Origin of the sequence: Spiroplasma endosymbiont of Villa modesta, from assembly GCF_964030925.1 — a bacterium.
In the GTDB taxonomy this organism is placed as follows: Bacteria; Bacillota_I; Bacilli_A; order Mycoplasmatales; family VBWQ01; genus Spiroplasma_E.
The window spans coordinates 576,717-692,059 of record NZ_OZ034992.1; the positions used below are offsets into that span (position 1 = coordinate 576,717).

A 115,343-nucleotide genomic window follows, 5' to 3' on the forward strand; every position below is an offset into this window, starting at 1 on the left:
TTAAGTTACAAAAAAATGCTAGCAACAGTTGGTGTATTAACTGTTGTATTACCAATGTCTTTAAGTATTGCATCATGTGCAATAAAAGAAAAACAAAAAAATAATGATCAAAAAATAGTAAATGCAATTAATCAAACTAATTATTCACTTGATAATATTATAATTAATAGTACTATAGATGAATTAAAAACAAACATTAGTTCAGAATTTATTAAAAATTCATTAGATGAAATTAATCAAAAAAATTTTAATAATGATTTATTTTCATCAAGTATATAGGGACTACGTCCCTCGCCACTATGTGGCTCACCCAAGTTATAGTCGCAGTAGGTTCACTGCGACTATAACTATTTTTATTTATCTTTATTTTTAGGTTTATCTTTTTTCTTTAAAATATTATCTAATTTATCCAAACCAGCAGATTTAATATCAGTATAAGTCATATCAATACTACTTGCTTCTTTAAGGTATTTCTTAGGTGACAATTCACTTTTAAGTTCATGCACATAATGTAAAGCACGTGAATTATACCTTTTTAACCAGTGTCTAGGAAAAAATAAAGTCATAGACATTGCTTCACCACTATAACTCGGAGGCATAATACCTCTTTTAATCATTTTCTTTGTTCTACGACGTGAAAACACTACTTTATTATAATCCTCAATATTAGTATATAAATTAAGATTAAATATAACAATAAAAACCAAAAAACGCATACGTTTAACTTGCACAACATATTCTACTTTTTCTCTTGCTTGTACTGGTATTCTATTAGGGTGTTGTTCAATCAAATACATAGTACCATTAAACATATGACCTATTAACTTACAAAATTGTCCTAAACTTTCTTGTTGATTTTTAAACTGTACTCCTAAATCATTAGAATTTATTTTTAATGCTAATTCATCTAAAATTATTAAATCTTGTTCCTCAAAAGCATAATTACTTGCTAACTGATTAAAAGTAAAAACATCGTTATAATTAACCAAATAAGAATAACCAGTCTTTAACTTAATGGGGAAAGGACTAACTACTCTTTTCTTATGAGTTTGTGCTAAACAACAAGCAAGAGCAGACTTACCAGTTCTTGGAGGTGCTGAAATAATATAACTACCAACTTGTTTTAAAATTTTAACATTACGAATAGTTATAAGAATTGGATAAATAATTATAATCAAACCTATAACTAATAACACATAACCATATCAAGGCATTATTTAACCACCTTATTTTTATTTTTAAACTTATTTTTAATTCAAAAACAAAATTTTATAAAATATGAACTTAAAATAAAAGGAAAAATAAAATCAAAAAAGAAAATTAAAAATTTTGAACCAAAACTAGCATTTTCAAAAAATAACTTTAATTTATCTACATCAAAATCAAAAAATAAAGCAGTAAACAATGATATTAAAAAACAAAAAACAACTCCACTACAAATTTCAAATAAATCTTTCTTTTTCATGATAAACTCCTAACCTATAATTAAACTAATTGCTCTAACAAATAATCATAAAGGTATAATATTTTCTATTCCACTAACAATATCAACATTTAAAGCAGTACTAATCGTATCTGAAAAAATATGTCGTAACAAACTATCTGTTGTAAAAAGAAATTGTCTTAATGGTTCAACTGGTAAAACTTTACCAACAACGCCATAAAGTAATCATCTAAAAGCATTACGCAAATGACCAAAAACATCATATCAACTAACACGTTCATACTCAGGGTTAAAAGGACTATTTGGTGGCACTGGAACAATATCTTTGGAAGAAAAAATATTCATCTGACCAAATTTAACATGCAAACCGTCACGATTAGTTAATGAAGATAAATCAAAATTAATCGTTAAATGTTTTAAATTAGGAACACGAACCGGCATAGTAACAAAATTATATTTTCCTAAATTATAAACACTATCTTTATCATTTAATACACCTTTAAAATTATAACGAATATTACCCTCATAATCTAAAAACGAAAATGTATAAATAGAAGAAAAATAGCGAAAATATTCAGCAGAAATATAAAACATAAAACCTTGTATATAAAAACTCAAAGGTTTTGTAATTTCAAAAGTCAACTTAAAACTTAAATTATTAGAAACATTATAATTCCAAAAAACTAACTCATTAAACTTACCAGTTTGTATATAATTATGATTAAATAAAATATAGAGATAATTGGTCTAAGTCTTGTTCTGTAAATCTATAATCTGTGGACAAATCACTAACTCGCCTATCAAAATTACCTACAACATCAGAATGAAATTGAATTGAATAAGGAGTAACAGTAGTTTTATGAACAACAGCAGAAACTAATTTTAAATCTGGTTGACCAACATCAAAATAAGCAGAATTTCAAGGAATAGTTGCTCAATCATTAAAATCATTATATTTAACGGGTTTAACCATATCGCTAGTTATAGTGTAATTACTTTCACTAGGTGCATTAGAAACAATTAAACTAGTCGGTGCTTGAACAGAAGTATTTACAACAAAAAATAATTTAGCAAACTTAAATCACATAATTATTTACCAAATAAACATTTTAAAATTTACCATGAACCATAAAATATAATAAATCCAATAAAAAATTGTGTTCCATAAACTACTAAATTTCATAAAATAGTAGTAAATTGGTCAACTGGACTTCCTATAAACATAGTTCAATAATCAACTATACATTGATGTATTTTATTGTAAATATCTCAAACACTCATATTTAACACCTACCCAAACAATGACCTAAAAATAAATTTAATACTACGATAAATAAAATTAAAAAATACACCTAATACCAATCAAAAAGTCAAATTAAACAAAGGACATATTCCGTAATTAAATTTAATTAATTGTCAATAAAATTGTTTTAAAACTATTTAGTGTTATTGAATATAGAAATAAATATTTTTTGAAAAAATAGTTTAAAAAATGAGTTTACATTTTAAACAAAAAATTGTTAATAATATTTTTATATTAACTCGATAAAAATTTAAATTTTAAAAAAATATTTTTAATATTTTTTTTATTTTAATGGTTTTATTTTATTAAAAATTTCACAAAGTAAGTTAAATCTTAAGTACATAAGTCTAAATTTAGATTTTCTACATTTATTTACTAAAATTTTGAATCTTTTCAATCAAGCAAAGACATGTTCAACTTTAATTCTAATTTTAGATACAATCTTATTGTATTTTCTTTCTTGTTTAGTTAATTTTTTATTTTTAGTTCTTTTAATTGGTATTATTGTATTTTTATAAATATTTTGTATACCTTGATATCCTAAATCACCAATAATTATTGTTTTTTCTGAAAATTCAAGATTTGAATTTTTTAATATTTGAAAATCATGCACTTTACCATTATCAGCAAAAATATCAACAATTTTTTTATTAAAAAAATCATATACAATTTGAAATTTTATAGAATACATTCAACTTTTACCAGAAAAATATTCTAACTGTAGTTTTTTTAGTTGGTCTTTCAATTTCAATCTCAGTTGAATCAATTAAATAAAATTGAAATTCATTTGAATTTTCTTGTTTTTTATCAATTTTTAATTTATATCTTTCTTTTAAAAATTGGTAATCTTTGTGGTTACTAAGTTTATTTTCTACTCAAGTAATATTTCGAAAACAACTTGATGGGCTCATTTTAGATTTAATACTCATTTGAAAAAAAGTATAATATTCTTTTCAGTATAATAAAGTCATCATTAATCTTTCTTCTACTGAAAGTTTATTTTTTCGACCTTTATTTTTTTCTAATTTTTCTATTTCAATTAATTTTTCTAACATTTCATTAAAATGAAAACGTTTTATACCAAAATATCTGTAAAATTCTTCATTTTTTAATTTTTTTAAATTTTCAAAAATCATTTTTATCAACACTTTTCTAAATTTATTGTTAATAACAAAATTATAAAATAAATTTTAAAATTATTAATTGACTTTTAAAAAATTTAATTACGGAATATGTCTAAAATATAAACTTCATCAGTAATATTAGTTTGATTTAAAAATATACCAATATCATTACTAGAAAATATAAAAATTAAATGCAATATACTATTAACAAAATCACTCATAACTAATTACCTACAAACTTCCCTTTTTTATTTTCAACACCCTTAGCCTTATTTCTTAAACGTTTTCTTTCATGTTGCTTAGCAATTTGCTTTCCAACAAATTTTGAACTACCTTTAATATTTTTGTAACTTTTCTTTACAGTACCCGATGTAGAAACTGGCTGAATATCAATATTTAAAAAAACTGACATAGCAAACTTTATTAAAAGAATAAAAACAACAAAAGTACCCAAATTAAAACCTAAATCTGCCATTGGCAAATTTCAAAATTTCATAAAAATTTGTCCAAATAGTTCTAAAACTTTTGAAATAAAAGCAACACCCATAATAAACTACTCCTATATTATTTTTAATAATTTTAAAATTAATGAAAAAGTAAAAAGTACTAAAATAATTGCTAACAATGGTGCTGGCATTGAAACTATTTTTTGTGAACTATCACCAAAAATAAAACTTTTAATAACCAAAGACAAATTATGTAAACCAGAAAAATCAGTAATATAACTTTGTAAAATATTTTGCACAATATTATTTAAAGAAGGTAAAAGTTTACCTAATAAAGGAAAAACAAAAATTATTGCAAAAAATAATTTAATCATAACTATTACCTCCTAAAAACAACTTTAATTTTTTCTATCTAAATCCACGAATAATATGTCCAATAAATTCTTTAATAAATACTAAGACCATCATAAATATTGGAATTAATACCGGTCAATTTGTCATTATAGAATCACCCGCAAATACTCAAGACATATTCCGTAATTAAATTTAATTAATTGTCAATAAAATTGTTTTAAAACTATTTAGTGTTATTGAATATAGAAATAAATATTTTTTGAAAAAATAGTTTAAAAAATGAGTTTACATTTTAAACAAAAAATTGTTAATAATATTTTTATATTAACTCGATAAAAATTTAAATTTTAAAAAAATATTTTTAATATTTTTTTTATTTTAATGGTTTTATTTTATTAAAAATTTCACAAAGTAAGTTAAATCTTAAGTACATAAGTCTAAATTTAGATTTTCTACATTTATTTACTAAAATTTTGAATCTTTTCAATTAAGCAAAGACATGTTCAACTTTAATTCTAATTTTAGATACAATCTTATTGTATTTTTATAAATATTTTGTATACCTTGATATCCTAAATCACCAATAATTATTGTTTTTTCTGAAAATTCAAGATTTGAATTTTTTAATATTTGAAAATCATGCACTTTACCATTATCAGCAAAAATATCAACAATTTTTTTATTAAAAAAATCATATACAATTTGAAATTTTATAGAATACATTCAACTTTTACCAAAAAAATATTCTAACTGTAGTTTTTTTTAGTTGGTCTTTCAATTTCAATCTCAGTTGAATCAATTAAATAAAATTGAAATTCATTTGAATTTTCTTGTTTTTTATCAATTTTTAATTTATATCTTTCTTTTAAAAATTGGTAATCTTTGTGGTTACTAAGTTTATTTTCTACTCAAGTAATATTTCGAAAACAACTTGATGGGCTCATTTTAGATTTAATACTCATTTGAAAAAAAGTATAATATTCTTTTCAGTATAATAAAGTCATCATTAATCTTTTTTCTACTGAAAGTTTATTTTTTCGACCTTTAGTTTTTTCTAATTTTTCTATTTCAATTAATTTTTCTAACATTTCATTAAAATGAAAACGTTTTATACCAAAATATCTGTAAAATTCTTCATTTTTTAATTTTTTTAAATTTTCAAAAATCATTTTTATCAACACTTTTCTAAATTTATTGTTAATAACAAAATTATAAAATAAATTTTAAAATTATTAATTGACTTTTAAAAAATTTAATTACGGAATATGTCTTTATAATGAAGAAGATTTAAAACAAGAAGATTTAGATAAATGAGGTACAATTAATGCTAAAATCATTTTTAATTATGGAGAAATTAAAAATAAAGAAACTTTATTAATAATTAATATTAATGCTTCTTCTGAAAAAATTGTTGATGCTATTAATGAAACAAAATATACAAAAAAAGTTAATTTTCAAAGTTCAGTAATGGAATTAAATGATTCAATTAATGCTGAATTTATTAAAAATTCATTAATTTCTGAAATTAAAAATTCTTTTAAAAATAATTTATTTTCATTAAACAAAATTACTAATAATAAAGAAATTGATTTAAAAGATGAAGACTTCACAGTTAGTGGTTCTATTGATGCAAAAATTAATTATAATTATGATTCATTTAAAAATTTAACTACTAATCTAACAATTATCATAGGCGAAGGTCAAATTTCTAATAAATATGAATTAAATGATGGAAAAATAAATAAATTTCTTCAAATCTCAGATAGTATAATATTTGCTGCAACAGAGAACGGAAATATTTGAGAGATTGATTTTACTAATAATACAAAAATCAATAAATATCAATTAAATGAAGAACGTATAAATAGTTTAATTAAAGCATCAAATGGTAAAGTATATGCTGGTACAATAACAAATACAGTTTGAGAAATTGATTTAGAAACTAAAACCCATAAATTAAAATATGATTTTAAAAATAAAAGTAATATTATTTTTGATATTAAAGCACTATCTGATACTGAATTAATATTAGCAACAGAAGACAAAATTTATCAGTATGATTTAATCAAAAATGAAATAACAGAAAAAATTAATTTGAAAGATGGTAAATTTTTTTCTTTATCAATAGAAGATTTAAATAACAAAATATATGCTACCACTGATAATAATAATGTTTATGAACTTGATTCAAGCTTTAGTCAAGTAAAAAACAAATATGAATTAAATGCTTCAGTGTATTCATCATTAATAGTTGATAAAAAACTATTTGCTGGAACAATTACAAATGTATGAGAATTAGATATTGAATAATTTTTATACAGTAAATAAAAAACATATATTTAAAAAGGTGCGTAACATATATTACGCGCCTTTTTTTCATTTTATTTTTTTAGATTTATATCACTTATTATAACTTAATATATGATTTTTTTTGTTTTTTTTCTTAATACTAATAATAAAATAATACTCGTTAAAAAAATACCAATAACAGCACCAGCGATTGAAATAATAAAACGTATTAAAATTTGTTGAGGAGTTAAAAAGTATCCTGACAAATAAAATAATGATAAAACAAAAGCAAATGGAATACTATATGTAAATTGATCTAATTGATGTAATTTTAACTTATATGTAATAAAGGTTATAATAAAAGTAAATATGATTAAACTTAAACTAGAAAGTACCATTATTCAAAAAGGTAATTTAAAAGTAAAAGTAAAATCAGTACTAGTAGTAAAAAAAAGAATAATTCCTGGAATTAATACTTGTATTATTAAATAGCCAACACTTATCAAAAACTTAGTTCTTGGAAATGTATTTTCACTATTATTTTCAAAATTAACTTCTTGGTTTTTATTTTCCATACTTATCCTCTTCTATAATATAATTCTTTACAATTTTAACATGCTTTTATCAATAATTAAATAAGATTTATATTTATTAAATAACACTTATTTTAATACAAAAATTTAAAATAAAAATAAAAATAGTTTTCCACAATTTAATGAAATTAAAAATTACCTATCCTATAAATTAATTGATTTTTTTGATTTAGTTTTTGGTTTATTTTGTAAATCTGTATTAAGACATATTCCGTAATTAAATTTTTTAAAAGTCAATTAATAATTTTAAAATTTATTTTATAATTTTGTTATTAACAATAAATTTAGAAAAGTGTTGATAAAAATGATTTTTGAAAATTTAAAAAAATTAAAAAATGAAGAATTTTACAGATATTTTGGTATAAAACGTTTTCATTTTAATGAAATGTTAGAAAAATTAATTGAAATAGAAAAATTAGAAAAAAATAAAGGTCGAAAAAATAAACTTTCAGTAGAAGAAAGATTAATGATGACTTTATTATACTGAAAAGAATATTATACTTTTTTTCAAATGAGTATTAAATCTAAAATGAGCCCATCAAGTTGTTTTCGAAATATTACTTGAGTAGAAAATAAACTTAGTAACCACAAAGATTACCAATTTTTAAAAGAAAGATATAAATTAAAAATTGATAAAAAACAAGAAAATTCAAATGAATTTCAATTTTATTTAATTGATTCAACTGAGATTGAAATTGAAAGACCAACTAAAAAAACTACAGTTAGAATATTTTTCTGGTAAAAGTTGAATGTATTCTATAAAATTTCAAATTGTATATGATTTTTTTAATAAAAAAATTGTTGATATTTTTGCTGATAATGGTAAAGTGTATGATTTTCAAATATTAAAAAATTCAAATCTTGAATTTTCAGAAAAAACAATAATTATTGGTGATTTAGGATATCAAGGTATACAAAATATTTATAAAAATACAATAATACCAATTAAAAGAACTAAAAATAAAAAATTAACTAAACAAGAAAGAAAATACAATAAGATTGTATCTAAAATTAGAATTAAAGTTGAACATGTCTTTGCTTGATTGAAAAGATTCAAAATTTTAGTAAATAAATGTAGAAAATCTAAATTTAGACTTATGTACTTAAGATTTAACTTACTTTGTGAAATTTTTAATAAAATAAAACCATTAAAATAAAAAAAATATTAAAAATATTTTTTTAAAATTTAAATTTTTATCGAGTTAATATAAAAATATTATTAACAATTTTTTGTTTAAAATGTAAACTCATTTTTTAAACTATTTTTTCAAAAAATATTTATTTCTATATTCAATAACACTAAATAGTTTTAAAACAATTTTATTGACAATTAATTAAATTTAATTACGGAATATGTCCATATTATTTACACGAGAAATATATATTTAAGATCTAAAATACCTACAAGATCTATCACAAATATTAATATCATATTAAGTTTCTTTAATTGAAAATACTTATCCCTAATTCAATTAAATATAAAATTAGCAGTTACTACTTGAAACTGCTAATTTTATTTGTTAGTATATTAATATGATTAGCAATCAAGTAATTATAGTGCTAAAAAGAGGAGTGACATTATGCAATTAAATGAAATCCCTAACTATAGTAATGATCCTAAAATTCTTGATAAATTTGCTCGTAATTTAATTGTACAAGCTAAAACAGGAAAAATGGATCCTATTATTGGACGTGATGAAGATATTCGTAAAGTAGAAGAAATACTCTCACGAAAAACTAAAAACAACCCCGTCTTAATCGGTTTACCTGGTATTGGTAAAACTGCTATTATTGAAGGTTTAGCCCAACGTATTGTTCGTGGTGATGTTCCTAGTAACTTAAAAGATAAAATTATTTATGAACTAGATATGGGAGCACTAATTGCTGGCGCTAAATTCCAAGGTGAGTTTGAAGAACGATTAAAAGCGGTTATTAACCAAATTAAAAATTCTAATGGAAAAATTATTTTATTTATTGATGAACTACATTTAATTGTTGGTGCTGGTAGAACACAAGGTTCAATGGATGCTTCTAATTTACTAAAACCAATGTTAGCACGTGGTGAACTACGTTGTATTGGTGCCACAACACTTGACGAATATCGTCAATACATTGAAAAAGATGCAGCCCTTGAACGAAGATTTCGTAAGATGATTATTAAAGAACCATCAACAGAAGATACAACTGCTATCTTACGTGGTTTAAAAGAACGTTTTGAAGCTTATCATGGTGTAAAAATTCATGATAGTGCATTACGAGAAGCTGTTTATCTATCTAATAAATATATTAATGATCGTTACTTACCTGATAAAGCAATTGACTTAATTGATGAAGCTTGTGCTAGTATTAAAACTGAAATTGCTTCGGTTCCTAGTGATTTAGATGATATAAGAAGAAAAGTCTTACAATTAAAAATTGAACAAGCAGCCTTAAGCAAAGAAAAAGATGAAAACTCGCAAACAAGACTAATTGAAGTTGATAAACAATTAAAAACTAAAAAAAATACTTTACAACAATTAGAAGATAAATGAATCAAAGAAAAGTCAGCATTAGACCATATTACTAGTTTAAAAAATAAATTAGAAAATGCTAAATCAGAATTAGAATTGTATCAATTATCAGGTAATTTTACAAAAGCTGGTGAACTACAATATAGTATTATTCCCAACTTAGAAAAAGAACTTAAAGATAGTGAAAATATAAAAAAAGATAATCCTTTACTACGCGAAGATGTTACTAGTGAAGATATTGCAAAAGTTGTTGCAAAATGAACTGGCATTCCTGTTACTCGTTTATTAGCAACCGAAAAAGAAAAATTATTAAAATTACCCTTAACTTTAAATACGAAAATTAAAGGTCAAAGTAATGCCCTACAGTTGGTAAGTGATGCTTTAATTAGAGCTCGTGCTGGCATTAAAGATCCCAATCGCCCAATTGGTTCATTTATTTTCTTGGGTCCAACCGGTGTTGGAAAAACTGAAGTTGCTAGAACCTTAGCTGATATTTTATTTGATAGTGAAAAAAATATGGTTCGTATTGATATGTCAGAATTTATGGAAAAACACGCAGTTAGCAAATTACTAGGTTCACCTCCTGGCTATGTTGGTTATGAAAACGGTGGACAATTAACCGAAAAAGTAAGAAGAAATCCTTATAGTATCATTCTTTTTGATGAAATCGAAAAAGCCCATCCTGAAATATTAAATATTTTATTACAAATTCTTGATGAAGGTAGAATTACAGACAGTCATGGTCTCTTAATTGACTTTAAAAACACAATAATTATTATGACTTCAAATCTTGGTTCACAAGAACTATTAAGTGGTAAAGATAACAGCAAAGAGCAAGCATTAAATATCTTAAAAAAATCATTTCGACCAGAATTTATTAATCGAATTGATGAAATTGTTATCTTCAATCCATTAAGTAAAAAAGTAATAACAGAAATTATTATTAAAGAATTAGATACTTTATTATTGCGATTAAGACAAGAAAAAAATTTACAATTATCTTATGAATCAGAAGTAGTTAATAAAATACTAAAAGATGCTTATGATGAAGAATATGGCGCACGACCGATTAAACGCTATATTCAACACTATATTGAAACTATTATCGCACAATCTATTATTAAAGAAGAACTAATACCCCACAAACGAATGGTAATTACTATCAATAAAGACAATATGTTTATTCTCAGTAAAAAAATAAAATTCAATTAAGTCTTGATATTATTACACTCTCAGTTATAATTATATAAGTATTGGCATTCAATGTTAATGAATGCTAAAAAAGGTGGTGAACAATGTTAAGTAACAGACAATCACAAATTTTAAAAATCATTGTTGAAAAATATATTAAAACAGGATTACCAATTGGTAGCAAAACTATTTTAGAAAATAATAACAATATTAATTTTTCTAGTGCTACTATTCGTAATGAATGTGTTGAATTAGAAACATTAGGATTATTAGAAAAAGCACATAGCTCTAGTGGTCGTATTCCTTCAACAAAAGGTTATCGCTATTATGTTGATAATTTAATGAATATGGGTGAACATCAAGAACTAGAAATCTTGAAGAAAAAAATAGCAGAAGTATTTAATAACCGTAACTTAGTAATTACCGAAGTATTAAATAAAACTAGTAGTATTTTAAGTGAAATGACTAATTTGATTAGTATTGTTACTGGTCCTAATATTAATGAAGATACTTTAAAAAAAATTGAATTAATACCGATTAGTAATGATAATGCTTTAACAATTTGTATTACTAGTAATGGTCATGTTCAAAACAAAATGTTTAATATTCAAGAAACATCATTAACCGATTTATCAATTGCCATTGATATTTTTAACACCAGATTAATTGGTACTAAAATTAGTGAAATTAGTGAGAAAGTAAATTTATTAAAACCAATCCTTGAACAACAAGTACAAAAATCAGAATATATTATTCAAGGATTTGTTAACACTTTAATTAATTTCTCACGACCACTATCAACAACACACGGTGTTCAATATATGTTAGAAAATCCTGAATTTAATGATATTAATAAGGTTAAAACAATTATTAAATTCATTGAATCACAATCACCATGAATGTATTTTGATGAATTAAATAATAATCAACTACAAATTAAAATTGGTGAAGAACTGGGTAATGAAAATAACGATATGGCAATGATTACTACTACTTTTAAAGTTCATGATGGTGAACAAGGACAAATTGCAATTGTTGGACCTAAACGTTTAGAATATGAAAAACTAACTGAAATTCTAAATTGGATTAATCAAACATTGATTAAAAACTTTAAATAGAAATGAGATGATAAAATGACAAAAGCTAAAAAAGATAACATTGATAACGTATCAGCAACAGAAACTAAAGATACAACTATTTCAACTCCTGTTACTGAAACACCAGTAAGTGTCGAAGAAGAAAAAATATCATTAAATAAAGAAATCGAATTAGAAACAAAAATTAAAGAATTAACAACAGAACTTAATAAAATTAATTCACAACAAAAGCAATTAATGCTAGCTACTAGATTAAATACCATTAAAGAATTAGAAATTCAAAATAAAGAACACATTAAATATGCTAACCAAAAAATTATTAAAGATTTAGTTCATACTTTATTAAATTTCCAACGAGCACTAAACTTTAAAACTGATAATGCAGCTGTTCAAAATTTCCTAGTTGGTTTTAAATTTATCTATGAAGAATTAATTAAAGCACTTGGTAAAGAAGGTTTAAAAGAAATTACTGCTAAAGTTGGAGATCAATTTAATTCTCACCAACATGAGGCAGTAGAAATTATTAATGATAATACAAACAATGCTTATCAAAATGTAAAAAATAATACTATTGTTGAAATTATAGCTAATGGTTATGAATTGCATAATCGTGTCATTAGCACTACTAAAGTTAAAGTTTTTCAAATTAAAGAAGAAAAAACAGAAACAAAGAAAAATTAAGGAGTGAAAATATTATGTCTACAAATAAAACAACAAATAAAGAAATCATTTTAGGAATCGATCTAGGAACAACTAATTCATGTGTTGCCGTAATGGAAGGTGATAAGCCAAAAGTTATTGAAAATGCCGAAGGTGGAAGAACAACACCATCAGTTGTTGCTTACAAAGATGGTCAAATTATGGTTGGTGAAGTTGCTAAACGTCAAGCTATTACTGATCCAGATAATACTGTTAGTTCAATTAAAAGAATTATGGGAACTAAAGAAACAGTTAAAGCCGCTGCTAAAACACGTAAACCAGAAGAAGTATCTGCAGAAATTTTACGCACTATTAAAACTTTTGCTGAATCAAAATTAGGTAAAAAAATATCAAAAGCAGTTATTACTGTTCCTGCTTATTTTAACAATGAACAACGTGAAGCTACTAAAAATGCAGGAATTATTGCAGGATTAAAAGTAGAAAGAATTATTAACGAACCAACTGCTGCTGCCATCGCTTATGGTTTAGACAAACAAGATAAAGATCACAAAATTTTAGTATTTGACTTAGGTGGTGGAACATTTGACGTTTCAGTTCTAGAATTAGCGGGTGGAACATTTGAAGTATTATCAACTAGTGGTGATAACAAACTTGGTGGTGACGACTTTGATGCCTTAATTGTTCAACATTTAGTTAGTGAATTCAAAAAAAGTAATGGTGTTGACTTATCAAAAGATAAAATGGCAATGCAACGTTTAAAAGATGCTGCTGAAAAAGCAAAAAAAGACTTATCAGGAGTAGTACAAGCTGATATTTCATTACCATTTATTTCAATGAATGCCTCAGGTCCATTACATTTAAATGAAAAATTAACACGTGCCAAATTTAATGAACTAACAAAATCACTAGTTGAAAGAACTATTGCTCCTGTTCGTGATGCCTTAAAAGAAGCTAAATTAAGCAAAAATGAAATTGATGAAGTTATTTTAGTTGGTGGTTCAACAAGAATCCCAGCTGTGCAAGAAGTTATTAAAAACGAAATTGGTAAAGAACCACATCGTGGTGTTAACCCTGATGAAGTAGTAGCTTTGGGTGCTGCTATTCAAGGAGGAGTATTATCGGGTGATGTTACTGACGTTTTACTATTAGATGTAACTCCTTTATCATTAGGTATTGAAACTTTAGGAGGAGTAATGACGCCATTAATCTCTCGTAATACTACTGTTCCTACTAAAAAGTCACAAGTTTTTTCAACTGCTGAAGATAATCAACCCGCTGTTGATATTAATGTTTTACAAGGAGAACGTCCACTAGCTAAAGATAATCATTCACTAGGTCGTTTCCAATTAAGTGGTATCGAACCAGCACCAAGAGGTGTTCCACAAATTGAAGTTACTTTTGATATCGATGTTAATGGTATTGTATCTGTTAGTGCTAAAGATCTAAAAACTAATAAAGAACAAAAAATTACTATTAGCAATAGTGGTACTTTAAGTAAAGACGAAATTGAAAAAATGGTACAAGATGCTGAAAAGAATCGTGAAAACGATGAAAAACATAAAGAAGAAATTGAATTATCTAATCAAGCACAAGCCTATATTTATGATATTGATAAAATGACTGCTGAAGTTACTAAATCAGCAAAAGAAGGCGAAGCAGAAAATCCACAAATTGCTGAAATGAAAAAACTACGTGATGACTTACAAAAATCACTAGATGAAAAAAAATATGATGATTTAAAAGAAAAACTAGAACAATTAAAACAAGCATTTGCTGCTGCACAACAATTTATGAACCAACAAAAACAAGAACCAACAGATCATATTAAAAAAGATGATAATAAAAGTGATGATGTTATTGATGTTGACGCAACAACTAAATAAAATAATTAGAGGTGGACAAAATGGCAAGTAAAAAACGTGATTATTATGAAATTCTAGGAGTTTCACGTAATGCTACTCCAGATGAAATTAAGAAAGCGTTTCGTACGCTTGCAAAAAAATATCATCCCGATTCACCAAGTGGTGGTGATGAAGTTCGATTTAAAGAAATAAGTGAAGCTTATCAAGTTTTATCTGATACTAATGAAAGAGCAAAATATGATCAATTTGGTCATGATATGCCCGGAGTTGGTAGTTCTTCTGGTTTCGGTGGCTTTGGTGGTTTCGGTGACTTTAGTTCGGCATTTGGTGACTTATTTGGTGACTTATTTGGTGGTAATAGAAGACAACAACAACGCTATAATGGTAAAACACCAGGTGATAATATCCTAACAAAAGTTGAAATTAGTTATCGTGATGTATTCTTTGGCAAAAAAATGACCATTAGTATTAACATTGATGTTGCTTGTAAGGATTGTAAAGAAACTGGTGCTAGAACTCCTAATGATATTAGTACATGTGATAAATGTAAAGGTAAAGGAGTTCTTGAATATGTTCAACAATCACCATTAGGTATGTTTAGACATCAAGGTGTTTGCAACCAATGTCAAGGACTTGGTAAAATTATTCGTCAAAAATGTTTAAAATGCAAAGGACATCGCTATTATATTGAAAATCAAAAATTAGAATTTGATATTCCTCGCAGTATTTTTGATGGTCAACAAATTAGAATTAAAGGTAAAGGTAAAATTGGTCATAATGGTGGCACTCAAGGCGATTTATTTGTTGGTATTAATATTAAGCGACACGCTTTCTTAGATCGTCAAGGTAGTGATATGTATATTAAATTACCAGTATCTTACTTAGATATTATTTTGGGAAATATTATTATGATTCCTACCTTTGAAGGAATAATTAAACATAAATTACCATTAGGACTACAATACGGTGACAAAATTACTTTAAAAAATCAGGGATTCTATTACCCTAATAGTAGTAAACGTGGTGACTTACATGTTATTCTTGATATACATATGCCTAATAAAGTCACTAAAACAGAGCAAGAAAAATTATGAAATATTAATAACGAAACTAAATTTGATCCAAATGAAGATTTTGTTAATAGTGCAATAAAAAGAATTTAATAAATTAATATATAAAAAATAAGAACATATGTTCTTATTTTTTATATATGCCACTTAGCCCTTTTTACTAGACCATTAATTTAAAAAACCTGAATGTATTCTAAAAACAATTGTGTTATATAATTAACACTAATTTTAACCTGAAAGGATTTTTATTAATGGATAAAATTAAACAAATAGCATTAGTAATTAACAAATTAAATATCAAAGAAAAAATTAAAATTATTGATGATTGTAAAAATCAATATTCAATTAGAAACCTATGTCAATATCTTCAATTAAACAGATCAACATATTACTTTTTAAAAAATAAACAAAAACCTATTAAAAAAGAAGAAAATCATATTATTAAATGCAATCATAAATATCAAAAAATATGCCAACTTTTAATCGAATTTCATTCTACAAGAAAAGGCAGAATTTATGGATATTTAAGAATTTTTTCAGCTTTTAAAGAGTGATTAAAACAAGAAAAAAATATCATTTTAAATATAGAATTATCAATAAAACAAATGCGAAAAATTATGAAAGAACACAATATTCAAGGATTAAAACAAACTAAAAATAACTATCCTAAAAACAAAAAAAATCCAAATAAGTGAATACCTACAATGGATAAAGTAAACAAAGATTATAAAAGTACAACCTCTTCAAATCAAATTTGATCAATGGACACTAAACAAATAAATACTAAAGAAGGATGATTATATCTTTTTGTAATTATTGATTTTTATTCAAATAATGTTGTTAGTTATAATATTGCTCCTAATAAATCATATCAGGATTTAATTCTTCCTGCTCTTGAAAAAATCAACAAACAATTTTCTTGAAATCAAGTAAAAAATGTTATTTTACATTCAGATAACGCCAACGAATTTTATTGTCAGGATATCACAAAATGAGCAGAGGATAAACAAATAATTTTAAGCAAAAAACAACCTTATGATATTGGTGGTAATGTATTATCTGAAAACTGATTTTCTCATTTATCTCAAGAATGACTACCTAAAGGATCAAATCAATATTTATCCATCAATGAAGCTATAAATGATGTAAATCAATATGTTATGTTTTATAATTATGAAAGAATACATTCTAAATTTCTAAAACCACCAATTTTACAAATTAAAATTTAGAATTTTATATCAAAAATGGTCCAGTAATTAAGGGCCAACCACCTATTAATTTTTTCACTTTATTAATTGGACCTTTTTTACCAATATAACACATTACACAACTAGTTTCATTTAAATATTTGTAATAATCTTCATTAGAGTGAAACCTTTGTCATTGTTTTACTTCTCATATTGGTATATTAAAATACAACGGACTTAATAATCATAATAAATGAAATAAATAATTTATATCACTATTAATATTTTTAAATAATAAATCACAAATAAACAATGCTGTCATCATATATCAAAACCCAATTTCTGCTAAATAATTAGGGTGACGACAATCTTTTCATAAACCATAATTAATAAAAAATAAATCATGTTTTTTCTTTAAGGAAAATCTAAACTTTTGTCAATCTGCAATTGTCTCAATAACTAAAAATAAAATAGCAAGCATAATAAAAATAAGTAAGTAATTATTAAATGTACTATTAAAATAAACAATATTAAGACTTAATGCAAAAACCGTAGGAATACTAATCATAAAAACTGAAATTCCTTGTAAAATTGAAAAAAAACTAAATTTTCAAAAATTAATAATAATTTTATCAAAACGATATTCAACCTTATGTTTAATAATTTTTAATAATAAAAAACTACCTAATCTTAGAGCTCAAATATTATAAAGAACAAACAACGAAATTTGGACAGGACTAAAATTTTGCTTTCACGCAACGATGATCACACTTAAACAAATAAAACTTAAACAATAAATAATATCAGTTAAAATAGCAGTTTTAAAAATAAAAGCTATCATAAAGAAAATAAAATTAATAGTTAATGATATTAAAAATATTCAAAGTATAATATAAAAATCTATAATAAATACCCCTCTAAATTATATTAAATATATTTCAATTATAACAACTAATGAAATAAGTTTAATAACTTAGATTTAAATTTTAATTTTGTACAAAAATATATTTAAAATATATATTAGACATATTCCGTAATTAAATTTTTTAAAAGTCAATTAATAATTTTAAAATTTATTTTATAATTTTGTTATTAACAATAAATTTAGAAAAGTGTTGATAAAAATGATTTTTGAAAATTTAAAAAAATTAAAAAATGAAGAATTTTACAGATATTTTGGTATAAAACGTTTTCATTTTAATGAAATGTTAGAAAAATTAATTGAAATAGAAAAATTAGAAAAAAATAAAGGTCGAAAAAATAAACTTTCAGTAGAAGAAAGATTAATGATGACTTTATTATACTGAAAAGAATATTATACTTTTTTTCAAATGAGTATTAAATCTAAAATGAGCCCATCAAGTTGTTTTCGAAATATTACTTGAGTAGAAAATAAACTTAGTAATCACAAAGATTACCAATTTTTAAAAGAAAGATATAAATTAAAAATTGATAAAAAACAAGAAAATTCAAATGAATTTCAATTTTATTTAATTGATTCAACTGAGATTGAAATTGAAAGACCAACTAAAAAAAACTACAGTTAGAATATTTTTCTGGTAAAAGTTGAATGTATTCTATAAAATTTCAAATTGTATATGATTTTTTAATAAAAAAATTGTTGATATTTTTGCTGATAATGGTAAAGTGCATGATTTTCAAATATTAAAAAATTCAAATCTTGAATTTTCAGAAAAAACAATAATTATTGGTGATTTAGGATATCAAGGTATACAAAATATTTATAAAAATACAATAATACCAATTAAAAGAACTAAAAATAAAAAATTAACTAAACAAGAAAAAAAATACAATAAGATTGTATCTAAAATTAGAATTAAAGTTGAACATGTCTTTGCTTGATTGAAAAGATTCAAAATTTTAGTAAATAAATGTAGAAAATCTAAATTTAGACTTATGTACTTAAGATTTAACTTACTTTGTGAAATTTTTAATAAAATAAAACCATTAAAATAAAAAAAATATTAAAAATATTTTTTTAAAATTTAAATTTTTATCGAGTTAATATAAAAATATTATTAACAATTTTTTGTTTAAAATGTAAACTCATTTTTTAAACTATTTTTTCAAAAATATTTATTTCTATATTCAATAACACTAAATAGTTTTAAAACAATTTTATTGACAATTAATTAAATTTAATTACGGAATATGTCCATTTTAAATATATAATTCAATTATAAACTTACATAATATAAGTTTATAATTAACTTTAGTTTTAAAGTAATTGAATTTTTAATTTTAAAATAAAGGGGAATTAAAATTATGCCATCAATAACTGAAATAGTTAATATATATTACACACAAGATTTATTAAAAGAAAGAGAAAAAAATAAAAATATTAAAAAAGAAAAAGTAAATGACAAATTAGATGTTAATAAAATAAATGCTAATGATACACAAAATAAACAAAGTTCAACAAACAAAGATAATAGTTATTGTAGTATTTCATAATTTGTTATTAATACAAATATACAAAAATAGTTAATTGCATTTATTTTTAAAAACACTAAAATGTAGTTAACTTCTTAAATTTAAGAAGTTATTGGAAAAAATAAAAAGGGGGTTTTCATAATGAAAACATTATTAACAGCAGTAAGTCTTTTAACACTTGCAACAACCACAGGAAATTTAACAAGTTTCTTAAACTCAACTATACAAAAAAATAATATTACAACTAACTATATTCAAAATAAAACTCAACAAGACACAATTTATATTGACAAAGATGACAAACAAATAACAACTAGTGAAAAAGACTTATCAAAGATAAATAGTAAAGAAATTATTCAAATTGGATTTTATAAAAATATATTAGGAGAAATTCAAGTTGTTAGAATGCCAAGAACAATTGAAAAAGTACCTGACAAATTACCACCAGAAATCACATCTTTAAAAAATATGTTTACAGGTGCAACCTCATTCAATCAAGACCTTTCAACATGAGATACTTCCAATATAACAAATATGAATTTTACATTTAATGGAGCCACTTCATTTAATAGTAATATTACTAATTGAAATGTTTCTAATGTAAAAAGTACTTTTGTTATGTTTGCAAATGCAACTTCATTCAATCAAAACCTTTCAACATGAAATGTATCTAATATAAACCGTTTTAGTCTTATGTTTTATGGTGCAACCTCATTCAATCAAAACATTTCAAATTGAATTACTTCTAATGCAGTATATATGAATTTTATGTTTTATGGTGCTAAAAAATTTAACCAAGACCTTTCAAAATGAAATGTAAATAAAGTAAGAGAACATAGTAACTTTGCAAATTATTCAGGAATTACTAATCCTAATAAATTACCAAAATTTAAAAATAATATTATAACAATATATTAATTAATATATTACTAATTTTTCTTGCCTTGTATATTAATACTTAAAGTGTTAAAATTAAGATTGATAGAAAATATTTCCAAGTTTTGGATTAATATTATCATTCCTAAAATTTATAGAAACTATTATTAATCCAAAATATCCTTTTAATTTATCACATATATATAAAGAAGGTGTTTAAAATGAAAAATTTAATTACTGCCCTAAGTGTTTTAACACTTGGTACAACTGTAGGAAATTTAAGTAGTAACTTAAAGACTAATCAAAAAACAGAAGCTGTTAATACTATTTTAAACCAAGATATAAAAAAAGTAAGTAATGTTGATTTATCTAATATTACTGCTGAAAATAACGTTTGAAAATATTTAACAAAAAATAACGTAGCAACATATGCAGGCGGCGAAAACTATTATCAATATTATTTTGCTTACCATGTTATTGGATTAAATCATGATACATTACATAAATTAAATAATGCGATTGGTTCGGGAATAGGAGCAGTCTCTGCTGTCCTAGGTGTTGCCTTACCAGCATTAGCTCCAATAATTGGTGCAGTTGCAGCAATATTAATTGCACAATGATACATATGACAAATTTCTGACTATGATAATGGTAATGGAGTTGTTATTGATATGGTTGGTTTAACACCAACATGAATCGTTAATGTTTCATCACAATAAAAAATAATAAATTTATTTTTAATATAACATAAAATTTAAACGACATAATTAACATTTTTCGCTGATTTATCGCTTTCAATAATTTTTTTAGCATCTGCTAATTTAATGGCTACCATTTTCGTAATTCCTTGATTTTGCATAGTTGTACCATATAATACATCACAATTTTCCATTGTGCCTGGACGATGAGTAACAATAATAAATTGTGTATATTGTGAAAAACTACGAACATATCTAGCAAAACGCTCTAAATTTGCTGGATCCAATGGTGCTTCAACCTCATCTAATATTGTCAATGGCAACGGCTTGACTTTTAAAATAGCAAATAATACTGCTAATGCAACTAATGATTTTTCACCACCTGATAATAAGTTTAAATTACTAATTCTTTTACCAGGAGGATTAGCAAGCACTTCCACACCTGTATTTAAAATATCATCAGGTGATGTATATCGTAAACTACAAGTTCCTCCACCAAATAAAGTTTGAAATGTTTCGGGCAATACCATATTAATAGCTTTGATTGTTTCATCAAATTGCGTTACCATAACATTATCCATTTCATCAATGGCTGTTAACAACGATTGTGATGCTAATTGTAATTCATCATGTTTAGTTTTTAAACGTAAATAACGTTCATTTTCATTTTCAAATTCTTCAATAGCATTAATATTTACAAATCCTAAATCTTCAATTTCACTACGTAATTGTTGTACCAAATTACGTGCTTGTTGTTCATCTGCTAATGGTTCACTATAATGTTCTCTAGCATATTCATAAGTTAAATTATAAGTTTCAACTAAACGTCTTAAATGTTGTTCTACTTTTGACTCCATTTTTACTTGTTCAAGCTTTTGATTATTTAATTTATCACTAGTCATAAAATGTTCTTGATTTAAACTATATAATTCATTTTCTAAATTTTGCATTTGTTCTAATAATTGATGTTTCTGTTTACGAATTAATTGTAGTTGACTTTTTATTGTTGCTTGATCATATTTAGAATTTTCATATTGAATAAAAATATCATTTAATTGGTTTGTAGTATCAATATCTAATTTTTTACCAGTTAATGTTTGATATTGAGTAGTTAATAATTGTGATTGATTAGTGATATCACTAATTTCACTAATCAGTTTATTTATTGTTAAAGTAATTGTCAACTTTTGACCTTGATAATTATTTAATTCGCTTTCAATACTTGTTCTTTGGACATTTATATTAACTAATTGTTGTTCTAATGATTTAATTTCTTCTTTTAATTCAGAAACTATTAACTTTTCTTTAAAAACATTAATACTATTTTGATGTTGATAACCTCCAACAATAGCACCACCAGCTTTAATTAATTGACCATCTAAAGTTACACATTGGTATTTAGCAGCAATTAATTGTGAAATAACTCTTGCGCTTTCTAAGTCTTCACAAATAATAGTACGACCTAAAAGAAAATTAATAATCGGCTGAATTCTATTATCAACTGCTGTAACTAAATGATGAGCAAAACTTAAATAACCTGATTTACTATTAACAATAATTTCATCTTCTTTAGTCGCTGTTCGAACTTGAATTGAATTTAAAGGTAAAAAAGTGGCAATTCCCGCTTTATTTTGTTTTAAAAATTCAACAGCCTTGGTTGCATCTTTGTTAGTCGCAGTAACAATGTTTTTTAAAGTATTGCCCAATACTTTAACAATCGCTTCACTATAAAGATCGGGCACCGAAATTAAATCACTCACTACTCCAATGATGCCATATAGTTTATCTTTATTATTTAAAATTGTTTGAACACCCAAATATTTTTGATTTTGTCGTTGTTGATAATTAATTACCGATTCTAATTGTGCTTTTTTTTCACCTAAACCACGATGAATATTATTTTGTCCTAAAATTAAATCTTGATGTTGAACATTTAGTTCTTCAAATAAATTATTAATTTTATCAAAATTTTCTTGTTCTTTTTTTTGTAAAAAAGTTTTTTGTTCAATAATAGTAAGCAAAGTTTCAATTTCATTTTTTAATTTTTCAATTTCTGTTTGATCTTTTATTTCACTTTGTTTTGTTTTCATTAACGATTTTTGTTGTTCTAAAACTTGCAATAAACTATTAACATTAGATAAATTCATTTCTAAACTATTAATGTTTTTATCTAAATCATAACTTTTATTTTTTAAAAATTTTAATTGTTGTTCATTCTTACTAATATTTAAATTAAGTTGTTGTTGTAAAATTTCATTATCATTTATACTGACTGTTGTAAGTTTTAATTGATTATGATATGTCTCCAAATCTTTAACAATAATAGTAATTTCATATTTTTTTAAATTATCACGTAATTCAACATAAGTTTTAGCTTTCTGTGCTTGTTTTGCTAATGGTTCAATTTTTCTACTTATTTCACTAATAATATCATTAACTCGAACTAAATTTTCATTAGTACGCTCTAATTTACGTAATGACTCTTCTTTCCTCTTTTTGTATTTTGAAACACCCGCAGCCTCTTCAAATAAAGTTCTTCTTTCTTCTGGCTTAGAATCAGCAAATCGTGAAACATTACCTTGACTAATAATTGCAAGTGAACCTTTAGCTAAACCTGTACCCATAATAATTTCTTGTACATCTTTTAAACGAACACGAGCTTTATTAATGTAATATTCATTTTCTGAACTATTACGAAAAGTTTTTCTAGTAATTTGTACTTCATTAAAATCAACTTTAAATATTTTATTAGTATTATCAAAAACTAAAGTAACTTGAGCACTATTTAATGGTTGTTTTCCTTTAGCACCATTAAAAATTATATCTTCACTATTTTCACCACGTAATGATTTAACTGATTGTTCACCTAAAACTCAACGAATAGCATCATTAATATTAGACTTCCCAGAACCATTAGGGCCAACAATACCTACAATATTAGTATCAAATTCTATTGTTAAAGGCTCTGCAAATGACTTAAAACCATATGCTTCGATTCTTTTTAAGAATGCCATCTTACCTCACCTATTTTAAAATATATATTTATATTTTACCATGAATCAGCTTAATATTTATTGTTAAGATTTAGCAGAAATATTACTTTATTTGCATTATTATTTGTTCTTTAATTGTTTTATAATAAAATTTATTAATTCACAAATAAAATAATGTAGTACTAATAATAGTACTAATAATTAACATTATAACTAAGATACTATTAATTCATAATGGAATTCCAATAATTGAATAATTAAAGTTGAGAATATTATAAGGATAAATAAAATTTTTAACATCATTTGCTTGTAAAATACCGGTTCTAATATAAATAAAGTTAGATAAATAATTGGATAAATAACTACTAATATAAATTGTTTTTTAATATTGATATTAAATTTATTTTTTCTAAACGTTAAAATTAAAAAAAATCATCAATATTGGTGATACTAAATGATCTAAAAAGGAACAAAATAAAGATAAATTATTCAATTTTCAAAATCAATTAAGTTCTAAATCTAACTTTGAAACACTATCAATAAATATCCCCGCTCAAAAAATAAGGGCAGTAATAGTTATGTATATTGTTAAATTAATTTGACTATAAATATTAGTGAATCTATTTGTCTGCTCTTTTTGATGATAAATTAAAGAAAATAAAAATCAAATATTAACAATAAATATTGTTTGAGAAGACCAAAATGATAACATTACATCAAAGTTTTGCAATACTATAGAATTATAAAAATTATCTTTATTACTACTATTAACATATCAAAATTCAGTAAATACAGAAAAGATGATAGTTAATATTGATAAAATAAAAATTAATATACAACTTAATAATTTATATAAAAATCTTCAATCTTTAAATTTTTGCTTATATAATAAAAACACAAATTATTCCTCTTCGAAAAACAAAATCATATTTAATAAATATAATAATAACAATAGACATATTCCGTAATTAAATTTTTTAAAAGTCAATTAATAATTTTAAAATTTATTTTATAATTTTGTTATTAACAATAAATTTAGAAAAGTGTTGATAAAAATGATTTTTGAAAATTTAAAAAAATTAAAAAATGAAGAATTTTACAGATATTTTGGTATAAAACGTTTTCATTTTAATGAAATGTTAGAAAAATTAATTGAAATAGAAAAATTAGAAAAAAATAAAGGTCGAAAAAATAAACTTTCAGTAGAAGAAAGATTAATGATGACTTTATTATACTGAAAAGAATATTATACTTTTTTTCAAATGAGTATTAAATCTAAAATGAGCCCATCAAGTTGTTTTCGAAATATTACTTGAGTAGAAAATAAACTTAGTAACCACAAAGATTACCAATTTTTAAAAGAAAGATATAAATTAAAAATTGATAAAAAACAAGAAAATTCAAATGAATTTCAATTTTATTTAATTGTTTCAACTGAGATTGAAATTGAAAGACCAACTAAAAAAAACGGTGGTTGGCCCTTAATTACTGGACCATTTTTGATATAAAATTCTAAATTTTAATTTGTAAAATTGGTGGTTTTAGAAATTTAGAATGTATTCTTTCATAATTATAAAACATAACATATTGATTTACATCATTTATAGCTTCATTGATGGATAAATATTGATTTGATCCTTTAGGTAGTCATTCTTGAGATAAATGAGAAAATCAGTTTTCAGATAATACATTACCACCAATATCATAAGGTTGTTTTTTGCTTAAAATTATTTGTTTATCCTCTGCTCATTTTGTGATATCCTGACAATAAAATTCGTTGGCGTTATCTGAATGTAAAATAACATTTTTTACTTGATTTCAAGAAAATTGTTTGTTGATTTTTTCAAGAGCAGGAAGAATTAAATCCTGATATGATTTATTAGGAGCAATATTATAACTAACAACATTATTTGAATAAAAAGGTGGTTGGCGCCACTTAGCCCTTTTTACTAGACCATTAATTTAAAAAACCTGAATGTATTCTAAAAACAATTGTGTTATATAATTAACACTAATTTTAACCTGAAAGGATTTTTATTAATGGATAAAATTAAACAAATAGCATTAGTAATTAACAAATTAAATATCAAAGAAAAAATTAAAATTATTGATGATTGTAAAAATCAATATTCAATTAGAAACCTATGTCAATATCTTCAATTAAACAGATCAACATATTACTTTTTAAAAAATAAACAAAAACCTATTAAAAAAGAAGAAAATCATATTATTAAATGCAATCATAAATATCAAAAAATATGCCAACTTTTAATCGAATTTCATTCTACAAGAAAAGGCAGAATTTATGGATATTTAAGAATTTTTTCAGCTTTTAAAGAGTGATTAAAACAAGAAAAAAATATCATTTTAAATATAGAATTATCAATAAAACAAATGCGAAAAATTATGAAAGAACACAATATTCAAGGATTAAAACAAACTAAAAATAACTATCCTAAAAACAAAAAAAATCCAAATAAGTGAATACCTACAATGGATAAAGTAAACAAAGATTATAAAAGTACAACCTCTTCAAATCAAATTTGATCAATGGACACTAAACAAATAAATACTAAAGAAGGATGATTATATCTTTTTGTAATTATTGATTTTTATTCAAATAATGTTGTTAGTTATAATATTGCTCCTAATAAATCATATCAGGATTTAATTCTTCCTGCTCTTGAAAAAATCAACAAACAATTTTCTTGAAATCAAGTAAAAAATGTTATTTTACATTCAGATAACGCCAACGAATTTTATTGTCAGGATATCACAAAATGAGCAGAGGATAAACAAATAATTTTAAGCAAAAAACAACCTTATGATATTGGTGGTAATGTATTATCTGAAAACTGATTTTCTCATTTATCTCAAGAATGACTACCTAAAGGATCAAATCAATATTTATCCATCAATGAAGCTATAAATGATGTAAATCAATATGTTATGTTTTATAATTATGAAAGAATACATTCTAAATTTCTAAAACCACCAATTTTACAAATTAAAATTTAGAATTTTATATCAAAAATGGTCCAGTAATTAAGGGCCAACCACCATAATCTTCACCAATAATTTTAAATTTTTTAATATTTTTTTCAAAATTAATAAAAACATTACACAACTCAGCAATTTTTTCTTTTCACTCTACCGATAAAAACTGATCTAAATTTTCTTCTTGTATAATTTGTTTTCAAAAATTAATCGCATTATTGGGAAGTTTTAATTCAGGAAAAAAGTAATCAAAATTAATTCGTGCTTGTTCTTGTTTAAATTTTATAATTTCAAAATATTGTTCTGGAAATGATTCTTTAACTATATTTTTTAATTCAATAATTAAGTTATGTTCTTCATTAAAAATTTGCTTTTCTTTTTCAATTCATTGTCATGAATTTTTTAAACTTTCTAATAAAAATTCATCAAATACTAAAAACTTTTTATTATTATAAAGAAAAACTAACTCTTGATAAAGATGATGAACAATATTTAAAAAGCAAAATAATGAATCTGCTTTAATTAAACTATTAAAAAATATAGTAAGGTCATCACTATTAATTGTTTTTATTAATTGTTTGCAATATTTTTTTTCTATTTTTGCACTTGTAATCTTAGAAGTTATTTCTTTTCTAAAATCCTTAATATTTTTTTGCTTTTTATTATCAGAACCTATTTCTTGACTTTCTGTAGGCACTTTTTTACATCCTTTCAAATAAAAAACCCATTTATTTTATTAAAAATAAAACAATGGGCTTGAAAAACATATTTTTTTAAATTTTTTATTTTAAATTTTCATTAAAATAAGCAAAGGAACAATTCTAAAATAAATTAGTTATAATTTATTTGAAAAAGTTAATTAACAATTTCTAAAATCTCTTGTTAATTACCTATAATAATGCATATAGTTTATCTCAAATATTAGAGATAACTATTGCTAAATAATAGCATGTATAAAATGTATTGCAAATAATATACAAAAATCATACTTTATATTACATTAATTTTACTAATTAAAATGATAAATAAAAATCAGATTCAATTAACTTTAACACTTTTATTATGAAATAAATTTTATTTTGTAAATAAAATATTTTATAATAAAAATACTATTTATATATAGAATAGGGGTTACATAAATCCACTATTATAAATAGTACTACTTAAAGGGGGAGGAAATTATGAACAAATTATTAACATCAACACCAAAAAAAGATGGTTTTTTTGCCCCAATTGAATCAATAGAACATAAAGGCACATGAATGATTTGACCGCTTATGAAAGATAATTGACAAAAAGAATGTCAACCAGCACGAACTGTTTTTGCAAAAATAGCCAACTCGCCACTTAGCCCTTTTTACTAGACCATTAATTTAAAAAACCTGAATGTATTCTAAAAACAATTGTGTTATATAATTAACACTAATTTTAACCTGAAAGGATTTTTATTAATGGATAAAATTAAACAAATAGCATTAGTAATTAACAAATTAAATATCAAAGAAAAAATTAAAATTATTGATGATTGTAAAAATCAATATTCAATTAGAAACCTATGTCAATATCTTCAATTAAACAGATCAACATATTACTTTTTAAAAAATAAACAAAAACCTATTAAAAAAGAAGAAAATCATATTATTAAATGCAATCATAAATATCAAAAAATATGCCAACTTTTAATCGAATTTCATTCTACAAGAAAAGGCAGAATTTATGGATATTTAAGAATTTTTTCAGCTTTTAAAGAGTGATTAAAACAAGAAAAAAATATCATTTTAAATATAGAATTATCAATAAAACAAATGCGAAAAATTATGAAAGAACACAATATTCAAGGATTAAAACAAACTAAAAATAACTATCCTAAAAACAAAAAAAATCCAAATAAGTGAATACCTACAATGGATAAAGTAAACAAAGATTATAAAAGTACAACCTCTTCAAATCAAATTTGATCAATGGACACTAAACAAATAAATACTAAAGAAGGATGATTATATCTTTTTGTAATTATTGATTTTTATTCAAATAATGTTGTTAGTTATAATATTGCTCCTAATAAATCATATCAGGATTTAATTCTTCCTGCTCTTGAAAAAATCAACAAACAATTTTCTTGAAATCAAGTAAAAAATGTTATTTTACATTCAGATAACGCCAACGAATTTTATTGTCAGGATATCACAAAATGAGCAGAGGATAAACAAATAATTTTAAGCAAAAAACAACCTTATGATATTGGTGGTAATGTATTATCTGAAAACTGATTTTCTCATTTATCTCAAGAATGACTACCTAAAGGATCAAATCAATATTTATCCATCAATGAAGCTATAAATGATGTAAATCAATATGTTATGTTTTATAATTATGAAAGAATACATTCTAAATTTCTAAAACCACCAATTTTACAAATTAAAATTTAGAATTTTATATCAAAAATGGTCCAGTAATTAAGGGCCAACCACCCTCAATCAATAAACATGAACCAGTAAAAATTATTATTAATAAAAGTAATTGAAATGAAGCTCGCAAACTATTAGATCCAACTATCAAATTAATCGATATTAAATATCAAGATAGTTGAGCGCGTGATATGGGACCAATTTATTTAATAAATAAAAAAGGACAACGAAGAGCTGTTCATTTTCACTTCACTGCATGAGGCATGAAAAATGAACCAAATATTAATCCACCCAGTTGAAATTGAAATTATGAAATTGATAATAAAGTTGGAATTGAAATGACTAAAAATAGTAACATTGATTATTATCAAGCACCAATTGTATTAGAAGGCGGAAGCATTCATCAAGATGGTGAAGGAACAATTTATACTACAGAAGAATGTTTATTAAACCCTAATCGAAATCCTGATTTAACAAAAGAAGAGATTGAAGAACATTTAAAACAATAGACATATTCCGTAATTAAATTTTTTAAAAGTCAATTAATAATTTTAAAATTTATTTTATAATTTTGTTATTAACAATAAATTTAGAAAAGTGTTGATAAAAATGATTTTTGAAAATTTAAAAAAATTAAAAAATGAAGAATTTTACAGATATTTTGGTATAAAACGTTTTCATTTTAATGAAATGTTAGAAAAATTAATTGAAATAGAAAAATTAGAAAAAAATAAAGGTCGAAAAAATAAACTTTCAGTAGAAGAAAGATTAATGATGACTTTATTATACTGAAAAGAATATTATACTTTTTTTCAAATGAGTATTAAATCTAAAATGAGCCCATCAAGTTGTTTTCGAAATATTACTTGAGTAGAAAATAAACTTAGTAACCACAAAGATTACCAATTTTTAAAAGAAAGATATAAATTAAAAATTGATAAAAAACAAGAAAATTCAAATGAATTTCAATTTTATTTAATTGATTCAACTGAGATTGAAATTGAAAGACCAACTAAAAAAAACTACAGTTAGAATATTTTTTTGGTAAAAGTTGAATGTATTCTATAAAATTTCAAATTGTATATGATTTTTTTAATAAAAAAATTGTTGATATTTTTGCTGATAATGGTAAAGTGCATGATTTTCAAATATTAAAAAATTCAAATCTTGAATTTTCAGAAAAAACAATAATTATTGGTGATTTAGGATATCAAGGTATACAAAATATTTATAAAAATACAATAATACCAATTAAAAGAACTAAAAATAAAAAATTAACTAAACAAGAAAGAAAATACAATAAGATTGTATCTAAAATTAGAATTAAAGTTGAACATGTCTTTGCTTGATTGAAAAGATTCAAAATTTTAGTAAATAAATGTAGAAAATCTAAATTTAGACTTATGTACTTAAGATTTAACTTACTTTGTGAAATTTTTAATAAAATAAAACCATTAAAATAAAAAAAATATTAAAAATATTTTTTTAAAATTTAAATTTTTATCGAGTTAATATAAAAATATTATTAACAATTTTTTGTTTAAAATGTAAACTCATTTTTTAAACTATTTTTTCAAAAAATATTTATTTCTATATTCAATAACACTAAATAGTTTTAAAACAATTTCATTGACAATTAATTAAATTTAATTACGGAATATGTCCAATATTTAAATGCACAAAAAATAATATGAATTCCTCGTGGTGTTTATAATGATGAAACAAGTGGTCATGTTGATAATCTACTACATATCATTACACCTGGTCATGTTGTTTTAACATGAACTGATGATAAAAATGATCCTCAATATGAACGTAGTTTAGAAGCTTTAATGTTTCCTAAAAATAGTACAGATGCTAAAGGACGAAAAATAAAAGTAACTAAATTACATCAACCAGCACCATTATTTATAACTAAGTCAGAGGCAGAAAATCATGAAAAAAGTCCTCATTACAAATAAAACAATCATTATTCCCATTTTTAATGATCCAATATGGGATAAAAACGCAATTAATGTTTTGCAAAATTGTTTTCCTAATCATAAAATTAATTCATTTTATACACGTGAAGTACTATTAGGTGGTGACAATATTCACTGTATAACACAACAAGAATTATAAAAATAATAAATAAGCAAATTAAAACAATAAATCCCTTCTAAATTAGAAGGGATTTATATTCTAAAATTAATGTAAGAACAATTTAAAAAATAAATAATTTTATTTCTTTATTATTAGAAAGAAATAAAAACCTATTTGTTCAAGATTAACTTAATTCATTTTTAAATTCATAAATATGAATATCAGTTTTATCAACAACAAAACCAATAACATACGAAATACCACAAAGAAAATCAATAATTCTTCTTCGATCATTTTCAACAGTTGTTGTTAAATTAACTTTAATTGGTTTTTGTAAAATCATAGCATTAGCAACTGATTCAATTTCTTGATAATTTTTAGGAGCAAATTCTTGTATTTGTTCTTGAAAACTGGTTTTATAATTACTATTTTCATCATTGTCTTTATATTTTTTACTTCTTCATCCCATAATTAATTAAACTCCCTTTCGTCTTCGTAAAAATGATGGTAAATCATCATCTGCCTCCATTGCTGCTTCTTGGACTAAATTTTGTTGTTCTTCTTCTTTTTTCTTTGTTTGTTCTTTAATTTCTTCACTTAAATATTGAGTCTTATTGGTAATAAATTCATGATTATCAACTTTTGAACTATAAACAAAATTATTAGCATTGGCACCTTCTTCATCAAAACCAGTGGCAATAACTGTTACAATCATTTCATCATTTAAATTTTCATTAACAGCAACACCAAAAATGATATTAACATCATTACCCGCAGCATCACGAACTAAATCAACAGCAATATTAGCATCAGTTAATGTCATTGTTGTTCCACCAGTAACATTAACAATAGCATTTTTAGCACCCTTAATTGTCACATCATCAAGTAAAGGAGAAGAAATAGCTTTTGTTGCGGCTTGTTTAGCTTTATGTTCACCCTTTGACATTCCAATACCAAATAAAGCATTACCTTTATTTTCAATAATAGTACGAACATCAGCAAAATCTAAATTTATTAAAGCAGGAACAGCAATTAAGTCAGTAATAGTCTGTACACCTTGACGTAAAATATTATCTGCTTCTTTAAACGAATCTTTAAGAGGGATATTACCAATTACTTGTAATAATTTATCATTAGAAATAATAATAATTGCATCAACTTGTTTCTTTAAATTCTCAATTCCAACTATAGCATGAGCATTACGATTACGTCCTTCAAATTTAAATGGTTTAGTAACAATAGCAATTGTTAAAGCACCACATTCTTTAGCAATTCTTGCAACAATTGATGCAGCACCAGTACCAGTACCACCACCCATACCAGCAGCAATAAAAACCATATCTGCACCATCTAAAGCACGTTTAATTTCTGCTTCACTTTCAATTGCGGCTTGTTTACCAATTTCAGGATTAGCTCCTGCTCCAAGTCCCTTTGATAATTCTTTGCCCAAAATAATTTTATTTTCAGCTGGTGATGCATTAACTACTTGTGCATCAGTATTAGCAACATAAAAATCAACACCTTGTACCTCTGCTTCAATCATTCTATTAACAGCATTATTACCAGCACCACCAATACCAATTACCCGAATTGATGCTATTGGTTTAAATTGTGAATTATTATGTTCCATTTTGTTTTCCTCCTGAGTAATCAAATTGTCTTCTTCTATTTACTACCATCATTATACTGATAATTTGGTTGAAAGGGGGAATTATAATGCTTATTATCATGATTATTAGAATGCGTATAATGATTTAATTTTGATACAATTTCTGGTTTATGTATTGATGAAATATAATTATTACTAAAAACATTTACTAAATGTTGGTAGTGAGTATTACCGATTAAAGTAGTTCACTGATAACTATATGCACCAGGAGTTTGGCTGAGCATATATTTTACTTCTTTTAGTTTGCTATTATTTTTAAAATAGTTGGCAAAACCACATAAACCAATAGTAATTCCCGTAAAAATAATTTCCATATCTGAACTATTATTATCACTAACTTCATCAAGAAAATATTCAATACAAGAAATAATTTCATTAATTTGTTTTTTAACTGTTGCTTGTAAATCAGTTTTTGTTAAACGAACAATAGATTTTGTTTGATCATCAACATACTTATCAACAACAACATCGCATAAATAATTACTACTTATATTAATAATTTTTTGTAAATATCTTTCAGCTTTATCATAACCACAATGCATTTGCTTCATTAATGATTGAATTATTTGATTTCAACCAATTTTAATATTAGTTGTTGCAAATAATACTGAATTACTAAAAACACTAATCTTAGTACTATTAATATTTCAATCAACTAAAACTGTATTACGATTAAAATCAGTATTTTTAATATTACATACTAATGCAAATTGATCTAAAGTAACAGTTAACAATTCTGTTTCGGCATTAGTTAATACTTCGAGGTGAGAATTATATAAACTTTTAGGTAATGAATAAACTAAAGCATCAACATGCATAACTTGTCCTTTTTTAGCAATTGGTAATTGTTCATTACCAATTGCATGATCAACTTTAAAATTGTATGGTTTAGTTAAACAAATAATTTCACTATTATCAATAGTAATGTTTTTGGCCATTTCAATCACTTTACTACAATCTTCATCAGTGATAATGTGATTAGCAACTTTAAAATCAAGTGATGCTTGTGATTGATAAATTTTTAAATTATTTGAAGGTAAAGTTAAGGCAATACGTTGTACCTTTATATTTAAAGTATTATTAATTTTATTAATAATTTGCCTTAATAACTTACCTGTAGCAATTGAATTAATAATTACACCATTTTCAGAAAACTGTTCAGTATCAACAGTTTCTTTATATAAAACCTGAATTTGATTATTAACATAATTATTAACCATAACTTTTAAACTAAAATCTTCAATTTGACATACAACATATAGTTCTTGAAAATTCATATTGCTCACCTCCAAACATTTTTATGAATCAATATAAGTAATAACTCTTAGTTTTGCACTTCGTGCTCTTGGATTTTTATTTATTTCATCAGGCTTTGGTGTAATTGGTTTTTTAATTATTAACTGATATTTTGTTTTTCAATTATTATGAACTGGTAATTTAGCATATAATTGTGCTTGTGGATCAATTAAAACTTCATTAAAAGTTTGTTTAACAATACGATCTTCTAAAGAATGAAAACTAATAACAACAATTCTACCATTAGATTTTAATAATTTCAAAGATTGTTTTAAAGAAGATTTTAATGTTTCTAACTCGTTATTAACAGCAATTCTTAATGCTTGAAAAGTCTTTTTGGCAGGATGATGATGCTTATTTAATACTCTTACTGGTAATGATTTTTTAATAATCGTAACCAATTGTAAAGTGGTATCAATTGGTTGAAAAGTTCTTGTTTTAATAATATTTTTAGCAATACTACTAGCAAATACTTCTTCACCATAATTTTTAATAATTGTTTTTAATTGCTCATAATTATAATTATTAACAATATCTCACGCATTTAATTTTTGACTTTGATCCATACGCATATCTAACTTAGCATCTTTCATATAACTAAATCCTCTAATATCTTCATCAACTTGTGGTGATGATATACCTAAATCATATAATATACCATCAACTTTAGTAATATTTCTTTTTAAAAGCTCAGATTGAATATTTGCAAAATTACTTTTAATTATTTCATATTTATCTTTAAAATCTTTTAAAATAATTTTACTATTATCAATGGCCATTTGATCTTGATCAAAAGCATATAGTTTGCCAGAGGTAAGTTTTGATAGTATAACTTTACTATGACCTGCTCGTCCTAATGTACAATCGACATAAATACCATCAGGTTTAATATTTAAGAAATCAATTGCTTCTGTTAACATTACAGAAATGTGTCTTGCATTGATATTATTCATAATTTTTATATCTCATCTAGAGCTGCTGCCGCTGACTCAAATTTATCCTTGGTATCTTGATTAAAACTATTTCAATTAGTTTCTGATCAAATCTCAATTTTATTGGATAGTCCAATCATAATTACTTTTTGTTTAATATCAGCTAGTGTCAATAATGAATGTGGAATATTAATGCGACCTTTACTATCAATAGTTAATTCTTCTGAATTAGCAAATACTTGTCTTGCTAAAATTCTGGCTTCTTTCTGACCTTCGGATTGTGATAAGATTTTATCTTGTCATTTAATAAATTCAATTTCGTTACGAATAACTAAACAGCCTTCAAAACCTTTAGAAACAATAACAATCTCATTGTTATGAAAATAACTTCTAAACTTAGAAGGAATTATCATTCGTTTCTTTTCATCTAATGTTGATAATGATTGTCCTAGTAGCATAATATCACCCACACTTTCCCACTATTACCCATATTATATAACCTTTGGCATATAATTGCAATTGATTACTTTAAATGTATGACTAGTCAGTAAAATAAAAGAGCATACAATAATAAAAATAAAAACTCATTTACTTTAAAAAAATAAAAAAATGAGTTAAAACTTTTTAAACTTACCGTTTGTCAATATTATATGATTTTATAAAAAACAAATATAATATTTTATTATACTATTCTAAGTTTTATTATAGTTAATTACTTAGAAATTAAATACTTTTGATTAAATTAAATAGTGTCATTAATAAAAAAGTTTTTAAATTTAGGTAATTTATTAGAATTAGAAATTGCTGAACCAACAGCAAAATGAGTGTGATCTAGTACATTGGATACATCTCACTTTGAAAGATCTTGATCAAATAATACTGAGCCAGCAAACATACCACTCATACTTCTTACATTAGATACATCTCAATTTGAAATATTACCATTAAATGAAATAGCTCCAGCAAATACACTCAACATACTTGTTACTCTAGATACATCTCAAGTTGATAAATCTTGATTAAATTGTGAAGCACCCAAAAACATAAAATTTAAAGAAGTTATTTCTGGTGGTAATTTGTCAGGTACTTCTTTAATTGTTTCTGGCATTCTAACAACTTGAATTTCACCTTGTTGATTTTTATAAAAACCAATTTGAGTAATTTTAGTAGTTTTTATATTTGATAAATCTCTTTTATTAGTTGTTTGTTCTTTTCCATCTTTATCAATGTAAATTGTATCTTGTTGTATTTTATTATCTAAAAGTTCAATTTTTTGTGGAGTTTTATTTAAAACAGTATTTAAAGTTCCAATAGATGTCCCAAATGTTAAAACACTTAGTGCAGTAATCAATGTTTTCATATTGAAAACCTCCCTTTTTATTTTATTCAATAACTTTTTATTAAATCTATAAGTTATTTATATCTTAGAATGCTTTTTAAGATAATGCAATAACAAATATTTATACTCCCACAAAACACTACTTTTAGCATAACGTTAACAAATCAAACAATAAAAAACACTAGCAACAATAAAGATGCTAGTGTTTTTTATTATTAAATTTTAAAAATTTATTTAAATAAATTTAACAAAAAACTATTACTAATTAGCAACAAAAACTGAATTAACAGAGTTTAATGAAAATGAATCATTATCAATATTTGTTTCATTACATCTTGTCTTAAATTCTTCATCATTAATTAATAAAGTACCATTTTCTTCATTATCCAATATGCTCTGATTTTCATTATTAGTTTCAAAATCAATAGCATTTCAAAATTTATTTATTAATCAATTAGTAGTTCCAGAAACTCCATCAAGTGTAGCAAAAATTGGAGCAATAATTTTTGAATCAAGACCAGGTGTTCAAAATAATGATCCTCCTCCAAAAATTGCAGCAAAAGGACAAAATAAATTAAAACCATCTTCAATTGACTTTAATATTTTATTAGTTGCTGAATCTTTATTAGTAAAATAAATACGTGTAAGTGTTGTTGTTCCAGCCAAAACACCAGAAATAGCAGATATTTCAAAACTAATAAATGGTAGTAAATTAGGAATTGTTAAATCTCAATTACTTGCTTTAGTAAATATTGTTTTAATAAAATTAACATCTAATGTTGTAACTATATATGAGGTATTTGTTAATATTTTTCAAACTTCTATTAATGTTGCTACTTTTTTACTATCTGGTAAAAATGTAAATGCTGTCCCAAAAACACCCCTATTTAAAGCATTTGCTAAATTTAATCATTGTGAAACTTGACGAGCATTATGTAATAATTTAGTAGTTGCACCAGCACTACCAGCACCAATAGCATTTAAAGCAATAGTAATAATTTTTTTATACTGTTCTTGATTATTTATCATTTGATTACTCTTCTTTCTAAGTAAAAATTTCTCTAATTAAACAGCAAAAAAACCTGTTTAGGTAATAATACTAAACAGGCTTAATGATTTAAGCATATATTTCTTGTCTGTTCATATACATTATAAAATCAAAACATTTAAAAAACAATATTCAAAATAAAGAAAATAAAAATTATCTTAAGTAATGTAAATAATAATCTTTACTTAGATTATTAATAAAAAATTAAAAAAATGATTTTAAACAAATATTATTTAAAATCATTTTTTATTTATATTTTTTATTGTTTCTTCTTGAAACATTTATTTTATTTATTAAATTTTGGTCATTTACTAAGATCTGATGCAATGCCTGACTCAATAGCAAAATTATCATGGTTTTTTAATTTTTCAACTTTTCATTTTGAAATATTTTGATTAAAAGAAGTTGCATATGCAAACATACCACTCATATCTGTGACATTTGAAGTAATTCAAGTTGAAATATTACCATTAAATTTTCAAGTTCTACTAAACATACCACTCATATCTGTGACATTAGATACATCTCATTTTGATAAATCCTGATTAAATGATGATGAACCTTCAAATGATCCAGCAGCACTAAACATATTATTCATAGTTGTCACCTTCGACACAATTCAATCTGAAATCTTTTGATTAAATTTTACTGCCCCAGTAAACATATATTTCATAGTTGTCACCTTCGACACATTTCAATTAGTAATATTACCGTTAAATTCTCACGTTTTACCAAACATAGCAGACATATCTGTTACATTAGATACATCTCATTTTGACAAATCCTGATTAAATGTGGCTGCATAATAAAACATTTGTTTCATAGTTGTCACTTTCGACACATTTCAATTAGTAATATTACCATTAAATACTGATGTGGCACTAAACAGACTGCTCATATTTGTTACATTAGATACATCTCAAGTTGACAAATCCTGATTAAATGATTTCGCACGAGTAAACATATAACTCAAAGATGTTATTTCTGATGGTAGTTTGTCAGGTACTTTTTCAATTGTTTCTGACATTCTAGCAACTTGAATTTCTTCTTTCTCATTTTTATAAAATCCAATTTGAACAACCTCTTTACTTTCTATCTCTGACAAATCTTCTATATTAGTTTTTATTTCTTCTCCATTTTTATTTTTGTAAATTGTATCTTGTTGTGTTTTACTTTGAATGTAATTAGTTGTAATATTAGTTTTTTCTTCAATTGTATTTAAAATATTGATTAAATTTCCTGTGGTTGTTGCAAGTGTTAAAACACTTAATGTTGTTAATAATGATTTCATAATTAGTCCCCTTTATTTTCCCCAATAACTTTTTCTTAAATCTATAAGTTATCTATATTTTAAATTGTTTAAAGAGAAATGCAATAACTGACTTGTATATTAATATACTTTTTAAATTAAAATATCTAATTATTGAAGAAAATTATTAAAAATTATTGACTAATATGAAATAATTTTATTTTAAAGATTTTACTTGTAAGAAAATTAGCATTTTTAAATGTAATATCATAACTTTTATTATCTAAATTATTTTTAATTTTATAACTTAAAACTGCACTAACACTACCATCATCATGTTTAAATGTATTCATTGCAATATCACTTAAAGTAAAATAACTATTATTGTTAATATCAAAATATTTACTATACATATCTTTATATAAATTTTCTTGGTCCTTTAACATATTATCAAGAATACCATTATGATGTGTTTTATCAACTATTATATTTAGTAAGGAATTTAAACTACTAGTAGGAGTATTTAATCAATTAGAAAAGTTTGCAAGAACACTATCTTGTTTAAAATTAGTTTCATCACCAAATTGAACACCTAATAATTGTAATATTTCTTTAGTTTTACTAATATTATCTGTTGTTGGGTGATTAATAATATATTTAAGATTATTTAAAGCATTAATAAAATCTTTACTACCGAAAGTTAAATCTAAATATTTTACTAAATCTTTTAAATCAATTAATGGATTTGTTGTTAAATATTTATTAGTAAACTCAAATATTTTATTAATTGTGTCATTAATTGGAACATTTTTAATTGCTGATTCTAAACTATTAACAACTTGTTGAGGAATATCACTAATAGCTGAAATAAAAGAAAATTTCTTTTGAATCTCAGGTAATGTTCAATATGAATCAGTTCATGCAAAGGTAGCTTTCGCAATAATATCTTCACCAAAAGGTCCGGTCATTAAATTGGTAACTAATTTAAGCATATTATCTTTTGAAGATATTAATTCTTGAAAAATAGTTAATACTTTTTTTAGTTGAACTGTATTATTTTTAAGTGGTGTTTTATCATCTCAAGTAATACTATCAATACCAAGAGTTGGATTAGTTAATTTTAATACTTCACTTTTAACCATTGGTATTATTGTTTTTATTAAATAAGGTCATGCCACTGGATTTGTTAAAATCTTATTAAGAGTTTCACTAAATGTAACATTAAAATTATCAGAATTAAAACCGATAGGTCCAGCACCTCATAAAGCATATTTAATATTATCGCTAATCATTTCCCCAATATGTTTTCCTGATATTGACTTAAACATATAATTAAAATTAACACCAGCTATATATTCATAAAATTGATTTCAATTTCAATTTTTTGCTTCATCTTTAACATAGTATCACTTTTCATGACTTGGAATATTTCAAGCTTGAGCAAATGTCGCTTTCTTTGACATATAATTTTGCATTTTTTCAAAAGTAGTATTACCACTAAAATTATCTTCTTGATCTCAATCTGCTAATAATTCATCAATAGTATTAGTTATAATTGGAATATAATTAGTATAAGATAAGTAATCATTAATATTTGGTATTAAATTTTTAATATTTTTTAACATTCCATCAATCATATTAATAGTATCATCATTAGATAAAATAGAATTATTTAAATAATTTTTAAGCATTGGCAATATGTCACGATAACTATTATAGCTATTAATATTATTAGTGATAGAATCAACTTTAGATTGATTAATACCATTATGTTGAAATAAAGCCTGAATAGTATTAATACTATTACCATCTAAGTTACTAGTTCAATCATTAATAAAATCATTTCCAGTATTCTTACCTGTAAGATTATCAATTTGAATAGAAGGGGTTTGATTATACATATCATTTAATAAATTATTAGTATTAAAACCTTTATTTTTAGCAATTAATAACGATTTACCAACAATAGAGGTTTCATTAGCATACTTAGTTGCTGTTTTAGTATCAACATTGTTGTTGGCAAAATTATTAATACTAATATTGTTTGTATCAATTGTGAATGCTAAAAGCGACATGCTAGAACTTAATAAAAGGCTGGTAGTAAAAAATAAATTTAATTTTCGTCTCATATTTTACACTCCATTTATAATGATTTTCTTATTATTATAAACTATTACAAAATAATGTACAGTAAATTTATTTTTAAAAAAATATCTACTAATAAGTTAAATTAGTAGATATTTAATACATTTTAATTATGAATTTAATTAGATATTCCGTTTTTGTTAAGTTAGGACTAATAACTAGTAAAGGAATATTTATAAATTTATGAGAAAGTATGTTTATTATTTTTTTTGTTGTAGAAACATTAGTTTTTGGTGTAGAAGCATTAGTTTGTGTTTTATTAAAAACATGTGTTGGTTTAACTGAATGATTATTCTCTTGAGTAAAATGAGAATTTTTTTTGTGTTGATGTAATTTATTATTACATTTGATTAAACAAATGTTTAATCAAATGTAAGGGATTTACCATACAGTGATGATGGTGACATAAAATATCAACAATATTAGTTAATAAATAATTAACATTTTTATTAGCTTCCAAATTATGTTGGATAGGTTTTTCCAAAATGCTATAAAAAGTAGGAATAATATTATTATAATTAGCGATATCTCTTTCTTGTAAATATGTTAACATTTCCAATACTTTTTTATTATTTACTAAATCATTATTACTTTTAAACTTTCTATTCTTGATAATGCTACTATGATAAGAATTTGGATCACATAAACGATATTTTATTTTCCTTGATGATTTTATTTTCTTTTTTCTTAATTTCAGAAAAAATATTATTATAAAACCAATTAAAAAAATAATACTCATGATAATAATTAAAATAACTATTAACTTCATATGTTACTTCCACATTTTATTTTTAATTAATAAGTATTAATTTAACATTTTATTTTATAAAATAAAATACTTTTTATTAAAAATAATAACGTTTAGCAGAACCTATCTTTCTTTCAACTAAGCTAAATAAGATAAAGATAAAAATAAATCTTAAAATTTCAATACCAAGTAAAATAAATAATATAATTACTGAATGATTATTAAAATTAAGAATATTATTATCATATTCATCAGGTCTTGGTAGGTTAGGACTAAAATAAAGTACTACTAAAGTTAAAGCAAAAGATAAAGTAGCAATAATCGCATTTAAGGGTACTATTACTAGACCAGCACTTACTTTTTTGCTAGTATCTACTTTTAAATTTTTACTTTTATTACACAATTTAAAAAGATAGTAGTAAATAAAATAAAAAGAAACAATAAATAAAATATTAGCAATATTATCAAAGAAAATTTGAATTGGCGGATGATCACTATCTGCTAATAAATGTAATCAAGGTTCAATAATACCAATTGCTAATGTATAATATAAACCAATAATTGGTAAAGCAAAAGCAATAATTAATGAATCAAAAATTCTTAATGGTAAAATTACTCCCATAAACTGAATAGGTATTTCAATTAATGAAGAAGCAACAGCTAATCCCAATAAAATTCCTGTCAAAGTAATATTAAAAATTTGTTGTTTTGAATTAATCTTTATTTTTTTCTTTGTTTTTATATCTACTTTTTCTTTTTCTTGGTCAACACTTTTAACTATCATTATAACTTCTCCTTTTTAAAATAGGTATTTAATTAATTAAATACTTATTTATAAAAATTATAAATTACTTTTAATTAAAAAACAAGACATTTATTAATTTTTTATAAAAACTATTAATACTACTCTAATTTAGAAAATTAATTAACAATAAAAATATCATAATAATAATTTGATAGATAATTTTTATTAAAATAAAAATAACAAAAACTAAAAAAATAAATTATAATATTAATCATTAATTTAAATAATGTTAAATCCTTATATAGATATTTTTCTGTATTAGGATTTTTATTAAATAAAATTGCTAAAAGAAAAGGAAGATTAAAAGATGGCAAAAAAATATACACCAGAAATAAAAGAAAAATTATTACAATATTTACAAGATGGTAAAAGTTATGGTGAAATCAAAAAAGAAACTGGCATTTCAAAAACAACAATTTGAATTTGAAAGAAAAAAGCAAGAAAGAATGAACTTAAAGCAAAACATTCAGTCAACTCAGCTCCAAGAGATATATTAGAAGCAGCCATCAATATTGCAGAAATAAATTGTGATAATAATGAAAATCAAAATTATAAAGAAGAATTTTTAAATCAACAGCAAACAATAAATTTATTATCAGTAAATATTAACAAACAAATAGAAAACAACTATTTTGATAATTCAGAAGAAGATAGTGATTCAGAACGATTAGTAATTGATGAAGATTATAAAGAAGAAGTAAATATTTGAAGACCTTGAGAAGAGTCAGAAATAAAACAAAATAGTGAAGAATCTTTAGTAATAGAATTAAAAAAAGATCAATTAAAATATATTATTTAAATATTAAAATGTTGTACTAAAATTTGTACTGGCCTAACTAATAATAAATATAAAAGCAAAACTGAAGTAAATTTAATTAAATTAAATGGTGCAAATACAATTCAAATCTTATCTTTAAGATCACCAACACCATACATGTCTAAAATAAAAGCTCAATTATAAAAAGCACTAATTAATGATACTAAAATACAAGTAATAACAACTGTTGGTATTTCAATAATCATTAATCGTTTTCAAGAATTATTAGATTGCGTTTTTCAAAATGGTAATTGCTTAAATAATAATTTAAAACTACTATATAATAACAATAAAGTAATGGTACTTAACATATAAGCAAATTCACCAATTGGTTCAGCATTACCAGAAGGAAAATGAGGTAAGATTAAACTTAGTCAAGGAACAATAATGGCAATTAACAAACTATAAGGAAGTTTAATAATTAACAATGCAATTAAATTAATAGTATTACCAAAATCAATTTTTAAAAAAGGTAAAAAAATAGGTGGTGTTTCTAATAAGGTCATTAATGTTGTAACTGCCAATAAACTACTAATTAATGCTATCCTATGAGTAGTTAATTTTAAAGAATTATTAATATTACTTTTAAATTGTTGTCACTTTTTCTCATATTTTAAACTCATCTTTTACTCCTTAAAATACATTTATTATTTTAATTATATATAAAAAAACGTTTATTTATTATATAATAAAATTAATTTTTAAAAGGAGATGAAGTATTAATGAATAAAAGTGAAAATAACATTATGCAAATGGTAGTTGAAATTCCCAAAGGATCAAGTAATAAATATGAATATGATTGAAAATCTAAAACTATGATATTAGATCGTGTTCTTTATGGTGCTAATTTTTATCCCGGTGAATATGGATATATTCCTGAAACTTTAGATTATGATGGTGATCCTTTAGATATTATTAGTTTAATTACTTATCCAACTTTCCCTGGTTGCTTAGTAGAAGTTAGAGTTTTAGGAATGATTAAAATGATTGACGGTGGTGAAATTGATACTAAATTATTTGGTGTTGCTAATTCTGATCCACGCTTTAATGAGTATCAAGATCTAAAAGATGTACCACAACATTTACGTGATGAAATTGTTAATTTCTTTTTACAATATAAAGAATTACAAAAAAAGAAAGTCATAATTGAAGGTTGAGGTAACTTAAAAGAAGCATTAACTGAACTTACAACATGTAAAAATATGTTTAAACAATATCAAAATGAAATGAATAATTTACCAAAAGCACAATTAGTGTCATTATTAAACAAAAAATAAACAAAAAGTGTAATATATTTTTAATATATTAAATCATTTATCCTTAAATACAACTGAATAAAATTAAATAGATGAACAACTGTTCATAAAAGGGAATTAAGTAATCTTAAGCTACCCCAGCAACTGTGATACTGATAAAAGTTACATAATCCATTGAAATCAAAGATTTTGAGAAGGGTAACAAGTAAAATGAAGTTAAGCCAGTAGACCTATCTATTTAACACTATTAAACTAATCTCTGGGTGCAGATAACAGTTATATAATTTTAATTGATGTTTTATCTCCGATTAGTATAACTAAACCACCTTTATGAGGTGGTTTTAAATTTAAAAAATAAAGAAAGCCGAGAACAAATATGAGTAACCATGTCCAAAAATTAATTCGTATCTTGATTATTCCTTCATATGCAGCACTAGTTTTTGCTTTAAAAGAAGTACTAGCAATATTACCAAATATTGAAGTTGTAACTTTTCTATTAGCATTTTCAACATTAGTTTTTCCACTATATATGTCAATTACTATTCCTTTAATTTTTGCTTCATTAGAAATTCTACTTTACAGTGGTAATAGTTGAATATTTTTGTATTTTAGTATATGACCAATATTGGTCATAATAATTTGAATATTTCGTCATTTAATTAAAAAGCATTGATGAATTTTTGTAATTATTACAAGTTTATGAGGTTTTACTTTTGGTACATTTGATGCTCTAATTCATTTAATATTATTCGGTAAATCCAGTTTTTATCTTTACTGATTATCTGGATTAAGTTTTGATGCTATTCATGGCATTGGTAACTTCATGTTTAGTAGTTTTCTGTATAAACCAATTATCAGTATTTGAAATAAATATTTACAATATAATATTATTATTGATAATAATATTATTGAATAAAGCAATGATGAACAAACATCAAATAATGAATTATTAGTTGAACCATAAATATAAATTTATATTTAAATAATTAACTATTCATATAATATTATTTATATCATTAAACTGATGATGAAAAGTATTTATTTCAATCTCTTATTGAATCTTTTTCTTCTAAATTAAATGAATTTATATATTTTTTCAAATCATTTTCTTTTGCAAATAATTCTTTAAGATCTTCTTATAATAAGTTTTGCTCATTAATTAATATTTGCATATTAGTTTTTACTATATCATATTTTTCTTTTAAATTTTCTTTTTCCCTATTGGTTTTTATAAATTCATTTTTATTTTCACATAGTTCTTTTTCTGTTATTTTATTTCAATCATAAAAACCTAAAGTAATACATTTAATATAAAAATTAATTCTTGGATTTATTTTCTTTGTATTTAAATTAATAATAGATTTTCTTAATTTAGAACTTTTTGACTGTAAAGTTAAAAGTTCTTTTTCTAATTTCTTTAATTCTATTTTAAAATCAAGTATTTTAGGTAATAACTCAATATAATTTTTTTAAATTTTCTTTCCATATTTTATTAGTTTTTTCTTCATATTCTTTTTGTTTAACTAAAATATTACGCGCTTCACTTAATTTTTGAAAATTAATAGTTGCTTCTGGATTATTAGTATTTTTATCTGGATGTAATTTTAAAGATAAACGTCTAAAAGATGCATTAATTTCAGGAATTGTTGCACCAATAGATAAACCTAATAATTCATAATATTGTTCCATTTTTAGTTTTTTTCCTTTTTAATAAGCACTACTATATTCATAAATAATGGTTATATTTATGGTAAGTTTTGTACACGATCATTTACTGGTGTTTGACTAGTTAATTCTAAAGCATTAATTTCTTCAACAAATTTAGAACAAGAAAATTCTTTAGCTGGTGAAGTGTTTTTTATACTATTTTTTTTATCATTAATATTTTTTCATAATTCAGTTAATTTAATTAAATTATTTAACTCATCATTTATTTTTTTTCTTTCTAAACTAATATTTTCAAATATTATTTTTAAATCTGTTCGTTCATTAGTTTTTTCTTGTATTTCCTTTTTATTTTTATTTAGTTTTTTTTCTATTCTTTTATTTTTATTAATACAACCAAAACTAAACATTGTAATAATAAAATTTTTAAAATTGCCGATTTTTTGTTTTTCCAAAAAAACATTTTCTTCTAATAAACTAGTTATTTTAGAAGTAGCATCAGTAATTACATCAATATAATCTGATAATATTATGGTTCTTTTTTCAACTTCTTTATCTAATACTTCAATTTTTTCATTAAATACTTGAATTTGTTCAATTGATAATGATTTAATATCATCTTCGGTAAGTAATTGAATTTGCTCATCTGTAAATATTTTAATTTGTAAATCTTGTTTATCCTTATCCTTATCTAATGGCATATTTTACTCCTTATTTAATAAGCATTTTTGTTAAGTTGTTTTTTAACTTCATTAATCATTTTTTCTAATTGATTAATTGCTTCTATTTGTTCTGCAATTCCTTTTTTAGTTTCCTTAGAAACAGAAACTGTTTCTGATTCACTTTGTAATTTTATTAATTTATCTTTTTCTTTTTGTAATTTTTCTTGTCCAATTTCTATTTTTGATTTTAACTCATTGCTAGATGTTTGTGTTTTACTTTCTTGCTGTTCCATAAGTTCATCTCCTTTTTAACATAAAAAACCCATTTGCTTTAAAATTAAAACAATGGGTTTAAAAACATTATAAATTCATTATATGCCTTTCTAAGTGAAAATCAATTAAAAACATAATAAACTTCCTTTTTTAAATTTTTACTGGAATAAAATTTTATTAACTAATATCTTTACTCCATAAATGCTCATAACTTATATTTTCTAAAATTTAATAATCAAGTAATAATATAAGCACTAATATAAACAATAATATTAATAGCAAAAGCTAATAAAAAATATCATCAACGAAAAATAATTGGATAAATAACATGACTAAAAGTAATTAACTGTTGTGCTAATATATTAATTAATATTGGACTAATAAAAACACTAAAAACTGAGAAAATTAAAATTAAAGGGACAATAATTATAATAAAATTGTACGATACTTCCATAGTATTATATCCCAATACTTTTAAAATATTAATCAATATTCAATTATCACGAACTAAAATATTAGTAACCAAAGTCATAATCATAAATGATAATATAATACTACAAATTGCAAAAAAACCAATAAGTAATTGAATACTTATTTCATTATTTTCCAATGCTGCTTTTTCATTACCAATTGGAACAATACCACTCAAAGAACTAATAAAACCACTAGAACTAATGTAGTCAGTATTCAAAATTTTAGTTAAATCAAGATTATAATTATTTTCAGTATTAATAAAAGTTAAGTAATGTCGTAACTCATTATCATTAAATTTACTCATTTTGGCATTATTAATTAATAATCCTGTATTTTCATTAATAGCACTATTTAAAAGTGATTGTGTTACTAATAATGTTGACATTCCTAAATTCCTAAAGCCATCATAAATAATACCAATTAAATATTTTTTATTACCATTAAAATCAAAATATGGATATAAAATTGCTTTACCAATATTGTTACCATTACCAGTACTAGTATTGGATGCTGGGGCATTAGATGCTGCAATTGGTAAAAAGGTAACATTTGGAGCATTAGTACTAGTAATATGTAATTGTTTTTTTACATTGTTAACATTTTAGTAAATTCTTTATCTAATCAAAAATCAGAAGTGTTCATTGTATCATTGTTCATATTAATAAATTTTTTAAATTTACTATTAATTAAATTAGGTTTAATAAAATTATTACTATTTGCATTAATACCATAGATAGTTTGTCTTATTGTAACTTCATTGCTAAAGCATGAATCATTAAAAGTTTGAGTTACACTATCATAAGTATTACCAATAGCATTGTTATGACTAAAATCCAAATCATAAGAATCTTCAATATTCAATTTAATAAAAGGTAACTCATTTTGTTCCTGATAAGGAATAATACCAAAACTAATTAATAAATCATTATTATTACCACTTTCATTTGTTAAATAATTAATAATATTTATTTGTTTTGCACACTGTTTTTTAAATGTTTGTGGTAATAAATTTCATGTTGTCGATTTTTCAAAATTTTTACGCATCTTTAATAAATCGCTACCCAAAATATATTTATTACGTAAATCGCGAATAACGGGGGCTGGATTATTAGGATTTATTAAATATGAATCAATAGCATCTTGTAAATCTTGTTTAAGTGATACTCCTGATTCTATTTGTGAAACTGGAGCAATGTTATAAAGCAACTGCTTGTTATTATTAATAAAATTATTTTCAATGTCTTCATAATGATAACTATTTAAATAATTAAAATTAATCCCTTCAAATTGTAATGATAACATATCATTAACTAAACCACTAGCTGCAATTGAAAATAGCATCAATGTGGCAGCAAAAATACTAACTATACTAATGATAACTAATTTACCAAAACTGCGCATGCTAATAGTTATTGCCAATTTATTATGATAACTAATATCGCCAATAACTTTAACACTAATAAAATTAAAAATTTTGCTAATATTTAAATGATGATATTTTTTAAAATTTTTACTACTAATTAAGTCAAGTGGTTTTTTTTGTAAAAATAAATAAACTATAAAAAAACTAATAATTACTAATAACAATAAAGGAACAGTTACCACAATAATTGTCATATGCACATTTATATATCATCCATAGTTAATTAGCGCTAAATATAAGTTATGACTATTAATAAGAATATGACTAATAAATACCGATATTAAAACACCAATAATAGCAAAAATAAATAAAGGTCAAATAATAGCTAAAACTAAAGAAATTGTTAATTGTCAATTTTTATAACCCAATGCTTTTAAAATTTCAATTAATTTATGATTATGATGAATCATCTTTCATACTACCATTAAAATAATAACACTAGTAACAGTAAAAATTAATGTTAAAAATATTATACCAACATTTTGTGTTAAATTAATTCGCTCATTTAAGAAAAAAATAGCATTTTCATTATAAGGTCTTCATAAATAATCATCATTTGTTAAAATACTAGCAACATTAGCAAAATTTATACCATTAGTAAGATTTTGATAATGATGACCATATGCTAATTGATTATGTAATATATTATATAATCATGGATTTAAACTACGTTCAGGATAAACGGGATTAAAACTATTTTTTGTTTATTTTTATCAATAAAACCCTTAAAATCATTATTGATGTTAACCATTGTATTACTATTAACTAACAAAAGCAACGGTTTTATTTTTTGGATCCATCAATCCACTAATATTATTGGCAATAAAAGCACTATTTCGACTAGTAACAAATCCTCTAACAGTAAAAGTACGATTAACAATATTGTACTTATCACCAATTTTTAAATTATTATTATTAGCAAATTGTTCATAAATTAAAATTTCATTATCTTGTAATGGTAACTCTTCCAAACTTTGTTTATAATTACCTACTAAAATTGGTGGATCAATAATATTTTTAGGAACTGTTTGTGTAAAGAGAAAAGATTTACCGGTCATTAATAAATCATTAACTAAAGTATATTGATTTCATTCAATATTTTGAAATAACATCCCATTAATAATTAAAAAATATAGTTGTGATTGCAAAGAAATATCAATTGTATTATATTCATGATTAGCGTATGATATTTTATGATAAATTTCATCTTGATAAATTTTTAATGCTTTATCATTTAAAATAAAATAGTTTACTTGATTAATATTTGTCTTTCCATCATAAACATAACTATTAATTAAATTACGCATTGCATTTTTATATTCTTCAGAAGAGTTATAACCTTGATGATAATCATTAGGAACTAATAGTTTAAAATCAACATAATCATGATGATATTTAGTAGATATATTATTTCCAATTTGTAAATAATTATTAGCATGAGAATCACTTAAATCACTACTACCATTAAAAATAAAACGATAAGTATCGGTATTAGCATTAACTAAAGCAATTTGAAAAGTTGCATGATTTAATTTAAAAGTATCAATACTATCATCTTGTTTATAATATGACATATTTCCAATCATAATCCTAAATGTGTTTTATAATAACTATATTCTTTTTCAAAACTATTTTTTCAATTGGTAATTCATTTAATTCTTGAAAATTAGTATTTTGACTAATATCATTTAAATATTGATTTTCTACATATTGATCAGAAAATTGAATGCTTAAAAAAGTTATAATCATAATCATAACTAAAAAGCCTAACCCTAAAACTTGAATAATATTTTTTCTTTGTTCACGCAAATAATTAAAAAATATTTTTACCATATTCCACTAATCTCAGTTGATACTTCAAATTAATTTTATCAATTTAAAAATATTTTTTAAAATTAAAACATTTTAATGTGTAATTTTTTATTTAATAGCAGCAAACCAGATTATATATTATTTAGTTAATGTCATTAATTGTTTATTATTAACGTTTAACTTTCAAGTAATAATGTATGAGACTAAATAAATTAAAATATTTATACTAATCATCAATGCAAAATATCATCAACGAAAAACAATAGGAAATGCGATTTTTGCAAAAGTTGCTAATAAATTAGAAAGTACCATTACTAAAGAAGGAACAATAAAAACAGCAACCAAACTACTCATTACCAATGCCGGTATTATTACCAGAAAGAAATTATAAGAAACTTCTAATGCAGTATAACCTAAACTTCGTAAAATATTAATTAATATTAAATTATCACGAACACTAATATTAGTAACAATAACAATAATCATTAATGATAATATAACACTAAAAATACCAAAAAATGAAATGATTATTTGTAAACTATATTGATTATTCTTCATAATACTACGTAAATTGCTAATATCATACACTGATGATAATGAAGTACTAATACCTTTACTTTCCAAATATCTTGAGTGTGAAATTTGTGCTAAATCAATATTATAATCATTTTTATTACTAATAATTGGTAAGTAATGTTTAAACTCATTATCAGTAAATTTGCTTAATTTACTATTAGCAAAATTATTTTCTAATAAATCACTTTTACTACCAAACAAAATATCATTAAGCCAAAGTTTAGGCATTACTATTATTTTTGGATCTAATTTATTAATATAATCATAAGCAATACCAATTATATATTTTATTTGATTATCTAATCCTTTATACCTATAAATAACACTATTATTAAGTTGTTCTCCACCATTATAAACATTGGCAACCGAAGGTAAAGCAGAAGTAGCCATTGGAATAAATTGAACAGCACTACTATCTGGATTTTTAATTCCTAATTTTTGAATTAAATGATTACGAATATTAATAAATTGTTTATCTTGCCAATTATTAGAAACTTCCATATCAGCTAAATTTAATTTACTAAAAGTAGAGAAATCACTTATACTAAAATTTAGAGATAAAAAATCACTTAAACTATCATCAATACCATAAGCAGTTCTTGGTACACTTCAATTTTTAAAAGATTCTTTTGATAAGGTTTGTGTATCATTATCAAAAACAGCACCACGCTGATTAGGAAGTAACAGATTAGCCTTATCAAGTTCTAATTGTGTGTATGGTACTTCATGCTGTTCATCATAAGGAATTAAACCAAAACTTATCATTAAATCAGTATTGTTTTTACCGTTATTATTGGTTAAATAATTAAATAATATTTTATTTTTTTCTAAGAAATCCTTAACTATTGGTGGAATCTTTGATGGATTAGCAGCAATTCACTGTTTTATTTTTAATAATTCACTACCCATAATATAACGATTTTGAACATTAATCATAATTGATTTATTAGGATTAAGAGGATCAAATCGTTTAATTGCCGCTAATAATTCTGGATATAATGAAATTTTGCTTTTAATATTATCAACACTATTAAATTGATACATTAATTTATTTTCGTTATTAATAAAGTTAGTTTTAATATTATCATCAAATTGATAACCATTTTGATAATTAAAATTAGTTCCCGCAAATTGTGAACCTAACATATTATTAACTAAACCACTAGCAGCAAGCGCAAAGAATACTAATGTTGCAGCAAAAATACTAGTAAAACACATAATTAATGTTTTACCAAAACTACGTAGTGAAGTAGTAACGGCCAACTTATTACGATAACTAAATCTACCAATCACATATCTTGCAATAAAAGTAAAAGTTGAACTAATATTTATTTTATATTTTTGTTTTGAAATATTATTAGTAATTAAATCTAAGGGTTTACTTCTTAATAAGAATAATACCATTAAAAAACTAATGAAAGTTAAATTAATGATTGGAATAACAAGTAATAAAATAGCGGTAACAATATTAAAGTACCAACCATAACTAATTAAGGCAACAGTACTAATATTAGTAATATAAATTAAATAATGCGCAACTGGAATCGAAATTAAAACACCAATAATAGCGAAAATAATTAAAGGAGCAATAATTGAAATTACTAATGATATACTTAACTGTCAACTTTTATATCCTGTTGCTTTTAAAATTCCAATTAATTTTTTATTACGATCAATCATTTTAAAAGTAATAATAAAAATAATAATAGTAGTCACAATAAAAATCAAAATTAAAAATAAACTAGAAATCTCTTCAATAACATTAATTCTATTATTAATGGAACTAAAAGATCATTCTTGCATACTAGTATAAAATCTAAGATTATTGATATTTAAAGGTGAAACTATTTTATTATAATCAATACCATTATTATAATATTTTGTACTTGCTATATCAGTAGGTGTTTTATAAGTTGCATGAAGATAATTATAAATTCATTCATTGTTTATTTGTGCATTGTTTATTTGTGAATCAATATTTTTAGCCAAATCAGGATTAATACCTAAAAAAAAATCATCAATATTACTGCTAAATGCCTTTAAATCGGATTCAACTTTGCGCATCGTATTACCATTAGTAAAAGCGACAGTATTATTTTTTAAATCAAGTGAATTACCAAAATAACGACCAACAAATGCTGCTAATGAGCTTGTAGCATAACCACGAATAATAAACGTTTGTCCAGCAATTACATAATTTTGACCAATATGTAAATTATTTAGTTCAGCAAAATGTTTGTAAATTAAAATTTCATTATCTTGTAATGGTTTTTCTGTTAAACTTGGACCACCATCTTTGACAATAATTGCTTTATTAACAATATATTCGGGTCCTGTTTCAATAAAAGCAAAATTTTTACTAGTAATTAATAAATCACGGACCATAACAGCATGTTGTCATTCAATATCTTTATATAACATTCCCATTGACATTATTTCATATAACTTAGCTTCATTTTTAATATCTATTTCACTATAGTTTCGATTAGCATATGACAATTGTCCCTTAAAATTATCGTTATAAAATTGTAAAGCAGCTTCACTAGTAATCATAAAATTTGTTGCATTTTCTGGATGTAATGGATCATATAGATATTGATTAATCATATTAGCATATTGTTCTATCGTTTCTTTATGAGTATCATAAGATGGATAATTAATAGGAATATTAATTTTAAAATCAATATAATTATGGCTAGTATCATTAAAAAGACTATCACCAATAGCAAAATATTCTTTACTACTAGCGTCCCCACCATGAAAAGTAAAACGATATACATCAGGTCTAGTAGCATCTGGTATTGTTAACTGAAAAGTAGCTTTTGCCATCTTTTCTTTATCAATAGTATTATCTTTTTGATAATAATTAATATTATTTAAATAAGAACCAGCTTTATCTTTTTCATTATATTTTCCATCAAAATTAACATATTCTACTGGTGAAAAAAATGTATATTGATTAAATTCATTATGAGCAATATCGTTAACATATTGTTCAAATAAATAATTATTAGAAAAATTTAATGATAAAAAGGCAATAATCATAATCATTACTAAAAAACCTAAACCAAACATTTGTAATAAATTGTTTTTTTGTTCACGAATATAATTACGTAATAATTTAAACATGTTTATCCCTTCTTATGATCACTTATTAATAAATTAGATTTTGACAGTTTTGCTAAAGCTGACTTTGCTGCTTCTTGCTCAGCTTTCTTTTTATTTGTTCCTACTCCTTTCCCCATTAGTATTTTATTATCTAAATACACATGAACAATAAAATAAGTAATATTATCTTTTTTAATTTGTTCCATAGTTTTATAATTAATAGGATCTCTTTTTTCTGCCTGTACTAATTCTTGTAATTTAGTTTTATAATCAATAATTGTTTCTAACTGATTAGTTTTAATCAATTCAAATAAGGTTAAGTCTAAGATTTTTTTCACTGCACTATTTCCTAAATCAAGATATACTGCAGCAAGAAATGATTCAAAAACATCTGATAAAATGCTTTCTCGTTGTTGCCCACCTGTATTTTTTTCACCATTTCCCAAAAATAAATAATCTTGTAATCCTAAAGCAATTGCCACTGCTGCCAATGTTTCTTGTCTAACTGCTTTACTACGTAAACTTGTTAATTGTCCCTCATCTTTATTTGGAAATAAGTGTCAAATGTAAGTTGAAATATTTTCCCCTAAAATCGAATCACCCAAAAATTCTAATCGCTCATATGAATAATCTAAATTATGTTCGTTTGAAAAAGAACGATGAGTAAACGCTTCACGATAATTACGATTAGATTTAATTTTTTCTAAAATACTCGATTTTAAAATATGTTCAATATTAATCATATTTTTCTCCTTAATACTTATTTATAAATTATAATTCTTGAATTTGTTTAGCTATTTTATTAGTAACATCTTGCTCAATAGCACGAATTAAAAGTTTTAAAGTACTATAATAAGATTTTTTATCACTAGATCCATGTGCTTTAAAAGCAATGCCATTAATACCTATTAATTGAGCACCACCTGTATTCTTATAATCAAAAGTCTTTTTAATATTTTTAAAAATACCAATTGACATTAAACCTAAAAATTTAGTTCATAAATTTTTTTTATAACCATTTTTAATTAATGTAAATAATAATGATGCCATGCCTTCAACTGATTTTAAAACAATATTACCTGAATAACCATCACAAATAATAATATCAACATCACCACTTAAAACATTTCGTGGTTCAATATTACCGTGAAAATTTAAAAAACTTAACTTTTCATTTTTTTGTGTTAATTGTTTTAGTTTAGCATATGTTGCTTTAGTTACTTCTGGACCTTTGCTTTCTTCAATACCAATATTTAGTAAACCAATTTTAGGACGTGAAATATTTTGAATAGTTTGACAATAAATATGACCCATTAATGCAAAATTAATTAATTCATCAACAGTGTTTTCAATATTTGCTCCAACATCCAATAATACTACTTGTCGATCTTTTATTAAAGTAGGCATAATTGGCATGAATGCCGGACGTTTAATGCCTTTGATTTCGCCTAATAAAAAATGACAAGCACCAAGATAGGCAGCAGTTGAACCCGAAGTTAGAATCCCATCTGCTTTTTTATTTTTAACTAACTGAATAGCTTGATTCATAGAAGAATCAGTCATTCTAATACCAGCGAGTGGACCATCATTCATAGTTATTACTTGGGTTGTTGCTAGTATTGTTATTCTTGATGATAATGGCTTATTTTTTAATAAAATCTGCAAGTTTCCATTAATTTGTTTTTCATCACCAACTAAACAAACTTCAACGTTTTTGAATTCTTTAATAACTTCTAACGCTGCAGCAATAGCGGGCAAACTACCATGGTCTGAACCCATTACATCAAAAGCAATTTTCATAGTTCCTCCTAAAAACAAAAAATAATTTAAGAAACCTTAAATAATATTATATTATAATTATTGATAGTTTAATTATACGTTAATTTTTTTAATTCCTTAAGATTAACAATCCAATTAATACTGCATTTATTTATTTATTTATTTTTAAATATGAATATTTCATTATTTGCTAGTAAAAAGTTAAAAAACAATTTATCTCTAATTATTTTGATATTGATTTTCTAAATAATTGTTTTTATTTACACCAGTTTTTTTTAAAGACCAAAACCCTTTTATTTATTTTATTAATAAAAAAAACTTTAAAAGCAAAAAACTAATATAAATATAAAAATATCTTATCATAATTTTACTAAAATCAAAAATAATCAAAGAATTAAAAAAAAGATTAAAACATTTAATAGTGTTTATTTTTATTTATAAAATAAACACTATTAATTTGATTATTATTCATAAAAATAAAAATAAAGTTAATTAAAAATAATTTTTATTGTATTTTATTTTAAAAACTTTAGAATTTAGTTACTTCTTATTATATATCTAAGAAGGTATTGGAAAAAAATTAATAACACAACTAAAAACTTTACTTATAAACAGTAATTTTTTGGATATGATTTTAAAATACTTATAAATTGTTATAGTAAAACTAATTCAAAAAAATTAATACTACTGCTTTTGAGGATCTTGTAATATGATCCTTTTTAAAATATATAACTACTGTTATTAATAACAAATTAATATATATTAAATAAAACTTTTATAATTAAAAAGGATTAAAAATGAGAAATTTAAAAAAAATAAAATTAACAAAAAATAACAATCGCTTTGGTGGAAAAACAAAGAAATGAAAAAATAATAAAGGAGAATGAGAATATAAAACTGAAATTAGAAATAAATCTAATGAACTTGATTCACTTATTTATGAATCCTATATGACAATTTATGACAAAAACAAAAATGATTTTAAATATTGAACTAAAAGAACTGCCTTTCCAAATAGTCAAATTATTTTTGAAATATTTTTAATTAAAAATAATAAATTATATAAACACGTTAAAAAATATGAAAACATTGACAAATTATCAAATGACCTAAAGAATATTAAACTTTTAGATTCCTCTCCTATCAAAGTTAAAGGAGGCGAAAAATCAAATCTAAAATATTATTATTATTTAGAAAACGTTACTATAAATTCTATTAATAATATAGATATGTTTATAAAAAATATTACCTCATTTAATCAAGAATTAAATATTAATATTAATTATGATAATTTATTAAAGTTATATCAGTATTTAACATATATGCAAAAACTTATTGATAATCCTACTTCATCTAGCAATATTTCAATAAGTGCCAAAATTAAAAAAACATTACCTAATTTATTGTTAGGATTACTACTAGTTTATATTGCATTTACTGGAAAAAATGCACAAAGAATAATTTCTACATATATTTTTGATGAGCAAGAATATACATCAGAAGATTATCTTTATGGAATATTTCAAAATAAAAAAAACTATTTCACAACATTCATTGATACTATTTTAACGACATTTTTTACCTCAGCAATTGCTGATTGATCAAGAAATACAATTTTAAATATAATCCAAACTCAAAAAAGTAATCCAATAAATGATTTTAAAATTAAAAAAATTCCTATTGAACCATTTAAAAAATATAAGCATGAATTTTTAACCCTTTTATATGAAGAAAATGAAGTAAAATTACAAAATAATATGACACGAATAAAACATATTAATAATTTAATAAAAAAACTTAATAATCTTCCAAAACCTACAGATTTTGAATATCATCCAAATTTTAAAAAAGAAGTTGAAAAAATTAGTGACTTTAATTGTTTAAAGAAGCCTATTGATAATACTATAATAAAAGAACTAACATCTTCGGCAAACAAAGTGATTGATAATTTAAATAAATTAAAAAAATCAAATTTAGATACTTTAGAATGAAAAGAAAGAATAAATTATTCATTATTTGATTTATTTTTAGAATCAGTAACATGACTAATGGCACATTCTATAATGACAGGTGCAATAGCAAATGCTATACAAGAAAACTTTAAAATAAGTGATTGAATGCCACTTAGCCCTTTTTACTAGACCATTAATTTAAAAAACCTGAATGTATTCTAAAAACAATTGTGTTATATAATTAACACTAATTTTAACCTGAAAGGATTTTTATTAATGGATAAAATTAAACAAATAGCATTAGTAATTAACAAATTAAATATCAAAGAAAAAATTAAAATTATTGATGATTGTAAAAATCAATATTCAATTAGAAACCTATGTCAATATCTTCAATTAAACAGATCAACATATTACTTTTTAAAAAATAAACAAAAACCTATTAAAAAAGAAGAAAATCATATTATTAAATGCAATCATAAATATCAAAAAATATGCCAACTTTTAATCGAATTTCATTCTACAAGAAAAGGCAGAATTTATGGATATTTAAGAATTTTTTCAGCTTTTAAAGAGTGATTAAAACAAGAAAAAAATATCATTTTAAATATAGAATTATCAATAAAACAAATGCGAAAAATTATGAAAGAACACAATATTCAAGGATTAAAACAAACTAAAAATAACTATCCTAAAAACAAAAAAAATCCAAATAAGTGAATACCTACAATGGATAAAGTAAACAAAGATTATAAAAGTACAACCTCTTCAAATCAAATTTGATCAATGGACACTAAACAAATAAATACTAAAGAAGGATGATTATATCTTTTTGTAATTATTGATTTTTATTCAAATAATGTTGTTAGTTATAATATTGCTCCTAATAAATCATATCAGGATTTAATTCTTCCTGCTCTTGAAAAAATCAACAAACAATTTTCTTGAAATCAAGTAAAAAATGTTATTTTACATTCAGATAACGCCAACGAATTTTATTGTCAGGATATCACAAAATGAGCAGAGGATAAACAAATAATTTTAAGCAAAAAACAACCTTATGATATTGGTGGTAATGTATTATCTGAAAACTGATTTTCTCATTTATCTCAAGAATGACTACCTAAAGGATCAAATCAATATTTATCCATCAATGAAGCTATAAATGATGTAAATCAATATGTTATGTTTTATAATTATGAAAGAATACATTCTAAATTTCTAAAACCACCAATTTTACAAATTAAAATTTAGAATTTTATATCAAAAATGGTCCAGTAATTAAGGGCCAACCACCAATTAAATATTTTACTAAACCAAATATTATATTAGCAAATTCAATCACTTATTTTTCTATACGACCAGTTAATTCCATATTTAAATGAGGATTAGAAACATTAAAAATTAAAACTAATATTTGTCCTCAAAAAATTTCAAACTGAATTACAAAACAATCAAATTATGGAAAATTTTCAATGGCAATTTTTTTATTTTTTTTTCAATGCTGTTTTTACTAATATTACTAAAACAACAACAACACTACTTACTAAATATGAAGTTACAAAATCTCATGACCTACTTGAATTAAAATTGAAAAAATGAGAAACATGATTATTTTTTTTCTTAGCAACAGGTTCTCAAATGATTTCTCTTTCTATTTCAAATTTTTATAAAATTTTTAATTTTGAAACTTTAATAAAAAAAAATTAGATATTTTCATAAACCAAACATAAGTTTACTAGAAGAAAAATTAATAGAACTAGAAAACAATAGTAATATTCCAATTTTTAATAAATCAGAAGTAATAAAAATACAAGACAGCATAAATGAAATAAATAAGACTTATAAAGTAATATATTCAAATACAAAAAAAATTGATCCAAAGTTAATAAATAGCACTGATTATGATTCAGATCAATTTCCATTATTAAACAAAAAAATGATTTTATTTGCTTAATTTATAATATAACTTAAAAATATATTTTTTTTTAAAAAATATTTATACTAATTTATGGATATTTTTAAAAAAAAGAAAAAAATAATCCAAAGTTTAACATTAGAAAAGAGGAACTTTTTATTATGGATAAAGATAAGGAAATTGAAAAGTTAAGAAAACAAGATGCAGAAAATAAAAAACAATTTGAAGAAGAAAGGTTAAAAAAAAGAATTGAAGAAGCTGAAAAAGAAAGAAAAAGAATTGCAGAAGAAAAAAACAATATAAAAAAGATAAAAATTTATAGACATAATACATTTTTATTATAGTTACAATATAAAAAATATTTTTTTATAAAATTAATATATTATTAAAATTAAAAAAAATATTAAGTATAATAAATTTATGAAATATTTAGGCATTGATTTAGGTAGTAAAACATTAGGGCTTGCTCGTGGTGAAGGAAAAATTGCTTTTTCTTGAAAAACTATTCGTTTCCCAGAGCATGATTTTAATAATGCTATTATCCAACTCCAAAATGCTATTAAAGAATATGATGCTGACATTCTTGTTTTTGGTTACCCTTTAAACATGGATAGCACAGTCGGCCCCAGCGCAAAAATTGTTTTAAATTTTATTGATAAATTTAAATTAACACAAAATAATGATAAACTAAATATTGTTTTACAAGATGAAAGAAGAACTACCTATTCTTCGCAGCAAATATTAATTAAATCTAATGTTTCTTCAAATAAAAGAAAACAAGTTAAAGATCAATTGGCTGCTGCTATTATTTTACAATCATACTTTGATAAAATAACTCAATCTTAAATTTTAGGAGATAAATGTGAAATATAAAAAAATTAATTTAATCGCTATCGCTGGCGGCAGTGCTTCAGGAAAAACAACAGTAGCAGAAAAAATTGCTGAAGCTTGTAATAAAAAAAATGTCATTTTTGTACAAATGGATAATTATTATCATGACCTTAGTAACTTAAAAGTTGAAGAAAGAAAAAAAACTAATTTTGATCATCCTAATGCTATTGATATGAAATTATTAATTCATGATTTAGAACAATTATTACTTGGCAATGCTATTGAAGAGCCTATTTATGATTTTAAAATCAATAGTCGCAGTAAAAACACTGAGATTATTGGTCCGGGTGATGTTATCATTCTGGATGGTATTTTTGCTTTAGAAAATCCTATTATTCGTGAATTATCTACTATTAAAATTTTTGTTGATACTGATAGTGATACTAGACTACTAAGAAGAATTAAACGAGATGTTAGTTTTAGAAATCGTACTCTTGACAGTGTTTTACAACAATATGCATTAACTGTTAAACCTATGCATGATGCTTTTGTTGAACCAACTAAACGTTATGCTGACATTATTATTCCTTTTGATTTTCATAATACTGTAGCTATTGATATTATTGCTACTAAAATTAAAGCAATTATTTAATAATTGCTTTAAGTTTTAATTTTTAAAATAACAATAAAATGCATCTTAAAGATGCATTTTTAAATTGTTTTTTATTGTTTTTTAAGTTAACAAGAAGATTATCAACTTAAATAATCAATTTTATTTTCATTTAAAAGAGATAAAATATTAAATTTCTGTATTTGCATTATTTGCTCATAAACACTATTTTTTATTTCATATTTTTTTTCTATACTATCAATATTTAAAACTTCAATTACTGTATTTCCATTTTCATGTGTTACTAAACCAAGTTCATTATTTAAATTAAATAATGTTTGAACATTAATTGATAAATCTAATACATAATTTACTTTATTACTATCTAAATCACTATAATATAATTTTGCTTTTTTACTTGCTAAATTTAAACTATAAAAATATATTTTACTATTTATTTCTGTTATTAACATTGTATCGTTAATGTTAAAAAAATCATCTCCAATTATTGGTTTGGCTTCAGATTGACCTTTTTTTATAATTAACACACTATAACTTATAGGTTTATTTATAGATTTATAAATAGCAAGATAAATGTTTTCGTTTTTATCAATAAATATAGAATTAACCATTAGATTGTTTGGTAAATTTATTTTTTCAGCAATTTCAGTATTAATATTATATTTATAAAAACCATCAAAAGTTGTTACATAAATATTATTTTTTAAATAAGTAATATCAGTTACCATACCCGAAACTAATGGCATAGTTTTAAATTTATTTTTATTATTAAGAATTATTACTCCACCAGCAGAAGTTAAATAAATATTACCTTTAATATCAATTATCATGTGAAAAGAACCTACTTTGAATTCTTTATTTTCTCAATAAATTTCATTATCTCTGGTACTTATATTATATTTTCAAATTTTTTGTCCAAGTATATGAAGATCAGAACTATCAAAAGTTGTATAATACAAATTACCATTGTCATCCTGTGTTTGTTTTACATTTTTTGTTGATATTATATTTTTATAATTAAAGTTAGTATCTTGATAATTATCATATATTTTTTTCATTGGACATATTCCGTAATTAAATTTAATTAATTGTCAATAAAATTGTTTTAAAACTATTTAGTGTTATTGAATATAGAAATAAATATTTTTTGAAAAAATAGTTTAAAAAATGAGTTTACATTTTAAACAAAAAATTGTTAATAATATTTTTATATTAACTCGATAAAAATTTAAATTTTAAAAAAATATTTTTAATATTTTTTTTATTTTAATGGTTTTATTTTATTAAAAATTTCACAAAGTAAGTTAAATCTTAAGTACATAAGTCTAAATTTAGATTTTCTACATTTATTTACTAAAATTTTGAATCTTTTCAATCAAGCAAAGACATGTTCAACTTTAATTCTAATTTTAGATACAATCTTATTGTATTTTCTTTCTTGTTTAGTTAATTTTTTATTTTTAGTTCTTTTAATTGGTATTATTATATTTTTATAAATATTTTGTATACCTTGATATCCTAAATCACCAATAATTATTGTTTTTTCTGAAAATTCAAGATTTGAATTTTTTAATATTTGAAAATCATGCACTTTACCATTATCAGCAAAAATATCAACAATTTTTTTATTAAAAAAATCATATACAATTTGAAATTTTATAGAATACATTCAACTTTTACCAGAAAAATATTCTAACTGTAGTTTTTTTTAGTTGGTCTTTCAATTTCAATCTCAGTTGAATCAATTAAATAAAATTGAAATTCATTTGAATTTTCTTGTTTTTTATCAATTTTTAATTTATATCTTTCTTTTAAAAATTGGTAATCTTTGTGGTTACTAAGTTTATTTTCTACTCAAGTAATATTTCGAAAACAACTTGATGGGCTCATTTTAGATTTAATACTCATTTGAAAAAAAGTATAATATTCTTTTCAGTATAATAAAGTCATCATTAATCTTTCTTCTACTGAAAGTTTATTTTTTCGACCTTTATTTTTTTCTAATTTTTCTATTTCAATTAATTTTTCTAACATTTCATTAAAATGAAAACGTTTTATACCAAAATATCTGTAAAATTCTTCATTTTTTAATTTTTTTAAATTTTCAAAAATCATTTTTATCAACACTTTTCTAAATTTATTGTTAATAACAAAATTATAAAATAAATTTTAAAATTATTAATTGACTTTTAAAAAATTTAATTACGGAATATGTCTATTATATTATCCCCTTCATTTCTTTTTTTAAAATAGTTATTTTTATTATTTCTTCTTTTAAGTACATATCGATAATTCTAGTAACTAAAATCGATAAACAATATCACATGCTTACTAGAACTTACTATAAAAGAAAAATAATTAGTAGTTTTTTCATTTTTTATTATCCATTATATTTTTATATTTCACATTATTTAAGTTAAACCTTGTTTACTTTAAAAATTAAAGTATCAGTCAAAAAATTCTATAAATTTTATAAAATAATTATATTTATTTTCTATAAGTCAAATTTTAATAAAAATACAAATATAAATAATCAATAATAGTCATCAATATTTCTTCAATCAATTGTTGTGATTTGACATTAAGGTAGCAAAAATGATAAAACAACACGTTGGAGTGGTGAAATATGAAAAGAAAACTAAATTATAAAAAAATATTAATTGCAACTGGTGTATTAGTTGTCGTTGCAGCAACAACAACAATAGCTGTTGTCGCTACAAAAAGCACAAAATCAGAAGCAAAAAAAGAATTAAGTTCTATCATTACTAAGTTAGAAGTTGATGGTAACAAATTTAATACCGAAGAAACAGTTCTTAATGAAATTATTCGTTTAAATGAAAGACATATTCCGTAATTAAATTTTTTAAAAGTCAATTAATAATTTTAAAATTTATTTTATAATTTTGTTATTAACAATAAATTTAGAAAAGTGTTGATAAAAATGATTTTTGAAAATTTAAAAAAATTAAAAAATGAAGAATTTTACAGATATTTTGGTATAAAACGTTTTCATTTTAATGAAATGTTAGAAAAATTAATTGAAATAGAAAAATTAGAAAAAAATAAAGGTCGAAAAAATAAACTTTCAGTAGAAGAAAGATTAATGATGACTTTATTATACTGAAAAGAATATTATACTTTTTTTCAAATGAGTATTAAATCTAAAATGAGTCCATCAAGTTGTTTTCGAAATATTACTTGAGTAGAAAATGGTGGTTGGCCCTTAATTACTGGACCATTTTTGATATAAAATTCTAAATTTTAATTTGTAAAATTGGTGGTTTTAGAAATTTAGAATGTATTCTTTCATAATTATAAAACATAACATATTGATTTACATCATTTATAGCTTCATTGATGGATAAATATTGATTTGATCCTTTAGGTAGTCATTCTTGAGATAAATGAGAAAATCAGTTTTCAGATAATACATTACCACCAATATCATAAGGTTGTTTTTTGCTTAAAATTATTTGTTTATCCTCTGCTCATTTTGTGATATCCTGACAATAAAATTCGTTGGCGTTATCTGAATGTAAAATAACATTTTTTACTTGATTTCAAGAAAATTGTTTGTTGATTTTTTCAAGAGCAGGAAGAATTAAATCCTGATATGATTTATTAGGAGCAATATTATAACTAACAACATTATTTGAATAAAAATCAATAATTACAAAAAGATATAATCATCCTTCTTTAGTATTTATTTGTTTAGTGTCCATTGATCAAATTTGATTTGAAGAGGTTGTACTTTTATAATCTTTGTTTACTTTATCCATTGTAGGTATTCACTTATTTGGATTTTTTTTGTTTTTAGGATAGTTATTTTTAGTTTGTTTTAATCCTTGAATATTGTGTTCTTTCATAATTTTTCGCATTTGTTTTATTGATAATTCTATATTTAAAATGATATTTTTTTCTTGTTTTAATCACTCTTTAAAAGCTGAAAAAATTCTTAAATATCCATAAATTCTGCCTTTTCTTGTAGAATGAAATTCGATTAAAAGTTGGCATATTTTTTGATATTTATGATTGCATTTAATAATATGATTTTCTTCTTTTTTAATAGGTTTTTGTTTATTTTTTAAAAAGTAATATGTTGATCTGTTTAATTGAAGATATTGACATAGGTTTCTAATTGAATATTGATTTTTACAATCATCAATAATTTTAATTTTTTCTTTGATATTTAATTTGTTAATTACTAATGCTATTTGTTTAATTTTATCCATTAATAAAAATCCTTTCAGGTTAAAATTAGTGTTAATTATATAACACAATTGTTTTTAGAATACATTCAGGTTTTTTAAATTAATGGTCTAGTAAAAAGGGCTAAGTGGCAAGTGGCAAGTGGCCAGTAGGATTAGATAAGTTGGATAATATATTACAAGATGATAAAAGAGATGTTATTAAAGTTCGTGGTAAACGTAGTTATGATAAGAATAAAAAGTTTGCTAAGAAGTAAAACGTGTATGTATTGCCGGTGCCAACCAAGAACCTTTGGTTTGGTTGGCGTGGGCGTTTACGCCCTTTGTCTCACTTTTTTAAAGTGAGTGGGGTGTGGGTGCGTAGCACCCAAGGGGCAACGCCCCTATATACTTGATTATTATTTTTACTTTAAAAGCGATTGGTAGTTGAGCTACTGGTAAAAAAATAGGAGGTATTAATTAATGAGATCTTTTTTAAAAAATAGTTATTTAGCTATTATCTTTTTATTATTTTATACTCCAATTTTAGTTTTAATGATATTCTCTTTTAATGGTGGCGATTCAGTTCGTAGTTGAAATTCTTGATCATTGCAACCTTATTACGATTTATTTCAACAAAGTGAACTTTGAGAATCGGTTAGTGTAACATTAATTGTTGCTTTTATTTCTACTTTTGTTGCTGTTATTATTGGTACGTTTGCTGCTTTGGGTTTAAGTAAAACAAAAAAAATAACACGTAATATTACTTTAGGGATTACTAATATTCCTTTAGTTAATGCTGATATTGTTACTGCTGTTTCTTTAATGTTATTATTTATGGCATTTGGTTTTAGTTTTGGTCTTGGAACATTAATTTTCGCTCATATTTCTTTTAATATTCCTTATGTTATTATTACTGTTTTACCAAAAATTAGATCAATAAATATGTCACAATTAGAAGCAAGTCAAGATTTAGGTGCGACACCTTGATATACGTTACGCAAAATTGTATTACCAACAATTAAACCAGCAATTATTGCTGGAGCAGCTATTGCGTTTGCTATGAGTTTTGATGATTTTTTAATTTCTTATTTTACTGGCGGTAATACTTCTAACGTTTCAACTTTTATTTATTCTTTAAAACGAATTAAGCCTTATATTAATGCTTTTTCAACAATAATTATTTTATTAATTGCAGTACTTATTATTTCTTGAAATACTTATGTTCTTTGCAAAAAACAAATTAAACAACGTAATGAAAAAATTGATAAAGGTATTTATAATGATAAAAAAATTATTAAAACTGAGAAGTTGTTAACTAAATATTATTTACAATTAAATGGTTTTAACTATAAAAAGGTTAAGAGTAAAGGTAGAAAACGTAAATCATTATATAGTGATGGTAATTTTGAAATTGTAACTGAGCAAGATATTATTAAAATTCAGGATTATATTAAAAATCACCCGAAACTTATTAATCAAATTTCTGAACTTGAAGCAAAACTTGAGATGGAATCAATTTGAATTGAACATATAAAGAATAAGATTAAAAAAAAGAAAGAGTTAAAAGAAGAACGCTCAAAATCAAGAAGAGAGAAATATCGTTTTTTACTATGACCGTGAAAATTAATTATGATTAGTATCATCTTATTATCAAGTTTTATTAGTTTGGGTGCTTTCTACATTTATACTAATGTTTATGATTTATCAATTGCTAATTGAGGCGAATATATGAATCCCAATATTTTAAAAGAATTCGAAAATAAATATCAAGTTAAAATAAAATATTCAACTTTTGATGATAATGAATCATTGTATGCTAAATTGTATACTACTAGTTATGATGTAATGGTTCCTAGTGATTATATGGTGGCTAAATTAGCAAGTGAAGATAGACTTTTTCCAATTGCATCAAAAAATTCTGTAGGTGATATTGAGTATGATAGTAGAATTGATTTTAATCCCAAAGAAGATATTAATCATGATTTATATGAATTAATGAATAATTATCGAGTTGAAAATAGTGATGGAATTTTAAATGAATTTGGTTTAAATAGTTATAGTATTCCTTATTTTTGAGGTGATGTTGTATTAGTAATTAATACTACTAATACAAATAATCTTAGTGATCTTGGTATTAAAGCTGATGGTTCAAATGTTCAATGAAGTGTTTTAACAGATGCTGCAAAATTAGGTAAACGTATCGTTTTAAATGATGATATGCATAACTTATTTATGACTGCGTTTACTGATTTACACTATAAAAATAAATGAGGAGAAAATAACGGTTCAGGTCAATATAATCAAGTAGGAAATGAATTTAGTGATAATATTAATGCTCATAGTCCAATTGAAATTAAAGATGCAAGTGACTGGTTAGAACCAGTTATCAAAAATAAAAATACAAAATTATTAAATGATGATATTGTTGATGAAATTAGTAATGAAAATAAGTGGGATGTAGCAATGATGTATAACGGTGATTTATTATCTGCAATTGCTGATAATCCTGATTCTTATAATGGTAAGTACCTTGTTGTTAGACCATATATGGGGACTAATGTTTGAAATGATGATATGGTAATTAGTAAAGATTCTCCTCAGGACATATTCCGTAATTAAATTTAATTAATTGTCAATAAAATTGTTTTAAAACTATTTAGTGTTATTGAATATAGAAATAAATATTTTTTGAAAAAATAGTTTAAAAAATGAGTTTACATTTTAAACAAAAAATTGTTAATAATATTTTTATATTAACTCGATAAAAATTTAAATTTTAAAAAAATATTTTTAATATTTTTAATATTTTTTTTATTTTAATGGTTTTATTTTATTAAAAATTTCACAAAGTAAGTTAAATCTTAAGTACATAAGTCTAAATTTAGATTTTCTACATTTATTTACTAAAATTTTGAATCTTTTCAATCAAGCAAAGACATGTTCAACTTTAATTCTAATTTTAGATACAATCTTATTGTATTTTCTTTCTTGTTTAGTTAATTTTTTATTTTTAGTTCTTTTAATTGGTATTATTGTATTTTTATAAATATTTTGTATACCTTGATATCCTAAATCACCAATAATTATTGTTTTTTCTGAAAATTCAAGATTTGAATTTTTTAATATTTGAAAATCATGCACTTTACCATTATCAGCAAAAATATCAACAATTTTTTTATTAAAAAAATCATATACAATTTGAAATTTTATAGAATACATTCAACTTTTACCAGAAAAATATTCTAACTGTAGTTTTTTTAGTTGGTCTTTCAATTTCAATCTCAGTTGAATCAATTAAATAAAATTGAAATTCATTTGAATTTTCTTGTTTTTTATCAATTTTTAATTTATATCTTTCTTTTAAAAATTGGTAATCTTTGTGGTTACTAAGTTTATTTTCTACTCAAGTAATATTTTGAAAACAACTTGATGGGCTCATTTTAGATTTAATACTCATTTGAAAAAAAAGTATAATATTCTTTTCAGTATAATAAAGTCATCATTAATCTTTCTTCTACTGAAAGTTTATTTTTTCGACCTTTATTTTTTTCTAATTTTTCTATTTCAATTAATTTTTCTAACATTTCATTAAAATGAAAATGTTTTATACCAAAATATCTGTAAAATTCTTCATTTTTTAATTTTTTTAAATTTTCAAAAATCATTTTTATCAACACTTTTCTAAATTTATTGTTAATAACAAAATTATAAAATAAATTTTAAAATTATTAATTGACTTTTAAAAAATTTAATTACGGAATATGTCTGAAGAAATAACATCTGAACATGTTGAAATTAAAAACTTTATTACTGCATCAGAAATTAAAAATGGTTCAGCAGAACTACATGCTAAAGCTAACAGTAAATATACTGGAAAAGTAAATATTATAATTACAAAAGTTGATACTGAAGAAGAAAGATTAGAAAAAATTATTAAAAAAAATAAAGTTGCTAATGATAAAGAAAGATATGGTAAGGAATATGTTGAAGCATACAAGGAATATTTTGCATTTCTTCAAAAAACTAAGGAAGCAAAATTTAAAATAGAACCTTGAGTTACAGATCAAGAACCGACAGATTCAAATAAAAAATTAATTTTTGATAAATTAGAAAATTATATAAGAAGTATTAGAACATCACACTATAAACTAGGTTTAGTAGAACAACGTATTAACATTTATTTTACAAATGAAAAAATGTTAATTGATAATGAAAATAAAACATTAAAATTTGATAATCTTCAAATGGATATGTATAAAACTGAAGATAGCAAATCAATATCAGGTTCTAATTACTACATAACAACAACTATTAAATACCAAGTAAAATAAATTTAAAAATATACTAAAAATAACCAAATATTTGGTTATTTTTTATTAATATAACAAATGAATAAATACAAAAGTGATAGTACTAATTAATTAGTATTTGTATTAGTACTTTCTTTTAATAATTGTTGATCTCCTGTTTTTGAACCATTAATTATTGGTTTAATAAATGATTCAAAAACAAGATTAGGATTTGTAAATAATTGTTCTTGATTATTTAATTCAAAAATAGATTTTTCTAATATTTCATTTTTTTGATGTGCTGGTACTTTAATTATATCTTCAATAAAAATATCAATTATAGCATTTTGTGTTTCTTCATTAATTTCTTTATCAGATAACTGATTTTTAAGTTTCAATCTAGCATTAATTAAAAAATCAGCACTTTCTTCTCTTGGAAATGAAATACTTTCTTGAAAACTATTATTACTTGAATTAACTTCAAATGAAGGTGTTACTACTTTTGTAGTTTCTTCCTCATTCCTTTTTGTTGGTGTTTGATTAGTAACATTTGAAAAATATTGATAATGTCGAGCTTGATAGTATAACTTCACTTCATTATTATCATTATTAGCAATTACATTATCTGGTTCAAATCTTTCCCTATTTGCAATATCAAAATCTTCATTAATTCTAATAATATCACAATTTAAAATATTACAAATTGCTTCAATTTCAACAGAACCTGTTATTTCACCATTTTTTCTCATTTGTTCTAAAGTTTTTCTTATTTGTGTATCTTCACTATTGTTAGGATATAATTCTTTATTTTTTTTATTAATTTCACTATCTAATAACATTGATCTAAAATTAGCTTTATTATTTGGACGTTTTGTATCTAAATTTGTTTCAATATAATCACAAATACGATTACGAAAGACTTTAACTAATTTTTCATTTTCTTTATCAGCAAAATTAAAATCAGCAAAATTAAAAATTCGTTCTCAACCGAATTCTATACCAAAAAGCGATTTATATCTTGTCTTAAATTGGTTTTTATTAGTTTTAACTTGTTCTAAATATGAAACGATTACTGCTCATAATAAACAATTACCATCTCTTTGTACATCTTTAATTGCCATGGTGATGTGTGCTCCTTTAAAAGAAAAACAGTTACTTTAAAAATAAAATAATAAACTGAAATTTTGAATAAATATATTGGGGTTTTAATCTTCGTTGCTTTGCAATTCATCGTAAATTGGTAATAAATATTACTACTTATAATATAACAAAAAAACAAAAAAAATAATAGCAAATCATTATTAAAATATTATATATAAATATTTCATAATTTAATTTTATTTAATAAAAAATATATTATAATACTTTCCTAACAAAATAAAATTAACCTATAAATAAAATATAAGGAGATTTTTAGAAATGAAAATTCAGAAACTTAAAAAAATAAATTTAATAACACTATCACTATTGATTTTAACTATTTTGGTTATATTTACATCTTTAACCCTAATAGATTTTTTTAACATAAAAAATGATATAAAATATATTCCTTCTTTTTATAATCATTATCGAAAACAAGAAATAATAACAAAAGAAAATGGTTTTAATTTAATAAAAGAACATGGTTTAATTTATATGTTAACTAGGTGGTTGGCCCTTAATTACTGGACCATTTTTGATATAAAATTCTAAATTTTAATTTGTAAAATTGGTGGTTTTAGAAATTTAGAATGTATTCTTTCATAATTATAAAACATAACATATTGATTTACATCATTTATAGCTTCATTGATGGATAAATATTGATTTGATCCTTTAGGTAGTCATTCTTGAGATAAATGAGAAAATCAGTTTTCAGATAATACATTACCACCAATATCATAAGGTTGTTTTTTGCTTAAAATTATTTGTTTATCCTCTGCTTATTTTGTGATATCCTGACAATAAAATTCGTTGGCGTTATCTGAATGTAAAATAACATTTTTTACTTGATTTCAAGAAAATTGTTTGTTGATTTTTTCAAGAGCAGGAAGAATTAAATCCTGATATGATTTATTAGGAGCAATATTATAACTAACAACATTATTTGAATAAAAATCAATAATTACAAAAAGATATAATCATCCTTCTTTAGTATTTATTTGTTTAGTGTCCATTGATCAAATTTGATTTGAAGAGGTTGTACTTTTATAATCTTTGTTTACTTTATCCATTGTAGGTATTCACTTATTTGGATTTTTTTTGTTTTTAGGATAGTTATTTTTAGTTTGTTTTAATCCTTGAATATTGTGTTCTTTCATAATTTTTCGCATTTGTTTTATTGATAATTCTATATTTAAAATGATATTTTTTTCTTGTTTTAATCACTCTTTAAAAGCTGAAAAAATTCTTAAATATCCATAAATTCTGCCTTTTCTTGTAGAATGAAATTCGATTAAAAGTTGGCATATTTTTTGATATTTATGATTGCATTTAATAATATGATTTTCTTCTTTTTTAATAGGTTTTTGTTTATTTTTTAAAAAGTAATATGTTGATCTGTTTAATTGAAGATATTGACATAGGTTTCTAATTGAATATTGATTTTTACAATCATCAATAATTTTAATTTAAAAATAAAAAAAGTAGATAATAACTTTTGAGATGCTATTGAAAATTGTGAAATTATTAATAATTACTATGTTCATTAATTTTTTATTTATTATAAGTTAAACTAAGAAATTTAAAGACTATTGATTATATTTATTATTTAATATAGTAAGCATAGATAAAATTATATGCTTACTATAAATTTTTAATTACTCTTGATAAAATTAACTGAATATTATCATTATAAATTTCTACCTTTCCTTCCATTAAAATTACTTTATTAACTTGTAAATATTCTTGGTATATTTGATATAACTTTTCAAAAACCGTTACTTCAATAACATTACTATCATTTTGCATTTCAAAAAAAGCCATTAATTTTTTATTTTTAGTTTTAATTACTCTAATATTATTGATAACTCCATATACTCTAACATGTTGATCAACATAATTATTAATATATGCTAAATCAATAGCTTTATTATGAGGATCTAATTGCTCTTTTCATAGTAATTTAGGATTATATTTTAAATAAAGTCCTAATGCACGATGTTCATTAATACTATTATTATTTCAATCATCTTCTCTTTGTAACATAATTGGTTTAGCAATTAAATTAAAATTTAATGATAATTCGCCACTAGTTTCATCTTTTACCTGCACCATATTGGCATATTCTAATGCAGCATCCAAGTTTAATAATAACATTGTTCGATTTGATTGAATATCATCTAAAGCACCAGCAGCAATTAAATGTTCAATGTTTTTACGATTCAAACCAATAAATATTGCTCGAGCACAAAAGTTAAAAAAATCTTGAAAAAATCCATTATTAGTACGTTCTTTAATAAGATTACTACAACTACCTTGACTCATTTGCTTAATTGCTTGTAAACTATAACGAATAGCTTTTTTAGCACCATCAATTAAAAAATCAATGTCAGAAAATTGAATTGATGGTGGTAAAACTTTAATTTGATATTTTTGACATTCATTCAAATATTGTAACATTTTTTGATCATTACCAATAACGCTACTTAATAACGACACCATAAATGCCAATGGATAATTTGCTTTTAAATAAACTAAATAATAACTAATTAATGAATAAGCGACAGCATGAGATCGATTAAATCCATAACCAGCAAATTTTTCAATATCTTCTCATATTTTCTTAACAACTCTTGGTGAATAACCTCTATTAACAGCACTTTTAATAAATGAGTTTGCTTGTTCTTTCATAACTGTAGTATCTTTTTTACTAATTGCACGACGAATTAAATCAGCTTTTCCTAATGAATAACCAGCAACTTTCTGTAAAATTAATAATATTTGTTCTTGATAAATAATAATGCCATAAGTTGATGCTAAATAAGGTTTTAAATCTTCATGAATATACGTAACTTTTTGTTTTCCTAATTTACGATTAATATAATCTTGAATGTACTCTTGTGGTCCAGGACGAAATAAAGAAGAACTAGCAATAATATCTTCTAAGTTATCAACTTTCATTTTAATTAAAATTTGACGCATTCCTGAAGATTCCAATTGAAAAATACCGGTTGTATCACCATTTTTAATAATGTTAAAACTTTTTTCATCATTTAAAGGAATTTGAGATAATTTTAAATTTAAAAAATAATGTTTGCTTACTTGTTGTAAAATATTTTGCAAAATAGTTAAATTACGTAATCCTAAAATATCCATTTTTATCAAACCAAGAGCTTCTAGGGTTTGCATTGGAAATTGTGTTTGATAAATACCTTGAAATCCTAATTGTAATGGAATAGCAGTAACTAACGGTGCTCTTGTAATAACGATTCCTGCTGCATGAGTACTAGTTTGTCGTGGAAAACCAAGAATTTCTTTGGTTAAAGTAAACAATAAAGGATACTTATTTGCATATCATGCTAATTTTGGTGATTGTTTAATAGCCATATCTATTTCAAAATTATATTGAATTGGTATTAATTTTGTCATTTCATTAATATCTTCAATATTAACTTGAAAAACTCTTCCCAAATCACGAATTGCCATTTTACTAGCAATTGTTTGAAAAATAACAATATATGCAACATGTTCTTTGCCATATTTTTGATGAATATAATTAATAACTTCATCTCTTCTTGTATCTTCAAAATCGATATCAATGTCTGGTAATGATATTCGTTCTGGATTTAAAAATCTTTCAAAAATTAAATTATAAGCAATAGGATCAACACCAGTAATTCCTAAAACATATGCTACTAAACTACCAGCAACACTTCCTCTACCTGGTCCAACCATTATATTCTTGCTTTTTGCAAATTTAACATAATCATTAACAATTAAAAAATAATCAGCAAAACCCATTTCATTAATTACTTGTAATTCATATAAAACTCTTTTAACGTATGTTTCAGGAATTTCACGACTTTGAAAATGCGCTTCTAATCCCTGCTTACATAATTCTTGCAAATATAAATTACTAGTAAGATTATTAGGACAAGTAAATTTTGGTAAACTTAATTCTGCACTATTTGGCTTATTTTTAGGAAATTTTAAATTACATAATCAAATAACCTTTTCAATATTTTCAATAATTTCATTTGGATAATGTTGCATTAAATCTTGTTTAGTTTTATATAAAAACTCATTACTTTTTGATAAATCTTCTGATTTTAATGTTTTTTGTTCTTTAATAGCTTGTAAAATTTGATAAGTACGATGTTGTTTTTCATCTAAATATAAAACCAAATCAATTGGAATAATATTAGATGTAATCGATTTTAATAAAGTAATATTATCCATATCACTAGGTACTAAACCAAAATAAACTAATTCATGACCTGTTGAATTTAAAATATCATAATTATTTTTAATATATCTAATATTTTTATTATTAGCATGAATAATAACTAAAACTTCACGTGTTTGATTAAGATATTTTTTTACATCATTAGTAGTAACAATATTATTATTAGTACTAATAATAGTAGAAAGCTCTATTAATCTTTGATAACCAGCATATGAAGTTGCCATAATAGTTAATTCAACTTTATCAGTAGCACTTTCTCAAACGCAATTTAAACCAATTAATGGTTTAATATCATTCTCTATACATAAATTACAAAATTCATAAGCACCATACATTATATTTTTATCTACTAAAGATAGAACTTTTAAATTATTTTTTTTAGCAAATTCAATATAATCACTTATTTTAATAGTTGATGAAAGAAATGAATAATTAGAACGAACATTTAAATTAACTATATATTTCATACTATCCCCTACAATTCTTGAATGACTTATATTACAAGTTAATTTTAACATCATTTTATCTTGCTAGGTTATTCTTAAGTTATTGTTTTTAATACAAAACTATTTAAAACACTTAAAATCAACTTTTTTAGAAATAAAATAAAAAAATAAATTTTATTTCTAAAATTTATATTAAAAAAGAAAAAATAAACATTATTTTTTCAATAATTAATAATAAATAATTTGGGAAAAATTATAATATATTTTTTTACATATTAAAACCAATAATATGTTAAAATCTGCATAAACTTAATACAAGTTTTCAACTTATTACTTCATTTTAAAGTAAGTGAGTTTGTTATTTTTAATCAAATAAGGAGAAAAAAATGGATATTCAAAATATTAATTTAATAAAAGCTGCTAAAATCGGTGATCTACAAGTAATTAAAAAAATAATTAAAAATGGTGGCAATGTTAATTATATATGCGATGATATAACCGCTTTAATATGAGCAGCGCAAAATGGTCATTTAGATGTAGTTAACATCTTAATAGATAATGGTGTTGATATTTATCATGTAGTTAAAAATAGACCTGATCCTTGAATATTAAATAATATTAATGGACAAATAATTATATCCAAATATTTAAAAACAAATGGTTATTAGGTGGTTGGCCCTTAATTACTGGACCATTTTTGATATAAAATTCTAAATTTTAATTTGTAAAATTGGTGGTTTTAGAAATTTAGAATGTATTCTTTCATAATTATAAAACATAACATATTGATTTACATCATTTATAGCTTCATTGATGGATAAATATTGATTTGATTCTTTAGGTAGTCATTCTTGAGATAAATGAGAAAATCAGTTTTCAGATAATACATTACCACCAATATCATAAGGTTGTTTTTTGCTTAAAATTATTTGTTTATCCTCTGCTCATTTTGTGATATCCTGACAATAAAATTCGTTGGCGTTATCTGAATGTAAAATAACATTTTTTACTTGATTTCAAGAAAATTGTTTGTTGATTTTTTCAAGAGCAGGAAGAATTAAATCCTGATATGATTTATTAGGAGCAATATTATAACTAACAACATTATTTGAATAAAAATCAATAATTACAAAAAGATATAATCATCCTTCTTTAGTATTTATTTGTTTAGTGTCCATTGATCAAATTTGATTTGAAGAGGTTGTACTTTTATAATCTTTGTTTACTTTATCCATTGTAGGTATTCACTTATTTGGATTTTTTTTGTTTTTAGGATAGTTATTTTTAGTTTGTTTTAATCCTTGAATATTGTGTTCTTTCATAATTTTTCGCATTTGTTTTATTGATAATTCTATATTTAAAATGATATTTTTTTCTTGTTTTAATCACTCTTTAAAAGCTGAAAAAATTCTTAAATATCCATAAATTCTGCCTTTTCTTGTAGAATGAAATTCGATTAAAAGTTGGCATATTTTTTGATATTTATGATTGCATTTAATAATATGATTTTCTTCTTTTTTAATAGGTTTTTGTTTATTTTTTAAAAAGTAATATGTTGATCTGTTTAATTGAAGATATTGACATAGGTTTCTAATTGAATATTGATTTTTACAATCATCAATAATTTTAATTTTTTCTTTGATATTTAATTTGTTAATTACTAATGCTATTTGTTTAATTTTATCCATTAATAAAAATCCTTTCAGGTTAAAATTAGTGTTAATTATATAACACAATTGTTTTTAGAATACATTCAGGTTTTTTAAATTAATGGTCTAGTAAAAAGGGCTAAGTGGCTTATAACTATGCTAATCTTTTACTAGATACCATTGAAAATGGTGATACAGCTTTAACAATAGCTGCTAAAAACAAACACCCAAAAATAGTTGAAAGATTAGCCTATGAAATTTATGAACAAGAAATAAAGCAACGATATAAATTTGGATTACCTACTATTCTTAATGTTACAATCAATAAAAATAATTTTGAAGTTAAATCTCTTCAAGAATTAGCAAATGAAGTACAAAAAATAACAACCAATATTGACTTTAGAGAACCAAATCCATATCAAAAATTACAAATAAATTTAAAACTTGCTCAATTAGAAATTAATAAGAAAAAAATAAATGAAATCAATAAAAGAATTGAAAAAACAAAATTATTAGTAAATGAAATAAATGCAATTGATTTACAAAATCAAACTTCAACAAATAATCAAAATACTTATTGTAATATTTTATAGTTTACTATTAAAAAATAACAAAAAGAGTGAAACTTCACTCTTTTTTTATATTTAAAGTAAATAAACTGCAATTTATTAAAACTATTAAATTATTAATAAATTTATTTATATTTTTTCAATATCTTTAAAACTATTTATTAAAATTTGTTCTCAATCAATTATTTGCTTTAAATCATTTTCTAAAAGTTCACATTCTTTAATCTTTGGTTGTGTAACAGGGTTTTTGGGAACAAATAATGAACAACAATCAGCGAATGGTAAAATTGATGTTTCATAAGTACCAATTTTGTTAGCAAGATTAATAATATCAACTTTATCTTCGGCAATTAAACTACGCAAAATTGGTAAATTGCTAACAATATTAATAGCATTAATACTTGCTAATGTTTGTGAAGCAACCTGACCAATCGCTTCACCAGTTGCTAATGCTTGAATTTTATATTTTTCTGCAAATAAACTAGCAATTCTAATAAACATTCTACGCATTAAAGTAATACGATAACTTTCTTTCTTAATATGACTTAATTCATTTTGCAAGTTAGTAAAATTGCAAATATATAAATTTTTACTGCCAGCATTATAAGGTGCTAAAATTTGAACTAAAGTTTCTACTTTTTTTAATGCTGTTGGTAAAGTAAAAGGTGGAGTAGCAAAATGTAAATATTGAACTTGTAATCCTCGTTTCATTAATTTATATGCTGCTACAGGGGAATCAATACCACCGCTCAATAATAATAACACTTTCCCTGAACTACCTACTGGAAATCCACCAGCACCAATAATTTTATTTGCAAATAAATAAATATCATCCTTATTAACTTTGATATTTATTTTTAAATCAGGATTAGTAACATTAACTTTTAAATCTGTTTTTTTTAAAATTATAGAAGCTATAATTTTAACTATTTGTTCTGAATTTAATGAAAAACTCTTATCACTACGACTAACAAAAAGTTTAAATGTTTTAAAATTTGTTAGATTTTGACTTAAAATTAATGATATTACTTTTTCTGATAATATTTCCATATTTTTAGCAATTCTAAAAGTAGGTGATAATGAACTAATACCAAATATTTTCACCAAAATATTAATAACATCATTCATTACGTCAAGAGATAAATTAGTTAATTCCATCCGATCATGAAAATGAATAATATTTATTTGTTTATAATCACTAAGAGCATACTTAATATTTATTTTTAATTGTTTAATAAAATCAATCCGATTTTTACTTTTAGTTGTTAATTCACCATAACGAATAATAATAATTGGTACCATTTAATTTTCCTCTTTTTTAAAATTTATTCCATTAATTCCAATAATAATGTTAATGCTTTTTGATTATGATTATTAGTGATATTATTTTCAATTTCATTAAATTTACTATTAAGTTGCTGATTAATTGAACGATGACGATTAGCATAAACAAGAGTTAAATGTGATAATTTATGAATAGTAATTTCCATTTTTAATTCAGTATAAAGATGAAAAATTTTATTTTGTAAATCATTAAATTTACTAAAAGAAGAATTATCATAATTTCCATTTTTAAAATTTAAAATAGTATCATTTATTAAATATTGTAAATCACTAAACTTTTCTTTATAAATTTCATTTAAATAATAAAAATTAATATTATTTAAAATATTATCAATTTGTAACATCATTGAATTGATTTTATCAACATAAGTTTTAAATTTAATTTTTGCTTTATTTTGTTCATTCAACAATTTATTATACTCTTTTAAACTATTAAAAACAACAATACTATTTTCAAATAACGCCGCTAATAACATCACTAATGTTTCATAACTAGTATTTTTTATTGATTTTTGATGTTCTATGATTAATAAATTATCAAAATGATTAACAGTAGCAAGTTGTTTATTAATAATAGTTTCTAAGTTAGTTATTTTGCTATTTTCTATCATTTTAGAATTAATTTTATTTGAAAGAGCAATTTCATTTTTAATAGTTTCAAATATTTCATTAAAATTAAAACTCATAACTAAAAATTTTTCATAATTTTGTTTAAAAATATTATAAAATATTTGTTCTTTATCAATTTTATTACTAAAAGTGGCAATTAATTTTAATATTTCTTGAGTGTTAACCTTAGCTTTTTTGTATTGTAAATTATTAATTTGTTTATTAATAAAACTTAACTTTTCATCAACGTTTGCTACTAATTGTTCGTATTGTAAAAGTAAAGTATTATTTATTTTTATCATTTGATATTTATTTTTTAAGTTCGCCATTTTTTGTTTAATTTCATATGTTATAATATAACGAAGTGTTGGTAAATTATCTAAAATTTCTGCCAATGTTACAACAGCAATCGCAATCTCACTTAAAATAGTAATAATTTGACTAACATTAATAGCATTAATATTTGTTTCTAATTCTTTAAACATATCATTAATTATTTTAATAACTTCATCTAATTGTTCTCGATTAAGATCATTTTGTAAATTAATCTTGATCATTTGATCTTGTAAATAATTAAAATTTTGTTTAAAAAATAATTGATATTCTCGTAATAATTGATCAATACTAATAAAATAATCTATTTCAATTGTTAATAACTGCAATTGATTTTTTAAATTATTACTTTTATTATGCATTCTATACATTAATTTATATCTTTTTCATAATTCTTTATTATTTTGTAATTTTAAAATTTGAATATATTTTTTAAAAACCTTATTTAAATCTTTTTTTAAAAAAAGATTATAACGACTAATTCAAATCCCTAAAATAGAACTATATTGTTCATTTGCTTGTACCATTTGATTAATACGATTTAATCTTTCTTTAATATTAATATTTTGAATATATTGCAAATTTTTATAAACCATAAATTGTTTATTTTTATATGAACTAAAAATTACTAATAAACTTGTTAAAACGATAATAGTAAAAATTAATAAACTAATAATAGTTATTATAATAATTTGTGCACTAGTTAATTTATAAATTTTTATTAACATCAACATAGTTTTATTCTCCTTTCCTTATATTTTAAATATATTAAAAGATATTAATCTTTTATTTTATTATTACTTCTAAAATATTTAATAATATCAACTAAACCTAAAAATAACATTTGTGGTTCATAAATATAAGAAAAATCAAAATAAGATTTTAAAATTGGTACACTACCTCCTGTTAAAATTACAGGTAAACTAATATTTGTTTCATTTTGAATTCTAGCAACTATACTATTAATCATTGCACTAAAACCATAACCATAACCAATTGATAAAGCATGATTAGTATTTTTACCTAACATTGATTGATAATGTTGCATTTCAAAATCAACAAGTAAAGCAGCATTATCAATCAATGCATCTTTACTTGTACTAAATCCAGGTCCAATAATAACACCAACCAAAACATCATTAACAACAACACTATAGGTAGTAGCAGTTCCCAAACTAACAACTATCGCATTGTGATACTTAGTATAAGCAGCATATGATAATGCTATCAAATCACTACCTAATTGACGATTTTCTAAATTAAGTTTTAAAGGTAAAGAACTTAGTAATTTAAAATCAACAATTAATGGTTTTAAATTGTATGTAAAAACAATTAATTTTTCTATTATTATTAAAAAATTTGGAACAACACAACTAATAACAACTTCTTCAAAATGTAATTTTTTATTTAATTTAAATGCTTTTTTCAATTGAACAATTGCAGTTTTACTTTTGGTTTCTATTACTGCTCATTGTTCAATAATTTCACTATCATTAATCATAGCAATCTTAATTAATGTATTACCAATATCTACTAATAACAAACTTTTCATTATTATACTTGTTGAACCATTTCTTTAGTTGAAGCTAATTCATCATATAGTGTACGAACAAGATTATTTAAGTTTTCAACTTGTAAAAACTTACCACTACGAGCTATTGAAACAGAACCATTAGTTTCACTAACAATAACTGATACTGCATCGGTTTGCTCTGATATTCCAATAGCAGCACGATGACGTGAACCAAATTGACTAGATATTTTTTTATTAGTTAGTGGAAAATAAGTAGAGGCACATTCAATACGACCTAAACGAATAATAACTGCACCATCATGCAATGGTGAACCTTTAATAAAAATAGATTGTAATAGTTGTGAAGTTACTTCACCATCAATTTTTACTCCCAAATCAGTATATTCATTTAATGAAACATTCCTTTCAATAGTAATTAGTGCTCCAATTTTTTCTTCTGCTAATTTAATCACTGCTTCTGCTAAAACACTTGCTAACATTCTTTTTTCTGAAGTTGCTAGTAGTTTCATATGAGATTTATTTCTTGTTGTTCATCAAACTTTTTTACCACGAATAAAGGTATTCATAACTATTAAAATAAGAATTGTCATTAATAAAGAAATGGTTATTCCAAATAAAACCGCTATTTCAGCAATAACTGTTCCAATATCTGCTGAAATTACAGTCGAAATAATATTTAACGGTAATACACTCATATTAAATACCACCATTCCTTTATTTTTTGATTCCACTACTTTAATTATAAAGTAAAAAAATTATTTTTGATATTATTAGTATAACAACTTATCATAATTTACAAAATACTCCTTTTAAATTTATTTTTAAAAGGAGTACTAATATTTTTGATAATTTTAGATTTTATCTTATATAAGTTTATAAAATTATTATTTGTTAATTATCTTTATTAACTATAAATTTGCTACAGTGTTATGAACATAATTTTTATTTACTACGGATAATGTTGATAAATTCTTATTTACTTCTGCTTTTATTAAAAAATCATTATCACTATCTTTACTATTTTCTCTTGAAGATAATTTAGTTTGTAATTTTTCAATTAATTTTAGTGAATTTGATAGTTTTTCCTGTAATCATACTGATGCTACTGATATATCTGTGATTGTTACTGTTGCTGGTTCTGTTTTTAATTTTTCTAATTTTTCTGATGCATTTGATAATTGTTCTTCTAATTTTTTTAAAGATTCTACTAATTCTTTTAATGTTTCATCTTCTCATACTTTTTCTTTTAATGTTTGTAATGTTTGTAATACTTTTAATGCTGTTAATACTTTTGTTTCTAATGTTTTTACTTGATTTTCTATCTTATCTTTTGTTTTATTTTTTCTCTTACTGGTTTTGATTGATTCTTTTCCTCCAGATATTACTTTTCCTAACCCGACTAGTGTTTTTAGCAAGATTGCAATTGATTTAGCGTCCATATTTTATTCACCTTTTCTAATTAAATAAAAAAATCTATTTCTTTAATTTTAAAGTAATAGGATTTAAAATAAACTTGATATTAAGTTTATAAAATTATTGTATTATAGTTTTCTATACTATTATATTTTTATACAAATTAACATCGTTAAATGTTTTTAATATTTAATTCTAAACTATCAAATCAAAAACTAATTAATATTATTTTTAATAATATCTGTTATTTCTTTAACAGCAATATCTAAGTCATCGTTAATAACAATATAATCATATTCATGTTGAACTTTAAATTCTTCTTTTGCTTTATTTAACCTTTTCTCAATAATTACTTCTGACTCACTAGCACGCATACGAATTCTTTGTTCTAATTCTTGATAAGAAGGAGGCATAATAAAAATACTCATAATATCATTGCGATGTTCATAATTTTTTAAAACTTGACTAGCACCATCAACCTCAATTTCCAAAATAACGTTATAACCTTGATTTTGCAAATTTAAAACATAACTCTTACTAGTACCATAGTAATTACCAATAAAATTTGTATATTCTAAAAAATCATTACCTTTAACATGATTTAAAAAAGTTGATACATCAACAAAAAAATAATTAATGCCATCTTGTTCTTTATTACGTGGTTTTCTTGTTGTCATCGAAACTGAATATGCTAAATTTAATGATTTATCAGCAAATAATTTAGCAATAATTGCACCCTTACCAACACCACTTGGTCCAGAAAGAATAATTAATTTTCCTTTTTTTTGTGCCATTTACATTCTACTTTCTACTTTTCATAAAATTGAATTATTTTAATATATATTTTACCGTATTTTTTATTAGATACTACTTTAAAATGGAAATTTAATTGTAAATTTTCAAGTGGTACATTTGTTTCTAAAACAATTAAAGCATTATTAGCAAGTAAATTATTTTTATAAAAGAAATTAATAATTCACTGTTGACAAGTAATATTTGCAAACGGTGGATCAATAAAAACAATATCACATTGTTGTACTAGTGTTTTACTAAAAATTTGATAATCCAAATTACTTAATTTAACTTGTTCTTGTAAATTACAAGCAAAACAATTTTGATTAATAATATTACAAGCAGCTTTATTAATATCATTTGCAAAAGCAAATTTTGCCCCCCGTGATAAACTTTCAAGAATTAAATTACCACTTCCAGCAAATAAATCAACAACAATTTTATCTTCAAAACTACAATAATTTAACATAATATTAAAAATATTTTCTTTAATTCGATTTAATGTTGGCCGTGTTGATAAACCATCTAAAGTAATTATTTTTTTTCCTTTTAATTTTCCAGCAATAATTTTCATGTTTTCTCCAAAATTTAGTTTATAATAACTTTATCATTAAATTTGATAAAAGCAAATTAGTTTAATTTATTATTTATTACAAACTGATGAAAGGATCTGCAATGTTAAAAAAATTACAAAACGAAGTACCATCAGCATCTTGAATTACTGAAGATACAAAACCTAGTTTATTAAAACCTTGTGCTGATGTTATTTTACCCTTAACACTTAAAGATGAAAATATTATGAAACGTATGATTGATTGAGTAAAAGCATCACAAGATAAAGAATTTAATGCTAACAACATTTTAACCGAAGCTATTGGTATTGCTGCACCACAAATTGGAGAAAATATAAAAATGTATTATATTTTATTACCAATTCCTGATAAAAATGAAAAGATTATTTACTATGAACATGCATTAATAAATCCAAAAATCATTGGTAAAAGCGAACAAATAGCTTATTTAAAAAAAGGTGAAGGTTGTTTAAGTGTAACTAATCACCCTCATGAAGGTTTAGTTCCACGTAGTTATAAAATCAACGTTACAGGTTATGACTATTTAAAAAAGAAAAAAGTAACTTTAACTGTTAGAGGTTATGAAGCAATTGTTTTTCAACATGAGCAAGACCATTTAGAAGGAAAACTCTTTTATCATCACATTAATAAGGATAATCCTTGACTTAATGATGATAAATGGATTATGATATAAAGTAGAATGATAAACTTAAGTTTTTAAATTGTTTTATTATAGTTAAATATAATATACCAAATAAGTAATAAGTAAAAACATGATAAAATTCATTACATTTTTTTTATGTTATGTTTTATGTTATTTCCTTATAATTTTAAAATGAATGAAGGAGAAAAAATATGAGTGATACACCCACAAAAAATACTATGCCAGTTAAAAAGTTCGTCACGAAAATCTTTGCGCTTGGTGGGCTAGAAGAAGTTGGAAAAAATACTTATGTAATTGAACAAGATAATGAAATTATTATTATTGATGCTGGAGTAAAATTTGCTGATGCTTCTATGCCAGGAATTGAAGCAGTAATTCCTGATTATAGTTACCTAAAAGAAAATAAACATAAAATTAAAGGAATATTTATTACTCATGGTCATGAAGATCATATTGGTGGTATACCATACTTATTAAAAGAAATTAGTGATATTCCAGCTATTTATGCTCCTAACTTAGCAGCAGCTTTAATTCGTCATAAAATTAAGGACAAAGGAATAAAATCAAAAATAAAAATAAATATTGTTGATGGTAATAGTAAAATTAAAACTAACAGATTTATTATTAGTTTTTTTGCTGTTAATCATTCAATTCCTGATGCATATGGAATTTGTGTAGAAAATTCAAATGGAACTGTTGTAACAACAGGTGATTATAAATTCGATTGAACACCTTTAGGTCATAAAGCAGATATTGATAAAATGGCACAAATGGGTCAAAAAGGAGTAACATTATTTTTAGCAGATTCAACGAATGCTGAAGTACCCGGTTATACAATGACAGAAATGCTTGTTGTTAAAAGAATTAGTGAAATATTTGCTAAAGCGAAGGGCAGAATTTTAATTTCTACTTTTGCTTCTAATGTACACCGTTTACAACAAATTATTGAAGTTGCAACAAAACATAATAGAAAAGTTATTGTTGTTGGAAGAAGTTTAGAAAGAATAGTTAATGTTATTCGTCAAATGGGACATTTAAAAGTTCGTGATAGTTCATTTATTAAAGCAGAAGAAGCTAAAAAATATGATAATAATCAAATTGTTATTATTTGTACGGGTTCCCAAGGTGAACCAATGGCAGCATTATCAAGAATTGCTAATCGCGAACATCGTCAAATAAAAATTATACCCGGTGATACAGTAATATTCTCTTCATCAGCAATTCCCGGTAACCGTGCTGACGTTGAAAGAGTAGTTAATAAACTAACACGACTTAGTGCGATTGTTGAAGAAAATTCACCATTAAATTGATTGCATACTTCTGGTCATGCTTCACAAGAAGAACAAAAATTAATGTTAAATTTAATTAAACCATCATACTTTATGCCAATGCATGGTGATTATCGAATGTTAAAAGTTCATAAAGAAACAGCTGTATCAATTGGAATCCCTGAAGAAAATATATTTATTTGTGCTAACGGTGATCCAATTATTATGGATAATGGTAAATGTTCTTTAAGCGATAAACGCATTGCTGCTGATCCTATTTATGTTGATGGTGGTAAAGATATGTCAGGAGTAACAACTGCTGCAGTAATCCGTGATAGACAAATTCTTTCTAAAGATGGTTTAATTGCAATTGTTGTTTCTATTGATTCACAAAATAATAAATTATTAGCACCACCAACGTTTATTTCTCGCGGTTCTTTCTATGTTCGTGATGCAGCACCTTTAGTATCTGAAGCAATATCATTACTAACAAAAGCTATTAATGAAGTATTAAAAAGCGAAAGACCTACTTTTGCTACAATAAAAAATGCTATCAAATCAACATTAGCACCTTATATATTTAAAAAGAAAAGAAGAAACCCTTTAATTATTCCTGTTATATTAAATAAAAAATAGTTTTAAAAACTATTGGGAGGTTCCCAAAAAAGTAGGAAGATGAATTACTATAAAAATAAATTCTTTCCAATATTACCATTTCAAAATGATTATAGACAAATTAAATTCTCTTTTACCCTTAAATTTAATATTCGACGTATTTTAAAAAATATAGATTTTATAAGATAAAATAAAAATTATTCTCAAAGGAAAAAGACAAGAAATAATCTTGTCTTTTTTTGTAATTGTAAAATTTTAAAATTTTTAATAAATCTCTTTAACACTATTATCAACACGTGTTAGGGAACTAAAAAAGTGAACTACAACACAGTTGTTAAAAATAGTAGCTAGCATGTGGACTTGCATGGATAAATAAAAAGTGGAGTGATACCTAATAAAATATACTAACCATTAATGGTAATTCTTGGGGTGGGAGCGAATTGGAAACTAGTATATATAGACCTGTTGTAGGGACCTATTGTATTAATTCTATTATTTATTTAACCAACCTTGCCACTACCAAGTGAGCAAGTGTTGGTTTTATTTTTTATTTTTTTTGAAAAATTTTTTGGGCGAGAAAATAAATTTCAAACTTGTAAAAAAAATTGAGCGGGGCCGGTTCAATTAAAATATTAATTTATTAAACATAAATTAAATAAATATTGAATCGAATGCCTCAATGTTTTTTAAAATTTCACAATTTATTTTTGAGCCCAGAATTGATGGAATAAATAAAACTAATAGTATTAATAATATAAAAAACCAAAATATATGTTCTTTATGCTAGAAGCAACAGAACATATTAGGAAAGGATTATTATGGCAATAGAAATTCTTGATTATGAAGCACTAAGAAAGATTGATAAAAAAAATTAAAAAAAGAAGAAAAAGATGTGTTGAATGTAATGAATTATATGAAGATGACAAAATCCAAATGCTTTATCGCTTTAAAACAGAATTAGAAGCAGAACAACATGATATTAGAAAATTTGAAGATGATTATGATATTGATGAACATTTGGATTATACAAAACCATTTGGATATGTTTGTGATTGATGTAGAAGTGATTAATTATGCAAAAAAAGTATTTTTGTTGAACATGTAAACAACATAAATTAGATTATTTATTCTTTAATACTGATGATATAAAAACAAGAAAATATTTTTTAAGAGATAAAAATAATAAAGCAATTTGTTATGACTGTATTTTAAATGTTAGGTTAAGTAGGAGGTATAAATATGAATAAACAAAAACTATTTTCTTATAAAGACCAAGAAATTATTAATGAATATAATAAAAAACGTAATCAAGAAATAACAGAAGAACATTTAAATAATATAGAAAAATTAAGAGAAGATTTTAAAAAAGAAGTTATTAATGAATATAAAGAAAAATTAAGAGAAGATTTAGATGAACGAATAACGTGACTTACAAATGAAATATCTAATGTTAAACATTTTAAACAAATAGAATTTTATATATGAAAAAAAATATGTTTAAAAAATATAATAATTAAAATTGAACAAGGAATATTTGATTAATAATGCAATATGACTTAATTATTGGGATTGACCCTGCTGGAATTGGTAATAATGGAATGGTTATATATTCAAGTGAAACTAATAATATTGTTTTTAATGAAACATTTAATACATTAACTGTTTTATGAACTAAAAATATGTATAAAGAAAAATTGCAATTAATTAAAAAAAATTTATTGATAAAAAAATATTAGTTATTGTAGAAAATTTCTTTTTAAGTTCAAAACAATTATTAACTAATCCATTATCAACACCTAAAATTATTGATGCATTAATGGTATTAGTGCAAGATGTTTTTAACTGAGATTATCTAGAAAACCACCCAAAAAATAAAAATAAAATAACAAATTATAAAGGAAATATAAAATTAACAAAACATGAACAAGATGCTTATAAGCATATTCAATATTATTTAAAAAATCATAAAAAAATATTAATTTTTGATAATTATTTAAGGAAATTATAAAAATGAAAGATAAAGCAAATTATGTCAAATTAACAGTAAAACTTAGTAACACTATTGAAGCAAAATATTACGAAAAAGGTAATAAAGAATTATATTATAGTGTTCGAGGTCAGTGAAATGGTTTAAACTATGTTACTTTAATTTTTAACAACCCAAAACTTTATAGACACTGTATTTTATTAAACAAAAATGATGAAATTATAGTAACTGGTCAAATTTTAATACTTTAAATATTCCTAAAAATCGTGCATTTTGTTCAATTAATGTTAAATGATTTAAAAAATGAAAAGAGTAAAAAATGATATTATGAAAAATTTTATTAATAGTACCAATATTAATAACAAGTATAACACTAATAATATTTTTAATATTTATTATTAAAGAATTAAAAAATGAATATAAAGTATTAAAAATATTAAGTGAAATTGCTAATCAAATTAAAAATAAGGAGAATAAATAATGACTAAGGAAGAATTATTACAATGAGAAAATAATGAAATAGGTAAAATTGAAAGTATTAAAGAAGATAAATCAACACATAAAAATTGTATTAATAAAGAAAAATTAATTAATTTTATTATAACAACTCTAAAAGAAAATAAAGAATCTAATTCTAGTAATTTATTTAAAATAGGAAAAGAAAGTGTTTTATTTGATCTTCAGATTTATATTAATAAAGGAGACTTTGATTAATGATTATATTACCTACTTTAGACATATTCCGTAATTAAATTTAATTAATTGTCAATAAAATTGTTTTAAAACTATTTAGTGTTATTGAATATAGAAATAAATATTTTTTGAAAAAATAGTTTAAAAAATGAGTTTACATTTTAAACAAAAAATTGTTAATAATATTTTTATATTACTCGATAAAAATTTAAATTTTAAAAAAATATTTTTAATATTTTTTTTATTTTAATGGTTTTATTTTATTAAAAATTTCACAAAGTAAGTTAAATCTTAAGTACATAAGTCTAAATTTAGATTTTCTACATTTATTTACTAAAATTTTGAATCTTTTCAATCAAGCAAAGACATGTTCAACTTTAATTCTAATTTTAGATACAATCTTATTGTATTTTCTTTCTTGTTTAGTTAATTTTTTATTTTTAGTTCTTTTAATTGGTATTATTGTATTTTTATAAATATTTTGTATACCTTGATATCCTAAATCACCAATAATTATTGTTTTTTCTGAAAATTCAAGATTTGAATTTTTTAATATTTGAAAATCATGCACTTTACCATTATTAGCAAAAATATCAACAATTTTTTTATTAAAAAAATCATATACAATTTGAAATTTTATAGAATACATTCAACTTTTACCAGAAAAATATTCTAACTGTAGTTTTTTTAGTTGGTCTTTCAATTTCAATCTCAGTTGAATCAATTAAATAAAATTGAAATTCATTTGAATTTTCTTGTTTTTTATCAATTTTTAATTTATATCTTTCTTTTAAAAATTGGTAATCTTTGTGGTTACTAAGTTTATTTTCTACTCAAGTAATATTTTGAAAACAACTTGATGGGCTCATTTTAGATTTAATACTCATTTGAAAAAAAGTATAATATTCTTTTCAGTATAATAAAGTCATCATTAATCTTTCTTCTACTGAAAGTTTATTTTTTCGACCTTTATTTTTTTCTAATTTTTCTATTTCAATTAATTTTTCTAACATTTCATTAAAATGAAAACGTTTTATACCAAAATATCTGTAAAATTCTTCATTTTTTAATTTTTTTAAATTTTCAAAAATCATTTTTATCAACACTTTTCTAAATTTATTGTTAATAACAAAATTATAAAATAAATTTTAAAATTATTAATTGACTTTTAAAAAATTTAATTACGGAATATGTCTTTTGTGAAATTTTTAATAAAATAAAACCATTAAAATAAAAAAAATATTAAAAATATTTTTTTAAAATTTAAATTTTTATCGAGTTAATATAAAAATATTATTAACAATTTTTTGTTTAAAATGTAAACTCATTTTTTAAACTATTTTTTCAAAAAATATTTATTTCTATATTCAATAACACTAAATAGTTTTAAAACAATTTTATTGACAATTAATTAAATTTAATTACGGAATATGTCCTTTGTTTGAAAATAAAGATGAAATTGAAATATTATCACCATTTCCAAAAGCAATTCATACAAGTAATGATATTAGAGCAATTATTTTAAGACAATACCCTAATGTTAAATCCAAACACATAATTGTTTCTGACCCCGAAAGTAATGTTGCATTAATAGTTGGTGATAATGATGTTTATCAAGGTTGAATTAAAGTAACAATTAAAAAATTAGAAAATTAAAGGAGAAAAAATGGATTATAAAGAAAAAATTAAAATTAGAATTCATGAATTTGAATTATATGATTATCAAGTAAATACTTTATTAGATATTGTAAGAGAAATGTTAAAAGCAAATAAAGGAGATTAAAATGCCAAACGAAAATACACAATCAAATTATACTTTAACCAAATTAATTAGAATTGGTATAAGTCCTATTTGTGCAATGATTGGTACAAGTGCTTATTATGGTCAAGTAATTGCTAATCCAATATTAGGTTCAATTAATAGTTTATTATTTGGTAAAAAATTAGGTTTAGATATTTGAAATTTAAATCAAAGACCAAATACTAAAACTAAATTAATTAATAGTTCTAAAAAAATAGCATTAGGATTAGGAACAATTGGTTTAGCAAATTATAGTAAATGAACAGAAAATAATATTAATCCTATTATTCCAACAACACCAATTCCAATAACTACTACAACTACAACAGAAGGTCCGCCATGATTACTATTAAATAAGCAAGAAAATCAGTCATTAATGGATTGAGATACTTATATTTCATTAAATACTTATGGTATTTCAAATCTTATTAGTGGATTAACTGAGTTAATACCTAATAAATTTGAAGCAATAAGAAAAATATGTAATATGGCAACTGGTGGTTGTTTAATATCAAGTGGGGTTGCTATGGGTATTAATAATGATTTTATGAATGCTTATGCAGTACCTACCATAGTTGCTGGTGCAAGTGAAATAATCCATAATTTATTACCTATTGAAACTACAAATCATATTCAAGAAATGCAAGAAACACCATTTAATAATGAAACAAGAAGATTAATAAATGACAATAGATTTACTATTAATAGTGAAACAACTAGTCAATATGGTAGTGATAATATGAGTGAAGTACCATTAAATCATGATAATACTTCATTAAATTGAGATCATAATCACATGAGTTTATAAAGGAGGTGAATAATTTATGAATAAAGAAAAATTAATTGAATATTACAATGATAAATTAAAACAACATGAAAAAGATTTAGAAGACATACGATTGAATGAACGTTTAATTGCAAATCTTTTAATGGATGCAAAATGTATGATTGAAAGAATTAATAAAGGTGAATTTGATGAATAAAGATATGGAAAAAGATTTAAAAATTATAAAAGAAAAAGAAAAAACGCTTAAATTTGGTTATGAAAGATTAAATGAAGCATTAGATTTAAGAAATAAATTAGTTAATAGATATGAAGGTATTGCAACTCCAAAACAACATGAATTAAGTAATAAATTAAATAAAAAAATTGATAATATTATTGAATTTATTTTTAAAAATGAAATAGGAAAATAAATAGTTGAAAGGAAAATATTCAAATGAAAGAATTTTTACATGAATTAATAATTATTGGAACAAGTGTTGGAACATTAATTTGCAGAGAAATTATTGTTTTATTAAAAAGATTTATCACAACTCCAAAACATGTTAGAGCAAATAACAAAATTATAAAACATCAAAAAAATTAGCAAAATTAAATGAAAAGATTAATAAAGGAGAAAAATAATATGACAAAAATTGAATTTAATGAAAAATATAGAAAACAAGATATCAGTATTGATAGAGATTTTGATTTACATATTGATAATTGTTTTAAATTTTCTGATATCAATACATTAGAAAATGCTGTTAATGATTATAAAAAACTAATAAGTGAAATGCCACAATTAGTTAAAAGACATATTCCGTAATTAAATTTTTTAAAAGTCAATTAATAATTTTAAAATTTATTTTATAATTTTGTTATTAACAATAAATTTAGAAAAGTGTTGATAAAAATGATTTTTGAAAATTTAAAAAAATTAAAAAATGAAGAATTTTACAGATATTTTGGTATAAAACGTTTTCATTTTAATGAAATGTTAGAAAAATTAATTGAAATAGAAAAATTAGAAAAAAATAAAGGTCGAAAAAATAAACTTTCAGTAGAAGAAAGATTAATGATGACTTTATTATACTGAAAAGAATATTATACTTTTTTTTCAAATGAGTATTAAATCTAAAATGAGCCCATCAAGTTGTTTTCGAAATATTACTTGAGTAGAAAATAAACTTAGTAACCACAAAGATTACCAATTTTTAAAAGAAAGATATAAATTAAAAATTGATAAAAAACAAGAAAATTCAAATGAATTTCAATTTTATTTAATTGATTCAACTGAGATTGAAATTGAAAGACCAACTAAAAAAAACTACAGTTAGAATATTTTTCTGGTAAAAGTTGAATGTATTCTATAAAATTTCAAATTGTATATGATTTTTTTAATAAAAAAATTGTTGATATTTTTGCTGATAATGGTAAAGTGCATGATTTTCAAATATTAAAAAATTCAAATCTTGAATTTTCAGAAAAAACAATAATTATTGGTGATTTAGGATATCAAGGTATACAAAATATTTATAAAAATACAATAATACCAATTAAAAGAACTAAAAATAAAAAATTAACTAAACAAGAAAGAAAATACAATAAGATTGTATCTAAAATTAGAATTAAAGTTGAACATGTCTTTGTTTGATTGAAAAGATTCAAAATTTTAGTAAATAAATGTAGAAAATCTAAATTTAGACTTATGTACTTAAGATTTAACTTACTTTGTGAAATTTTTAATAAAATAAAACCATTAAAATAAAAAAAATATTAAAAATATTTTTTTAAAATTTAAATTTTTATCGAGTTAATATAAAAATATTATTAACAATTTTTTGTTTAAAATGTAAACTCATTTTTTAAACTATTTTTTCAAAAAATATTTATTTCTATATTCAATAACACTAAATAGTTTTAAAACAATTTTATTGACAATTAATTAAATTTAATTACGGAATATGTCCATTGCAAATAGTAAATTTTTTATTACTAATGGTCTTTATGATAGTTTAGTTTATTTAGCTGATAATAAAGGTTTAATTACCGATAATCAGTTGGCACAACAATTACGTTTAAATGGAAATAATTTATATGTAAAAGGTGTATTATGTGAAATCGTTCTTGATGACTATATGATTTTACTAATGATAAAAATGAACAACAATTAATGACCTTTATTTTAGCAACACCAAGAGCGATGAAAAGATACATGATAGAAAATACAGTTATTTATGTAGATTTTATTAAAGATGATAAAGCAGGAAGAGCATATAAAGTTGCTGGTGAAGTTGTTGGAGAAGCAATACCATATAATTTCTAATAATGAAACAACATCAAGATGAATGTTATGTGGAGTTATTAAAACAGAAAAAACTGATTTAAAAACTAAAATTACAGTTTTAACAACAAATATTACTGCAAATGTTAATAACAATAACAATGAATTAAATACACAAATAAAAAGTATTAATGAACTTAAATCATTAAATCCAAATTTAACAAATCCAACTATTAAATATTTTAGTGATGCACAAGGAAAAACTAATGTAAGTAATCAAAAACAAAAAGCAGGTGACTTATATATAGTTATTTCTTCAAATGTTAATGATTTAAATTATAAAGGAACAACAAATCCAATTAAAATAACTCTTAAATAAAGGAAATTAATATCATGCCAATTGGTACAACTAGTACAGCAATACTTTTAAACATAAATAAACCAAAACATACTAGAACAAGTAACCAACAAGAAAATAAAAGTTTTTGATGAGAAATTTTAGAAATGATTGGTGTACAAGTTATAGCAGTAGCACTTGCTCCTTTTACTGGTGGATTAAGTGAAAGTATAGCACTTGGATTAGGTGCAAGTGATTTAATTGCTAGTATTAGTGCTGTTGGTGTAGAATTTTTAACTGATTTTACTATTAATCAAGTTTATGATTATTTAAAAGGAAATGTAACACCATTAAATACTTTTTTTAATATATTACCAGCATTTGCTGGACTTAATAAAATTAGTCGTGGTTATCGTACAACTAAATTTATTAAGTTAGCACAAAAAACTAAAACATTAGAACAAGTTGGTATTAAAGAAGCAAAAAACTTACAAGAAATTATTAGTCAAGTAAGTGGAAAAGAAATTTTAACAGATAAAATTATTGGTAATAAACGTTATTTAATGAATTATAGTTTTACTCCTAATCGTGAAACAGTATTACGAGATTTAGGTTATGTTGCTGAAAGACAATATAAGAATAATTTTCAAAAATTAGAAACAGAAAAATTAATGGAACACTTATTATTACAAAATACATTAATAAAATTAAGTCCACAATTAACTCCTAAATTTAAAATTAATGATATCGAAAAAGCAAATAACTTTTTAAAAAAATTTAATACTGATTTAAAAAAAGTACTATCTATGAATCAACATGATTGATTAAATTTAGTTCATACAATACATACAGAAAATAGATATGGAAAAACTTTAATTTTAGATTTACAAAAAATTCGTGCTAATGCTATTAAATTTGCTTTTAAAAATAATGTTATTCATCAACTTGTTTTAAAAGCAAATCAAACTTTTAAATATTTTGATATTAGATTTTATTTAAAAAAAGGTTTAAATAAATTTTGAAAAGAAACACCATATTTTGAAAAATTACGAGAAAGTATAGACATATTCCGTAATTAAATTTAATTAATTGTCAATAAAATTGTTTTAAAACTATTTAGTGTTATTGAATATAGAAATAAATATTTTTTGAAAAAATAGTTTAAAAAATGAGTTTACATTTTAAACAAAAAATTGTTAATAATATTTTTATATTAACTCGATAAAAATTTAAATTTTAAAAAAATATTTTTAATATTTTTTTTATTTTAATGGTTTTATTTTATTAAAAATTTCACAAAGTAAGTTAAATCTTAAGTACATAAGTCTAAATTTAGATTTTCTACATTTATTTACTAAAATTTTGAATCTTTTCAATCAAGCAAAGACATGTTCAACTTTAATTCTAATTTTAGATACAATCTTATTGTATTTTCTTTCTTGTTTAGTTAATTTTTTATTTTTAGTTCTTTTAATTGGTATTATTGTATTTTTATAAATATTTTGTATATCTTGATATCCTAAATCACCAATAATTATTGTTTTTTCTGAAAATTCAAGATTTGAATTTTTTAATATTTGAAAATCATGCACTTTACCATTATCAGCAAAAATATCAACAATTTTTTTATTAAAAAAATCATATACAATTTGAAATTTTATAGAATACATTCAACTTTTACCAGAAAAATATTCTAACTGTAGTTTTTTTTAGTTGGTCTTTCAATTTCAATCTCAGTTGAATCAATTAAATAAAATTGAAATTCATTTGAATTTTCTTGTTTTTTATCAATTTTTAATTTATATCTTTCTTTTAAAAATTGGTAATCTTTGTGGTTACTAAGTTTATTTTCTACTCAAGTAATATTTCGAAAACAACTTGATGGGCTCATTTTAGATTTAATACTCATTTGAAAAAAAGTATAATATTCTTTTCAGTATAATAAAGTCATCATTAATCTTTCTTCTACTGAAAGTTTATTTTTTCGACCTTTATTTTTTTCTAATTTTTCTATTTCAATTAATTTTTCTAACATTTCATTAAAATGAAAACGTTTTATACCAAAATATCTGTAAAATTCTTCATTTTTTAATTTTTTTAAATTTTCAAAAATCATTTTTATCAACACTTTTCTAAATTTATTGTTAATAACAAAATTATAAAATAAATTTTAAAATTATTACTTGATTTTTCAAAAAAATAATTACGGAATATGTCTTATATATAAATTACAAGAAAAATTTGAAAAATTAGAAAAACAAGTATTTGAAAAAATTAATAAATTAAAAGAAAAAGCAACTGATTTATTTACTAGTGCAGAAAAAAGAGCAATTAAACATGCACAATTAATTCCATTAAATTCACCAGTATTTATGGGTTGTAAAATTCAACCTTTGTCATTAGATAAATGTGCAATTACTATTTATCATCGCAATCCTAAATATAAACCAATTACAGTTGTTGATAGTATTCTTAAAGCAAAAACTTTTGTTACTCAAATACATCCATTTCATTGATATCGTTGATATAGTGGTTGATACATTGGTTATGGGGTAAATAGTAATAAATGATTAAAAGCAATAGCATTTGCTCCACCAGTGGTACAACAAGTAATTAGAGATAGTTTTAAAGTATATAGAGAAATATTTAGAACTATTAGAACTTATCATAAAGTAGTAAATGTTATTAATAATCCTATTGAAAATATTAACAAATCATTTAAAAATGTTGGTTTAAAATTTTCAGTAAATACTTTATTTGGTACTGGATTATTACATCATTTAGAAAAGTTTGCATATAGTCAAGTTATAGCAAAAAGTAAGAAAAAATTAAAAAAAGGTAAAAATAAAATACAAAAAGAAATTGAACATATAACACATAAAAAAACAAAAAAACATACTCATCATTATAAAAAAGCATTTTTTAAGGAATGATAAATTATGATTAATAAACTTTGAACTGATGTCAGTCTTGAAAATTATAATAACTGATATCCATTAACTGGAACAATTACAGAAACACCACAGCAGTATATACAAACATGACCTAATGTTAATGATTGATTTAAAACTTTTGCTATTCGCGCGCAAAATGATATTAATGCTTATCTTGATTTTATTTTATCTAAATTTCCTTTTGATAGTTTTAAAGATGAATTAATTAAAGAAACATTAAGAGATATGGTTTATGTTATGGTTGAACATTGAGTATTTAATCGTACACCAATTGAATTTAATGTTGCTGCTACTATTCAATTTAATAATGGTACTCAATTTAGTGCAAATAGTACTCCTACAATTAATGTTTGAGATTTAGCACCTAGTAGAATGAAAATATGAGCAAGATTAACAGAATTAAAACAAATATTTTCAAGTTATAATGATGATGAAATAGATGTTGAAAAAATTGACTTAAAAGCATTTTATACTAGAAATCAAGTTGATGAATTAATTGAACAACAAAAAGAATTTACATTATCAAAACAAATTAAATTATATGATGATTTAGTTGATGATAATGAAAATGAAATATATAGAGGTCCTGTTAGTAAATTTATTAATAAAGGTTATGTTGCAACTGATTATGATAAAGAAACTGAAACAATGATTTTAGATTGACCTGATGAAATTGGTACATTACCCCCCGAAGCATTACAAAATAATCCACAAATTGGTGATTATACGCATGCACCAACTTGTGATTTTTCTGCTAAACAACAAAAACGAATTACTACAAATGAAAATACTATAAATCAAATTTCAAATTATATATTTAAAAATAGAGATGATATCCTTGATATTAAAAATAATTGATTTAATATTGAAACTAGTCCTTTATGAAAAAAAATTAATAATGAAAATATTTCATTATTAACTTGATAATATTAGTAATATTGGACCAAAAACTGCTTTAAGATTATTAAATCAACTATCACTTGATAGTATTAAGTTGGCTATAAGCAAACAAGATTATAAGATATTGCAACAGTGTAAAGGTATAACTCATAAAATTGCTAATAATATTATTAATTATTTTAGTAATCATATTAAAGTAGTAAGTAATTTAACAACTAGTCAAAATGAAAAATCAGATTTAGTATTTGATACATTATTAAAATTAGGTTTTAGTTCAATAGTAATTAATAATTTTTTATTAAGAAATATTAATTGAGATTTGGAAGTTGAAGAAATTATTGCATTAGCTATTAAGGAAATAAAATATGGGTATTAGTAGTTTTAATAATTTTGTTGGACAAAATAATGTTATTGAATGTATTCTAATTTTAATCAAAGGTAGTAAAATTCAAAATATTGCTTTAAGTCATATTTTATTAATTGGTCCTCCTGGTATTGGAAAAACAACTATTGCATGATTAATAGCAGAAGAATTGCAAGTAAATTTTCATAGTTTAGAAGGAACAAGCATTAATAAAACTAGCGATATTATTAGTATTTTAGCAAATATCAAACAATCTGATATAGTTTTTATTGATGAAATTCATGTTGTTAACTATGAAATATTAGAAGTATTATATTCTGCATTAGAAGGTAATTTTATTAATATTATGATTGGTAAAGATTATAATAATAAAATTGTTAAAATTAATTTACCCTCTTTTACATTTATTGGTGCTACTAATAAAGTAGGAATGTTAACTAAAGCGTTGATAAGTCGTATTCCTAATATTTTACAATTATCTGATTATAATTATCAGGATATTAAAAGTATTATTTCACAAGTTTCTTTGAGTTTAAATTGAAAATTAGAAAATAATATAATAAATATTATTGCTAATCATTGTCGTAATATTCCGCGACTCATTATTAACATCATTAAACAATTGTATAATTATTGTGTTGTTATGAATGTAGATTTAAATGAAACTAATATTTTGCAAATTTTATTTTTTTTTGCAAATTTATCCTTTAGGTTTAAATAGTTTACAATTGGCATATTTAGCATTGTTTAATAATGTAAATTTAGATAAAAGTTTGAGTATTGAAACTATTTGTCAACTTTTGAATGAAGAAAGAAAAAATCTTGAAATTCATTATGAACCTTGACTTATTCATTGTGGTTTAATTACTAAGACAACTAAGGGTCGTAAAATAACAATTATTGGTAAAGAGTATATTAATAATAATATAATTTTATTTAGAAAATAATTATTTTTGATATTACTGTAAAACAATTGTTATTTATAACGAATGTTGGTATTCTTATATAGTGCTTAAATAATATACAATCTATGTTTATACAAATAAAATGATTTAGGAGTGAAGAAATATGAACACTTCTTCTAGGACAAGAAAAACTAAAAATCTTGGATTTTTTTTAAGGATTTTTAGTTTAATAATTATTGTTTCTGCAATAATAATTTCAGTAGTGTTTAGTGCTAAATATGTTGAAAATAATAGTAAATTAAGTATTGAGTTTGCTGGTGGTTATCAAACACAAGTTCAATATGAGGGTAAAGGTAAACAAAAAGATGTTATTAATTTATTAAAAGACAGAGTTGACCCTTTAGGTACTAGTAACGTTTATATTGAAAGCATTACTAGCAATAATAATAATAAGTATAATTTAGCGTTGAGTAAAGATGCGGGAGTTGATATTTCTACTTTTGTTCACAGTGTATCACGACGTGGTTATTCTTATATTGTTGATAAAGATGGTAATGACTTATTAGCAACCGAAAAGAAAGATGACAAAGCTACTACTTGAACAAAAAGAGATAAAAGATTATTAACTAGTGATGTTTTTTCTGCTATTAAAGCTGTTAATAATTCTGTTACTCATCGCCCAGAACTTGTTTTTGATGTTAAAAATGATTCAGTTTTAAAAGAACTTACTTCTGCCAAAGAAAATACATTTTATATTTATTCAGATATTGGTCAGTTATTAGATTATATTCGAAGTAGTATGGAGGGTATTCGCTCCCTTGCTTTTATAATTGATAATCTTAAAAATGATACTGATGGTAAGATTAAAGCATCATTAACATCATTATTAGATAATAATACACCAGGTCTTGGTAAAGGTACTGATATTTTAGCTAGAGCTAAAGCACAAGACCCTACTTTAGCACGACTATTAAATCCTAATCAAAATGGTCAATTTGGTATTAATTGAATTTATTCTGATAATTTAGGTTCAGTTCATAGTCTTTCTGTTGATACTAATGATGAAAAAAATACATATGATCCTGCTAATCGCTTTGATCCTTTTGCTTCTCCTATTGTTGGTTCACCTATGAATGCATGATTGCCTTATATTAAAGATTTATTACGTTTACCAGATGTTTCAGATATTTTACATGAAGATGTTATTGATTATCGTTATATTCCATATTGAGTTGGTGAAGTTAAAGTAACTAACAATAGTATTTCAATTAATTCAGATACTTTTAATCTTGAAACAGTTGAACAAATGAAAAGTGTTTTAACATCAGGATTGTCAAAAAATAATTTTACTATGTTATCTTATGCTAATGTTAGTCCAACGCTAGGTGCAACATCTTTAAAAATTGCAGTTGTTATTATTATATTAGTTACCTTTGTTCTTATGACTATTGTTCTGTTTTATTATCGTATGTTAGGAGTTATTGTTCTAATTATAATATCATTATTTTTATTATTTACTATTGTTAGTTTTGTTTTCATTAATGGCATAATTGCTCCTGAAAGCGTAATTGCTTTAATTATTGGTTTTGCACTATTATTAGATACGATTATTAATTTGTTGGAACGTTTTAAAAATGAATATATGCAAGGTAAAACTTTCATTAGTGCTTTTAAATCAGCAAATAAGAAAACATTATCTTCTTCATTAGATTGTAGCGCTATTATTTTAATTGTTAATTTAACTATTTTCTGATTTGGAACTCGTGCTATCAAAGGTTTTATTATTATGACTTCTATTGCTACTTTTGGTGTAATTATTTTTGGAATTATCTTATTAAGATTAATGTTATGAACATTATTACGAAATAACTGGTTAGAAAATAAACCTCAACTTTTAGGAACTAATAATATTAGTAGAAAAAGCACTATAGTTTTAAATAATTCAATAGATACAAATAATATTAAAAGTAGTGATAAAAAAATAAAAAAACAATTAATTTCAGAAAAATATCAGATTCAAATTAGTTATAAAAATAAAGTTAAAGAATTAATTAAAAAATTTAAAGTTGATAAGCAGCAATTAAAAAAAGAACATAGTAAATCAAGATCAGTTTATAAGTCAAAAGTAAAAGATTTAAAATTAAATCTTTCACAAGAAATTAATAAATTGAAACAAGAATTAATTAATGCATTAAAACCGTTAAAAATTCAAATAGTTAAAGCAAAAGACAAAAAAATATTAGTTAATTTTAAAAATGTTTTTTCAAAACTTAAAATAAGTAACTGAAATTATTTTCATAAATTAACAAAATGAATTCTTTCAGGCTCTGCTGTTATTGTTCTTGCTTCAGGTATTACTTATGGTGTAATTGGTTCTAATTTTGGTTCTGGTTTTGATCAACGAACTGATTTTGTTGGAATGGGTACAATTACTCAAGATCCAAGTGATCCTAGTTACAATATTATTAAAGAAGCAGAATTAGCAAAAGATTTTATTAGTAAAGAAATTCAAAATAATAGTCAATTTAGTAAATATTTTAAAAATATTAATTTTTCCTTAATTGCTGGTGGTGAAGGAAAACCATATCAGTTTAAAATTATTGTTCAAACAACAGTAAATTCTCAAAGTATGCAGCAAAGGTTTAAGAATTTTTTAGGGGAGATTACTAGAAATTGAAAACAAGAATCTATTTTACAATGAGGAGAAATTGATCTAGTTGTTGCTAAGTCAGGTGTAGATTTATTAGTTAATATGATTATTTCAATTGCTTTATCTTTTATTGTTATTTTAATTTATATTATTATTAGATTTCAATTAACTTATGTTATTCCTTTAATTTTAGCTATTATTTTTAGTTTACTAATGACACTTGCTATTATTAGTATTTTCCAAATTGTAATTTCTACTTCAATTGTTGGAATATTATTGGGAGTAATGATTTTAACAATAATTAGTATTATGTCAATTTTTGATAATATTCGTGAAATTAAGATTAATAATAATCAAACACAAGTTATTAGCACAGAAGAAATAATTGAAATTTCAAATAAAAGTGTTCAAAAGGCTTTACCAAGAACATTAGTTATTAATGGTGTAGTATTAATAACATCAGTAATTGTTATGTTTATTATTCCTAGTTTCTGAATAGTTAGTTTATCATTATTAATAGGTTGTATAGTAAGTTTAGTATCATCTTACTTTATTGCTCCTTTTATTTGAATTTATTTTGAGAAATGAAGAGTTTATAGATATAAAAAACGTATTAATAAAATTAAAAAACATTTCATTGGTGCAGATGAATATGTTATTAAAGGTATTAATGAATAGGTGGTTGCAATGACAAAAGAATCATTAAAAAAAATTATTATTAATATTCCTGATTTTCCAATTAAAGGTATCCAATTTAAAGATATTAACCCAATATTAAGTAATCCAGAAGCATTTCAAAGTGTTGTTAATATTTTTGTAGATTTTATTAAAAAATGTGGAGCAACAGCAATTTTAGCACCTGAAGCAAGAGGATTTATTTTTGGTGCTGCTATAGCATATAAGTTGGGTATCAAATTAGTTCTTGCCCGCAAAAAAGGTAAATTACCAGGTAAAACCTATAAAGTAACTTATTATTTAGAGTACGGTACTGCTATATTAGAAATGCAGCAAAATGTACTTTCAACAAAAGATAAAGTAGTAATAATTGATGATTTGATTGCAACTTCGGGAACAATTAATGCTTGTCTTAATTTAATAAAACAAAGTAATGCTCAATCAGTTGGCATTGCTACTTTAATTTCGCTTTCTGAATTTGCTAATAAACATCATTTTGATAATATTCCGCTGTTAGAAATAATTCAGTTTTAATAAGTAGTAAATAATGAATAATTTAACTTGTAAAGATTTTAACCAATTATTAGCGGAAGCAAAAACATTTATCAAAGATCCTAAGCAAATTATAAAAATTAAAGTAGCTTATGAATATGCATTATTAAAACATAAAGATCAATATCGAAAGAATGGTGATCCTTATGTTTATCATGTTTTATCAACAGCATATAATTTAGTATTATGACATTTAGATGTCTCTTCAATACAAGCAGGATTTTTACATGATATTTTAGAAGATACACCAACAACTTTTGATGAGTTAGTAGCAGAATTTGGTTTGGAAGTTGCTAATTTAGTTTTAGCTGTAACTAAAGTTAGTCATTTTGCAAAAGAAAAAAGAAATGAAATTAAAGCTAATTATTTACGTAAATTATATTTAAGTTTAGCTCATGATATTCGTGTCATTATTATTAAAATGGCAGATCGTTTACATAATATTAGAACTATTAATTTTTTAAATCCCGAAAAACAAATAATTATTGCTAAAGAAACTTTAGAAGTTTATGCTTCTATTGCTCATCGTCTAGGTATGCGTAAATTACAATCAGAACTAGAAGATCGTTCTTTTGCAGTATTACATCCTAAAGAGTATAAAAAAATTGATAATCTTATTAATTTGGATCGTGAAAAACGTGAAAAATTAGTTAATGAAATTATTAAAGAATTAACTAAAACATTATCACAACATAAAAATTTAATTTTTAAAATTTATGGTCGTAGTAAACACTTATATTCTATTTATCGTAAAATGTATTATTTTGGAAAAGATTTTGATGATATACATGATATTTTAGCAATTAGAGTTGTTACTAATTCTATTGATAGTTGTTATGCCATTTTGGGTTATATTCATCAAAGTTTTACTCCTGTTCCGGGTAGATTTAAAGATTATATTGCAACACCAAAAAATAATATGTATCAATCATTACATACATCTGTTGTTTTTGATAATGAAATTTATGAATTACAAATTAGAACTGAAGAAATGGAAGATTTTGCTGAAGCAGGTGCAGCTTCGCATTGAAGATATAAAGAAGGGGAAAATAAAAATCCTAAGAAACGTCAAGCAGAAATTGATGAAAAATTAAATATTTTTCAAGAAATATTAAATTTAAATGACTTAAATCCAAATGTTGATGAAAACATATTAGCAGATAATATTGCCAAAGATAATAATTTAGAAAAAGAAATTCGACAAGATATTTTTAGTGATTTAATTTATGTATTAACTCCAAATGGTAATGTTATAACATTACCATTTGGTTCAACTGTTTTAGATTTTGCTTTTAAAGTTCATACTGAAATTGGTGAAACAACAGTAGGTGCAAGAATAAATGGTATTTACTCTCCTATTAATACTGTTTTAAAATCAGGTGATATTGTTGAAATTAAAACTGCTAAAACTGCACGCCCTTCTCGTGATTGATTAAATATTGTTAAGACCAATTTTGCTCAACATAAAATAAAAAAATATTTAAATAATCAGCAAGAAAAATTTAATCAAGAAAATAAAATTAAAGATACAGAAAACAAAGAGAAAATAAAAAAAACAAAGGAAAAAATAGAAGAATATATTATTGAAAATCACATTCGTTGAAAAATTGCAAAACGTAATGTTATTATGTCAAGAATTAGATCATTAAAATATAAAACGTATGAAGATTTTTGCTTAGATGTTGCTAATGGAACTTATACAATTGAACAGGCGGTTACTACTATTTTATATAGTGATTCAGTAACATTTCAAGAATTAAAAACTAAACAACAAACAACAATGAATTTAAGTAGTAATAATGAAATTATTATTGAAAATGCCCCCAATACTAAAACATCATTGGCTCATTGTTGCTTACCTATCCCTGATGAACCAATTGCGGGTTATATTACTAAAGGGCAAGGTATTAAAGTTCATCGTTTAATTTGTCCTAATGTTAGTTTGCCAGAGCGTAAAGAACGTATTATTGATACTAAGTGAAATTTATTAGCAACCAGTCATCATCTTTATAATTCAAAAATTCAAATTCAATATTTAGATCGACCAGCATTGATGACTGATGTTTTAAATATTTTGGGCTATTTAAAGGCACAAATTCAAAGTATTGATGCTAATAATAAGCTTAAGGAAAATCATGGAAGTTTAAAAATTTTAATTAAAGTTTCTAATATTGAACGTTTACATCAAATTATTTCATCAATTAAAAAAATTCCTGATATTATTGCAATAAACAGAATAATTATGTAATATTTTAGTATAATATTTTCAGCATTTAAAAGTAAATTTAGGGTAAACATTAAGAGACAGTGTGGTTGGTGCAAACATTGGTTAACTAATTTTATGACATTAAATAGCTTGTATTATTAATTAATTAAATATGATAAATTATAATTAAGTGCATTTACTTTGTAAATGAATTAGGATGGTACCGCGTTAAGAAACGTTCCTAAAATAAAGGAACGTTTTTTTAGAAGATTTATTTTTTATTAAAAGGAGTAAAAAAAGTATGCAATTTCAAAAAGCAAGAGGAACACGTGATATGTATAATGAAGAGGTTATTATATATCGTAATATTATTAAATCTTTAACACAGTGTGCAATTAAATATAATTATCAAGAATTTATTACTCCTATTTTTGAAAATGCTCAACTATTTTTACGAGCCGTGGGAGATACAACTGATATTATTCAGAAAGAAATTTATCAATTTAATGATAAAAATGATAGATTATTAGCTCTTCGTCCTGAAGGAACAGCGGGTATTGTTCGTTCTATAATTGAAAATAAATTATATAAATCTAAGCAAACGTTAAAGTATTTTTATTATGGTTCAATGTTTCGATATGAAAGACCTCAAAAAGGGCGTCAACGTCAATTTAATCAATTTGGTATCGAAACTGTTGGTGTTAAACATCCTTTAGTTGATGTTGAAGTAATGATGATGGCCCTAGAAATGATAAAAAGTTTTTCAATACCAAATTTAACTTTAAATATTAATTATTTTGGATCTAATGAAACAAAAAATAAATACCAAATAGCACTTAAAGAACAATTATTAAATCAAAGTAAGCAATTGTGTGAAAATTGTAAAATTAGAGTTAAAGTATCGCCACTAAGAGTTCTTGATTGTAAAATTTGTACTAAATTAAATTTAGAAATACCATATTTAAATGATTTTTTAACTAATGAAGAAAAAACATATTTTACAACCATTATTAATAGTTTAAAAAATAATAAAGTTAATTTTATTATTGATGAGCATTTAGTTCGTGGTTTAGATTATTATAATGGTATTATTTTTGAAATAACTACTATTGATTCACGAATTGGTGAAAGTCAAAATACTTTACTTGGTGGTGGTAGATATGATAATTTATTTAATGAATTGGGCTCACCATTAAAAATACCTGCTATTGGTTTTGCAATTGGTATTGAAAGATTAATGTTATTATTGGTAGAAAATAAAAATATTAATAAACCACCAATTATTGATTTACAAATTATTGCTTTAAGCGAATTAGGATTAATAATAGCTTCCGATTTATTATTACAATTACGTAAAGAAAATTATCATATTGATATGGAATATAATTTATATCAAGATAAAAATAAGTCACAGATTATTGATCGTAGTTTAGCCAAAAATATACTATTTTTAAAAGAAAAAAATCAGGTTAGTTTTTATTCTTTTGTTAAAAAAGAAATGATAAAATTAATTTTTGATACTGAACAGCAATTGCTTAGTAAGGTTAAAAATCTATTATTAGAGGAGAATGAAGAATATGGAAAAACTCTTTAGAACTCATACATGTGGTAATTTAACGCAGGGTGATATTACAAAAGAAATTATTATTAGTGGTTGAGTTAAAGATATTCGTATTAATAAATTTGGTATTTTTATTGATTTACGTGATATGTATGGAACAACACAAGTCATTGTTAAACCAGATAACGGATATTATCAAGAAATAAAAAATGTTAAAGTTGAATCTGTTTTAAAAGTAATTGGAACAGTTGTCTTACGAAAAAATAAAGATGCAAAAACTGCTAATGATATGATTGAAGTAGTAGCAAAAGATATTGAAATATTAAGCAATTCTATTAATTTACCATTTGTTATTAAAAATGATAATACGCTTGCTAGTGAAGAATTACGTTTACAATATCGCTATTTAGATTTAAGAAGACCAGCAATGAATTATAATATTAAATTTAAACACCAAGTTCTTAGTTGCTTACGAACATTTTTGAATCAAAATAATTTTTTAGAAATTGATACTCCTTGCTTAACAAAATCAACACCAGAAGGTGCTCGTGATTTTTTAGTTCCTGCTCGTATTCAAAAAAAACATTTTTATGCTTTACCACAATCACCACAAATTTATAAGCAATTATTAATGATATCAGGTATTGACAAATATTATCAAATTGCTAAATGTTTTCGTGATGAAGATTTTCGTGCTGATAGACAACCCGAATTTCAACAATTAGACTTAGAAATGGCATTTACTACTAGTAAAGAAATTAAATTAATAGTAGAAAATATGATAATAAGTCTTTTTAATACTTTAAAAATTGGTAATATTCCCTCAACATTTTCATCGATTACCTATGATCAAGCAATGGATTTATATGGTAGTGATAAACCTGATTTGCGTTGTACATGTAAGTTAATAAATATTAATATTAACAATAATAGTGATGGATTTATTTATAAGGGTTTTATAGTTAATGATAAAATGAATGAAACAACTATAAAAAAAATAACAGAAATTAGCAATCAGTATGGAGGAAAAACATTAATAATTTATGACTTAATTAAGAAAAAAATTATTCATAATAATTCTAAAGTAAAGTTTGATGATTTAGTTTTAGCAGAAGAAATATCAAAAATAAAATATAATAATAATTTTTTAATTTTCGTATATGAACAACAAGATGTTGCTAATAAAGTTATGGGTGCTATTAGAAGTTTTTATATTAATGATTTGTCAAAACGAATTAATCATAAAGATTTTATGAATAATATTGAAAACTTTGAATTTATTTGAATTATTGATTGACCAATGTTTGAACAGGAAGAAAATAAATGACAAGCTTGTCATCATCCTTTTACAAGTCCAAAAAATCCTGAAAAATTATTAGATATAAAAAATAAAGATTTAGGAACTTTAACTGCAGATGCTTATGATTTGGTTTTAAATGGTTTTGAAATTGCTGGTGGGAGCATTAGAATTCATGATTATAAATTACAAAAAAAGATTTTTGAATTATTAGATTTAAGTAAAACAGAAATTGAAAATAAATTTGGTTTTTTCTTATCAGCTTTTAATTACGGAGTTCCTCCACATGGTGGTATTGCTTTTGGCATTGATCGTTTATTAATGATTTTAATTAAGAATGAATCAATTCGTGATACTATTGCTTTTCCTAAAAATAATCGTGGTATTTGTTTATTAACAAATAGTCCTAGTGAAATTTCATCTGATCAGTTATCAATATTAAATTTGGAATTTAAGAAGTAAAATTTTAATTTTAAAGTGATTAGAAGTTTAATAAAATTAGAAAATATAAATATTAAAAATCTCTAATGAAAAATAATTAAATTGTTTTTCATTAGAGATTAATTATGTAATTTAATTGAAATCAATTTTTCAATAATGTTAAATTAATAATTATTAATTTCAATTATATTTTTTTTGATATTTGTTAATATTCAAGTTCAATAAATGGTTCACTATCTTTGGTTTTTAGATGTCATATAGCTGGTAAATTTTTTTGAACTAAAGTAAAGACATTATTTGGTGGTAAGCATTTATAAAGTGAACCATCATTAGTTTTAGTTTTTCCATCTCCGTTTCATGTAGTAACATATAAAAAATTTGTATTTTTATTAAAAACTAATGATAGTACTCCCCCTTTTATTCCAGACATTGGTTTAAAGTTTGTTTCTTCTGCTAAACATTTGTAAACTTCACCATTACTAGGAGATTGATATGAACCGGTTCAAACTCCTGCATAAATATTATCATCATTGTCAAAAGTTAAAGAAGAAACAGATTTATTTATACCGCCACTTAGCCCTTTTTACTAGACCATTAATTTAAAAAACCTGAATGTATTCTAAAAACAATTGTGTTATATAATTAACACTAATTTTAACCTGAAAGGATTTTTATTAATGGATAAAATTAAACAAATAGCATTAGTAATTAACAAATTAAATATCAAAGAAAAAATTAAAATTATTGATGATTGTAAAAATCAATATTCAATTAGAAACCTATGTCAATATCTTCAATTAAACAGATCAACATATTACTTTTTAAAAAATAAACAAAAACCTATTAAAAAAGAAGAAAATCATATTATTAAATGCAATCATAAATATCAAAAAATATGCCAACTTTTAATCGAATTTCATTCTACAAGAAAAGGCAGAATTTATGGATATTTAAGAATTTTTTCAGCTTTTAAAGAGTGATTAAAACAAGAAAAAAATATCATTTTAAATATAGAATTATCAATAAAACAAATGCGAAAAATTATGAAAGAACACAATATTCAAGGATTAAAACAAACTAAAAATAACTATCCTAAAAACAAAAAAAATCCAAATAAGTGAATACCTACAATGGATAAAGTAAACAAAGATTATAAAAGTACAACCTCTTCAAATCAAATTTGATCAATGGACACTAAACAAATAAATACTAAAGAAGGATGATTATATCTTTTTGTAATTATTGATTTTTATTCAAATAATGTTGTTAGTTATAATATTGCTCCTAATAAATCATATCAGGATTTAATTCTTCCTGCTCTTGAAAAAATCAACAAACAATTTTCTTGAAATCAAGTAAAAAATGTTATTTTACATTCAGATAACGCCAACGAATTTTATTGTCAGGATATCACAAAATGAGCAGAGGATAAACAAATAATTTTAAGCAAAAAACAACCTTATGATATTGGTGGTAATGTATTATCTGAAAACTGATTTTCTCATTTATCTCAAGAATGACTACCTAAAGGATCAAATCAATATTTATCCATCAATGAAGCTATAAATGATGTAAATCAATATGTTATGTTTTATAATTATGAAAGAATACATTCTAAATTTCTAAAACCACCAATTTTACAAATTAAAATTTAGAATTTTATATCAAAAATGGTCCAGTAATTAAGGGCCAACCACCAAGTGGCAAGTGGCTTTTTACAATAATTATATTCTTTTAAATATTTTCCTTTATTTCCCGCCATTATACCAAGATATAATGTTCTAATTAAATGGAATTTATCTAAAACAAAATGTGCACCTAAATAATCAGCAACTTCTTTAATTCATCCTGCACTATCACCACAAATAATAATTTTTGCTTGTTCAATATTTTCATAAAATTTTTGACAATGTTCTTTAACAAATTCAGCAGTTTTTTTAACGCCAATTGCTGTTTTTGTTGGTCTTATAATTGCCTTTACTCTTTTATTTTGTACTTTATGATTAATATTATCTGTATATGTTACTATTAATCGCATAGAATGCTTTGTACCTTTACGTTTAAAATTTCAAAATTTTCGGTGACCATCATCAATAGCAACAAAAATAGGTTGATTTTTTTCTAATTTTACTTTTACTGTATTTGCTTCAATTACTTCTAAATTTTTAAAAACTCTATGAATAGAACTAAGACTAATATTTGCTTTTTTTATAATATCTCAAATATCTCTGTATCTTTTTCCATCAGCAAAATATTCAATAATAGTTTGTTCAATATCTTCACCTATTCTTTTATATTTTGGCAGTTCTAGTATTTCATCAACTAAACAAACACGAACTCATTTTTGTAATTTTTCATCAAAATATTCATAAATTCTTCTTTTATAAGTTACTAATCCATACATTATTTTTCTTGTTCGATATTGATAATCAACAATTTTATATTTCTTTTTATCTCTTGTATTTTTTATTCTTCAATCTATTTTTTCTCATTTATTTGTTATATGTTTTAAAACTAATTTATCAATTTTTGCACTTTGTTCTCTAAAATTTCATTTATAATTAAAATTCACATTTACTTCTCCTAACTATTTTAAAAAAATCAAAATTTATTGTAAATAATTTAAAATATTAATTTACTTGTTTATTATATACATATATAAGTGTAATTTAAAATTAAATAAAAAAACCACTTTCATATTTAAAATATAATAAACAATTTCAATATAATTAATAGTATAGGTCTCATAAAATAAACGCCTTTAATTTAGGCGTTATTTTGCATTTAAAAGCATACTTGTAAAAATAATCAAAAATAGTACAATTTAAAAGTAAAATTAAGGAAAAAGGAGAGTTTATGAAAAAAATAATTAAATGTTTTATAAAAAAATGTCAGAATGACATAATATCTGTTACTAATGAGCCTACTGTTTTTTGTAGTGAACATCATATTAAGTTTTCAAATTTTCTTGATGACCAATTAATTTCAGATGAAATAGTAGAAGAATGAAAAGAAAATCCTGAATTATATGAACAGTTTATTGATGTAGTAACAATACAATTTATTTATCAAGAAAATGAAAAAAATAAAAAGTATAATTCCAAAAAAAAGTTAAATAAATTTTAAAAAAGGAGAAATTTATTATAGACATATTCCGTAATTAAATTTTTTAAAAGTCAATTAATAATTTTAAAATTTATTTTATAATTTTGTTATTAACAATAAATTTAGAAAAGTGTTGATAAAAATGATTTTTGAAAATTTAAAAAAATTAAAAAATGAAGAATTTTACAGATATTTTGGTATAAAACGTTTTCATTTTAATGAAATGTTAGAAAAATTAATTGAAATAGAAAAATTAGAAAAAAATAAAGGTCGAAAAAATAAACTTTCAGTAGAAGAAAGATTAATGATGACTTTATTATACTGAAAAGAATATTATACTTTTTTTCAAATGAGTATTAAATCTAAAATGAGCCCATCAAGTTGTTTTCGAAATATTACTTGAGTAGAAAATAAACTTAGTAACCACAAAGATTACCAATTTTTAAAAGAAAGATATAAATTAAAAATTGATAAAAAACAAGAAAATTCAAATGAATTTCAATTTTATTTAATTGATTCAACTGAGATTGAAATTGAAAGACCAACTAAAAAAAACTACAGTTAGAATATTTTTTTGGTAAAAGTTGAATGTATTCTATAAAATTTCAAATTGTATATGATTTTTTTAATAAAAAAATTGTTGATATTTTTGCTGATAATGGTAAAGTGCATGATTTTCAAATATTAAAAAATTCAAATCTTGAATTTTCAGAAAAAACAATAATTATTGGTGATTTAGGATATCAAGGTATACAAAATATTTATAAAAATACAATAATACCAATTAAAAGAACTAAAAATAAAAAATTAACTAAACAAGAAAGAAAATACAATAAGATTGTATCTAAAATTAGAATTAAAGTTGAACATGTCTTTGCTTGATTGAAAAGATTCAAAATTTTAGTAAATAAATGTAGAAAATCTAAATTTAGACTTATGTACTTAAGATTTAACTTACTTTGTGAAATTTTTAATAAAATAAAACCATTAAAATAAAAAAAATATTAAAAATATTTTTTTAAAATTTAAATTTTTATCGAGTTAATATAAAAATATTATTAACAATTTTTTGTTTAAAATGTAAACTCATTTTTTAAACTATTTTTTCAAAAAATATTTATTTCTATATTCAATAACACTAAATAGTTTTAAAACAATTTTATTGACAATTAATTAAATTTAATTACGGAATATGTCCTAAATATAAATTTAGGTGAATTTAAAATGGTATCTAAAACAATTTGTTCATAAATAACATCTAATGCTTTAATTTTATCCATTACTTTATTACAATCTGCTAGTTCATTTGCTTTATTTCTCATAATTGCTATTGGTATATAGTTAATATTTAGTGTTTGTTCTTGTTCTAAATTAGCGTTATTAATATATGATTTAAAATCTAATGGAAATTGTTTTTTATTATCACTAATACTATAAATTGCACGATTAATAGTTACTTGTTCATTATTTAATGTATAAATTTCAAATAATCTTACCATTTGTGCATTTTGTTCATAATTATCATAAAAAATAGTACATTGAATTAATTTACCAGTAATATCATAAACTCTTTGTTGTATATCAACTACTTGAAAATATAAATCATCATTAGCAATATAAATTAAATAACCGCTAATTCCTAATTTACTTAACTTAAAAATTGAATTTCAATTTTTTCTATAAAATTCTTCTTGAATTAAATATTTTTTAATAGTTTCATTATTAATTTCTAATGGAGCATTATATAAATTAGCATTATTTTCTGCTACAAAATCAGTGAAATAAGTTTCATGGTTAAAGTCATTAAAACCAAAATAATTTAAAATAGAAGCATGAGTACTTTTATTTTTATTAGTTAAAAATTTTACTTTTTCATTTTGATTATCACTAATATTACTTTTATCTTTTCTAAAAAATCTACCTAACATAATATTCACCACCTTTCTTTTTAAAATATTTGATTAATTTTTAATATAATTTTGACAATAATAAATATAATTAAACCAGCAGTTGCTGATGATAGAATTACTCCAATTAAACCTAAAATAATCTTTATAATTTTAAAAAACATAATATTATTCCTGTAATTCTTCTAATTTTTTAAAAATATAATCTCTACCCATACCCCACATTATTCTATTGTTAT

At 22.8% G+C, this 115,343-nt stretch carries 139 protein-coding genes, 1 pseudogene and 1 riboswitch (2 of these 141 cut by a window edge); of the genes and pseudogenes, 76 read left to right on the forward strand and 64 right to left on the reverse strand.

The window, feature by feature from the left end; genetic code table 4:
* A protein-coding gene (locus tag AAHM89_RS03745) for a hypothetical protein (RefSeq protein WP_342266979.1) crosses the window boundary here: on the forward strand, window positions 1-279 show its 3' portion. 12 nt of this gene lie to the left of the window's left edge; 279 of the gene's 291 nt are visible here — the last part of the coding sequence; its start codon lies off the left edge, out of view; it ends in the stop codon at window positions 277-279.
* 74 nt (window positions 280-353) lie between these two features.
* Here the strand turns inward: AAHM89_RS03745 and AAHM89_RS03750 are convergent, their stop codons facing one another.
* The 12 genes from AAHM89_RS03750 to AAHM89_RS03805 form a co-directional block, all read right to left on the reverse strand.
* Complete coding sequence (locus AAHM89_RS03750) at window positions 354-1,214, reverse strand: hypothetical protein (RefSeq protein ID WP_342266980.1); 861 nt, start codon at window positions 1,212-1,214, stop codon at window positions 354-356.
* Window positions 1,214-1,465: a hypothetical protein gene (locus tag AAHM89_RS03755; protein ID WP_342266981.1), complete on the reverse strand. Its 252-nt coding sequence runs from the start codon at window positions 1,463-1,465 to the stop codon at window positions 1,214-1,216. The genes AAHM89_RS03750 and AAHM89_RS03755 overlap by 1 nt, the downstream gene beginning before the upstream one ends.
* Before the next feature lie 9 nt (window positions 1,466-1,474).
* On the reverse strand, window positions 1,475-2,062 hold the full coding sequence (locus AAHM89_RS03760) for a hypothetical protein (protein ID WP_342266982.1): 588 nt from the start codon (window positions 2,060-2,062) through the stop codon (window positions 1,475-1,477).
* Window positions 2,063-2,165: 103 nt separating this feature from the next.
* Window positions 2,166-2,531, reverse strand: coding sequence for a hypothetical protein (locus AAHM89_RS03765; RefSeq protein ID WP_342266983.1), 366 nt, complete (start codon window positions 2,529-2,531; stop codon window positions 2,166-2,168).
* A 29-nt stretch (window positions 2,532-2,560) separates the two neighbouring features.
* Window positions 2,561-2,725, reverse strand: a complete 165-nt coding sequence (locus tag AAHM89_RS03770) for a hypothetical protein (RefSeq protein WP_342266238.1) — start codon at window positions 2,723-2,725, stop codon at window positions 2,561-2,563.
* Window positions 2,726-3,030: 305 nt separating this feature from the next.
* A complete protein-coding gene (locus tag AAHM89_RS03775; protein ID WP_339045908.1) occupies window positions 3,031-3,438 on the reverse strand; it encodes a transposase family protein in 408 nt (135 codons plus the stop codon).
* A 7-nt stretch (window positions 3,439-3,445) separates the two neighbouring features.
* The gene (locus AAHM89_RS03780) at window positions 3,446-3,883 is read right to left on the reverse strand and encodes a transposase family protein (RefSeq protein ID WP_339046404.1); all 438 of its coding nucleotides are present in this window, start codon (window positions 3,881-3,883) and stop codon (window positions 3,446-3,448) included.
* 83 nt (window positions 3,884-3,966) lie between these two features.
* The gene (locus tag AAHM89_RS03785; RefSeq protein WP_342266984.1) at window positions 3,967-4,092 is read right to left on the reverse strand and encodes a hypothetical protein; all 126 of its coding nucleotides are present in this window, start codon (window positions 4,090-4,092) and stop codon (window positions 3,967-3,969) included.
* 2 nt (window positions 4,093-4,094) lie between these two features.
* The gene (locus AAHM89_RS03790) at window positions 4,095-4,418 is read right to left on the reverse strand and encodes a hypothetical protein (RefSeq protein WP_338960510.1); all 324 of its coding nucleotides are present in this window, start codon (window positions 4,416-4,418) and stop codon (window positions 4,095-4,097) included.
* Between the two features lie 12 nt (window positions 4,419-4,430).
* Entirely contained in the window at window positions 4,431-4,691 is a 261-nt protein-coding gene (locus AAHM89_RS03795) for a hypothetical protein (RefSeq protein WP_342266985.1), read from the reverse strand.
* 445 nt (window positions 4,692-5,136) lie between these two features.
* On the reverse strand, window positions 5,137-5,394 hold the full coding sequence (locus AAHM89_RS03800) for a transposase (RefSeq protein ID WP_342266986.1): 258 nt from the start codon (window positions 5,392-5,394) through the stop codon (window positions 5,137-5,139).
* A 23-nt stretch (window positions 5,395-5,417) separates the two neighbouring features.
* Entirely contained in the window at window positions 5,418-5,840 is a 423-nt protein-coding gene (locus tag AAHM89_RS03805; RefSeq protein ID WP_342266987.1) for a transposase family protein, read from the reverse strand.
* 67 nt (window positions 5,841-5,907) lie between these two features.
* Here AAHM89_RS03805 and AAHM89_RS03810 point away from each other — a divergent pair, with 67 nt between their 5' ends.
* Complete coding sequence (locus tag AAHM89_RS03810; RefSeq protein WP_342266988.1) at window positions 5,908-6,981, forward strand: hypothetical protein; 1,074 nt, start codon at window positions 5,908-5,910, stop codon at window positions 6,979-6,981.
* 104 nt (window positions 6,982-7,085) lie between these two features.
* Here AAHM89_RS03810 and AAHM89_RS03815 read toward each other — a convergent pair whose 3' ends face one another.
* Window positions 7,086-7,535, reverse strand: coding sequence for a DxFTY motif-containing membrane protein (locus AAHM89_RS03815; RefSeq protein ID WP_252320963.1), 450 nt, complete (start codon window positions 7,533-7,535; stop codon window positions 7,086-7,088).
* Window positions 7,536-7,857: 322 nt separating this feature from the next.
* Between AAHM89_RS03815 and AAHM89_RS03820 the strand changes: the two genes are divergently transcribed.
* From AAHM89_RS03820 to AAHM89_RS03855, 8 genes are all read left to right on the forward strand, one after another.
* Window positions 7,858-8,295 carry a transposase family protein gene (locus AAHM89_RS03820; protein ID WP_339046404.1) on the forward strand — a complete coding sequence of 146 codons (438 nt, stop codon included), beginning with the start codon at window positions 7,858-7,860 and terminating at the stop codon, window positions 8,293-8,295.
* A 7-nt stretch (window positions 8,296-8,302) separates the two neighbouring features.
* Window positions 8,303-8,710 (forward strand): transposase family protein, encoded by a 408-nt coding sequence (locus tag AAHM89_RS03825; protein WP_342266989.1) that lies wholly within the window; start codon window positions 8,303-8,305, stop codon window positions 8,708-8,710.
* Window positions 8,711-9,133: 423 nt separating this feature from the next.
* Complete coding sequence (locus AAHM89_RS03830) at window positions 9,134-11,275, forward strand: ATP-dependent Clp protease ATP-binding subunit (RefSeq protein WP_342266990.1); 2,142 nt, start codon at window positions 9,134-9,136, stop codon at window positions 11,273-11,275.
* 83 nt (window positions 11,276-11,358) lie between these two features.
* Complete coding sequence (hrcA, locus tag AAHM89_RS03835) at window positions 11,359-12,372, forward strand: heat-inducible transcriptional repressor HrcA (protein ID WP_252320996.1); 1,014 nt, start codon at window positions 11,359-11,361, stop codon at window positions 12,370-12,372.
* Between the two features lie 15 nt (window positions 12,373-12,387).
* Window positions 12,388-13,032, forward strand: a complete 645-nt coding sequence (locus tag AAHM89_RS03840) for a nucleotide exchange factor GrpE (protein ID WP_342266991.1) — start codon at window positions 12,388-12,390, stop codon at window positions 13,030-13,032.
* A 14-nt stretch (window positions 13,033-13,046) separates the two neighbouring features.
* Window positions 13,047-14,894, forward strand: a complete 1,848-nt coding sequence (gene dnaK / locus AAHM89_RS03845) for a molecular chaperone DnaK (RefSeq protein WP_342266992.1) — start codon at window positions 13,047-13,049, stop codon at window positions 14,892-14,894.
* Window positions 14,895-14,914: 20 nt separating this feature from the next.
* Window positions 14,915-16,036, forward strand: a complete 1,122-nt coding sequence (locus tag AAHM89_RS03850) for a DnaJ C-terminal domain-containing protein (protein WP_342266993.1) — start codon at window positions 14,915-14,917, stop codon at window positions 16,034-16,036.
* A 158-nt stretch (window positions 16,037-16,194) separates the two neighbouring features.
* Window positions 16,195-17,172 carry an IS3 family transposase gene (locus AAHM89_RS03855; RefSeq protein WP_342265776.1) on the forward strand — a complete coding sequence of 326 codons (978 nt, stop codon included), beginning with the start codon at window positions 16,195-16,197 and terminating at the stop codon, window positions 17,170-17,172.
* A gap of 4 nt (window positions 17,173-17,176) precedes the next feature.
* On the opposite strand, the gene AAHM89_RS03860 is transcribed toward AAHM89_RS03855, so the two are convergent.
* Entirely contained in the window at window positions 17,177-17,698 is a 522-nt protein-coding gene (locus tag AAHM89_RS03860; protein WP_342266994.1) for a DUF1295 domain-containing protein, read from the reverse strand.
* 556 nt (window positions 17,699-18,254) lie between these two features.
* On the opposite strand from AAHM89_RS03860, the gene AAHM89_RS03865 reads away from it, so the two are divergent.
* From AAHM89_RS03865 to AAHM89_RS03885, 5 genes are all read left to right on the forward strand, one after another.
* Window positions 18,255-18,677, forward strand: coding sequence for a transposase family protein (locus AAHM89_RS03865; RefSeq protein ID WP_339045912.1), 423 nt, complete (start codon window positions 18,255-18,257; stop codon window positions 18,675-18,677).
* A 19-nt stretch (window positions 18,678-18,696) separates the two neighbouring features.
* On the forward strand, window positions 18,697-19,107 hold the full coding sequence (locus AAHM89_RS03870; RefSeq protein WP_342266739.1) for a transposase family protein: 411 nt from the start codon (window positions 18,697-18,699) through the stop codon (window positions 19,105-19,107).
* 309 nt (window positions 19,108-19,416) lie between these two features.
* On the forward strand, window positions 19,417-19,605 hold the full coding sequence (locus AAHM89_RS03875) for a hypothetical protein (protein ID WP_342266995.1): 189 nt from the start codon (window positions 19,417-19,419) through the stop codon (window positions 19,603-19,605).
* 120 nt (window positions 19,606-19,725) lie between these two features.
* A complete protein-coding gene (locus tag AAHM89_RS03880) occupies window positions 19,726-20,502 on the forward strand; it encodes a BspA family leucine-rich repeat surface protein (protein ID WP_342266996.1) in 777 nt (258 codons plus the stop codon).
* Window positions 20,503-20,681: 179 nt separating this feature from the next.
* Window positions 20,682-21,179, forward strand: a complete 498-nt coding sequence (locus AAHM89_RS03885) for a hypothetical protein (protein WP_342266997.1) — start codon at window positions 20,682-20,684, stop codon at window positions 21,177-21,179.
* A 35-nt stretch (window positions 21,180-21,214) separates the two neighbouring features.
* Here the strand turns inward: AAHM89_RS03885 and AAHM89_RS03890 are convergent, their stop codons facing one another.
* Window positions 21,215-24,172: an AAA family ATPase gene (locus tag AAHM89_RS03890; RefSeq protein WP_342266998.1), complete on the reverse strand. Its 2,958-nt coding sequence runs from the start codon at window positions 24,170-24,172 to the stop codon at window positions 21,215-21,217.
* Between the two features lie 1,034 nt (window positions 24,173-25,206).
* Between AAHM89_RS03890 and AAHM89_RS03895 the strand changes: the two genes are divergently transcribed.
* A complete protein-coding gene (locus AAHM89_RS03895; RefSeq protein ID WP_342266999.1) occupies window positions 25,207-25,659 on the forward strand; it encodes a transposase family protein in 453 nt (150 codons plus the stop codon).
* Between the two features lie 532 nt (window positions 25,660-26,191).
* Window positions 26,192-27,169: an IS3 family transposase gene (locus tag AAHM89_RS03900; RefSeq protein WP_342265776.1), complete on the forward strand. Its 978-nt coding sequence runs from the start codon at window positions 26,192-26,194 to the stop codon at window positions 27,167-27,169.
* Window positions 27,170-27,173: 4 nt separating this feature from the next.
* Here the strand turns inward: AAHM89_RS03900 and AAHM89_RS03905 are convergent, their stop codons facing one another.
* Window positions 27,174-27,845: a hypothetical protein gene (locus AAHM89_RS03905; RefSeq protein WP_342266061.1), complete on the reverse strand. Its 672-nt coding sequence runs from the start codon at window positions 27,843-27,845 to the stop codon at window positions 27,174-27,176.
* 484 nt (window positions 27,846-28,329) lie between these two features.
* Here AAHM89_RS03905 and AAHM89_RS03910 point away from each other — a divergent pair, with 484 nt between their 5' ends.
* The 6 genes and pseudogenes from AAHM89_RS03910 to AAHM89_RS12795 all read left to right on the forward strand — a co-directional run.
* Entirely contained in the window at window positions 28,330-28,512 is a 183-nt protein-coding gene (locus AAHM89_RS03910; RefSeq protein WP_342266062.1) for a hypothetical protein, read from the forward strand.
* 87 nt (window positions 28,513-28,599) lie between these two features.
* Window positions 28,600-29,577, forward strand: coding sequence for an IS3 family transposase (locus tag AAHM89_RS03915; protein ID WP_342265776.1), 978 nt, complete (start codon window positions 28,600-28,602; stop codon window positions 29,575-29,577).
* A 77-nt stretch (window positions 29,578-29,654) separates the two neighbouring features.
* Entirely contained in the window at window positions 29,655-30,065 is a 411-nt protein-coding gene (locus AAHM89_RS03920; protein ID WP_342267296.1) for an agmatine deiminase family protein, read from the forward strand.
* A gap of 100 nt (window positions 30,066-30,165) precedes the next feature.
* The gene (locus AAHM89_RS03925) at window positions 30,166-30,588 is read left to right on the forward strand and encodes a transposase family protein (protein ID WP_339045912.1); all 423 of its coding nucleotides are present in this window, start codon (window positions 30,166-30,168) and stop codon (window positions 30,586-30,588) included.
* A 23-nt stretch (window positions 30,589-30,611) separates the two neighbouring features.
* Window positions 30,612-31,019 (forward strand): transposase family protein, encoded by a 408-nt coding sequence (locus AAHM89_RS03930; protein ID WP_339045908.1) that lies wholly within the window; start codon window positions 30,612-30,614, stop codon window positions 31,017-31,019.
* Window positions 31,020-31,220: 201 nt separating this feature from the next.
* A pseudogene (locus AAHM89_RS12795) lies at window positions 31,221-31,677 on the forward strand (agmatine deiminase family protein); the annotation flags it as partial.
* Window positions 31,678-31,822: 145 nt separating this feature from the next.
* Here AAHM89_RS12795 and sepF read toward each other — a convergent pair.
* The 9 genes from sepF to AAHM89_RS03975 all read right to left on the reverse strand — a co-directional run bounded on the left by sepF (window position 31,823) and on the right by AAHM89_RS03975 (window position 41,246).
* Entirely contained in the window at window positions 31,823-32,107 is a 285-nt protein-coding gene (sepF, locus tag AAHM89_RS03935) for a cell division protein SepF (RefSeq protein ID WP_174480582.1), read from the reverse strand.
* A gap of 6 nt (window positions 32,108-32,113) precedes the next feature.
* Window positions 32,114-33,268: a cell division protein FtsZ gene (gene ftsZ, locus AAHM89_RS03940; protein ID WP_252320022.1), complete on the reverse strand. Its 1,155-nt coding sequence runs from the start codon at window positions 33,266-33,268 to the stop codon at window positions 32,114-32,116.
* A 35-nt stretch (window positions 33,269-33,303) separates the two neighbouring features.
* Entirely contained in the window at window positions 33,304-34,584 is a 1,281-nt protein-coding gene (locus AAHM89_RS03945; protein WP_342267000.1) for a hypothetical protein, read from the reverse strand.
* 21 nt (window positions 34,585-34,605) lie between these two features.
* Complete coding sequence (gene rsmH, locus AAHM89_RS03950) at window positions 34,606-35,556, reverse strand: 16S rRNA (cytosine(1402)-N(4))-methyltransferase RsmH (RefSeq protein WP_252320018.1); 951 nt, start codon at window positions 35,554-35,556, stop codon at window positions 34,606-34,608.
* A 5-nt stretch (window positions 35,557-35,561) separates the two neighbouring features.
* Window positions 35,562-35,993, reverse strand: coding sequence for a division/cell wall cluster transcriptional repressor MraZ (mraZ, locus tag AAHM89_RS03955; RefSeq protein ID WP_252320016.1), 432 nt, complete (start codon window positions 35,991-35,993; stop codon window positions 35,562-35,564).
* Window positions 35,994-36,277: 284 nt separating this feature from the next.
* Window positions 36,278-36,895: a BspA family leucine-rich repeat surface protein gene (locus AAHM89_RS03960; RefSeq protein WP_342267001.1), complete on the reverse strand. Its 618-nt coding sequence runs from the start codon at window positions 36,893-36,895 to the stop codon at window positions 36,278-36,280.
* A gap of 240 nt (window positions 36,896-37,135) precedes the next feature.
* Window positions 37,136-37,903 (reverse strand): hypothetical protein, encoded by a 768-nt coding sequence (locus tag AAHM89_RS03965; RefSeq protein ID WP_342267002.1) that lies wholly within the window; start codon window positions 37,901-37,903, stop codon window positions 37,136-37,138.
* Window positions 37,904-38,208: 305 nt separating this feature from the next.
* Complete coding sequence (locus tag AAHM89_RS03970) at window positions 38,209-39,213, reverse strand: BspA family leucine-rich repeat surface protein (protein WP_342267003.1); 1,005 nt, start codon at window positions 39,211-39,213, stop codon at window positions 38,209-38,211.
* 152 nt (window positions 39,214-39,365) lie between these two features.
* On the reverse strand, window positions 39,366-41,246 hold the full coding sequence (locus tag AAHM89_RS03975; RefSeq protein ID WP_342267004.1) for a hypothetical protein: 1,881 nt from the start codon (window positions 41,244-41,246) through the stop codon (window positions 39,366-39,368).
* 263 nt (window positions 41,247-41,509) lie between these two features.
* On the opposite strand from AAHM89_RS03975, the gene AAHM89_RS03980 reads away from it, so the two are divergent.
* Window positions 41,510-41,692, forward strand: a complete 183-nt coding sequence (locus AAHM89_RS03980; RefSeq protein ID WP_342267005.1) for a hypothetical protein — start codon at window positions 41,510-41,512, stop codon at window positions 41,690-41,692.
* A 469-nt stretch (window positions 41,693-42,161) separates the two neighbouring features.
* On the opposite strand, the gene AAHM89_RS03985 is transcribed toward AAHM89_RS03980, so the two are convergent.
* Complete coding sequence (locus tag AAHM89_RS03985; protein WP_342267006.1) at window positions 42,162-42,848, reverse strand: hypothetical protein; 687 nt, start codon at window positions 42,846-42,848, stop codon at window positions 42,162-42,164.
* Between the two features lie 328 nt (window positions 42,849-43,176).
* On the opposite strand from AAHM89_RS03985, the gene AAHM89_RS03990 reads away from it, so the two are divergent.
* Complete coding sequence (locus tag AAHM89_RS03990; RefSeq protein WP_342267007.1) at window positions 43,177-43,668, forward strand: hypothetical protein; 492 nt, start codon at window positions 43,177-43,179, stop codon at window positions 43,666-43,668.
* On the opposite strand, the gene AAHM89_RS03995 is transcribed toward AAHM89_RS03990, so the two are convergent.
* Entirely contained in the window at window positions 43,665-44,309 is a 645-nt protein-coding gene (locus AAHM89_RS03995) for a hypothetical protein (protein ID WP_342267008.1), read from the reverse strand. The genes AAHM89_RS03990 and AAHM89_RS03995 overlap by 4 nt on opposite strands.
* A gap of 99 nt (window positions 44,310-44,408) precedes the next feature.
* Between AAHM89_RS03995 and AAHM89_RS04000 the strand changes: the two genes are divergently transcribed.
* Together AAHM89_RS04000 and AAHM89_RS04005 are read left to right on the forward strand one after the other, a co-directional pair.
* Window positions 44,409-44,963 carry an inorganic diphosphatase gene (locus tag AAHM89_RS04000; RefSeq protein ID WP_342267009.1) on the forward strand — a complete coding sequence of 185 codons (555 nt, stop codon included), beginning with the start codon at window positions 44,409-44,411 and terminating at the stop codon, window positions 44,961-44,963.
* A 52-nt stretch (window positions 44,964-45,015) separates the two neighbouring features.
* Window positions 45,016-45,194: riboswitch (cobalamin riboswitch) on the forward strand.
* Between the two features lie 124 nt (window positions 45,195-45,318).
* Window positions 45,319-45,858, forward strand: a complete 540-nt coding sequence (locus AAHM89_RS04005; protein WP_342267010.1) for a hypothetical protein — start codon at window positions 45,319-45,321, stop codon at window positions 45,856-45,858.
* A gap of 527 nt (window positions 45,859-46,385) precedes the next feature.
* On the opposite strand, the gene AAHM89_RS04010 is transcribed toward AAHM89_RS04005, so the two are convergent.
* The 10 genes from AAHM89_RS04010 to plsX all read right to left on the reverse strand — a co-directional run bounded on the left by AAHM89_RS04010 (window position 46,386) and on the right by plsX (window position 56,735).
* Complete coding sequence (locus AAHM89_RS04010; RefSeq protein ID WP_342267011.1) at window positions 46,386-46,631, reverse strand: J domain-containing protein; 246 nt, start codon at window positions 46,629-46,631, stop codon at window positions 46,386-46,388.
* Window positions 46,632-46,687: 56 nt separating this feature from the next.
* Entirely contained in the window at window positions 46,688-47,308 is a 621-nt protein-coding gene (locus AAHM89_RS04015) for a hypothetical protein (RefSeq protein WP_342267012.1), read from the reverse strand.
* A gap of 14 nt (window positions 47,309-47,322) precedes the next feature.
* Window positions 47,323-47,562, reverse strand: coding sequence for a hypothetical protein (locus AAHM89_RS04020; protein WP_338987578.1), 240 nt, complete (start codon window positions 47,560-47,562; stop codon window positions 47,323-47,325).
* A gap of 170 nt (window positions 47,563-47,732) precedes the next feature.
* On the reverse strand, window positions 47,733-48,401 hold the full coding sequence (locus tag AAHM89_RS04025; RefSeq protein ID WP_342267013.1) for an FtsX-like permease family protein: 669 nt from the start codon (window positions 48,399-48,401) through the stop codon (window positions 47,733-47,735).
* A gap of 200 nt (window positions 48,402-48,601) precedes the next feature.
* Entirely contained in the window at window positions 48,602-49,864 is a 1,263-nt protein-coding gene (locus tag AAHM89_RS04030) for an ABC transporter permease (protein ID WP_342267014.1), read from the reverse strand.
* A gap of 336 nt (window positions 49,865-50,200) precedes the next feature.
* Window positions 50,201-51,013, reverse strand: a complete 813-nt coding sequence (locus AAHM89_RS04035) for a hypothetical protein (protein WP_342267015.1) — start codon at window positions 51,011-51,013, stop codon at window positions 50,201-50,203.
* Window positions 51,014-51,029: 16 nt separating this feature from the next.
* Complete coding sequence (locus tag AAHM89_RS04040) at window positions 51,030-51,272, reverse strand: hypothetical protein (RefSeq protein ID WP_342267016.1); 243 nt, start codon at window positions 51,270-51,272, stop codon at window positions 51,030-51,032.
* Between the two features lie 117 nt (window positions 51,273-51,389).
* Complete coding sequence (locus AAHM89_RS04045) at window positions 51,390-54,956, reverse strand: ABC transporter permease (protein WP_342267017.1); 3,567 nt, start codon at window positions 54,954-54,956, stop codon at window positions 51,390-51,392.
* Between the two features lie 2 nt (window positions 54,957-54,958).
* Window positions 54,959-55,678, reverse strand: coding sequence for a ribonuclease III (rnc, locus tag AAHM89_RS04050; RefSeq protein ID WP_174481262.1), 720 nt, complete (start codon window positions 55,676-55,678; stop codon window positions 54,959-54,961).
* Between the two features lie 28 nt (window positions 55,679-55,706).
* On the reverse strand, window positions 55,707-56,735 hold the full coding sequence (gene plsX, locus AAHM89_RS04055) for a phosphate acyltransferase PlsX (RefSeq protein WP_342267018.1): 1,029 nt from the start codon (window positions 56,733-56,735) through the stop codon (window positions 55,707-55,709).
* Window positions 56,736-57,511: 776 nt separating this feature from the next.
* Here plsX and AAHM89_RS04060 point away from each other — a divergent pair.
* The 5 genes from AAHM89_RS04060 (at window position 57,512) to udk (ending at window position 62,067) form a co-directional block, all read left to right on the forward strand.
* Window positions 57,512-58,855, forward strand: a complete 1,344-nt coding sequence (locus AAHM89_RS04060; protein WP_342267019.1) for a hypothetical protein — start codon at window positions 57,512-57,514, stop codon at window positions 58,853-58,855.
* Window positions 58,856-58,942: 87 nt separating this feature from the next.
* Window positions 58,943-59,920 carry an IS3 family transposase gene (locus AAHM89_RS04065; RefSeq protein ID WP_342265776.1) on the forward strand — a complete coding sequence of 326 codons (978 nt, stop codon included), beginning with the start codon at window positions 58,943-58,945 and terminating at the stop codon, window positions 59,918-59,920.
* 825 nt (window positions 59,921-60,745) lie between these two features.
* On the forward strand, window positions 60,746-60,928 hold the full coding sequence (locus AAHM89_RS04070) for a hypothetical protein (protein WP_342267020.1): 183 nt from the start codon (window positions 60,746-60,748) through the stop codon (window positions 60,926-60,928).
* A 76-nt stretch (window positions 60,929-61,004) separates the two neighbouring features.
* Window positions 61,005-61,430 (forward strand): Holliday junction resolvase RuvX, encoded by a 426-nt coding sequence (ruvX, locus tag AAHM89_RS04075; RefSeq protein WP_174481257.1) that lies wholly within the window; start codon window positions 61,005-61,007, stop codon window positions 61,428-61,430.
* 16 nt (window positions 61,431-61,446) lie between these two features.
* Complete coding sequence (gene udk, locus AAHM89_RS04080) at window positions 61,447-62,067, forward strand: uridine kinase (protein ID WP_342267021.1); 621 nt, start codon at window positions 61,447-61,449, stop codon at window positions 62,065-62,067.
* 98 nt (window positions 62,068-62,165) lie between these two features.
* Here the strand turns inward: udk and AAHM89_RS04085 are convergent, their stop codons facing one another.
* From AAHM89_RS04085 to AAHM89_RS04095, 3 genes are all read right to left on the reverse strand, one after another.
* Window positions 62,166-63,104: a hypothetical protein gene (locus AAHM89_RS04085; protein WP_342267022.1), complete on the reverse strand. Its 939-nt coding sequence runs from the start codon at window positions 63,102-63,104 to the stop codon at window positions 62,166-62,168.
* 203 nt (window positions 63,105-63,307) lie between these two features.
* Window positions 63,308-63,715 carry a transposase family protein gene (locus AAHM89_RS04090; protein ID WP_342267023.1) on the reverse strand — a complete coding sequence of 136 codons (408 nt, stop codon included), beginning with the start codon at window positions 63,713-63,715 and terminating at the stop codon, window positions 63,308-63,310.
* A 23-nt stretch (window positions 63,716-63,738) separates the two neighbouring features.
* A complete protein-coding gene (locus tag AAHM89_RS04095) occupies window positions 63,739-64,161 on the reverse strand; it encodes a transposase family protein (RefSeq protein WP_339045912.1) in 423 nt (140 codons plus the stop codon).
* Window positions 64,162-64,672: 511 nt separating this feature from the next.
* On the opposite strand from AAHM89_RS04095, the gene AAHM89_RS04100 reads away from it, so the two are divergent.
* Both AAHM89_RS04100 and AAHM89_RS04105 read left to right on the forward strand, forming a co-directional pair.
* Complete coding sequence (locus AAHM89_RS04100; RefSeq protein WP_342267024.1) at window positions 64,673-64,900, forward strand: hypothetical protein; 228 nt, start codon at window positions 64,673-64,675, stop codon at window positions 64,898-64,900.
* Between the two features lie 87 nt (window positions 64,901-64,987).
* Window positions 64,988-65,296, forward strand: coding sequence for a transposase family protein (locus tag AAHM89_RS04105; RefSeq protein WP_342267025.1), 309 nt, complete (start codon window positions 64,988-64,990; stop codon window positions 65,294-65,296).
* Between the two features lie 4 nt (window positions 65,297-65,300).
* Here the strand turns inward: AAHM89_RS04105 and AAHM89_RS04110 are convergent, their stop codons facing one another.
* Window positions 65,301-66,278 carry an IS3 family transposase gene (locus tag AAHM89_RS04110; RefSeq protein ID WP_342265776.1) on the reverse strand — a complete coding sequence of 326 codons (978 nt, stop codon included), beginning with the start codon at window positions 66,276-66,278 and terminating at the stop codon, window positions 65,301-65,303.
* A 104-nt stretch (window positions 66,279-66,382) separates the two neighbouring features.
* Between AAHM89_RS04110 and AAHM89_RS04115 the strand changes: the two genes are divergently transcribed.
* Both AAHM89_RS04115 and AAHM89_RS04120 read left to right on the forward strand, forming a co-directional pair.
* Window positions 66,383-66,511 (forward strand): hypothetical protein, encoded by a 129-nt coding sequence (locus tag AAHM89_RS04115; protein ID WP_342267026.1) that lies wholly within the window; start codon window positions 66,383-66,385, stop codon window positions 66,509-66,511.
* Between the two features lie 205 nt (window positions 66,512-66,716).
* Complete coding sequence (locus AAHM89_RS04120) at window positions 66,717-68,855, forward strand: ABC transporter permease subunit (RefSeq protein ID WP_342267027.1); 2,139 nt, start codon at window positions 66,717-66,719, stop codon at window positions 68,853-68,855.
* 192 nt (window positions 68,856-69,047) lie between these two features.
* On the opposite strand, the gene AAHM89_RS04125 is transcribed toward AAHM89_RS04120, so the two are convergent.
* Genes AAHM89_RS04125 through AAHM89_RS04135 form a run of 3 tightly spaced genes read right to left on the reverse strand, consistent with a single transcriptional unit; the run spans window position 69,048 to window position 69,901 of the window.
* The gene (locus AAHM89_RS04125) at window positions 69,048-69,455 is read right to left on the reverse strand and encodes a transposase family protein (protein WP_339045908.1); all 408 of its coding nucleotides are present in this window, start codon (window positions 69,453-69,455) and stop codon (window positions 69,048-69,050) included.
* A gap of 7 nt (window positions 69,456-69,462) precedes the next feature.
* A complete protein-coding gene (locus AAHM89_RS04130) occupies window positions 69,463-69,693 on the reverse strand; it encodes a hypothetical protein (RefSeq protein WP_342267028.1) in 231 nt (76 codons plus the stop codon).
* Window positions 69,683-69,901, reverse strand: coding sequence for a hypothetical protein (locus tag AAHM89_RS04135; RefSeq protein ID WP_342267029.1), 219 nt, complete (start codon window positions 69,899-69,901; stop codon window positions 69,683-69,685). Before AAHM89_RS04135 ends, AAHM89_RS04130 begins: the two co-directional genes overlap by 11 nt.
* Window positions 69,902-69,997: 96 nt before the next feature.
* On the opposite strand from AAHM89_RS04135, the gene AAHM89_RS04140 reads away from it, so the two are divergent.
* Complete coding sequence (locus AAHM89_RS04140) at window positions 69,998-70,567, forward strand: hypothetical protein (RefSeq protein ID WP_342267030.1); 570 nt, start codon at window positions 69,998-70,000, stop codon at window positions 70,565-70,567.
* Window positions 70,568-70,653: 86 nt separating this feature from the next.
* Here AAHM89_RS04140 and AAHM89_RS04145 read toward each other — a convergent pair whose 3' ends face one another.
* Window positions 70,654-71,646 (reverse strand): OTU domain-containing protein, encoded by a 993-nt coding sequence (locus tag AAHM89_RS04145; RefSeq protein WP_342267031.1) that lies wholly within the window; start codon window positions 71,644-71,646, stop codon window positions 70,654-70,656.
* A gap of 298 nt (window positions 71,647-71,944) precedes the next feature.
* On the opposite strand from AAHM89_RS04145, the gene AAHM89_RS04150 reads away from it, so the two are divergent.
* Window positions 71,945-72,217, forward strand: coding sequence for a hypothetical protein (locus tag AAHM89_RS04150; protein WP_342267032.1), 273 nt, complete (start codon window positions 71,945-71,947; stop codon window positions 72,215-72,217).
* A 230-nt stretch (window positions 72,218-72,447) separates the two neighbouring features.
* On the opposite strand, the gene AAHM89_RS04155 is transcribed toward AAHM89_RS04150, so the two are convergent.
* The gene (locus AAHM89_RS04155) at window positions 72,448-72,837 is read right to left on the reverse strand and encodes a DDE-type integrase/transposase/recombinase (protein WP_342267033.1); all 390 of its coding nucleotides are present in this window, start codon (window positions 72,835-72,837) and stop codon (window positions 72,448-72,450) included.
* Between the two features lie 472 nt (window positions 72,838-73,309).
* Window positions 73,310-76,378 carry a DNA polymerase III subunit alpha gene (locus AAHM89_RS04160; protein ID WP_342267034.1) on the reverse strand — a complete coding sequence of 1,023 codons (3,069 nt, stop codon included), beginning with the start codon at window positions 76,376-76,378 and terminating at the stop codon, window positions 73,310-73,312.
* 365 nt (window positions 76,379-76,743) lie between these two features.
* Here AAHM89_RS04160 and AAHM89_RS04165 point away from each other — a divergent pair, with 365 nt between their 5' ends.
* Window positions 76,744-77,025 (forward strand): ankyrin repeat domain-containing protein, encoded by a 282-nt coding sequence (locus tag AAHM89_RS04165; protein WP_342267035.1) that lies wholly within the window; start codon window positions 76,744-76,746, stop codon window positions 77,023-77,025.
* Window positions 77,026-77,067: 42 nt separating this feature from the next.
* Here the strand turns inward: AAHM89_RS04165 and AAHM89_RS04170 are convergent, their stop codons facing one another.
* Complete coding sequence (locus tag AAHM89_RS04170) at window positions 77,068-78,045, reverse strand: IS3 family transposase (RefSeq protein WP_342267036.1); 978 nt, start codon at window positions 78,043-78,045, stop codon at window positions 77,068-77,070.
* A 104-nt stretch (window positions 78,046-78,149) separates the two neighbouring features.
* Between AAHM89_RS04170 and AAHM89_RS04175 the strand changes: the two genes are divergently transcribed.
* Window positions 78,150-78,599, forward strand: a complete 450-nt coding sequence (locus AAHM89_RS04175; RefSeq protein WP_342267037.1) for a hypothetical protein — start codon at window positions 78,150-78,152, stop codon at window positions 78,597-78,599.
* 105 nt (window positions 78,600-78,704) lie between these two features.
* Here AAHM89_RS04175 and thiI read toward each other — a convergent pair whose 3' ends face one another.
* The 7 genes from thiI to AAHM89_RS04210 form a co-directional block, all read right to left on the reverse strand.
* Complete coding sequence (gene thiI, locus AAHM89_RS04180) at window positions 78,705-79,877, reverse strand: tRNA uracil 4-sulfurtransferase ThiI (RefSeq protein WP_342267038.1); 1,173 nt, start codon at window positions 79,875-79,877, stop codon at window positions 78,705-78,707.
* A gap of 23 nt (window positions 79,878-79,900) precedes the next feature.
* On the reverse strand, window positions 79,901-81,595 hold the full coding sequence (locus AAHM89_RS04185; RefSeq protein ID WP_342267039.1) for a hypothetical protein: 1,695 nt from the start codon (window positions 81,593-81,595) through the stop codon (window positions 79,901-79,903).
* Between the two features lie 44 nt (window positions 81,596-81,639).
* Entirely contained in the window at window positions 81,640-82,413 is a 774-nt protein-coding gene (locus AAHM89_RS04190; RefSeq protein WP_342267040.1) for a type III pantothenate kinase, read from the reverse strand.
* A 2-nt stretch (window positions 82,414-82,415) separates the two neighbouring features.
* Window positions 82,416-83,090, reverse strand: coding sequence for a diadenylate cyclase (locus AAHM89_RS04195; protein ID WP_252320291.1), 675 nt, complete (start codon window positions 83,088-83,090; stop codon window positions 82,416-82,418).
* A gap of 213 nt (window positions 83,091-83,303) precedes the next feature.
* The gene (locus AAHM89_RS04200; RefSeq protein ID WP_342267041.1) at window positions 83,304-83,834 is read right to left on the reverse strand and encodes a hypothetical protein; all 531 of its coding nucleotides are present in this window, start codon (window positions 83,832-83,834) and stop codon (window positions 83,304-83,306) included.
* Window positions 83,835-84,023: 189 nt separating this feature from the next.
* Window positions 84,024-84,602, reverse strand: a complete 579-nt coding sequence (gene gmk / locus AAHM89_RS04205; protein ID WP_342267042.1) for a guanylate kinase — start codon at window positions 84,600-84,602, stop codon at window positions 84,024-84,026.
* A gap of 14 nt (window positions 84,603-84,616) precedes the next feature.
* Window positions 84,617-85,174, reverse strand: coding sequence for an RsmD family RNA methyltransferase (locus AAHM89_RS04210; protein ID WP_342267043.1), 558 nt, complete (start codon window positions 85,172-85,174; stop codon window positions 84,617-84,619).
* Between the two features lie 86 nt (window positions 85,175-85,260).
* Between AAHM89_RS04210 and def the strand changes: the two genes are divergently transcribed.
* The 9 genes from def to AAHM89_RS04255 all read left to right on the forward strand — a co-directional run bounded on the left by def (window position 85,261) and on the right by AAHM89_RS04255 (window position 90,420).
* Window positions 85,261-85,866: a peptide deformylase gene (gene def, locus AAHM89_RS04215; protein ID WP_342267044.1), complete on the forward strand. Its 606-nt coding sequence runs from the start codon at window positions 85,261-85,263 to the stop codon at window positions 85,864-85,866.
* A gap of 161 nt (window positions 85,867-86,027) precedes the next feature.
* Complete coding sequence (locus AAHM89_RS04220) at window positions 86,028-87,740, forward strand: ribonuclease J (RefSeq protein ID WP_252319963.1); 1,713 nt, start codon at window positions 86,028-86,030, stop codon at window positions 87,738-87,740.
* A gap of 837 nt (window positions 87,741-88,577) precedes the next feature.
* Window positions 88,578-88,790: a hypothetical protein gene (locus tag AAHM89_RS04225; protein WP_342267045.1), complete on the forward strand. Its 213-nt coding sequence runs from the start codon at window positions 88,578-88,580 to the stop codon at window positions 88,788-88,790.
* Between the two features lie 168 nt (window positions 88,791-88,958).
* Window positions 88,959-89,261, forward strand: coding sequence for a hypothetical protein (locus AAHM89_RS04230; RefSeq protein WP_342267046.1), 303 nt, complete (start codon window positions 88,959-88,961; stop codon window positions 89,259-89,261).
* A gap of 2 nt (window positions 89,262-89,263) precedes the next feature.
* Window positions 89,264-89,455 carry a hypothetical protein gene (locus tag AAHM89_RS04235; protein ID WP_342267047.1) on the forward strand — a complete coding sequence of 64 codons (192 nt, stop codon included), beginning with the start codon at window positions 89,264-89,266 and terminating at the stop codon, window positions 89,453-89,455.
* Between the two features lie 80 nt (window positions 89,456-89,535).
* Window positions 89,536-89,727, forward strand: a complete 192-nt coding sequence (locus AAHM89_RS04240; protein WP_342267048.1) for a hypothetical protein — start codon at window positions 89,536-89,538, stop codon at window positions 89,725-89,727.
* 2 nt (window positions 89,728-89,729) lie between these two features.
* Complete coding sequence (locus AAHM89_RS04245) at window positions 89,730-89,957, forward strand: hypothetical protein (RefSeq protein ID WP_342267049.1); 228 nt, start codon at window positions 89,730-89,732, stop codon at window positions 89,955-89,957.
* Window positions 89,958-90,025: 68 nt separating this feature from the next.
* Window positions 90,026-90,187, forward strand: a complete 162-nt coding sequence (locus tag AAHM89_RS04250) for a hypothetical protein (RefSeq protein WP_342267050.1) — start codon at window positions 90,026-90,028, stop codon at window positions 90,185-90,187.
* Window positions 90,187-90,420, forward strand: a complete 234-nt coding sequence (locus AAHM89_RS04255) for a hypothetical protein (RefSeq protein WP_342267051.1) — start codon at window positions 90,187-90,189, stop codon at window positions 90,418-90,420. Before AAHM89_RS04250 ends, AAHM89_RS04255 begins: the two co-directional genes overlap by 1 nt.
* A gap of 220 nt (window positions 90,421-90,640) precedes the next feature.
* Here AAHM89_RS04255 and AAHM89_RS04260 read toward each other — a convergent pair whose 3' ends face one another.
* Window positions 90,641-91,048 carry a transposase family protein gene (locus AAHM89_RS04260; protein ID WP_342267052.1) on the reverse strand — a complete coding sequence of 136 codons (408 nt, stop codon included), beginning with the start codon at window positions 91,046-91,048 and terminating at the stop codon, window positions 90,641-90,643.
* Window positions 91,049-91,055: 7 nt separating this feature from the next.
* Window positions 91,056-91,493 carry a transposase family protein gene (locus AAHM89_RS04265; protein ID WP_342267053.1) on the reverse strand — a complete coding sequence of 146 codons (438 nt, stop codon included), beginning with the start codon at window positions 91,491-91,493 and terminating at the stop codon, window positions 91,056-91,058.
* 343 nt (window positions 91,494-91,836) lie between these two features.
* Here AAHM89_RS04265 and AAHM89_RS04270 point away from each other — a divergent pair, with 343 nt between their 5' ends.
* The 13 genes from AAHM89_RS04270 to AAHM89_RS04330 all read left to right on the forward strand — a co-directional run bounded on the left by AAHM89_RS04270 (window position 91,837) and on the right by AAHM89_RS04330 (window position 96,666).
* On the forward strand, window positions 91,837-92,055 hold the full coding sequence (locus tag AAHM89_RS04270; protein ID WP_342267054.1) for a hypothetical protein: 219 nt from the start codon (window positions 91,837-91,839) through the stop codon (window positions 92,053-92,055).
* Between the two features lie 128 nt (window positions 92,056-92,183).
* Window positions 92,184-93,008 (forward strand): hypothetical protein, encoded by an 825-nt coding sequence (locus tag AAHM89_RS04275; protein ID WP_342267055.1) that lies wholly within the window; start codon window positions 92,184-92,186, stop codon window positions 93,006-93,008.
* A gap of 16 nt (window positions 93,009-93,024) precedes the next feature.
* Window positions 93,025-93,183, forward strand: coding sequence for a hypothetical protein (locus AAHM89_RS04280; RefSeq protein ID WP_342266591.1), 159 nt, complete (start codon window positions 93,025-93,027; stop codon window positions 93,181-93,183).
* Window positions 93,176-93,397 carry a hypothetical protein gene (locus tag AAHM89_RS04285; protein ID WP_342267056.1) on the forward strand — a complete coding sequence of 74 codons (222 nt, stop codon included), beginning with the start codon at window positions 93,176-93,178 and terminating at the stop codon, window positions 93,395-93,397. The genes AAHM89_RS04280 and AAHM89_RS04285 overlap by 8 nt, the downstream gene beginning before the upstream one ends.
* A gap of 23 nt (window positions 93,398-93,420) precedes the next feature.
* Window positions 93,421-93,570, forward strand: coding sequence for a hypothetical protein (locus AAHM89_RS04290; protein WP_210368150.1), 150 nt, complete (start codon window positions 93,421-93,423; stop codon window positions 93,568-93,570).
* A 39-nt stretch (window positions 93,571-93,609) separates the two neighbouring features.
* A complete protein-coding gene (locus AAHM89_RS04295) occupies window positions 93,610-93,792 on the forward strand; it encodes a hypothetical protein (protein ID WP_342267057.1) in 183 nt (60 codons plus the stop codon).
* 87 nt (window positions 93,793-93,879) lie between these two features.
* Window positions 93,880-94,098, forward strand: coding sequence for a hypothetical protein (locus AAHM89_RS04300; protein ID WP_339046964.1), 219 nt, complete (start codon window positions 93,880-93,882; stop codon window positions 94,096-94,098).
* Window positions 94,088-94,303, forward strand: coding sequence for a hypothetical protein (locus AAHM89_RS04305; RefSeq protein ID WP_339047170.1), 216 nt, complete (start codon window positions 94,088-94,090; stop codon window positions 94,301-94,303). Before AAHM89_RS04300 ends, AAHM89_RS04305 begins: the two co-directional genes overlap by 11 nt.
* Window positions 94,304-94,326: 23 nt before the next feature.
* Window positions 94,327-94,734: a transposase family protein gene (locus tag AAHM89_RS04310; protein WP_342267058.1), complete on the forward strand. Its 408-nt coding sequence runs from the start codon at window positions 94,327-94,329 to the stop codon at window positions 94,732-94,734.
* A 196-nt stretch (window positions 94,735-94,930) separates the two neighbouring features.
* Window positions 94,931-95,140 carry a hypothetical protein gene (locus tag AAHM89_RS04315; protein ID WP_342267059.1) on the forward strand — a complete coding sequence of 70 codons (210 nt, stop codon included), beginning with the start codon at window positions 94,931-94,933 and terminating at the stop codon, window positions 95,138-95,140.
* Window positions 95,080-95,292, forward strand: a complete 213-nt coding sequence (locus AAHM89_RS04320) for a hypothetical protein (protein WP_342267060.1) — start codon at window positions 95,080-95,082, stop codon at window positions 95,290-95,292. Before AAHM89_RS04315 ends, AAHM89_RS04320 begins: the two co-directional genes overlap by 61 nt.
* Window positions 95,264-95,629, forward strand: a complete 366-nt coding sequence (locus AAHM89_RS04325) for a hypothetical protein (RefSeq protein ID WP_342267061.1) — start codon at window positions 95,264-95,266, stop codon at window positions 95,627-95,629. The genes AAHM89_RS04320 and AAHM89_RS04325 overlap by 29 nt, the downstream gene beginning before the upstream one ends.
* Before the next feature lie 14 nt (window positions 95,630-95,643).
* Entirely contained in the window at window positions 95,644-96,666 is a 1,023-nt protein-coding gene (locus AAHM89_RS04330; protein ID WP_342267062.1) for a hypothetical protein, read from the forward strand.
* A 183-nt stretch (window positions 96,667-96,849) separates the two neighbouring features.
* Here AAHM89_RS04330 and AAHM89_RS04335 read toward each other — a convergent pair whose 3' ends face one another.
* Together AAHM89_RS04335 and AAHM89_RS04340 are read right to left on the reverse strand one after the other, a co-directional pair.
* Window positions 96,850-97,257: a transposase family protein gene (locus AAHM89_RS04335; RefSeq protein WP_342267063.1), complete on the reverse strand. Its 408-nt coding sequence runs from the start codon at window positions 97,255-97,257 to the stop codon at window positions 96,850-96,852.
* A 23-nt stretch (window positions 97,258-97,280) separates the two neighbouring features.
* On the reverse strand, window positions 97,281-97,703 hold the full coding sequence (locus tag AAHM89_RS04340; protein ID WP_339045912.1) for a transposase family protein: 423 nt from the start codon (window positions 97,701-97,703) through the stop codon (window positions 97,281-97,283).
* A 67-nt stretch (window positions 97,704-97,770) separates the two neighbouring features.
* Here AAHM89_RS04340 and AAHM89_RS04345 point away from each other — a divergent pair, with 67 nt between their 5' ends.
* The 10 genes from AAHM89_RS04345 (at window position 97,771) to aspS (ending at window position 110,113) form a co-directional block, all read left to right on the forward strand.
* Window positions 97,771-98,523, forward strand: coding sequence for a hypothetical protein (locus AAHM89_RS04345; RefSeq protein ID WP_342267064.1), 753 nt, complete (start codon window positions 97,771-97,773; stop codon window positions 98,521-98,523).
* 3 nt (window positions 98,524-98,526) lie between these two features.
* Window positions 98,527-99,468: a hypothetical protein gene (locus AAHM89_RS04350; protein ID WP_342267065.1), complete on the forward strand. Its 942-nt coding sequence runs from the start codon at window positions 98,527-98,529 to the stop codon at window positions 99,466-99,468.
* A 37-nt stretch (window positions 99,469-99,505) separates the two neighbouring features.
* The gene (locus AAHM89_RS04355) at window positions 99,506-99,817 is read left to right on the forward strand and encodes a hypothetical protein (RefSeq protein WP_342267297.1); all 312 of its coding nucleotides are present in this window, start codon (window positions 99,506-99,508) and stop codon (window positions 99,815-99,817) included.
* Window positions 99,807-100,526, forward strand: coding sequence for an AAA family ATPase (locus tag AAHM89_RS04360; RefSeq protein WP_342267066.1), 720 nt, complete (start codon window positions 99,807-99,809; stop codon window positions 100,524-100,526). The genes AAHM89_RS04355 and AAHM89_RS04360 overlap by 11 nt, the downstream gene beginning before the upstream one ends.
* Before the next feature lie 7 nt (window positions 100,527-100,533).
* Window positions 100,534-100,752: a Holliday junction DNA helicase RuvB C-terminal domain-containing protein gene (locus AAHM89_RS04365; protein ID WP_342267067.1), complete on the forward strand. Its 219-nt coding sequence runs from the start codon at window positions 100,534-100,536 to the stop codon at window positions 100,750-100,752.
* A 121-nt stretch (window positions 100,753-100,873) separates the two neighbouring features.
* The gene (secDF, locus tag AAHM89_RS04370; protein ID WP_342267068.1) at window positions 100,874-104,038 is read left to right on the forward strand and encodes a protein translocase subunit SecDF; all 3,165 of its coding nucleotides are present in this window, start codon (window positions 100,874-100,876) and stop codon (window positions 104,036-104,038) included.
* Between the two features lie 9 nt (window positions 104,039-104,047).
* Window positions 104,048-104,569 (forward strand): adenine phosphoribosyltransferase, encoded by a 522-nt coding sequence (locus tag AAHM89_RS04375; RefSeq protein ID WP_342267069.1) that lies wholly within the window; start codon window positions 104,048-104,050, stop codon window positions 104,567-104,569.
* A 13-nt stretch (window positions 104,570-104,582) separates the two neighbouring features.
* Window positions 104,583-106,835, forward strand: coding sequence for a RelA/SpoT family protein (locus AAHM89_RS04380; protein WP_342267070.1), 2,253 nt, complete (start codon window positions 104,583-104,585; stop codon window positions 106,833-106,835).
* Between the two features lie 259 nt (window positions 106,836-107,094).
* Window positions 107,095-108,387 (forward strand): histidine--tRNA ligase, encoded by a 1,293-nt coding sequence (hisS, locus tag AAHM89_RS04385; protein WP_342267071.1) that lies wholly within the window; start codon window positions 107,095-107,097, stop codon window positions 108,385-108,387.
* Complete coding sequence (gene aspS / locus AAHM89_RS04390) at window positions 108,371-110,113, forward strand: aspartate--tRNA ligase (protein WP_342267072.1); 1,743 nt, start codon at window positions 108,371-108,373, stop codon at window positions 110,111-110,113. The genes hisS and aspS overlap by 17 nt, the downstream gene beginning before the upstream one ends.
* Window positions 110,114-110,297: 184 nt before the next feature.
* Here the strand turns inward: aspS and AAHM89_RS04395 are convergent, their stop codons facing one another.
* Window positions 110,298-110,522 (reverse strand): hypothetical protein, encoded by a 225-nt coding sequence (locus tag AAHM89_RS04395; RefSeq protein ID WP_342267073.1) that lies wholly within the window; start codon window positions 110,520-110,522, stop codon window positions 110,298-110,300.
* Between the two features lie 247 nt (window positions 110,523-110,769).
* Between AAHM89_RS04395 and AAHM89_RS04400 the strand changes: the two genes are divergently transcribed.
* Window positions 110,770-111,747: an IS3 family transposase gene (locus AAHM89_RS04400; protein ID WP_342265776.1), complete on the forward strand. Its 978-nt coding sequence runs from the start codon at window positions 110,770-110,772 to the stop codon at window positions 111,745-111,747.
* Here the strand turns inward: AAHM89_RS04400 and AAHM89_RS04405 are convergent.
* Window positions 111,744-112,664: an Mbov_0401 family ICE element transposase-like protein gene (locus AAHM89_RS04405; protein ID WP_342267074.1), complete on the reverse strand. Its 921-nt coding sequence runs from the start codon at window positions 112,662-112,664 to the stop codon at window positions 111,744-111,746. The two genes, AAHM89_RS04400 and AAHM89_RS04405, sit on opposite strands and share 4 nt — an antisense overlap.
* Window positions 112,665-112,948: 284 nt before the next feature.
* Between AAHM89_RS04405 and AAHM89_RS04410 the strand changes: the two genes are divergently transcribed.
* From AAHM89_RS04410 to AAHM89_RS04420, 3 genes are all read left to right on the forward strand, one after another.
* Window positions 112,949-113,218 carry a hypothetical protein gene (locus AAHM89_RS04410; protein WP_342267075.1) on the forward strand — a complete coding sequence of 90 codons (270 nt, stop codon included), beginning with the start codon at window positions 112,949-112,951 and terminating at the stop codon, window positions 113,216-113,218.
* A 121-nt stretch (window positions 113,219-113,339) separates the two neighbouring features.
* Window positions 113,340-113,762 carry a transposase family protein gene (locus AAHM89_RS04415; RefSeq protein ID WP_339045912.1) on the forward strand — a complete coding sequence of 141 codons (423 nt, stop codon included), beginning with the start codon at window positions 113,340-113,342 and terminating at the stop codon, window positions 113,760-113,762.
* 23 nt (window positions 113,763-113,785) lie between these two features.
* Window positions 113,786-114,193, forward strand: coding sequence for a transposase family protein (locus tag AAHM89_RS04420; protein WP_339045908.1), 408 nt, complete (start codon window positions 113,786-113,788; stop codon window positions 114,191-114,193).
* Between the two features lie 173 nt (window positions 114,194-114,366).
* Here the strand turns inward: AAHM89_RS04420 and AAHM89_RS04425 are convergent, their stop codons facing one another.
* The 3 genes in view from AAHM89_RS04425 to AAHM89_RS04435 are tightly spaced (at most 20 nt apart) and all read right to left on the reverse strand, a layout consistent with a single transcriptional unit that may run on beyond the window.
* Complete coding sequence (locus AAHM89_RS04425; RefSeq protein WP_342267076.1) at window positions 114,367-115,125, reverse strand: hypothetical protein; 759 nt, start codon at window positions 115,123-115,125, stop codon at window positions 114,367-114,369.
* Window positions 115,126-115,145: 20 nt separating this feature from the next.
* Complete coding sequence (locus AAHM89_RS04430; RefSeq protein ID WP_255495924.1) at window positions 115,146-115,268, reverse strand: hypothetical protein; 123 nt, start codon at window positions 115,266-115,268, stop codon at window positions 115,146-115,148.
* 4 nt (window positions 115,269-115,272) lie between these two features.
* A protein-coding gene (locus AAHM89_RS04435; protein ID WP_342267077.1) for a hypothetical protein crosses the window boundary here: on the reverse strand, window positions 115,273-115,343 show its end. 787 nt of this gene lie beyond the right edge of the window; the window shows 71 of its 858 coding nt (coding positions 788-858); its start codon lies off the right edge, out of view; it ends in the stop codon at window positions 115,273-115,275.